Genomic DNA, 112,399 nt, shown 5'->3' on the forward strand with positions numbered 1-112,399 from the left:
CGCCGGAAGCGACGCACTGCTGCGCATCCTCACCAACAAGGCGGACCGTCGACTGTCTCGGGCACGGGCAGTCTTCGACAGGGATCTGCTCGGCGGAGACGAGGTCATCGACAACATCCTCCATGCCTACGAACTCGCCGCAGCCGATCCCTATCGAGCAGCCACTCACAACAAGGGCATCATGAACGGCATCTCCGCCGTCGTCCTCGCCACCGGGAACGACACCCGCGCGGTCGAGGCCGGAGCGCACTCCCATGCGCTCGTCGACGGCCGCTATTCTTCCCTTTCGGCGTTTGAGAGGAATGCCGACGGCGACCTGGTCGGCACCCTCGAGATGCCCATGCCGGTCGGCCTCGTCGGGGGCGCCACCAAGGTCCATCCCGCCGCGCGCACAGCTCTGCAGATCGCCGAGGTGGCGAGCGCACAGGAGCTCGCCGAAATGATCGTCGCCGCCGGCTTGGCGCAGAACCTCGCGGCACTGCGAGTTCTCGCCACCGAGGGCGTGCAGCGCGGACATATGTCACTTCATGCGAAGAACCTCGCTGCCTCTGCCGGAGCGAATGCCGAGGAGACCGCGATCATCGTGGACCGCCTGATCGAAGAGAGGGCCTTCCGGTTCGACAGGGTCCAGTCAATCCTCGACGAACTCCGCTCCGGTGTGTCGCGATGACGGCACAGCTTCCACAGCAGTTCGCGTCGTCGAACCTGCCGACCGCGGTCAGTGTCTGCGAAGTCAGCGCTCGAGATGGTCTGCAGTCGCAAGCACGCACACTTCCTGCCTCAACCCGGCTCGAACTGATCCGGCGGCTCTCCGAAGCCGGCCTGAAGACCATCGAAGCCGGAAGCTTCGTCTCTCCGCGGGCCGTTCCCCAGATGGCCGACACCCGATCGGTGCTCGCCGGGCTCGACCTGGACTCCGATATCGCGTTTCCCGTCCTCGTCCCGAATCGAAGGGGTCTCGATGATGCCGTTGCAGCGGGGACGAAAGACGCCTCGGTCTTCATCAGCGTCACCGAATCGTTCGCCCAGGCCAACCTCGGCGGTTCCCTCAAACACACCACAGACCGCAGCATCGAGGTGGCACGCGCAGCAACCGCGGCGGGGATGCGGGTGCGGGGCTATCTGTCGATGGTCTTCGGGGACCCCTGGGAAGGCGCGGTCGATCCTGAGCGCGTCGCCACGGCTGCGCGTCGCCTCGTCGATGCCGGCTGCCTGACGATCTCGCTCGGCGATACCATCGGAACCGCGACTCCCGGTCATGTGACCGCTGTTCTTGATAGCCTGGTCGGCGCCGGGATTCCGATCGATCGGATCGCCCTGCACACCCACAACACCTATGGCCAGGCGCTTGCGAATGTCTACTCCGCGCTTCAAGCAGGTGTCAGTCAGTTCGACGCATCGGCAGGAGGGATCGGTGGCTGCCCCTTCGCCCGCACAGCTTCCGGAAACCTGGCCACCGAAGATCTCCTCTGGATGCTCCAGGGTCTGGGCATCTTCACCGGCGTCGACATCGACGCCGTGGCAACGGTCAGCCAGTGGCTGGGCGAGCAGCTCGGCATTCCGCTTCCGTCCGCAACATCATCGGCCGTCCTCGGCCGGTAGTTCCATCGTTCACGTTCCCGACAGCCGTCGGCCGACAGAAGGCAGGCAATGATGCCACAATTGCTCGAGGTGTGGAATGACACCGTCGACCCCAGACATCTCATCGGCGGTATCGCCATAGCCGTCGGGACAGCAGTCCCGGCCTACCTCATCGCCGATCATCTCTTCGCCGCCGGAGGCGATGAAGCGCTGGGTCACTCCTATGCTCTTCTCGTCGGCATCGTCGGCTGCATCGTCGGGGCCGTGATCTCCGGGTTTCTGTTCAAACCCAAGAGAGTGATCACCACCTCGGCGGCCGACACGCGCAACCGGCAGGAGATCATCGACGAGGTCGTCGAGGAATATGGGGACCTGGGCGACCCACGCGAGTTGCGTCCTGCTCTCCAGGAAGAAGTTCATGCTCTTGGACTCTTCGACGCGCTTGTCGAAAACCATGAGGCCCGCACCCAGGAGAAAGGCGGGAAGAAGTGAGCGCGGAACTCATTGAACCCATCCTGTGGGCAATTGGGATGGCGCTCCTAGCCGGAGTCCTCTTCACCGGTATCGGCCTGATCTCAGGCACCGACGAAACTGCGATTGTTGCGCCACTGGCGCTCCTGGTGATCCTGATCGGCGTTCCGCCCTCAGGCGTCATCGCGTTCTTCCTTGCGGCGATCATCGCCAAGCATATTTCCCACGCTGTGCCCACTACGCTTCTGGGCATACCAGGGGATACCACCGCCGTTCCTATGTTGCGCGAAGCTCAGCTTCTGCGCTCCCTGGGCGTCCCTCACATTGCCTTGCAGAAAGCGATCTCTGGCGGGGTGATATCGGTTGCGATAGCAGTACCGCTCTCAATTGTCTTTGCTCTCGTACTCACGCCATTCGCCGACGCGATCGGTGCCGCCGCTCCTTGGATCTTTATCGCGGCAGCCGTCCTCGTCGCCTATACCTCAAAGGGAAAGCTGGCCGCCGTTGTAGCGCTCATTCCTTTCGTTCTGCTCATCGTCGGCCTCCAGGCCTTCATCTTGGAGCAGAAGGAAGCGACTTTCACGACGTCGTTCTTCTTGGGGATCGCCACGGGTCCACTGATCTTCGATCTGTTCTCTGCAATGTCGCCTGTCGGCCGTCGGACAATGCGTCAGGAAGGCAAGCGAGAGTTCAATCTAGCTCCTGATGTTCGGCCGAAAGGTGGCAGTAGACTGCCTAACCCCTTCAAGGCGCTAAGCGGCCGACAACTCGCCTACACGAGCGGATCGGCAGCGATTACCAGCGCCACTTTCGTGTTCTCACCGGTCGCGATGGCTGTGCTTATGGGCGAAATCGTCGGCAGCCGGATCAAGAACGGTTACGAGCGGCTGACCACTGTCATCACTGTCAGGAATGGAACTACGGAATCGACCTATATCGCCGAGACCCTCATCCCGCTCATCGCCATCGGCCTGCCGCTCTCACCCATGGCCGCCGGGCCCGCGGCACCCCTGTTCAACGCCCCGCCGGTCTACACCCTCGACGCCGAGGCGGGGACGACGAACAATCTCCACGACCTGCTCACGACTAGTCAGTTCGCTCTCTTCTCCGTTATCGCGGCGATCATCGCCGTCGCCATCGCCTACCCTTTCGTGATGACGAACGCTCACCGAGCGGCGACCTGGGTGATGAAGTCGGTCTCCCACGAGGCGATCATCGCCGGGTTCGCAGCTCTCATCTGCGTCATCTGCCTCTATGAAGGCGGTCTGCTGGCGCTCGGAGTGACGATCACTGTCGGACTCGTCGGGGGACTGTTCAACCGGATGATCGGCATGCATGCCGGTGTCCAGTTCATGGGCTACTACGTCGCCGTGCTCACCGTGCCCGCGATCCTCGCACTCTGAGACGCCTTCTGACCGCCACTTTGAAACCGCGGCGTCACCGCCACTGCCGGGTGACGGTACGGACGTCGGTGACCACCTCGGCGATGGCGGAATGGTGCGCATCGACGATCGGATCATGACGGGCACGCCCCTGTGGCCGCGAGGACCTGGAGACGAGCAGGACGTCACGGCGGCAGTCGCTGAGCGGCATCGGGATGACGGTGATGTCCGGGTCGGTCGACAGCGATGATTCGGGGATCATCGCCACCGCCAGACCGGCCGAGATCATCCGGTTGATGGCCGCATAGTCATCCATCCTCATCCCCACGCGGGGTTCGAACCCGGCGCTCAGACAGAAGGAGCGGACCACCTCGTCGATGGCGTCACCGGGGTCGATGCTGAATGCCCAGGTCTGGGAGACAAGCGCTGTGAGGTCGGGTCGGCCATGATCGTCGACGCCGATCGGTCCGATGGTCTTCGGCACGCACAGGTACAGCCGCTCCGAATACAGGTGGGCGGCGGTCAGCGTCGCCGGGATCCACGTTCGTTCGAGATCGGTCGACACGAGCAGGGCGAGGTCGAGGTCCCCGGACTCGAGTCGGGAGACGAGCTTCGCGTGTTCATCCATCGTCACATCCAGGGCCGCGGTGAGCACGTCGGTCCGGTCGCCGGCGACCGCCTCGTCACGGGTCTGCCACCTCGGGCGAGCCTGCAGCTGATCGTGGAGGCGCGGGATGACGCGAGCACCGACGGTGGGCACGGCCCCGATGCGCACCGGCACGGCCTGAGATTCCCGCCAGAGAGCCACCTCGGCACCGAGGCGCTGGCACAGTCCGAGGATCTCCACGGCTCGGGTCACTACGAGGCTGCCCACGGTCGTCGGCTGTGATCCGCGCGGTGTGCGATCGAGCAGAGTCGCGCCGAGGGCACGCTCGAGATTGCGCAGATGATGATTCACCGTCGGCTGGCTCCACTGCAGCGCGGCAGAGGCCGCGGCGACGGATCCGGTGTCGGCCACGGCGCGCAGAGCGGTGAGGCCGCGGGTATCGAGTGGTTCCATTGATCTCCCCCATTGAGTTCAATACTGACTATAGAGCAACAGAGGAAAGTTGCTATTCTCTCCTACCTGCTCGCCTCCTTAATCTGGACGCATGACCGTGCACCAGGACTCCCCCATGCCCCCGGCCCCGCACTCCTCCTCGGGGTCGCCGATGCATCCTGCCCTCACGCAGTCCCGCGCGCCCTACGCCGAAGCTCTGGCGCACGCGGCCGACCGCAACTCGCTGTTCCTGTCCACCCCCGGGCACGGAGGCACGACCGAGGGCATCTCCGCAGGTCAAGCCGAATTCTTCGGCGAGCACACCCTCTCCCTGGACATCCCCCCGCTCTTCGACGGAATCGACCTCGGCGTCGACACCCCGAAGGACGAAGCCCTGCAATTGGCCGCCGAGGCCTGGGGCGCCCGCCGCACCTGGTTCCTCACCAACGGCTCCTCGCAGGGCAACCGCATGGCCGCCCTTGCCATCGGCACCCTCGGGTCCGGCGTCGTCGCCCAACGCAGCGCGCATTCGAGCTTCATCGACGGCATCGTGCTGGCCGGCCTCAACCCCGGCTTCGTCTACCCCAACGTCGACGAAGTCAACGGCATCGCCCACGGCGTCACCCCCGACGCCCTGCGCCGGGCCATCCGCAACCACCCCGAGCCCGTGACCGCCGTCTACCTCGTCACCCCGAGCTACTTCGGCGCCGTGGCCGACGTCGAAGCCCTCGCCGAGGCGGCCCACGAAGCAGGTGCCGCACTGATCATCGACGCCGCCTGGGGTGCCCACTTCGGCTTCCACCCAGACCTGCCGGACTCCCCCGTCACCCAGGGCGCCGACATCGTCATCATGAGCACGCACAAACTCGCGGGCTCGCTCACCCAGTCCGCACTGCTCCACCTCGGCGACACCGAATTCGCCGATCGCCTCGAACCGGCGCTGGCCCGGGCCTTCATGATGACCGCCTCGACGAGCGAGAACGCTCACCTCATGGCCTCGATCGACCTCGCCCGCCGCGCGCTCATGACCTCGACCGAGGCGATCACGGACTCGCTGGAGAACATCCGCCACATCCGCGCGCAGATCGAAGCCACCGACCGCTACCACCTGCTGTCCGGCGAGTTCCTCGGCCATGCCGACGTCGTCGACATCGACCCGTTCCGCCTGCCCATCGACATCACCGCCACCGGACTCGACGGCCACACGGTGCGCAAACGCCTGGCCGAGGAATTCGACATCTTCCCCGAGATGTCGACGGCGACCACCCTCGTCGCCCTCATCGGCATCGGAAAGTCCCCGGACATCGGCCGCCTCATCGATGCCCTGGAGACCCTGCGCCTCGAAACCGCGGACTCCGCCACGGTGACGAGCCCGGCAGTCGCTCTCCCGCCGCTGCCGACGGCCGGCCGGTTGGCGATGACCCCGCGGGAGGCGTATTTCGCCGATTCCGAACTCGTCACCGCCGCCGAGGCGGTCGGACGAGTGAGCGTGAGCTCGCTGGCCGCGTACCCACCCGGCATCCCCAATGTCCTGCCCGGCGAGGAGATCACCGCCGATACCGTCGACTTCCTCCAGGCCGTGGCAGCGAGCCCGTCCGGTCACGTCCGCGGCGCCGTCGATCCCGGACTCGAGACCTATCGGGTCATCAGGAACTGATCTCCGCAGTCACCGTCCGCTCCATGTCCGCCAGTCTCAGTTGACAACGCCATTGGACAAGTGACAGTGCGAATTAGGCAACAATCTTTTTGCTTATTTTCTGGCCCACTGGATGATTTTCAACGAAGGCTACTGCCCTCAGGCGCATTCGGCGTGAACTGTGTCACAATTTTTATTGACACTCCCTGAGTACCAAGCAAGGATATTCGGCATTGTCGAAATCCGACAGCAACTGCCGCGCAGAGTTCGCACCATTCCGGCGACTCGGCCCTGCAACTTGCCCAGCAGCAGCTGAAACGAGGAACCACTGATGTCAGAAGGCCACGACAGACCCGCGCAGAAAGACAAGAAGCCGACCCGCAAGGAACGGCGTGCAATAAAGAAGCAGAAGCGGTTCGAGGCCGATGACTGCATCGTCGTCGAAACCAAATCGATCCGGACCGCCATCGGCGGCACCACAGTCGGCAACTTCATGGAATGGTTCGACTTCGGTGTCTACGGCTACCTGGCCGTGACGATGACCTCCGTCTTCACCGAAGGCATGGACCGACAGATGGGTCTGCTCGTGACCCTCCTCGGCTTCGCCGTGTCCTTCCTCGTCCGCCCGCTCGGCGGCATGGTGCTCGGACCGCTGGGTGACAAGATCGGCCGCCAGAAGGTCCTGTTCTTCACGATGGCCACGATGGCCACCGCCACCGCCCTCATCGGCGTCCTGCCCACCGCGGCCCAGGTCGGCCTGTGGGTGATCATTCCTCTCTACCTGCTCAAGATGATCCAGGGCTTCTCCACCGGCGGCGAGTACGCCGGTGCCACCACCTACGTCTCCGAATTCGCTCCGGACAAGTCCCGCGGCTACTGGGCCTCGTGGCTCGATGTCGGCTCTTACCTGGGCTTCGCCGCCGGCGCCGGAACCGTGGCCATCACGACGGTGATCACCACGTCCATCAACGGCGAGAACGCCATGCTCGACGGCGGCTGGAGGATCCCGTTCCTTCTCGCCATCCCGCTCGGCATCGTCGCCATCTGGTTCCGTCTGAAGATCCCGGAGACCCCGAGCTTCGAGTCGAGCGAGGAAGCCGGCCGCGACGTCAAGGTCAAGGACGACAAGTACGCCCGCCACGGGCTCATCGGGGTCATCCGCCACTTCTGGAAAGAGATCCTCATCGGCATCGCCGTCGTCGCAGGCTCCCAGACTGTCGGCTACGCGCTGACGAGCTTCATGCCCACCTACCTGGAGGAGACCGTCAAGGTCTCGAATGTCCAGGCGGCCGTGGCCACGATTCCGGTTCTCGTCATCATGTCGCTGTGCCTGCCGCTCATCGGCAAGCTCTCCGACAAGCTGGGCCGCAAGTTCGTCTTCCTGGCAGCAGCCATCATGACGATCGTCCTCATCGTTCCCGCGTTCGCCGTCATGCAGATCGGTGAGATGTGGGCAGTGGTCGTGGCTCTGTTCATGGTCGCCCTGCCCGCCGGCTTCTACATCGCCTGCCTGGCCTCGACCCTGCCGGCGCTGTTCCCGACCGCGTCGCGCTACGGAGCGATGGGCCTGACGTTCAACCTCGGCGTCTCCCTGTTCGGCGGCACCACGCCGCTGTTCGCCCAGGCGCTCATCGATGTCACCGACAACTCGTACATGCCCGCGTTCTACATCATGTTCTTCTCGGTCGTCGCACTCGTCGCCGTGCTGCTCATGAAGGAATCGGCGCACCGGCCGCTGCCGGGCTCGTTCCCGACGGTGAACACCCACGAGGAGGCCGAAGAGCTGGCTCGCACCCAGGCCGACAACCCGGACATGGACATCGAATCCATGCCGATCGTCGACATCGATCCCGACAAGGCACCCGCCTGATCGAGGTGAGAACCTGATCGGCCGCGATGCCAGATCGAGTGAAGAAGACGCTGGGCCGTCCCGTTTCGGGGCGGCCCAGCGTCGTTTCGTCGTTTCTCGGTGCGGTTCATGGGCGGGGCAGGCAGCCCAGGGTCTTCTGGCACTGTCTTCTCTGAACTGCTCACGTTCCTCCCTGTGCAGTTGAGGAGAAAGTGTACCGATTCGCCGCAGCGGGCTTCAGCCGTCGGCGTCAGCCGGGACGCGTTTGAAGAAGTAGAGGTTCGACGTGACGAGCTCGGCCGCCTCCGCGGCGTTCCCGGACTCGATGAGGTCGACGATCTTCGGCAGTTCGCGAGCGGAATCTTCCGCGATGGCCCCGATCTGATCCTGGCGTCGGTAGAGGCGCGACTGATCGCGCAGGCGCAGGCTGATCGCGGCGGCGCGCCCGCCGAGTCCGTGCTCGAGCAGAGCCTCATGGAACCTGCGGTCCTGCGTATAGAACTCGGCGTAGTCGCCGGCTTCGACCGCTGTCACGGTCGCTTCGGCGAGACCGCGCAGTCGGGTCACCGCAACGGCCTTCGTCGCCGATCCGCTCGCCGCATCCTCACCTGCCCGCTGGTTGCGACCGACGATGTCTTCGCTGCCGGCCTCGGCCAGGCTGCGGGCGGCGGGGACGGCGAGGAGAACGCGGATGGCGATGATCTCCTCGAGGTCCGCCTCGGTGATGGTGACCAGACGGAAGCCGCGATTGGGCACGGCTTCGACGGTCCCCTCGGTGACGAGCGCCATCATCGCCTCGCGCACCGGACTGAGTGAGATGCCGAGCTGCTTGGCCAGGCCCGCTGCTGAATAGATGCGATCCTCGGCGAGCTCACCGGAGGTGATGGCATCGCGGATGATGCCCAATGCCTGCTCGCGCAGCGATTCGGCCTGCGGTCTCACTCGCTCCATCGCACACTCCTCATCGAATCGCGGTTGCCATGAATTCACAGTCGTGACCGGCTCGCCGACTATTGACAGCATAACCGCGAGATCGCACCATTGAACTAAGTAGTCGGTAATCGATTACCCACCCGGACTCCCCCACGGAGTCACACTCACAGTGTTGTTCCTGCAATGAAGGAGGAACCCATGACCGCCGACCCCTCAACCGGCACACCCGCACCGACCACGGGTGCGACCGACGCGTCCGCCGATCCGCTGCTCCAGCCCTTCGAGCTCGGCAGACTCACGCTGCGCAACCGCATCGTCTCGACCTCGCACGAGCCCGCGTACACCGAACTCGGCATGCCGAAAGACCGCTACCGCCTCTATCACCGGGAGAAGGCCCGCGGCGGTGTCGGTCTGACGATGATCGGCGGTTCGGCCATCGTGTCGAAGGACTCCCCCGCCGCGTTCGGCAACATCGACCTGTCCACCGACGAGGTGGTTCCGTGGCTGTCCGCGATCGCCGGAGACTGCCACGACGAGGGCGCGGCGATCATGATCCAGGCGACCCACTTGGGCCACAGGTCCTCGAACTTCGCCGGCGACTGGCTGCCGTTGGTCTCGGCCTCTCGGACCCGGGAGGCTGCTCACCGGTCGTTCACCAAGGCGCTCGAGGACTTCGATATGGATCGCATCGTCGCGGACTTCGCGTCCGCCGCCGAACGCGTCGCCGCCGCCGGATTCGACGGACTCGAGGTCATGCACGCCGGTCACCTGCTCGATTCCTTCCTCGCCCCGTGGCTCAACGACCGCGACGACGAGTACTCCGGCGAACTGAAGAATCTCATCAAGTTCCCGATGCGCATCATCGACGCCGTGCGTGCATCAGTTCCCAACGACTTCGTCCTCGGCATCCGCATGGCCGTCGACGAGCGCCGCGAAGACGGCATGGACGAAGCGAGGGCCACCGAGATCCTCCGGACCTACACCGATCACGGCATCGACTTCCTCAACCTCAACGTCGGGATGATCAACTCGGACCGTCAGCTCGCCGAGGCGATCCCCGGCATGGGCACCCCCTCGGCCCCCTGGCTCGAGACCTGCCGTCGCATCCGCGAGGCCATCGACATCCCCGTCCTCCACGCCGCACGCATCTCCGACGCCGCGACCGCCCGGTTCGCGATCGCCGATGGCTGCCTCGACCTCGTCGGGATGACCCGGGCGCAGCTGGCCGACCCTCACCTGGCGCGCAAGGTGGCCGAAGGACGTGAGGACGATATCCGTCCCTGCGTCGGCGCCAACATGTGCCTCGACTCCATCTACACCTCCGGTTCGGCCACCTGCATCCACAATCCCGCTACCGGCCGGGAGGCCGATCTGCCGCAGGAGGTTCCCCACGACGTCACGACCGGACCCAAGCATGTCGTCATCATCGGCGCCGGTCCGGCCGGGCTCGAAGCCGCCCGTGTCGCGGCCGTGCGCGGTCACCGGGTGACCCTGCTCGAGGCCGAGGACGCCCCCGGCGGGCAGGTCCGCATCGCCGCCCGCTCGCAGCGCCGCCGCGATCTCATCGGCATCATCGACTGGCGCGTCCAGCAGTGCAGGAAGCACGGCGTCGACTTGCGACTGAACACCTTCGCCGAGGCGGACGACATCCTCGGCCTCGACCCCGACGTCGTCATCGTCGCCACCGGAGGGGTTCCCGATGCCGGATATCCCTTCCGTGAGCAGGGCCCGAGCTTCGACGTCTGGGACGTCATGGACGACCGGCTCAAGTCGAAGCAACGGGTGCTCGTCTTCGACGATCACGGGTTCTACCCGGCGCTCGACGCCGTCGAACGCTTGGCCCGAGCCGGTCAGCAGGTCACCTATGTCAGTCCCGAACGCACGATCGGCATCGACGTCGGGTCGATGAACTCCCCCGCCTATCTTCAGGTGTTCTCCGAATTCGGAGTCGAGGTCCGCCTCGGCGAGCGTTTGGCGAAGAAGCCGCGGATCGAGGGGAAGAAGATCGTGGCGATGCTGCGCAACGACTATTCGGATCGGGAGACGGAGGTCGTCACCGATGCCGTGGTCGTCGACTTCGGGACGACGCCCAACGATGAGGTCTATTTCGAGCTCAAGTCGCAGTCGTCGAACCACGGGGCCACGGATCTCGAAGCGTGGGTGCACGGACGCCCGCAGCCGGAATACGCCGGTGTGACGACCACCCGCCCTGATGCGACGGCAGTCGCGGAACCGACGACCACCTCCGCCACCACCTCCGCTGAGGTGGGGCACCCGTTCACGCTGTATCGGATCGGTGACGCCGTCGCCTCCCGCAATGTGCATGCGGCTGTGTTGGAAGGGCTGAGAGTGGGAATGGGGCTCTGAGCACGATCTGCACGAGTGTGGACTTCCATACTGCCGGCGAACCGTTCCGAATCGTCGCCGAACCCCCGGTCGAGATCCCCGGCGCGAGCGTGGCAGAACGGCGGGAACTGGCCGTGCCGGGCTCGGAAGTCAATGATCTGCGCAGACTGCTGTGCTTCGAACCGCGCGGTCATACGGACATGTACGGCGGATTCATCACCGAACCCGATGACGGTGGGGCTGACTTCGGGGTCCTGTTCTGGCACAAGGACGGCTTCTCCACGGCCTGTGGCCACGGGACGATGGCGCTCGGCGCATGGGCAGTGTCCTCTGGGATCGTCGCCGTCGATCCGTCCGGGACCACGGAGGTCACGATCGACGTGCCCTCGGGTCGAGTGCGCGCGCAGGTGCACACGGCCGCCGAGGGGCGGGCCACCTCGGTGGACTTCGTCAACGTGCCCAGCCGGCTCGTCGCCTCGGGGCTCACTGTGGATACGAGCCTGGGCCAGGTGACGGTCGATCTCGCGTGGGGTGGGGCGATCTACGCGCTCGTCGACGTCGCGCAGTTGGGTGCCGTCGCCGGTTCCACCCAGGACGCCGAGGTGGGCCACCTCGGTGAGGTGAGTTGCGAAGTCGTGCCCGAGAACCTCACCGCGCTCATCGCCGTGGGTAGGGAGGTCAAGGCGGGTCTTGCCGATCATCCGGGCACCGTCCACCCCGAGGATGACCGGCTCTCCGTGCGGGTCGGGAACGGCGGCTCGCGTCGCCGCCCTCCATGCCGCCGGTGAGCTTCGCCCGGGGCAGACGCTCGTCCATGAGTCGATCGTCGGCACGACGTTCCGGGCGCGAGTGCTCGAAGAGACCGATGACGGCGTCGTCCCGGTCGTCACCGGCAGCGCCTACCGGGTGGCCACCTCGACGTTCGAGGTCGACCCGCTCGATGATCTCGTGCCCGGGTTCGTGCTGCGGTGAGAAATTACTCCTCCGCGATCAGTGTTCGAGGATGATCTTTCCGGTCGTCGCCCGGGATTCGAGCGCTGTGAAGGCGGCGGCCACCTCGGCGAGGGGGAACCGGTCGCCGATGCGGACGGTGAGGTCTCCGCTGCGGATCCATTCGAAGATCTCGTCGGTGCGCGAGCGCAGCTCCTCTGGCGTCCTGACGTGGTCGACGACGGTCGGTCGGGTGAGGAAGAGGGAGCCGGAGGCGCTGAGGGTGTTGACGTCGACGGCGGGAACGGGGCCGCTGGCATTGCCGACGACAACGAGGGTCCCGCGCGTGCGCAGGGTCTTGAGGTCGCCTTCGAAGGTCGTCGCGCCGACGCCGTCGAAGATCACCGAGGCTCCTTCTCCGTCTGAGGAGACCTCCCGGATCTTCTCAGCGAAGTCGTCGTAGCCGAAGACGTGGGCGGCGCCATTGGCTCGGGCGATCTCGGCCTTCTCTTCGGTCGAGGTCGTGCCGATCACGGTGGCGCCCTTGGCCGCGGCGATCTGCGTGAGCATCTGCCCGAGCCCGCCGGCCGCGGCGTGGACGACCACGACGTCGCCGGCCGAGATAGGGAAGGTACTCGTGGTCAGGTAGTGGGCGGTGATGCCCTGCATGAGAGCGGCAACCGCGATCTCGTCATCGATATCGTCCGGCAGTGGAACGGCTTTGTCCGCCCTGACGAGGGCAGTGGATGAGAAGCTGCCCTGTCCACCGGTCATCCAGCCGACGCGATCGCCGACGGAGAAGCCGTCGACTCCGGCGCCCACGGCGGTGACCGTGCCGACCCCTTCGACTCCTGGGGCGAACGGTGCTGTGACCGGTGTTCCTCCGCGGCGCTGGACGACGTCGAGGAAGTTCACCCCCGCCAGACTCAGGCTGACCTGCAGCTGTCCGTCGGCCGGCCCAGCGGCACCCGCTGGTGAGTCGTCGGTGACCTCGTACTTCTCGGGTCCCCCGTGTTCGTTGACGATGATCGATGTCATTGCTGCCTCCTCGAAGTCGAATCCGAACCGGACTATAGTCCGTATATGGACGACATTAACGGACCGCAGTCCGGTTATGGAAGAGGGAACGGGAGATTTCTCCCTCTGGTTCCCTCGCAGGCCCCTCTGCGCGCCGATGCGCAGCGCAATCGTCGGAAGATCCTCGATGCCGCGACCGACCTCGTGGCTGACAAGGGAGTGGACGGGCTGACGATGGATGAGCTGGCCCGGCGAGCGGGTGTCGGCAAGGGCACTCTCTACCGCAACTTCACCGACAAGCCTGGGATTGCCTCGGCTCTGCTCGACGACCGGGTCCGGGACATGCACGCCCGCATGCTCCAGGGCCCGCCGCCGCTGGGACCGGGCGCTCCGGGCAGCGAGCGCCTCAGCGCTTTCGTCGATGCATACCTGCGTCACATCGCCGGCAACCTCGACCTCGTCCTGCTCACCGAGAGCAGCTCGCCGAAAGGCCGGTTCGACCGGCAGAGCTACCCGTTCTGGCGACGCCACGTGGAGATCCTCATCGCCGAAATATGGGCAGCTGGGACCTCCGAGCCATCAAACTCGGACCCGTCCGATCTGATCGGGATACGCGCCGAGGCGGTCATGGCAGTTCTGTCCGCCGCGCAGCTCGATCAGTGGCTGAACAGGCAGGGCCGCACCCTCGAGGAACTCATTCCGCAGATCCAGGCGATCGCCTCCGCCATCGCCGCTCGGTAGGGACCGAACACACGACGTCGGCAGCTCACCTGTCGACGACGATGTCGGTGAGCGGAGTCGAGCAGCAGGGCAGGAACTTTCCGGCGGCGATCTCCTTCGGCCGGATTCCGCCTGCATGCTTCATCTCGACTTCGCCGCTGACGAGCACGGACTTGCAGGTTCCGCACGCGCCTTCCGAGCAGGATGAGGGCACGGACAGTCCGGCGTCCAGAGCAGAGTCGAGGACGGTCGTGGACTCATCGCAGTCGACCACGCGTCCGGAGACCCTGAACTCGACCGCATGGCTGACCCCGGTGACTCCGACGGCACCAGTCTCGGCGCCCTTGGCCCTCGCACCGGCCTTGGCCAGACGATCGGCAGGTGACGTGGCGAAGACGAAAGATTCCTCATGCGTCCGTGCCGACGGCACCCCTGCCTCGGCGAGTAGGGGCCTCACCGCATTCATATACGAACCCGGCCCGCACAGGAAAGTTTCGCGGTCGGCCGCGTCAGGGACCACCTCGGCGAGGGTGGACGCATCGATCCGACCCCGCCGACCGGCCCAGGTCTCAGCCTCGGAATCCCTGGAGCACAGGATGGTGACGCTGACTCCGGCGACCTCAGCGAGCTGTTCGAGCTCGGCGCGGAAGATGATGTCGGCCGGCGTCGAGGCGCTGTGGACGAAGACGATGTCGGTGCCCAGCCCTCCCTGTCTGGCCAGCAGGCTGCGCACCATCGACATGATCGGGGTGATTCCGGAGCCCGCGGAGAGGAAGAGGTGACGTTCGGCCTGGTGAAAGCTCGTGCTGAACAGCCCGTACGGCCCGTCCACGTGCAGCTGATCGCCGACCCGCACGTTCTCGTGCAGATGAGTCGACACCGCTCCCCCGGCCACGCGCTTGACCGTGACGGTGAAGATGTTCGTGCCGAAGGGCGCCGAGGAGATCGAATAGCAGCGCTCGAGGCCGAGCTCGGGGATGCGCATCGTCACATACTGACCCGGCGCGAAGTCAACGGCGGTCATCCATCCCGCCCGCAGCTCGAAGGTCTTCACGTCGTGGGTCACCTGGGTGATGCCGGTGACCTCGACGGGGCCGGTGAGCAGTTCCGGGTCGAGCTGAAGTTCGGCGAGCACCGGGCCATCCGATTCAGCGGGCACCCGGTCGACCGGCGCGGCGAGCGCGGTCTCGACTGCCGTATCGAAGGCCGGCGGGGCGGCCGTATCGAAGGCCGACTCTACGGCGGCCGCGAGTGCGGGTCGCCTGCCCCGAGTGGGCACTCGGAACGTCGCCTTGCTCACGGGCGCGGATGCAGCCTGGGCGAATGTCGAATGGCGGTACCTCATCGTCGCTCAGCTCCTTCGAACCGCACGGTTCGTTGTTCTCTATGGGCCTTGAGCCGTTCGATGTACCAGGTGACGAAGTCATCGACCTGGGATTCGGTGGGTGCGTAGGGCCCCGGCACGTACGCCGGCGACGAGATTCCCAGGTGCCCGCGTTCGCAGAAGGTCGCGTCCTGTTCGTTCGTCTTGAGCCACACCGTCGTGAGGTTGTCGAGGTCGTAGTCGACGCCCTCCTCCGCATCGGCGTGGACGAGCCAGGTCGTGCGCACCAGCGTCTTGTCCTCGGCGAGCGGCAGCAGGCTGAACGTCACCACGTGGTCGCCCATCGCGTGGAACCACATGTTCGGCTGCACGTGCAGCGAGGCCCGGCCCAGAACGAAAGTGTCGAGGTTGCCCAATAATTTCGCCGAGGCGGCCGATCCGTCCATCGTGTACGACTCGCCCTTCCCGTCGAGAGCTGCCCGTTCGATCCGGAATCCGGTGGGCCGTCCGCTCAACTCCTCGACGAGGGCGTAGGGCAGGCCGTTGCGGTCGCAGTCGGCATGCAGCTGGTCCTCGGCGTCGAGGTACCGCTGGTACGCCGGCTGCAATCGCTTGGGAATCTCGTCTGGTTCGTAGCCGTAGGTGGGGAAGAACGAGCACGTCAGCTCCGGGTGGCCGGCTTCGCAGTGGTAGCACTCGCGGTTGTTCTCCATGACGAGCTTCCAGTTCGAGTCCTCGATGAGGTCACTCTGCGCAGCCACCTTCGTCCCGGCGATGTCATGCCCGGTCAGATAGGGCTCGATGACCTCGGCCACCTCGTCGATGTCGTCTGGCGGAGTCGGGCTGAGGCAGATGAAGATGAGCCCGCCGATGATGCGGAGGTTCACGGAACGCAGAGAGAAGCAGCTCCGGTCGAAGCCAGGAGCTTGAACGCCTGCAGAGATGAGCTCTCCGGCAGGGGTGTAGGTCCATTGGTGGTAGCCGCACACGATGTTGCCCACCGAGCCGGACAGATCATTGAGCAGCCGAGTCCCCCGGTGACGGCAGACATTGTGGTGGGCACGGATCTCACCGTCGTCATCGCGGATGACGATGACGGAGTAGGCTCCGATGTCGACCGTGAGATAGTCACCGGGCTCGGGCACTTCGGCAGCAGAGGCAACGAAGATCCAGGTCGAGGCGAAGATCGCCTCGATATCGCGCGCGAAGAACTCCGGGCTGATGTAGAACGGTGCCGCCAGCGAATAGCCGGGCACACGTTCGTCGATGAGTCGGTCGATATCGGTCCTGCCGTGCCCGCCCGATCCGGCAGCCGCACCCGACCCAGCGGGTCCGCTCGTGCTGGAATCGGTCCGCTTCTGCTCTGGTGCCAGAGTCAATTCGTCCACCACCTCGTCGTGTCTCGGCCGCGTCTGATGTCGGCTCCTTCGCCGACCGCGACCGTGGAGTTCGTGCTCCTGCCCCCAGTGTCCGCCAGAGGTTTGCTGAAGAAAAGCGAATCTTCTTCATCCGAAACGTGCAATACTATTGCATGATCGATCCGCGTCTCCACGTCCTTCGGGTCCTTGCCGAAGTCGGCACCCTCACCGAGGCGGCACACCGCCTCGGATACACCCCTTCAGCCGTATCGCACCAGCTCAGAGGCCTGTCGAAAGATCTCGGCGTGCGCATCGTCGAACCGCGCGGTCGCGGACTCGTCCTCACCCGCGCCGGTCAGCTCCTCCTCGAACGCTCTCAGGAGCTCTTCACCAGGTGGGAGGAGATCCGAGGCGAGCTCGACGGCCTCGGCACCGGCCTCGACACGCGCACCAGACGGCTGCGCCTGTGCGGCTTCTCCACTGCCGCGGCCGTGCTGCTTCCACCGACGGCTCTGACCGTGATGGAGCGATTCCCGGGCGCCGAGGTCACGATCATCGAAGCCGACCCCGAGGAGTGCTTCGACCTTCTGATCTCCGACCATGCCGATGTCGCCGTGGTCGTGGCCACCGACCCGCTGCCGCCGCGCAGCGATCCCCGTTTCGAGCAGTCGGCGCTGTTCAGCGATCGCCTCGATCTGCTGGTTCCCGTCGGACACCGCCTGGCCGAGAAGTCGACGGTGGCACTGAGCGAGGCCGCCGAGGAGTCCTGGATCCTCGACCGGGCGGGTTCGCCGTATCACCGTCTGGTGCGCACGGCGTGTGCGGCTGCCGGTTTCCAACCGGAACAGGCCCATCAGTCTCGGGAGTGGGAGACGGGTGCGTCGTTGGTTTCGGCGGGACTCGGGGTCGCGCTCATTCCTCGCCTGGCACGCCTGCCGGACGGCTTCGATGTGGTGCGCGTGCCGCTGCGCGGTGATCCGGTGCCGTCGCGGAAGATCCTCTCCGGTATCCGCCGCGGTTCGGGCGCTCAGCCGATCATCGCCTCGGCGTTGGAGGTCCTCCGGGAGGCTGCTGAAACGGCGGCTCCCCAGGGGGCGCGACCATCCAGACCTGCCGCGGGTGCAGCCTGCGCCGCTTCCTCGCGACAACGGTGGTGAGAACGATCCCGGCGATGAGCACCAGAACGGATATGACAGCCACAACGAAACCGGTGATGAAGAAACCGGAGGCGAAATCGTCGAAGGCGTCGACATTGCCACCGCCTCCGAGGAGGAACAGGAACATCGGGATGACGAGGATGCACAGCCCCACCCCGAGGCCGAGGACTCCGGCGATGATGAGGAGGATTCCCCACACCACGGACGGTTTCTTCGCAGGCACGCCTCCCGGCGGGACCCCTCCGGGCTGGATCATCTGCGGGTGATGGGTCATCCGGGCCTCCTTCGTCTCTTCCGATCCTATCGGGGACTCGAAACCACGCCATGACCTGCGCGTAGAGTTGAAGCGCACACTCACCGATCGCGGACAGTGGACTGACCAGGGCGAATCGGGCCTCGTTTCGAAGGGACGGCACCACGATGGATGACATGACTGCCGACGGCCGGTCCGACAGCGAAACTCAGACTTCCGCACCCGAGGCCACAGCCGCCTCGGCGCGGGGTGGGAGCCTCAAACGGACGATCGGTCTGAGCGAGCTCGTCTTCTTCGGACTCGTCTTCATCGGTCCCGCGGCCGCAGTCGGCGTATTCGGCACCCTCGATGCCCGCTCGGGCGGGGCCGTGGCACTCGTCTACATCGTCGCGACGATCGTCATGGCCTTCACCGCGGTCAGCTATATGCGCATGTCACGGGAGGTTCCCCGCGCGGGCACGGTCTTCGCCTACGCCTCGGCGGGCATCGGGAAACCGGCCGGCTTCATCGCCGGGTGGATGATCCTCCTCGACTATCTCTTCATCCCCTCGGTCGCCTACCTGTTCACCGGGATCGCCCTGAACTCGATCTTCCCGGCCCTGCCCGTCTGGGTGTTCGTGGCCGTCGCCGTCGTCCTCACCACCGGACTCAACCTCGCCGGGGTCAAGGTCGCCTCCCGTGTGATCACCGGAGTCGTCCTCGCCGAGGTGGCGGTCCTCGCCCTGGTCCTCGTCCTCGGCATCGCCTACCTCGTCCAGCATGAGCCGACGCGGGGATGGCTGACCCCGCTGACCGGGGTCGATGCGTTCTCCGTGACCGCGGTGCTCGCGGCAGTGTCCGTGGCTGTGCTGTCGTATCTCGGCTTCGATTCGCTCGCGACGTTCTCCGAGGAGGCCAAGGGCGGGCCGCGGATCGTCGGCCGAGCCACGCTCATCTGCCTCGTGCTAGCCGGCGTCTTCTTCGTCGCGCAGACCTGGGTGGGCAGTCTGCTCTCACCGTTGACCCCATCCGAGCTGCAGGCCGATCCCGCGCTCGAGGGAGCCGCCTACTACAGCGCCGTCGACTCGACGCTCGGCCCGTGGCTGCACTGGCTGCTCGCCTTGGCCAAGGCCGTGGGCGCGGCCTTCTCCGCGATGATCGGTCAGGCCGCCGGTTCCCGCATCCTCATGGACATGGGACGATCCCGTCAGGTTCCGAAATTCCTCGCCGAGGTGGCCCCGAAGACCGGTGTTCCGTGGAAGGGAATCCTCGTGGCCGCCGGCGGCAATGTGATCGTGGCCGGGTGGGCGGCGACCCGTGCCGATGGTCTCGACCAGCTGACCTCGATCGTCAACGTCGGGGCGCTGACGGCATTCATCTTCCTTCAGGCCTCGGTGGTCGGATACTTCCTCGTGAAGAAGCAGGGCAGCGAGGCTCCCAACGGGTTCAACCACGGCGTCATTCCGGTCATCGGCGCCGGTCTGCTCATCGCCGTGCTCGTCAGCGCGAATCCTCTGGCCCTGGTCATCGGCGCGATCTGGCTCGTCATCGGCATTGCGGTGTTCGCGGTGAACAACCGGCGGCGAATCCACGATTGAGCCGCTCAGGTGGCCCTTCGTCAAGCCATCTGGGCATGAGAAGGGCGGGCCGCCTCGGCGATGGAGTCGTCGGTCGTACTGGCGAGGTCTCAGTCCTGCAAGCGGGTCGTTCCTTCGTGGCCGCCGGAGGTGTTGAGCTGTTTGGCATAGCAGCTGTCGGGGCCTAGACCGTGCGATGAGCACCAGGACAGGGCGTCTTCGGGATCGTCGTAGCCGATGCCGACGACGGTGACCCAGAAGTTGTCTTCTTTGAAGCTGCTGAAATCGCCGGACCAGATGAGCTTCACGCGGGGGAACTCTTCGCGCAGTCCTTCGAACTCTTCGAGGATCGATTCTTCGTCCCAGGTCTTCCCTTCGGCTTCGAGTCCGACTCGCTTCGAGCTCAGCTGCGGAACCCATTTGCCGTTGAGTTCGCTCTTCGCTGTCTGTCCGTCGGAGTCGGCGAGCTGTTTGAGTGCCTTCTTCGGGTCGTCGGGAAGCGCCGATTCGGTCTCGATGGGTTCGGGTGACTGGCTGGCCGCAGCCGAACCGTCATCACTGGCGGTGCTCGTCGGCTCAGTCGTGGAGGCGACGGTGTCGGGATCCTCGGAGTCCTTGGAGAAGAAGGTCGCCGCGCCCCATCCGATGCCCCCTGCGAGGACGATGCCGACGATGACGAGAAGGGCGATGAGTCCTCCGCGCTTCTTCTGCGCGGGCGGTGCGGCCTGCTGATACGGCCCCGGGCCATAGCCGTGGGGCGGCGGGGGTGGTTGTTGGCCGGCCTGGAGTGGTTGCTGGCCGGGCTGCTGCATTCCAGCGGCGGCCGCTTGGCCGCCGGCAGGGAAGGCTTGGGCGCCCTGGCCTTGGGAGGGTCCGCTCTGCGGATGCGGAGGCTGACCGGAGCGGTGGGACGGTCCGCTCTGCGGATGCGGGGTCTGGATTTTGGGACGCTGCGGCTGAGACGACGGTGGCGGCGGTGGAGGTGCACCCCAGCCGTTGCCTGACTGAGGGCCTTGCTGAGAACCCGACTGAGGGCCGGGGTGGGATCCGGGCTGTGAACCAGGAGGGGATGACCATTGGCTGCCTGATCGATCGTTGACGTCCCATTCGTTCTCGTCCCCGCGTCCGGGAGGGTTCGTACTCATCCGCAACTCCAGATCGATCACGCCGTATTCCAGAAAAAGTCCCAATATAGGACTTCTCTTGCATTAACAGCCTAATATAAGTTGTGAACTACACATGCTTGATCTGCACAGTTTATTGTTTCGATTTGAACTACATTGCGCAGCTGTCGGGCAACTGCACTTGAGGACTGGGTATGCACGACGAATCCGACGAGACGACACCGACCGCCGCCGAGGATCCGAAGGATCAGACCGCCGAGGACCAGGCCGCTGAGGATCAAAAGAGTCCCGAGCCTTTTGACGAGCCGAACGCCGAGGAATCCGCTGAGGCGAAAGCTGAAATGACCCCCGCTGAGTCGGACGCCGAGTCCGAGTCGGAGAAGAGTTCCAAGACGAGCCCCGGCGCAGAGGCCCAGGATGGTGACGCGACCGAGGTGATGAATCCCGTCGGATCCGATTCCGCCGAGGAGACCGCTCGCTGGGCGCCCCCGGAGGACTGCACTCCCACCGACAAGCAGACAATCGACCCCTACGAAAAGGCCGCCGAGAACGACTCTTCCAACTCCGGCTCTCAACCCCAGACGGCGAGCGCTCGTCACCAGGGATCGGATTCACATCCGCAGACCGCAGGTCCGTACTACGCTCAAGGGCCCGGCCCCTACCAACCCGATCCTTACCAACATGGCACCTATCAGCAAGGCGCTTACCAGCAGGGAGCCTTCCCGCAGGGTTCTGGCCCCTACCAACAGGGCGCCTACCCACAGGGTTCCGGTCCGTACCAGCAGGTCCCTCACCAACAGGGTCCCTATCAGCCCGGCCAGTCCGGGCCCATGCCCTACCCCGCACCACCGGGTTATCCGGCGAACGCCCCGAAGTCGAAATTCGCCTCGGCGCTGGCTAAGGGAGCGACGTGGAAAACGGCCCTGATCCCGCCGGGGATCGCCCTCCTCGGCGGCATCATCGTCTCCATCATCCTCACCGTCATCCTCACGTCGATGTCGGAATTCGACTCGCTGACCGAGGAGACCGGCCTCAACCTTGACAGCCTCAACTACGCCCTGCCGTTCATCCTCATGGCTCTGGCGCTGTTCGGTTCGGCGGCGTTGCGCTTGGACATCAACGCCCCTGACACCTTCAACGCCCAACTGGGCATCTTCACCACCGGCGCACCCCTGGTGGTCACCATCGTCATTGTGGGTCTGCTGTGGTGGATGACGAAATTGAGCGAACGCCGCTCCCCCGCACCCAACCGAGTGTCCACGTGGATCCGCATCGGGGTCGCGACCCTGGCGATGACGCTCGTGCTCTTCCTCCTCCAGGTCATCTTCGCCGCCCGCGCCTCCGCCTTTGAAGAGGAAGGATCGTTCACCTTTTCCTTCTCGGCGGTCACCGTCCGATCGTTCTTCCTGCCGATGCTCGTCATCCTCATCACGAGCATCGCCGGTCGTGTCGCCGGACATTTCAAGGGCACCGAGGCGATCGGTGCACCGTTCCTGCGCTGGGCTGTTCCGCCTCTGCTGGTGACCTGGATCCACCTCGCCCTCACCGTGGCCGTGTTCTCGATCGTCGCGCTCTTCGTCCTGCCGCTGTCAGTCGAGATGCCGGGTCAGCTGGTGCCGCTGACGTTCGTCAACATGGGCCTCATCCTCACGTCGCTGACCCACCTCGGCGGAATCAGCGCCACCGCCCAAGGCGACTTGGGCTTGTACTCGGACACCTTCTCCGAGAGCCTCACCATGTTCAGCCGCGAGGCTCCCGGGCTGCTGTGGCTGGGCCTGCTCGTCGTCGTGGCCGCCGTGCTGATCGCAACGATCGTCGCCACCGTCACCCGGCGTCCGGCCTGGACCGTGATCGAGCAGGACAAGCAGCAGTGGTCGAGCGCGTGGAAGCTGCCTGTGGCGTTCTGCCTCGTCTGGGGTCTGCTGTCGCTGTTGGCCATTCCGGCGAACCTGGCGATGTCCGGATCCGCCGAGGCGGCCATGTTCTTCGGTGGGTCCGGTGCGGCCCGTGCGGGGATCGGCCCCCTGGCCTGGACCTTCCTCATCTTCGCGCTCTGGGGCGGGATCATCGAGGTGCTCTCGCGCACCCTGGGGCCACGTCTCGCCCTCACCTTCCCCGCGGTCGCACGGATCGCCGCCGGTCGGACCGTGCACCCGCACTGGGGACCGTATCTGGGGATGAGCGAACCGCAGTTCGCATTCGTCCATCCCGATCTGGCTCAGGCCGCCGCTCCGACGCCACCGCCGGTCGCTCCCGGCCCCGGCGAAATCGGACCACACGGGGCGGGTGGGTTCGGACCGCAGGGGCCCGCCGGCCATCAGGGGCCGCCCGCACCGCCGGACGCGTTCGGCTCGCAGAGCCAGTCGCAGAGCCAGCCTGGCGGCCAACCGGCCGGTGCGCCGCAGGGCCCACAACAGTTCTCCGCGCCGGTCGGCCCGCAGCAGCATCCGACCCCGTCCGACCAACAGCCGTATGCCTATCCGCAGGGTGCCGCCGGACAGCAGTCGTACTCGGCTCCGCAGGGAATGTACGCCGCACAGCCGTACGCTGGGCCGGCCAAACCCTTCGACAAGAAGAAGACGACGCTCGTCTCGGTCGTCGCCGGAGGTGCCGTGCTCCTCCTCGTGGCCTCGATCATCGTCGTCACTCAGCTCAACGGGCACATGTTTGGTCCCGAAGCGACGGTGGAGAAGTACTTCGGGGAGCTCTCCGACGGTGACGCCGAAGGTGCGCTCAAGGTCGCCGACGTCGACGTTCCACAGGAGTCACGGACCCTGCTGACCAACGAGGTCCTTGGCGGTTCCGAGGCACTGCCCGACGATGTCACCGTCGAGGATGCCGAGATCTCCGGAGACACGGCGACAGTCGCGGTCACCTACGATGTCGGCGGCTCCAAAAGCAACAGCACCCTGACCCTGCACAGGGCGGGGAAGAAGGCGCTGTTCTTCGACGACTGGGCGCTCAAGAGCCCGGAACTGCTCACCCTCACCGTCGACACTCCCGGCCTCAAGAAGGTCAAGGTCGACGGAATCGACGTCGACAGCGACGGATCGACACTGTCCCTGCCGGCATTCCCCGGTCTCTACACGATCGACCTGGCCGAGAAGTCCGATCTCATCACCGCCGACGCGGTCGAGGTGCGGGCCTTCCTCGGCGACGACGCGAACATGGAGGGCAAGGAGACGCCGCTGCTCTCAGCCCACCCCTCGGATGCGTTCCGCGCCGAGGTCGACAAGCAGGTCAAGACCCTCATCGACAGCTGCGCGAAGAAGTCCGTCGCTCAGCCCGACGGGTGCCCGTTCGGATCCTCGCTGGCCGACAGCTACGACGCCACCGGCCTCAAATGGTCGATCTCGTCGTATCCGACGGTGACCGTCGCCGATGACTCGATGGGCACCGACCAGTATTCGAACCCCGAGGACGCGACCGGCCCGAACGGCGGCCCGGCGTGGCTGATCTCCTCGGACACCACCGGTGAAGCGCTCGTGACCGGCAGCTACGAAATGTTCGATGAGTCCGAACCCTTCGATGACACCGTGACCTTCGACCTCAACGGCACGGCCGAGATCGTCGACGGCAAGGTCGTCATCACCGTCAGCGACGACCCCTGGGACTGGTGACCGACGCGGCGTGGCCCGACCGGGTCACGCCGTTCAGTCGGTGAAGATCGCCGAGGCGGTGCTGCTGATCCGGTCCACGAGCCCTCGTCCTTCGTCGAGGTAGGCGGCACGTTCGTCGGCGGGGACCATCGCCCCACCGGTGAGCCACACCAGGTGGACGCCCGCGGAAGTTTCGCCCGTTGCAGTTCCCATCCGCCACGGAATGGTCAGCCCGGCGGTTGCCGAGGGTTCGACATCGACGCCTTCGGTCTCGTGGAGCACGCCGACTCCGGCCCGGATGACCTCGTCGGGGACCGTGGCGAAACCGGAGATGAGCGGCCCGATCGTCGGTCCGATGAAGCGTGAGGGTCGGGCGACTGCCAGTCCGTCGGCGGCGGTGGCTCCGGTCAGGCCGATGTCCTGCACGGAGATGCCGCTGTGCCGACCGGTGCGCACGCCGAGGAACATCGCCGGTGCCTGGCTCGGTTCGACGAAGACGCAGCGCACCGCAGGGCCGAAGACCCGCTTCAGCCCGAAGGTCACTCCCCCGGGACCGCCTCCGATTCCGCACGGCAGGTAGACGGTGAGCGGATTCTGCTCGTCGATGGTCACTCCGGCGGCGGCGAACTGCTGCTGGAGACGCAGGGCTGCCACCGAATATCCGGCGAAGAGGCTCACGGAGTCCTCGTCGTCGACGAAGTGCGTGTTCTCGTCGGCTTCTGCCGAGGCTCGTCCAGCTTCGACGGCTTCGACGAAGTCGCCGGCGTGTTCGATGACGCCGACCCCGTGGTCGCGCAGCATCGTCTTCTTCCATTCGCGGGCATCGGCGGACATATGCACCGAGGCGGCAAAGCCGAGGCGAGCGCTCAGGATCCCGATCGACAGTCCGAGGTTGCCGGTCGAGCCCACGACGATGCGGTGGTTCGCAGCGATCTCACTGAACCGACGACTCGAATAGGCGGCGGGATCATGAGCGTCGACTCCATGCTCGGCGGCGATCGCCTCGGCGAATTCGAGCACCTCGTGGAAGCCGCCGCGGGCCTTGATCGACCCGCTCACCGGCAGGGAGTCGTCGCGCTTGAGCCACAGCTGTCCGGTGATTTCGGACCCGAACAGATCAACGAGGCGATGCTGCGCCGCCGGCGCCGGGACCAGGGCCGATTCGATCATTCCGCCGTCGGTTTCGGGGAACGCCGACGCGAGCTCGGCCGGAACGGTCGCCGTCTCGGGGAAGGTCGTCGCGAACCAGGAGGCGAAGCGGTCGAACCGGGCCGCCGCGGAATCCATGACCTCGCCGAATTCGGGCAGGGCCGCCTCGGTGCCGGTGGAGCGGAGCCACGTGGTCGGGGCACCCGATGCCAGGGATCGGATGATCTCGTCGGTGCTGAGTTCGTCAGGCAGGTCGGTCATGTACCGATCGTAGCCCGGCAGGGTGCGGGCCTCAGTTCCCCACGATCTTCTTCGCGGAGTCGAGGACGTCGGCGAGTTCGTTCAGCCATTTCGCGTAGCCGTCATAGGTATAGGCACGTTTGTCGTCCCAGGTGCCGAGCTGGTCCTCCCTGACAGCGGGCAGGCTCTTGTACACCGGGTTGTCCTCGTAGTCGGTCGAGGCGTCGTGGCCGAGGACGACGTCGGCCGGGTAGTCCGACATCTTCTCCCAGGAGACTTCGGCCCAACTGCTCTCTCCGGTGGCGTCGGGACCGACGAGGGTGAGCCCGTCCTCGCTGAGCATCTCGGCGATGCCCAAGGAGTTCGAGGTGTAGTTGATCTCGGCAGTGAAGTTCGCCAGCAACACTGTCAGTTCGTTCTGCTTCTTCGCCACGCCGCGGATGCGAGCCCGGGCGTCGTCGAAGGCCTTCCGCTTGTCCGCGATGGCGCCGGTGTCCGTGTCCTTGCCCAATGCCTTCGCGATGGCCGCATACTGAGCGAACATCGCGTCGGGGCTCTGCCCGCCGAGTTTGACGGGGACGAAGGGCACGAGCTCACTGACCTGGCCTTTCACCTTCTCGTCCCACCAGGTCCACCCGTCGCCGGCCTCATTGCCGTAGGCGACGAGGACGTCCGGCTCGGCGACCGCGAGAGCTTCGATGTCGAGTTCCATATCGGTGCCGACGACCTCGACGCCTTCTTGGTCAAAGGCCTTACCCGGGGATTCGTTCTGGCCGAAGCCGAAGACCGCGACCGGCGTAATGCCGTACTGCGCGAGACCGGCCGCCGAATAGAAGTCCGCGGCGATGCGCTTCGCCGGACGGTCGAGTTCGATCGTCAGTCCGTCATAGCCCTCCGGCGAATACGTGAAGTTCGGGATGCCGTCCGCGGCACCGGAAGCACCGCTTCCCGCCTCACCGTCGGTCTCAGATCGACAGGCAACGAGGGCGAACGGGGCGAGAACGGACAGGGCAAGGAGCTGACGACGACGCATCGAGGGCCTTTCCGTGGGCGTCCCCGCAGGGACGTTTGGACGTGGAGGTACGGCGAAAGTGCTGGTCAGAGTGCTGTGAATTGCTGGACTTGCTGCGGACTTCTGCAGTGAGGCCGGAACCACCTTAGCACTATTTGGAAAGGCTAGCCTTACTAAATTAGGGTAGAGTATCGTTGCGGATGTTCCGACATCACGACAGCTGCACACACGAACACAACGCGTCCCGCGGGGACGACCTCACGACCGCTGGCCGTGGGGATGCGAAGGAGAATCAGTGTCACGAGCCCCCATCGGTGCCTTCGAAGCAGAGGTCCTCGCCGTCGAAGATCTCAGCCCGTCCTTCCGCCGGGTGACGTTCGGTGGTGCCGGACTGGCGGACTTCGGCCCGAACACACACCCGCTCGACCTGCGGATCAAACTCGTCATCCCACCGCTGCAGGCAGCCGCACCGCAGTTCGATCTGCCCGCTTTCCTCCACGAGCAGGAAGCCGCCGGAGTCTCCTGGTACCAGGCCTGGCTGCAGGTCGATCCCGCCAAGCGCGGAGCGATGCGCACCTACACCGTGCGGGAATGGAACGATGCCGAGCGTCGACTCGTCATCGACATGGTCCTCCATACCGATGAACATGGCCATTCGGGTCCTGCCGCCCAGTGGGCCGAATTCGCCGAGGTGGGACACCGTCTCCATATCATCGGACCTTCCCGCGCCTCGGAGACGCCGTGCGCCGGGATCGAATTCGCCCCCGGCGATGCTCACCAGATCCTGCTCGCCGGCGACGAGACGGCTGTGCCCGCCATCGCCTCGATCCTCGATTCACTCAAGGACAGCCAGGCGCAGGGCAAGGCCGTTCTCGAAGTCCCGAGCGCCGAGGACATCATCGACATCACCGCTCCCACCGGCTTCGAGATCGAATGGCTGCCACGCGGGGAGGCCGACTTCGGTCAGCTCCTCGAACCTGCCGTCCGCGAGGCGGTGCGGTCGGAGACCCGGATCCCCGTCGGAGCCGGACCGGCAGGGTCGGCCGGCGGGCCGGATGGTCAGGTCCGGGAACTCGACGATGTCAACATCGACGAAGAGATCCTCTGGGACGTTCCCGCGGCCCTCACCGAGGCGGCTCAAGGCAGTTCGAGTGCCACGGAGAAGGACGACCGTCCCTTCTATGCCTGGATCGCCGGAGAGGCAGGACCGGTCAAGCGTCTGCGTCGCTATCTCGTCCAGGAAGTCGGAGTCGACCGCAAGCAGATCGCGTTCATGGGCTACTGGCGTCAGGGCAAAGCCGAAGGCTGAGAATGGGCAGCGCCGCCTACTGACAGCGCTGCCAACAGGCCGACTAGCCTCAGATCTCGGCGAGCATCTTCCCCGGGTTGAGGATGCCCAGCGGGTCGAGCGCTTCTTTCACGGCTCGCTGGATCCGCTTCGACCCTTCATCGAGTTCGTTCGCCAGCCATGTGCGCTTGAGGAAACCGACTCCGTGCTCACCGGTGATCGTCCCGCCGAGCTCGATGCCGACGCGCATGATCTCCGCGAACACTTCTTCAGCCTTCGCTGTCTCCGCCTCATCGGAGGAGTCGAAGAAGATCGACGGGTGCATATTGCCATCACCGGCGTGGGCGACGAGGGCGATCTCGAGACCGGACGATGCCCGCAGCTCGGTGAGCCAGTCACAGAACTCCGGCACGGCCGTCCGCGGCAGGCACACATCGTCGAGCAGCTGACCGCCGCCGTGGGCGTGCGCGAACTTCTCATATGCCGGCTGGATCATCCGCCGCGCGGTGATGAAGGCCGCCGAGTCGCTCGGATCGTCCGAGTACGCAACGTCGAGGGCACCGCAGCGTTCGGCCACCTCGGCGAAGGTCGACATCGCTGCCTCCGCATCGGTCGGGTTGTCGTCGACCTGCATGATGAGCATCGCGCCGGCGTCGCTGTCGAGGCCGAAGTCGCCGTAGTCGTTGAGCATGCGCAGAGAGGATCCGTCGAGGAATTCGAAGAGGCTCGGCACTCCGCCGTCGGCCATGAAGTCGGCGACGGTCTGCAGTCCGCTGCGCTCATCCGGAAAGGTCGCGATCGCGGTGAACGGATCGGGCAGGGCGGGCACGAGGCGCAGGGTCGCCTCGACGACGATGCCCAAGGTACCTTCGGAGCCGACGAAGAGGTGGCGCATATCGAGCCCGGCCACGCCCTTGGCCGTCTGCGGGCCGAGCGTGGTGAGCGTTCCGTCCGCCAGAACGACCTTGAGTGACCGGACATAATCCCTGGTCACACCGTATTTCACGCAGCACAGTCCGCCGGCGTTCGTGGCGATGTTTCCACCGATGGACGACAGTGCCACCGAGCCGGGGTCCGGCGGATAGGACAGCCCGAACGGGGCGAGATGGTCCTTGAGGTCCTGGTTGATGATGCCCGGTTGGACGGTGACGAGGCGTTCGGCCTCGTTGACGGCCACGACGTCCTTCATCTTCGACACGTTGAGCAGGATCGCGCCTGGTGAGGCGTTCGCTCCTCCTGAGATCCCGGACCGGGCCCCCTGCGGGACGACCGGGATCCGATGCGCGGTGGCGAACCGCATGACCTCTTGGACGTCTTCCACCGAGGCGGCCCTGACCAGGGCGATCGCCCCTTCCCGCGGACAGAACAGGGCTTCGTCGCTGGAGTGGGCGTCGATGACATCGGGGTCCGTGGTCAGCGCGCCCGGGCTCAGTCGGGCGATGAGGTCGGTGAACTGGGCGGTTTCCGACGGTGTGGCAGTGGACAAGGAGGCTCCTCAGTTCGACGGGGTTTTCACACTATCGGGTGCGGGCGCCGCCTTGAGGATGAGGGTGACGATTCCGGCGGCGACCATGACGGCTCCGACGACCCACATGCCCGCGTTCTGAGTGCCGGTGAGGTCAGCGAGCCAACCGGTGATGTAGGGGGCGAAGAACCCGGACGAGTTGCCCAGCGAGTTGATGAGCGCCAGACCTGCAGCGGCACGGCGCCGGCGAGGAAGGTCTGCGGCAGGGGCCAGAACGTCGGCAGGGCCGCACAGATGGCCATGCAGGTGATCGTCACGGCGATCATCGTGGTGAATGGCGAGGAGAGGTAGAGGGCGATCGGGATCGTGACTCCGCCGATGAACAGCGGCAGGGCCACGTGCCAGACTCGTTCGCCGGTGCGGTCGCCGTGGCGAGACCAGAAGTACATGGCGACGGCACCGAAGAGGTAAGGAATGGCGGTGATGAAGCCGATCTCGACGATCGAGTATTCGACGCCGAAGGTCTCCTGGAAACCGGATATGATCGTCGGCAGGAAGAAGCTCATGGCGTAGAGGCCGTAGACCATGCCGAAGTAGACGAAGGACAGCGCCCACACGCGTGGCTGCAGCAGGGAGCGGCGGACCGGGTAGTGGAAGGTCTCTTCCTTGCTCTTCTCCTCGGCATCCATCGTGGACTGCAGCCAGTTGCGCTCTTCGGCACTCAGCCACTTCGCGTCGCGTGGGTGATCGGTGAGGTAGAAGATGCACATGATGCCCAGCAGAACCGCGGGCACACCTTCGATGATGAACATGAAGCGCCAGCCCGCGAAGTTCTCGAAGATCGCGTTTCCGCTGGAGATCAGCCACGATGACACGGGAGTGCCGACGACGCTGGACATCGGGATGGCGAGCATGAACAGGGCAGTCGCCCGGGCGCGCATCGAGGTCGGGAACCAGTACGTGAGGTAGAGGATGACACCGGGGAAGAATCCCGCCTCGGCGACACCGAGGAGGAACCGCAGCACGTAGAGCCAGAAGTGGTTGAGCACGAACGCCATGGCAGCGGCCACGACACCCCAGCTGATGAGGATGCGGGCGAGCCAGATGCGAGCACCGAACTTGTGCAGCGCCAGGTTCGAGGGCACCTCGAGGATGAGGTAGCCGAAGAAGAAGATGCCGGCGGCGAACCCGAACTGGGTCGCCGTCATCGCGAGGTCTTCATTCATTCCGCCGGGTCCGGCGATGCCGAGGTTCGTCCGGTCGAGGTAGTTGATGAAGTACATCGCGATGATGAACGGGATGAGGCGGATGAGGACCTTGCGCAGGGTCCTCTTCTCGAGAGCCGAATTGGCGGGAGTCTGGCCGCTGGTCGGCGGGCTCACCTCGGATGACATGGGATCTCCTTCGATCTGGCCGGGCCACGGTGGTGGCACAGTGGTCTCACTCTGCTGGCATGGGATGCGCCGCGGATTAGGGTCGTCGGCGCATGATGAAAACACATTACGACAGCCGGGGCGACGGGCCTAGCGTTCGCGGCAAAAGTACCGAATGGCGGGACACGACGCGGTGCCGGACCCACAGCTGACTGCACAACAGCTGGTTCAACGTGCAGGCGCACCACGCAGATGCTGCGCAAACACACTTTGAAGCAGTTGTTACGCCATAACCTCTTTGTCAGCGGCGCCGGATCACGCCCAACCGACGACGAGGCGGGCCGCCTCGGCGGGGATCATCGGGTCGACTCCGGTGAGGTCGGCGAAGCGCCGCAGACGATTCGCCACGGTATTGCGGTGGCAGAACAGAGCAGTCGCCGAATCTCCGATGCTGCCCGACGCCAGATAGGCGCACACCGCCTCGACGAGGCGCTCCCGTTCGACCGGACCGCAGGCGGCAAGCGCCGACTCGACATCGGCGAGGATCGGATTGCCCGCGGCATTGAGCGACCGCGCAGCCAACCTGGCCCACCCGCGCCTCCACGTCATCGCAGACGTCTCATCAGGGGCGATGACATCGGCAAGGTCACGGGCCGTCAGCGCCGACCGCCGCAGGGTCCCGATCCCTTCGGCACGGACATACCCCACCCGTGCCTCGGTGATCTTGCCGGCGAGCGCCGCTGACATCTGACCGGCTCCGCCCCCTCGCATCGAAACAGATGGATCCGCCCCGCTCCCACTCACCTGCGTGAACGCAATGAGAACCTCGCCGAGGTGGTACGTGAACATGGTCCCACCCGCGCGGACATGATCGGAGATGATCACCCGCAGCGCCCGGACATCGTCCCCGGTGGCGGCGATGACGAGCAGCGGAGAGTCGACATCGAGACCGAGCCCGGTCGCGATCCTCGACAGACGCTCAGCGGTGGGATCGGGATCATCGAAGAGGCTTGCAATGAGGCCCGCATGCACCGAATCCTCTTCCGCGCGCATCCGCGTGCGCTCGGCGGTGTATGCCTGTTGGACCTGCGAGACGTACTCGTCGACGGTGGATAAGACGATGCCCGTGTGGCGGATGACCAGCTCCGCGTCGTCCTGACTCGCCACACGGGTGAGCACCTCCCAGAGCACATTGAAATCGTGGCGGATCGCGGTCATCAGCGCCTCAAGCGGAATTCCAGCCCGCGCCCGCGACACCCCGACCTCGGTCGACACCGCCACTGGCGCGTCGAAACCCCCGGCTCGCAGTCCCTCGATGAGGGTGGAGAACGAGAGCCGGCCGGTCCGGCGCAGCTCCGAGACCGGAATCGGTGCGGGATCGTAGCCGGAGACCGTGACGACACGGGTCATGAACCGCTCGGTCAGTTCGTCGAGATCGAGAGCGTCGAGGAGCTCAAGCCACCGGCGTTCGTCTCCGGGCTCCGGACGGTCCCGAAGCTGACGTGTGCCCGCAATTCCATCCTGTTCATCCATCACACGCTCCAGAATATGTGCATCTGCACAAGCACTGCCCACTTTTCGGCGACAAATGCGCCTGGAAAATGACTTGTGACACTCGGTAAGGTCGATACCTGCCGGTCGAACCAAACCATCGACCGCTGCACCACCCGTACCCGGACTCGGCCGACCAGGCCCAGGTCCCCGGACTCGACGGAGAGAATCCATGAGCGAGCAGAACATCACGGCGTCCGCCGAGCTCAACGCCACGACGGAACTGAGCATCAAGGACGCGAACAAGGTCGCCGCCGGCGCCCTGATCGGCACCGCCCTCGAGTGGTACGACTTCTTCCTCTTCTCGGCAGCGGCCGCTCTGGTCTTCAACGTCCAGTACTTCACCAGCGAAAACGCCACGGCCGCCGCCATGGCCTCCTTCGCCACCTTCGGTGTCGGGCTGGCCGCTCGTCCCATCGGCGGTCTGATCTTCGGCCGCATGGGCGACAAGATCGGCCGCCGCAAGGTCCTGCTCATCACGATCATCGGCATCGGCGTCGTCACCGGTCTCATCGGCCTCCTGCCGACCTATGCGGCGATCGGCTTCGCCGCCCCCGCCCTGCTCGTGCTCCTGCGCATCCTCCAGGGTCTCTTCGTCGGCGGCGAATGGTCGGGCGCAATGACCCTCGTCGTCGAGAACGCCCCGCTCCACCTGCGTGCCCGTTATGCCGCGATCCCGCAGATCGGCTCCCCGATCGGCACGATCCTGTCCTCCGGCGGCTTCTTCATCATGACCTTGGTGTTCTCGCAGGACAGCTTCGACTCGTTCGGCTGGAGGATCCCCTTCCTCGTGGCCCTGCCGCTCCTCGTCGTCGCCGTCTACCTCCGCTCCCGCCTCGAGGAGTCCCCGGTCTTCCGTCAGCTCGAAGAGTCCGGCGAGGTCGAGAAGAGCCCCATCCGCACCACCTTCCGCGACTCTTGGAAGCAGATCATCATCGGCATGGCCGCGGCTCTGCTCGGCGTCGGCGGCTTCTACCTCGTCACCGCATTCTGCGTCTGGTACGGCGTCAACGTCCTCGGCTACGACGATTCGCTCCTTCTGCTCGGCAGCATGGTCGCCGCAGCCGTCGAGATCCTCGCCCTGATCTGGGGCGGTGCCCTGGGCACGAAGTTCGGAGCCTCGAAGGTCATCTTCTGGGGCGGAATCGCCTCGGCGGTCGTCGCCGTTCCCGCGTTCTTCATGTTCGAGTCGGGCAACCCGGTCCTCGTCGTCATCGCCATGACCCTGGCCGTGTCCACTCTGTCCCTGCCCTACGCGGCATCGGGCACCGTGCTCACCGGACTGTTCCCCGCCACCACCCGCTACACGGGTGTGGGCATGGCGCAGAACGCCGCAGGCATGCTCTCCGGATTCATCCCGCTGCTCGCCACGAGCTTCGTCGCCTCCGCCGGAGACCACTGGTGGCCGGCCGCCGCAATGCTCGTCTTCCTCTCCCTGTTCACGGCGTTCGCCGGCTTTGTCGCTCCTCGGATGAGCGTCGACCTGCCCGGCTTCAAACACTGAGAACCGCACAGCGCTGAGAACCCAGCGCAGCACCGGGCCGGGAGCCCCGGACCTCACACCGTTCGATCCTCGAAAGGACACCCCCACCATGTCGCGTTCCGCCGGCCACCTCATCGTCGACACCCTGGAGAAAGCAGGCATCGAACGCGTCTACGCGGTCCCCGGCGAGTCCTACCTCGACGTCCTCGACGGGCTGTACGACGCGAACATCGAGACCGTCGTATGCCGGCAGGAGGGCGGTGCCGGGTTCATGGCACTGGCCGAATCCCGGCTGACCGGCCGTCCCGGAATCGCCATGGTCACCCGCGGTCCCGGGGCGGCGAACGCGATGATCTCCGTCCACACCGCCTGGCAGGACGCGACCGCGCTCGTCCTGTTCGTCGGCCTCGTCCCGCTCAACGATCGCTCCCGCGAATCCTTCCAGGAGTTCAGCCTTCCCGAGTGGTTCTCCTCGACGGCGAAGCGCGTGCTCACCATCGATGACGAGGACCGTGCCGGTGAGATCACCGCCGACGCCCTGCGCATCGCCGCATCCGGCCGGCCCGGCCCCGTCGTCGTCGGCCTGCCCGAGGATGTCCTCGTCGGTCTCACCGAGGCCCCGACCCCGACCCTCGCCGAGGTGGCCCCACCGACCCCTGCCCCCGTCGTCATCGATGGCTTGGCTTCGCGGATCGCGGCGGCGAAGCGTCCCGCATTCGTCCTCGGCGGGGATGGGTGGCACAACGGCTGCGGAGCCGAGCTGGCCGGACTGGCCGCCTCGGCGGGGGTGCCGATCTTCTGCGATTGGCGCGCCTACGATGCGATTCCGCATTCCTCGCCGGCGTGGGCGGGTTGGCTCGGCTACGGTCGCGCCGATGCTGTGGCGGCCGGTTTCGCCGAGGCGGACCTCGTCGTCTTCATCGGCTGCACCCGCTCCGATGTCTTAAGCGACGGGTACACGATCGGCTTCGACGCCGAGACCGTTCTCGTCTCCCTCGATATGGAGGCCACCCAGCACGCAGGGCGCATCGATGAGCACATCATCGCCACACCTGACTCCTTCACTCGCGCCCTGACCAGGACCGATGCCGGGAATGCCCGGGACGGACGCCAACTGCGCGGCGGCCGGACGGATGAGTGGATGCAGGGACGTGCCGACGCGCAGTCCCGGTTCGCCGCTCACCGTCCCGACGCCGAGGCGGCAGCGGAGAATCCGGGCCGTGCCGGGGTCGATCTCGGGGTGGCGTTCGGAATTCTCGATGACCGCCTCGGCGGGGATGCGATCCTCACCTTTGGGGCGGGCAATGCGACGATCTGGGGGCACCGGTTCATCCGGCATGAGCGCCCGTCCAGCCTCGTCGGAGCCCGCAATGGGGCGATGGGTCTCGCGGTTCCCGCCGCGGTGGCGGCTTCCCTGGCGTACCCGGAGCGGCATGCGGTCGCGGTCTGCGGCGATGGGGACTTCCTCATGAACGGCCAGGAGATCGCCACGGCCTTCGCCCACGGCGGATCACCGCTCATCATCGTCGTCGACAACGGCGTGTACGGCACGATCGTGTCTCACCAGGAGAATCACTATCCGGGACGCCCCTCGGGCACGCGCATGGTCAACCCGAACTTCGCGGCGTGGATGTCGGCATTCGATCTCGGCAGCTCCGGGGCCGCCTCGGCGAGGGTGTCCGGATCTGTTCCACCGGGAGCAGACGGCACTGCAGTGGGAGCGGGAATGATCGGCCACGGCGAGCGCGTAGAAACGACGGAGGACTTCGGGCCGGCGCTCGACCGAGCCCTTGCCCACGACGGGCCCGCCCTCATCCATGTGCTCATCGATTCGGCGACGATGCCGCCGGCCGCCGACGAAACCTCCTGATCCATCCTGGGTGCCCACCCGGCACCACCGACCTGACACCGGCACCGCCGGCGCCGCACCCCTCCACCCAGCAGTCGCGAACCACCCGCCCGCGACACCTCTCGAAAGGACCCGCTATGACCGTTTCACCCTCTCTGATCAACGCTGATCGCGAGGCCGGTTTCCTCGCCGATTGGGCCGTGCATTCGCGTTTCGGCGCCGTCGAGGGCACGAACGGCGTCGACCGGCAGGCGGCGAGCGCCGCCGATGGCCAGCAGCGGAAATGGTTCGAAGAGCTGCTCGTCAAGCATGGTTTCAGCGTCCATCGGGATGGGATCGGCAATCAGTTCGGGCTCCTCGAGCTCGTGCCCGGTGCCCCGTATGTGCTCACGGGTTCGCATATGGATTCGCAGCCGACGGCAGGCCGTTTCGACGGTGCGTACGGAGTGATGGCCTCGGCGCATGCGTGTTTCGCGATCGCCGATGAGCTGCGGGCGGACCCGTCGAAGGCGAAGTTCAACCTCGCCGTAGTCAACTGGTTCAACGAAGAGGGTTCCCGGTTCAAGCCGTCGATGATGGGATCGAATGTCTTCACCGGCAAGGCCGAGCTCGAAGCGGCCCTGACCACGCGTGATGCTGCGGGAACCACCGTCGCCGAGGCACTCGATGAGTTGGGAGAACGCGGAGACTTCACGGCCCCGGAGATCGCCTCCTACGCGGAGATCCACGTCCAGCAGGGTCGCAGCATGGAAGAGGACGGGGTGACGATCGGGCTGGTCAATGCCACGTGGGCGGCCCACAAGTACGAGTTCAAGGTCACCGGCGCACAGGCGCACAGCGGCTCCACGCTCATGGCCGATCGTCAGGATGCCCTGCTCGGTGCGGCTCGTCTGGTCGTGGCTGCGCGGGAGCTCGTCGACGAATTCGAGCCCGGTGCCCTGCATACTGCGTGCGGTCAGCTCACCGTCTACCCGAATTCTCCGGTCGTCGTCGCCAGCGAGGTCAGCCTGCTGCTCGATCTGCGCTCCCCCAGCGCCGAGGTGATCGCCGCCGCCCATGAGAAGCTCATGGCCACGATCGGCCAGGTCAGCGCCGATGATCGTGTGGAGATCGAGATCGTCGCCGAGCACAGCTGGGATCAGAACCCGTATTCCGAGGACGGGGTCGAACTGGCCCGCACCGCGGCCGATGACTTGGGACTCACCTCGGCGAAGGTGATGACCGTGGCCGGGCACGATTCGACGAATATGAAGGACGAGGTGCCCACCGTCATGCTCTTCATTCCCAGCGTCGACGGGGTCTCACACAGTCTGGCCGAGTTCACGAAGGACGAGGATCTCGTCTCGGGTCTCCAGCACCTCACCGAGGTGGTTCGCCGGCTCGCCGCCGGCGCATTGGCAGAGTGACCGCGAAGGAGGTCAGTCCTCCCAGGGATTGAGCAGCCTGACTCCGGTATTCGCGAAGTCAGCGACGTTCCTCGTCACCAGGGTCAGAGAGTGTGCGAGTGCGGTCCCTGCGATCAGGCTGTCCATGTCGGGCATCGGGTCAGGGACGTGCAATTGCGATGCCTGCACAGCCACTTCGGCATCGACGGCAAGAATTCTGCTGTCGAAGACCTCAGAGACCTGTTCGTCGAACCACTGCCGAAGGACGGATCCAGCGCGTGCGTCCCGCCGCTCTTTCCGTCGGACTCCGACGTCGAGTTCGAGGACCGTAACGGCGCTGATGGCCAGATCGTCGATCCTCTGTGCGGCGATCCAGGGTCCGACGGGAGTCCGGTTGCCGCGGCGAGCGTCACTGATGATGTTGGTGTCGAGCAGATATCTCACAGTTCGGGCACCCGCAGCGATGGCTGAGAACGGTGCGGCAGATCGAGGTCCGAATCATCGTCGTGGATGACGAGGGCATCTCCGACGAGGTCCGATCTGCCGCTGAGTTGATCGTACTCATCGGCAGTCAGCAGAACGTGCGTGCGACGACCATGTTCGGTGATGGTGACCGGTCCGTGTCTGGCTGCACGTTTGGCCGCCGATACGTCCCGGTTGAATTCCCGACTCGACATCGTGGTCATCATCCACCTCCCGAAATGTCACTACTGTAGGTACATTCTATCTCGGGGGTTGTGGTCGAATCCATAGCCAGATGCCGAGTGGACAGGACTCTCGGACCCGCGGTCATCAGTCGATGGAGTCGACGTCCTGGTTTTCGTCGACGAGCTTCTGTGCCAGCGGCTCCCACTTGTCGTAGGCGTCGGGATATCCGGAGTGCTGCACTTCCTGTGCGGCGTCACCGGGGTCGATGTTCTCCCAGTCGGCGATTTGGGTCAGTCCCGGGTTGGCGGTTCCGGAGTCGACCCCGTAGAAGGCTTTCGACGCGTACACGGTGTCGGTGACTTCGTCGGCCGATCCCCAGTTCATCGAGGGACGCTGTTGGAAGGCACCGGCGGAATCGCGGTCGCCGCCGTCGAGGTCGTTGAGGCTCGATTCCTGCAGTGCGGTCATCACGGCGATCGTCTGTGCCTGCTCCGACAGGTCCGCGCCCTTGCCGACGCCGATGATGGTGCGCGCATTGTCGATCTGCTCCTCGCTCAGCTCATCCGGGTCGTCGATCCCTCCGGTCGAGCCGGCGTCGGACTGGGCTGCTTCACCCTCCTGGCTGACGCCTCCGGAGATCGGGTCGGCCGAAGCCGAGGTCGCCGTTGCCAGGGAGACTCCCCCCGCGAGGACGGCGGCGGACAGTGCAGTCACCGCAAGTGTGCGCGCACGTTTCATCTGTTCTCACTTTCTCTTGATCGGGCCCTCGACCCGGTCGGCGACTCCTGGTGCGCGGCACACGTGGTGGGTTCTGCGGCATCTGCCCTGTGGTCGGCACAGGAACACCAATGCAGAAGGTGCCGTGGAATCGCCCCACACAACACTGACGGACCGATGGGCCCCGTTCAATGCAGAGAGACTTCGAGGTGACTTATTCTCGCCGCAACGAATCGTCACGGATCCGTGTGCGTGCGATCAGAGTTCGCTGAACGCCGCGCGGTCACCAGCGGTGCTCTCACCCGCCCGTGACCGGGGTCTCGATCCGCTCGTCGGGCGGTTCGCAGGCGCGAGCCAGGGAAATTTCAGGTGCCGGCGGCGATCGGCGGGTGGGGGTCGATCCTCGGCGATCCTGCACTCCGAGGTAGGCCCTGTGCACTCCGAGGTATGCTCTGTTCCCCGAGGCGGCCCTCCTCGTCACATGCATCGACGCCGCGTCCCATGGGAGGGGCGCGGCGACGATGTGCGTTCAGGTTCGCGACGTACGGTCGGCGGATCGGTGCCGCCGGATCGGCATCGGATCAGTGCCGGATCACGGGCCGTTCAGATCACAGACCGTTCAGGCGGTAGGGGACGAAGCTGTCGTCCTGGTCGTAAGGGTAGGAGACTTCGTGGGCGACCGAACCGAGCGAACCGTTCTCCTCGAGGGCGTGGTAGGCGGTCTTGTCGTCGTTGGCCCAGCCGTTGAAGATCACGACGTGGCCGTTGGCGCCTTCGGTGCCGGGGCCGCCCTTCATCAGGACGTCGCCGGGCTTCAGTTCGTCCTTGTCGATCTTGTGGGAGACATCGGGCAGGGTCACGGTGTTGAGGCTGTCGTCGAGTCCCCAGGCCATCGAGACGAATCCCGAGCAGTCCATGCGGTACTGCTTGCCCTGTGGATCCGGATGGGTGGTGTCCCAGTTGTAGGGCACTCCCTGGTCAACCCAGGTCTGAGCACGGCTGATGATCTCCTCGCGACGATCATCGGCCTGCGCCGAGGCGGTTCTGCCGGATTCTGCCTGTGCGGCAGAGGACTGTGCAGCGGGTGCCTGAACGGCGGGTGTCTGGTCGGCCTGTGCCGGTGCGGTGGCCATCATGGTTCCGCCGGCGAGGATTCCTGCGGTGAGAACGGTGGTCGTGAGTGTGCGCGAAATCGTCATCTTCTCTCCTGATGCTTCTCGTGTGTGCACGTGTGATTTCAGAACAGACGTTTTTGGGAACGAGTACGACTCGGATCAGCTGATCGGGGCAACATCCTGATTGCCGTTGACGAGCTCGGTCGCCAAGGGATCCCACTTGTCGTACTCGGCGGGGAAGGCGGAGCCCTGCACTGCTTGAGCTGCGGCTCCCGGGACCATCGTCTCCCATCCTTCGATCTGGATGAGGCCGAGGTTCGAGCCTTCGGGGTTGACGCCGTAGAACGACTTCGAGGCGTAGACCGGGTCGGTCACCTGGGCCAGAGTGCCCCAGCCCATGGACGGACGCTGCTGGAACAGTCCGGCGGAGTCGCGGTCGCCGCCGTCGAGGTTGTAGAGGCTCGATTCCTGCAGGGCCGTCATCACGGCGATCTTCTGAGCCTGCGTCGACAGATCCGCTCCCTTGCCGACGGCGATGATCGTGCGCGCATTGTCGATCTGCTCCTGAGTGAGCTGAGTGGCGTCCTGGGTGTTCGGAACCTTGCCGCCGTCGAGTGCTTTGCTTGTGAACGGAGCGGCCTCCTTGGACACGGCAGCCGGCTCTGCGGACGCGGCGGTCGCCATGGAGACTCCGCCGGCGATGACCGCCGCGGAAAGGGCTGTCACAGCGAACTTGCGTACGAGTTTCATCAGTTCCCACTTTCCAGTCGTTTCGGGCATCGGGTCCTCTCGGCTTCCTGCCACCGAGTTCCACGTGACCCTGCTCTCATGCCCGCAATCCAGGCTGTCGCTTCAGCGGATCCTGCTCAACAAACAGACCGTCAACAGCCGATCAATGGGAATTCGACGCGACTTGAACTGCAAGTTTCCCTGAGCTGACTGTTCGCTGGGCGTGGGTTCGGTTGGGTTCGCTACGCTGATCCCATGTCCGCGCCGCTGCCGCCAGATGCCGCAACCGCCGTCAGGTCCTACCTGCGTGCCGCCGATCGGATCCTGCCAGGCGGCATCATCGCTTGCGCCGTCACCGGATCGATCGCCCTCGGCGCCTATCGTCCGGGCCGCAGCGACATCGACCTCGTCGCGGTCATCGCCGATGAGTGGCTGGACCGTCCGGATCTCATTCGGCGGCTGCGGCAGCTCCACCTCTCGCAGGTGCCCCGCCTAGTAGTAGGGGTGGCGCGCGGGCGAGGTGTGAGTGCGTGCTGCAATACCGTCTTCATCGCCGAGTCCGAGGTCAGTCGCCCCGTTACGCAGATCAGTCCGATCGCCTCCCATACGGGTGAGATCTTCGATTCGCACGGCGCGTTCGACGTCAATCCGGTGATCTGGAAGGAGCTCGTCGACGGCGGCATCACGGTGCGGGGACGACCGATCGCTGCATGGGATCTCGATGCGCAGACGGAGGCGCTTCGACCATGGGTCCGCACGAACCTGCGCGAGTACTGGACTCCGTTGGCCGCACAGCTGCGCGACCGACCGTCGCGCACCCCGGGAACGCTGCTTCGTCGACTCGTGACGTCCCTGCGGGGACTTTCAGCCGGCACCGTCGCGTGGTGTGCGCTCGGTCCCGCGCGGATGCATCATACGCTTGCGACCGGAGAGATCATCGGCAAGGAGGAAGCGGGATTCCACGCGCTGACCGCATTTCCCCAGCACGCCCCCATCACCGAGGTGGCCCTGGCCAAAGTGCGCGGCGCGCGGATTCCGTCCGCACCGTCACGACGGCAGTGGCGGGCGCTGACCGCCTCGGCGATGGATGACATCATCACTGCCGCCCTCGACTGAGGTCGGCAGCGGGGCGACGCTGAGGTCGGCTGCGCGAGGACGCTGAGTCCGGCAGCGCGAACTCTACTTCGCGATGAAGTGGAGGCGCTTATTGACGAACTCGCCCATCCCGATCGGACCCATCTCACGACCGAAACCAGACCGCTTCACCCCGCCGAACGGAATCTCCGCGGCCTCCGCCGCGATCGTATTCACATGCGTCATCCCCACCTCAAGACGAGCCGCCACCCGATCGGCACGCCCCTCATCAGTCGAGAACACGGACCCACCCAGGCCCAGGGCACAATCATTCGCAAGCTCGAGGGCCTCCTCATCGCTGGAGACCCTGTACACGGTGGCCACCGGCCCGAAGATCTCTTCGCCATACGACTGCGAGTCCCTGGGCACATCGACGAGCACGGTCGGCGCATAGTAAGCAGCCGGACCCTCACCCAGCTCACCACCGATGAGCACACGGGCACCCTCAGCCACGGCCTGGGTCACCTGTGCGTCAACGGTCTCGGCGGCAGCACGGCTCGACAACGGCACATACTCGCCCTCACCCAGGCTCAGCGGATCCCCGGGCTTCAACCCGGTGCCCAACTTCACGAGCTCAGCAACGAACTCGTCATAGATGTCGTCCATGACGATCAGCCGCTTATTCGAATTGCACACCTGTCCGGCGTTATACGTCCTAAACTCCCACGCTTCACGCGCCACCGCCGCAACATCAGAGGCGTCGAGGACGACCATCGGGTCGATCCCACCGAGCTCCAACACGGCTTTCTTCAGGTTCTGCCCCGCCTGAGCGCCGATGATCGCACCGGCCCGCTCCGACCCGGTCAGAGACACACCCTGAACCCGGGGGTCGGCAATCATCGACGCGATCTGATCATGGTTGGCGAAAAGGTGTGAGTACCCACCCTCGGGTACGCCGGCGGCGCGGAAGATCTCCTCGATCAGCAGCGCCGACCGCCCACAGATGTCAGCGTGTTTGAGCATGATCGTGTTACCCAGCACAAGATTCGGGGCAGCGAACCGAGCGACCTGATAATAGGGGAAGTTCCACGGCATCACACCCAACAGGGCGCCGATCGGCAGCGCTTCGATCCGGGCAGTGCCGGGGATGGTCGACGGGATCTGATAATCCGTGGCCAGACTGGGTCCGTGGACGCCGTAGTAGTCGATGATGTCGGCGGCGAACTCGACTTCATCGACGGACTCGGCATACGACTTGCCCATCTCCACCGAGATCGTCCTGGCGAGTTCGTCCTTGCGTTCATGGAAGATCTCCGCCGCCCTGCGCACAATCGACGCCCGTTCCTGAATGTCGGTGTCCTTCCACGTCAGGTAGGTGGTGTGGGCGCCAGCGACGGTGGTTTCGATCTCGGCATTCGATGCCTCGGGGAAGGTCTCGACGATTTCGCCGGTGGTGGGATTCTGAACACGATAGTTCGACATGTTTGCTCCTGTGATGGTTCCGAATTTGCAGAGGGGTGAGGGAAAAATGGCGTCGCTGCGGCCCCATCACCGCAGTCAGTTATCACCCATACCATCGACGGAAGCGCCGGAAACGGCGCGAACGATCATTCCGACATGATCGTAATACAGGTCACGGAATTTCGCCGAGGCGGCCGCCCACCGACGAGGACATCGTTTCGTCGCCGTGCTCACCCGACCGATGGGGCCGCAACCGTCTTCAGCGCACGACTTCGCGGTGTGTGGTGTCGAGTCGGCGCGTCCAGCCCCGGCCGTCGAGGTGTTCGAGCAGAGGGATGACGACGCGTCGGGTCGTCCCCAGCGCCTGCCTCGCCTGGCTTGTGGTGAAGGGCTGGTCGAGACCGGCGAGGATCCGCATCGCCTGCGCGGGGGTGCGCGGAGCCACGATGATTCCGTCGCCGAGGCGCAGGATCCGTCCCGCCTTCTCAGCGACCGCGAGCTCCCGCGCTCCGAGGGCGAGTTCGCGCAGGTCATCGGCTTCTGGTGCGGCGAACGGGTCGGCTGCGAGTCGCCGTTCGATCTCGGCGATACCGGCTTCGGCGGCACCGAGTCCCGCGGTATGCCCGGGCGGGCGGACCATTCCGTCGACGGCTTCGAGCTCGGCGCGGGAGATGATCTGGTTGAGCAGTGCGCGAATCGCGCCGCCGGAGCCTTCGGGCAGAGGCAGAGCCGGCTGGCTTTTCGCCGTCGCCGAGGTGTCACTTTTCGTTTCGCTGCCGCGTCTGCGACCTGAGTCGGGAGTTCGCTGAAGTGCCTCGGCGACGGCTTTGACGGGCACTCCTGCGGCCATCGGCGTGGCGGCGAGTTCACGGTTGACCAGGGATTTCGTCGCCTCTACCCAGGAGGTCAGCGCCGGCGAGTGGACGAGCCACTCACCCACAACCTCGATGTCGGCGGGCAGGCCCTCGTCATCGGGCACCTGCAGACCGAACCGGGTAAGGACGGTGCGTTCGACGGCTCCGCGGCGGGCCACCTCGGCGAGGATATCGCCTTTCACAGGACGGTCGGCAAGCTCTTTCGCTCGCCTGGCGCCGTCGCCTCGTCGGGACAGTTCGGGTGGGTCGACGTCGAGCACGAGGAGGCCTGCGAAGACGTTGCGGCTGCCCGGGGCGCGAAGCACGATCCGGTCGCTGACCTGCAGGGGAAGTGGTCGATCGAGGGTGAGCCGGGCGTGGTCGGCGTCGAAGGATCGCAGCCGGGCGGGCACGGCGGCGGTGCCGATATGGGCCATGAGTTCGTGGATGCCGGAGTCGAGTGCCTCGCCCATGGTGCGGCGCACATCGATCGTGTCGACGATCGGCCAGGCCCCACTCGTGAGCAGAGCGTCGCCGCGGTGGAGGTCGTCGGCGGGGACGTCGCGCAGGTTGACGGCCACGCGGGCCTGCGGGACCACCTCGGTAGTGGTGGAATTACGGGACTGCAGACCCCGCACACCCACGATCCGGTCGATGGTCTCTCCGCGCAGCTCGACTGTATCGCCCGTGGTCAGAGTGCCTGCCGTGAGGGTCCCGGTGACGACGGTGCCGGCACCCTTGATGGTGAAGGCCCGGTCGACCCACAGTCGAACCCTCCCCGAGGTGGTCGGAGGCTCGGCCGTGGCCGTGACCTCGTCGAGGACGCTGATGAGTTCGGGCAGGCCCTGCCCGGTCGTGGCTGACACCGTGACGATCGGCGCTGCTTCGAGTGGTGTTCCACGCAGCTGCGCTCTGACCTGAGCTTTTGTGGTCTCGACAGAGTCAGGGGCGAGGTCGGCCCGGGTGATGACGACGAGGCCGTGGGTGATGCCGAGCGCATTGATCGCGTCGCGGTGGTCAGTCGATTGGGCTTGCCAGCCCTTGTCTGCGGCGATGATGAAGCAGGCGATGGGGGCGGGGCCGAGCCCGGCGAGCATGTTCGCAAGGAACTTTTCGTGCCCCGGAACGTCGACGAAGGCGAGTTCGCGTCCCGATGGCAGGGTCGTCCAGGCGAAACCGAGGTCGATGGTCAGCCCGCGCTTCTTCTCTTCGGCCCACCGATCGGGTTCCATTCCGGTCAGGGCACCCACCAGCGTCGACTTCCCGTGGTCGACGTGCCCGGCGGTGGCGATGACGAAAGTGTCAGGCATTGTCAGCACGGACTCGCTTGATAGCGGCAGCGATGCGGTTGTCTTCGCTTTCGGGTACGCAGCGCAGGTCGACCAAGCATCGTCCCTGGTGGACTCGGGCGACGATCGCAGGATCGCCGCGGCGCAGCGGCTCGGCGAAGGCTTCAGGCAGTTCGACTGCCCAGCCGGACAGGGGCACTCCGGGGGCTCCCCCGCCGCCGACTCGTCCGTCGTGGTCGACGATCGTGGCACCGACCGCCTCGGCGATAGTTTCGGTGCGTTTCCGCAGGTGAACTGTGTCGATGTGGAGGGCGTCGTGGATCGGGTTCGCGGTGTGAGTGATCGTGGCTTCGAGGGCGGCGAGGGTGAGTTTGTCGGTGCGCAGCGCTCTGGCCAGAGGGTGTTTGGCCAGTGTCTGCACTGCTTCGGTGCGGCCGAGGATGAGGCCGGCCTGCGGGCCGCCGAGGAGTTTGTCGCCGGAGACGATGACGAGGTCGGCGCCGGCGCGCAGGGCGGTGTCGATATCGGGTTCGTCGGGCAACGCCGGGTCGGGAGTGAAGAGCCCGGAGCCGAGGTCGACGATGAGCGGCAGGTTGTGCTCGTCGGCGAGTCCGCGCAGGTCGGCCACCTCGACGGAGGAGGTGAATCCTTCGACGCGGAAGTTGCTCGTGTGCACCTTGAGCAGGCAGGACGTGTCGTCGCTGATGGCCTCGGCGTAGTCGGCCACGTGGGTGCGGTTCGTCGTGCCGACCTCGCGCAGCCTGGCGCCGGTCGTCGTCATGAGGTCGGTGAGGCGGAACCCGGCACCGATTTCGATGAGTTCGCCGCGGCTGATGATGATCTCGCCGGAACCTGTGCCGCTGCCGCGCATCGCAGTGACGGCCAACAGCAGGGCGGCCGCACCGTTGTTGACCACGAGAGCATCCTCGGCAGCCGGGCTCGCCTGCAGCAGGGCGGCCTTCGCTCCGGTGCCCCGCTTGCTGCGTTTGCCGGTGCCGAGGTCCATTTCGACGTCGACATATCCGGCCGCCTCGGTGATCGCCTGGGTTGCCGCAGGTGAGAGCGGTGCCCGGCCGAGGTTCGTGTGAACGAGGATGCCGGTGGCATTGAGCACTGGGGTCAGGGAGGAAGCCGAACGGGAACCAAGCTTGGAGGTGATGGCGGGGGCCACCTCGGCGACGGGGATCTCACGGGCCCGGGCGGCGTTCTGCACCTCGGAGATGATGGCCTTGATGGTCGCCTGGTTGAGGTGCTCACCTGCGGCGATGACCTCGGGAAGGGCGAGGAGGTGATCCGTGCGCGGAATGGATCGACGCGGGTCGGGATCGACCATGGGGCGGCCTCCTCGGTGCAGGGTCACGGCGGCGCCGCTTGGTCGGCGGGACCGCGAAACGGTTGGCGGAGGCGGACGGGAATCGAACCCGCCAGACCGAGATACTCGGTCTCACTGGTTTTGAAGACCAGGGCGCCCACCAGGACACGGACGCCTCCATCGGTCATCCTATCGCGGGTGTGAGCGAGGTGAAGCGAAGGGCCGATGCTGCCGGGGCGGCGCTCGATTGACCAAACGAACCAGTATCGAGCGCGCCGGTACCGATCTTCCGACTGAGTTCACTCACCATTCGCTCAGGCTTCTCCGAGCGCGGCTTAAGGTGACAAGGTTCCCAGCCATCACCCCGAGAAGGTCGTCATGCCCTCTTCGCTTCATCCTGCCTGGTCACATCACCATTCCAACTCCGCGGGACCACGGCACTCGGACGCATTCGTCCCAGCCATTCTCACCACTCTCGCAGTTCTCGCCGCCCTCATCGCACCCGTGGGTGCGCTTCCCGGTCTTCCGGGTCCCGCCTCCACACCGGCCCATGCTGCAGCACCAAGCGAAGACGACCTCGGCAGAGACGGGTCGGCACTGCGCGACGTCGAAACCAAACGCGTGGCTCCGGGACTCGACCTGACGAACTTCTCCCGTCTCGAGGACGGCGGGTGGAACAACGGCAATGTGCTCACCGCGGACCTCACCACGGACTCCCTGTCGATGGACGTCCGCGACACGGGAAAGGTCGCCGGCGCCGGTACCACCAGCGAGATCATGGCGGGCGGACCCGAGGGGAAGAAGGCCGTGGCCGCCGTCAACGGCACGTTCTTCGACATCAACCAGTCGTGGGCACCGATCTACACCTCGGTGTCTCGGGAGGGAATGCGCATCGGCTCGAAGGAGGCCAAACCGGCGCTCACGCTCGAGGGCAAGAAGGCAGCCGTGTCGATGCTCTCCGCGGCGGGAACGCTGACCCATGACGGGCAGGAGACGGAACTCGGCGGATTGAACAACCCGGAGCTGAGTCCCGACACCATCGGTGTGTACAACGAGGCGTGGGGAGACCATACGCTCGACCGTCCGGTCGGCGGCCCCGATGACATAGCCGCCGAGGTCGCCCGCGTCACTGTCGTCGACGGAGAAGTCACCGAAGCCTCGGGCATGGTGGACGAAGCGCGCGACCCGGAAATCCCGGCAGACGGACAGGTCCTGCTCGGCCGCGATGCCGGGGCGAAGACGCTGTCGGAACTCGAAGTCGGCGACGACGTCGATGTCGAGATCGGACCGAGCGAGGATGTCGACATGGGGATCGCGGGCAGCCACCAGATCCTGGCCGACGGCTCGGTTCCCGACCTCCCCGCCGGCGACCTCGAAGACACCGAACACCCGCGCACCGCGGTGGGCATCAGCAAGGACGGTTCGGAGCTGTTCGTCACCACCATCGACGGACGCAGCGAGTCCTCGGGAGGCATGAGTCTCGAGGACATGGGCGAGTTCTTCTCTGACATCGGCGCCTACAACGCGGTCAACCTCGACGGCGGCGGGTCGACGACGATGCTCGCCCGCACAGCCGGCGCAGATGCTCCGGCACTGCAGAACGACCCGTCCGACGGTAAGCAGCGCACCGTCGCCAATGCCCTCGTCTTCTATTCCGACGCTCCCGCAGAACAACTGGCCGATGCACAGATCGAGCCCGAACTCGACGGACAGACCACCGTGCTCAAGGGGCTGAGCCGATCAATGAAGGGCACCGGGCTCGGTGAGAATCTCGAACCGATCGCCTCCTCCGGAACGTTCTCCGCCGACGGCGGAGTGAAGCTCGCCGACTCCGATGAGTCGAACGCCCATGTGACCGGTGAGACCACCGGCAAGGGTCGCGTGAGCTATGCCGTCGACGGGCACACCGCGAGACAGGACCTCGATGTGCTCGGCGAACCGGTCGGACTCTGGCCGAGCGCGCGGAGCATCAACCTCGAGGACGCCCAGGACTCGCAGACGGTGTCCCTGACCGGCTTCGACTCCGAGGGCAGGCGTTCTCTCATCGAAACCGGCGACATCGACGTCGACGCCGACGAAGGGCTGAGGGTCGACACCGACAGCCTCGGCGAACTCGTCGTCTCCGCCGATTCGTCGACGGCTGGGAAAGGCAAGGGCTCCCACGACGACGAATCGACGTCCGGGAACGTGAAGCTCACCGTCGGAGACGTGACAACGACGATCCCGGTGACCGTCGGCACCGAAACGACCGAGGTCCTCGACTTCTCCGACACCTCGGCGTTCACCGACGGCCACGATCGGGCCACCGGCTCATTCACCGCAGGTGAGCCCAGCCCTGATGGCAAGCCGAGCATCGATCTCACGTATGACTTCTCCACCTCCTCGGCGACGCGCGGCTACTACCTCATTCCGAAGGAGCCGGTGAAGCTGGAAGGCAACACGGTGGCGTTCGAGATGATGGTCCGCGGCGACGGCACCGGGGCCTGGCCGAGGCTGCAGGTGAGCACTCCCGACGGCACGGTGACGAACATCGACGGCGACCACATCACCTTCGACGGGTGGCAGAAGGTCCGCTTCACCGTCCCCGAGGGGCTCTCCCAACCGCTCACCCTCGAACGGATCCGGATGATGGAGACCCGGTCTGCCGAGAAGTACACGGGGGACATTTCGATCTCCGACCTCCAAGCGATCTCCACCCCTGAAACCGACGATCCGGCCACCTCAGCGCGGCATGATCCGGCGCTGCTGACGACAGGGACCGTCGCTGACCGTCCGCAGAACATCGCCGTGATGAGCGACGCCCAGTTCGTCGCCACCGACCCGGACTTCGAAGCGGTCAAGGGTGCCAGGCGGACGCTCAAGGAGATCCGTGCCGAAAAGCCGGACCTGCTCGTCATCAACGGCGACCTCGTCGACGAGGCCTCTCCGGAGGATTTCGAGCTGGCGAAGACGATCCTCGACGAGGAGTGGGATGAGTCGATCCCCTACATCTACGTGCCCGGCAACCACGAGATCATGGGTGGGGAGATCGGAAACTTCGAGCACGCTTTCGGCTCCCCGACCGGCGAGCGCACCGTGGGGCGGACGAAGATCGTGACCCTGAATTCCTCGGACGGGACCCTCAACGGCAGCGATGATTCGCAGTTGAACATGCTCGAAGACGCCCTCGACGAGGTGGCCGAAAGTGACGAGCTGACCGGCATCACCGTGTTCTTCCACCATCCCCCGCAGGATCCGCTGCCGTCGAAGACAAGCCAGCTCGGGGACCGACGGGAGGCCGAGGAACTCGAGAAGAAGCTCGGAGAGTTCCGCAAGGACAGCGGGAAATCCGCGGCCGTGGTCAACGGCCACGTAGGAGCATTCCACGGGTCCGCGGTGGAGGGTGTGAGCTACCTGATCAACGGCAATTCCGGGAAGGATCCGGCCGGCACCGCGGCGACCGGCGGATTCACCGGGTGGACGATGCTCGGCGTCGATCCCGGCGTCGGCGACGTCGGTGACGATCCGAGCACGGCCGATCGGGTGTGCTGGCTGGCCGCGGAGACGAAGCCGCGCGTCGATTCGATCTCACTCGAGGCACCCGGTTCCCTGGCCCCGGGACAATCCGCGGACGTCGCGGCATCCTTCACACAGGGTGAGCGCACCGTTCCCGTCGGGTGGCCGGCGACCGCCCAATGGGGCGGCGACGGTGTCGTGGTCGATTCCGGCGCCGAGGCGGCTATGCAGAAGGCGACGGGCGCACAGGTCAGTGCCCGGTCGGCCGGGTCCGGTGCCCCCGAGGCGGCCTCCGACGTCGTCCGCGTCAACCCGGCGACGGGGCAGATCACCGCGGAGAACCCGGGAACCGCGGTCCTCGAGGTCACCGTCAACGGCAAGACCGCGAAGACCACCATCGAGGTCGCGGGGGAAGAACCGCCTCCGGGTCCCGGCGATGACGACGGATCGGCCGACAGCGGCGGATCCGCCGACAGTGCGGGAGCTGAGGACGGCTCATCGGAGGGGTCGGACGATGACGGCGCCTCGACCAAGGCCTCGGCCGGTGCCGATGAGGATTCCTCGGCGGGAAGCGGTTCGGACGGCTCCGGTTCCGATGGCTCCGCTTCGGGAGTCTCGAACGATGGATCGTCGAGTGCCTCGGCGGGAAACGGTGCAAACGCGGACGGATCGCCCGACGGGGACAGTTCGCCCGACGGGGGTGGCGATCTGCCACGCACCGGCGGACCGGTTCTGCTCACCGCACTGCTCGGCGCGTTGCTGGTCATCGGCGGGATCATCGCCGTCCGCGCGGCCCGCGTCCGGCGGGCCGGCCGCCCGGCGGGGAGGCACTGACCCGGGCGAACGACCGGCCGTGCGCCCGTACGGAGGTGCACGGACGCCTCGGCGACGGAATGGAATCGGGCGTCCGTCGAAGCCCTTGACCGCCGGTGTTAGTCTCGCAGTATGACTGCGATTCAGGATCGTCTGACCTCGTTCGCCCACGGTGGAGGATGTGCGTGCAAGATCCCGCCGGGTGAACTCGAGGACGCGGTGCGCGGGCTAGTCGGCCAGTCCGGTCCAGACGTCCTTGTCGGCCTCGATGACGGTGATGATGCCTCGGCGGTGCGGGTCCGTGACGACCTTGCGGTGCTCTCGACGGCGGACTTCTTCACTCCCGTCGTCGACGATGCTTACGACTGGGGTCGGATCGCGGCGGCCAACGCGCTCTCCGACATCTACGCGATGGGCGGGACCCCGGTGACGGCGATCAACCTCGTCGGGTGGCCGCGGGAGAAGCTGCCGATGGAGCTGCTCACCGAGGTGCTTCGCGGCGGGCTCGACGTGGCGGCACAGGCGAACTGCCCCGTTGCCGGCGGACATTCGATCGACGATCCCGAACCGAAGTACGGCATGGCCGTCACCGGCGTGGCCCACCCGGATGAACTCATGCGCAATGATGCCGCCGAGGTGGGTCTTCCCCTGACATTGACCAAGCCGATCGGCGTGGGCATCCTCAACAATCGGCACAAGCAGACCGGCGAGGTCTCCGAGGAGGCCATCGCCACGATGACCGCGCTCAACGACGAAGCCTCACGCGCCGCTGTCGCGGCCGGAGTGCGAGCAGCCACCGACGTCACCGGTTTCGGTCTGCTCGGGCACCTGTTCAAGATGGCGCGGGCCTCCGGGGTCGGAGCGGTCATCGATGCGTCTGCGGTACCCCGCCTCGGCGGTGTCGATGAGTCGATCGCTGACGGGTACGTGTCCGGCGGAACCAGGCGAAACCTCGACTGGGTGCGGCCTCATCTGACTGCGGATGATTCCGTGACCGAGGACGATCTGCTCCTTCTGGCCGACGCGCAGACCTCCGGCGGGCTGCTCGTCGTCGGTGAACTGCCCGGTCACCCCGTCATCGGTGAGATCGTTGCTGGGTCTGGCGTGCACGTGCGGTAATTGGTTTGGACAGGTGCCTGACTGAGTTTGTGAACGGTCTGGGTTCTGAGCAGATTCGAAGCTAGATTTCATTTGTAGTCTCAGTGCCCTTGCTAGCGTGCAGAGTATGGGACTTCAAGACTTCATTTTTGGCCGAACAGACAAGCAGCGAGCCAAGCGGGCCGAGAAGATACGACAGAAATTTGGTTCGGATCCTGAGCTGACTCCAATCATGCTGGAGGTGCTGACCAAGGCAAACGATGTCCCTGATGAAACGAAGATCGCTCTGTACAAGGAGGCGGTTCCGGCAGGTGCGGATCCGACTCGAGTTTCACTCGCCTTTCAGCTCGAGGAGAGCCTCCACCAAGTTGCTGTCCTCTTCCCCGACGGCCTGAGCATTTTCACTCGGAAACACGGAAAGCAGAAGAATGGGGAACCTCATCCCATCACTGGGGCGCAGATGCCGTTCTGGGGAATCCAGTCCGTCGAAATCCGAACCCTGCAGAATGCAGATACCGCTCTCATCGTCAGCGGCAGCGATGGGAAGCAACCCTATCGACTGGCATATCTGAACACAGACGCCAAAGAGATCAAGTCCTTCGCCGAGGATCTTGAGGCCGCGCGCAAGGCCGATGCTCAGCGAAGGGCCGAGCGACCGAGGGTCAACATCGATTCTTCACTTTCACCGGAAGAACAGCTCAAAGCCTTGCAGCAGATGCGCGAGATGACCAACATGCCTGACGACGCCTACGAAGCCGCCGTCCGTAAGATCAAAGAGAGCCAGACTACTTGGGAGTGACGTCCTCGTCGCGGAATTGACGGAAGCTGGCCATACAGAACCAGAAGATGACCCCCTGGACGAGTCCGAACAGCAGTGTCTGCCACCACCTGAACATCCCATTGCTCCATCCAAGGAAATTCATTAGGACGTAGACCAGCGGAAAGGCCACCGCCACCGACACACCGAGCCTGACGCTCTCGCGATCATTGAGCAACTTCTTCATAGGATACTCACGCTATCGAACGAGAGCGATATTGCAAGGCTGTTTGCCAACCGGCTGAGTATCACTCACCGTTAGCGTCTAATCACCTCGCAGCACCGGGGTGTTTTGGCGCTAGCGGTGTGGGATGCCAACGGAACTGTATAAGTACCCACTGGCGGTGAGAAGTTGGCACTATCAGTGTTTAGCGCCCGGTGGTGATGGAGTCGTCGGTGATGCCGCGAGCCCGACGTTCCTCGAGGCGAGCGCGCTGCGGTTCGACCACGTGGCGCGGGTCCTTCGTCGATTCGATTCCGGCCTCCAACACGCCGAAACGCGTGTACGCCGAGGCGGCAGCGAGTGCCGCACCGGAGACGACGGACAGTCCGCGCAGAACAGCACGCGTCTTCCAACTCCGTTTGCCCAAGGTTCCGGAGCTGGCACCAGACGCCAGTTTCTTCCCGAACACGCGCGCCCCCACCTCGACGGCGGCGGCACCGACGGCCCCGACGATGAGCAGCTTCTCGGCCCGATGCAACTTGTGTCCCGGCTCGCCGTCGTCCAACGGATCGACCTCGGCCGGGTGCATGCGCTTCCTCATCGCCGACATCGCATAAGCCTCTCCGGCGGTGCCGGTGAGCGCGAGCAGTCGGGCCGGGCCGGTCTCGGCCACCGGTGCCAATGCCATCGCGGCACCTCCGGCGGCCATCGAAGCCGAGGACACGAACACATACGGCAGACCATTGCGACCGGCAGCGTTCCAGGTCGGAACGGCCGTCGCCCCGAGAAGCACAGCGGTATATGCGGCTAGCGGAGTGGCGAAGAAGGCGGATTCGACGGCCGCCGGCGTCTCCATCGCATGGAGCACCTTGCGCAGCGGGCCCAGAGGCAGCAGCTTCTCACCGGTGATCCGGTCGAGTTCGATCGCGAAGGTCACTCCTGATCCGACACCGAAGCCGGAGAGGATCCACGTGCCCAGGCTCATCGGCGACGAGACTTTGACCACGCGCATCATATTGAGGAATCGTTCGGGCCTGCCGAGGTCGGCCACGAGAGCGGCACCGCCGATGCCGGTGGCCGCTATCGCAGTCATCCGGGAGGCGATGCGCAGACCCGGCCGGTCGGTCAGCTGCGCGCCGAAGCCGAGCAGAGACGAACCGCCGGCCAGACCGCCGAGGAACAGGTACGTCCCGATCTCATCGCCCCACGGCGGGGCCTTGACGATCGCTCGACCGTAGTAGGACGTGAACTCGACGTCCTCGACCATGGGCATCTCCCGGTTGCCGTCGGCACCGCGGTTCTTCCACCCGCCGCCGCGACCGTTGCCGCCGCGACCGCCCCGACGGCCACCGGAACCGTCAGATCCGCCGCGACCGCCACGGCCGCCTCGGCGACGTTTTCTGCGTCCGCCTTCCGGCTCGGGTGGGCGGTAGGAATCAAATTCTGAGGTGCTCATGAACGGCGGCTCCCAAGGAACGCGAGTCCGGCCGCGGCGACCATGCCCAGCGCCGCGATCCCGGCGTTGGCGTACATCTTCGGCAGGTCCTTGGTCGCGACCCGCGGGTCCGGCGGCAGGCCGTAGACCTCGGGTTCGTCGAGGAGGAGGAACACGGATCCGGTGCCGCCGACCCCGTCGTTCGGGTTCGCCCCGTAGAGGCGAGCCTCGGTCAGTCCCTTCGCGTGGAGTTCGGCCACTCGGTCGTGCGCCTGGTCGACCATGTCCTGACGGTCGCCGAACTTGATCGACTGAGTCGGGCAGGTCTGCGCGCAGGCTGGTTCCTGACCCTCGACGAGGCGGTCGTAGCAGAGGGTGCACTTATTCGCGGTACCCGCGTTCGGCACATCCATGTCCGCGGCCTTGCGATCATCCCGGTCAGTAGGGGTGTTGATCGTGCCGTCGTCGCGGCGTTCGATGACGCCGAAGGGGCAGCCGGCCACACAGGTTCCACAGCCGTTGCAGACATCGTTCTGGACGACGACGGTGTCGAATTCGGTGCGGAAGAGCGCGCCGGTCGGGCACACGTCGAGGCAGCCGGCGTGCGTGCAGTGTTTGCACACGTCAGACGACATCAGCCACCGGAAGTCCGCGGTGTCCGGGGGCGTCGTGTCGACGTTCGACAGGTCGGTCGGCTCCAGAGCACCCGGTGCCAGCAGATCGACGTTGAGCTCAGGCGTCGTCGGCAGACCGGCGGAGGTCCGGCCCTCGGCCGCCGCACCCAGGGCCCCGTCCAGCGGCTGAGCGGCGGCAGACTCATCGGTGCGCGGGCGGATCGTGGGCATGCCGAGATTGACGAGCTTGCGCCCGGATTCCCGAGCCTTCTCGATGCGCTCGGAATCCTGTTCGACGAAAGCGACGTGACGCCACGTGTTCGCACCGACGCTGCCCGTATTGTCATACGACGAACCGAGCAGTTCGAAGGTGCCGTCCTGCGGGTTGCGGTTCCACTCTTTGCACGCGACTTCGCAGGCCTTGCAGCCGATGCAGATCGAGGTGTCGGTGAAGAATCCCTTGCGGCTGTGCGCGGAATCGTGCCAGTGCCCGTCCGCGAGCGTGTCGTCATCGATCGTCGGTGTCGACATCAGTCGTCCTCCTCCTCGTTCTGCTGGCGCGCTTCGTCAGCCTGCCGATCCCGAGCCGCGCGGGCGCGAGCCTCCGCTTCGGCCACCTCGGTTTCGGCGATCGCACTGCCGTCGGCGTGCCGGCCGTGGTCGGGGTCGCCGTCGCTGGGGTCCCCGTCGTCGGCGCGGTTCGACACGGCCGTCTCGGCGGGTTCGGTCGCCTCGGTGGGTCCGATGGTGATCCTACCGCTGCGATCATCGGCACTATCGACCGTCGCCGAGGCGTCGGTGTCGCCCTCGCCGGATCCCCTCGCCGAGGCGGTCGTGCCGTCCCGATCGGAGGCTCCATCCCGTCCCCCGTCCAGGGTCCTGCCCGGGGTGACGCCGACGGCCGAATCACCGCCTCGGTGAGCGTGCCCACCGGCGCTGCGGCCCTGTCCGGCGTGATGTGAGGCCTCGACATCCTCGGCGGGAACGGTGACCTGCTGGTTTCCGGATTCGGGACTGAGTCCGGCCTCTCGCTGGTACTTCTCGACGAAGTCGACGAGTTCGGGTCCGCGGGGACGGCGGCCGGGCATGATCGTTCCGGCCACGTATTTGCTGTTCTGGATGTAGACGTTGGGGTCCATCGTCACACCCAGCAGGTCGTTGGCGGAATCGCCCTCGACGACGGCTCCCTGACCGCCCACGCCCCAGTGGTAGGGCAGGCCGATCTGGTGGACGGTCTTCCCGCCGATGGTCAGCGGAGTCATCCGCTTCGTCACGAGGACGCGGGCCTCGATGGCCGCCCGCGGGGAGACCAGGGTGGCCCAACCGTAGGGCTCGAGTCCCACCTCGGCGGCGAGTTCCGGTGAGATCTCGCAGAACATCTCCGGTTGCAGCTCCGACAGGTACGGCAGCCACCGGGACATGCCTCCGGCGGTGTGGTGCTCGGTGAGCCGGTAGGTCGTGAACACGTAGGGGAAGACCTCGGATCCGGGCACCCCGGCACCGGGTGCGGACAGGTTGTCTTCACGGCGCATGACCATCCGGGTCGGGCTGTTCTGCTGCGCATACAGCGGGTTGACGACCGTCGATTCCTGCGGCTCGTAGTGCGTGGGCATCGGACCGTCGACCATGCCGCTGGGCGCGAACAGCCACCCCTTGCCGTCGGCCTGCATGATGAACGGATCGTCGCCGTCCAGGTGGGCGGGCCCGCCGTAGGCGATATTCGATCGGGCGGCGGGTGCACGGTCGATCGGGAAGTCGGGCACGTCCTTGCCCGTCCACTTCCCGGCCTCGTCGTCCCACCACACGAACTTCTTCCGCTCCGACCAGGGAGTACCGTCCGGTGCGGCCGAGGCACGGTTGTACAGGATGCGACGGTTCGCCGGCCAGGCCCACGCCCATTCGGCGGCGGTCTCGTCCTGCTCATCCAGCGGTTTTCGGCGGGCGGCCATGTTCTGACCACCGGCATAGACGCCGGCGTAGATCCAGCAGCCTCCGGCGGTGGTCCCGTCGTCGGTCATCTGGTTGAAGTTGTCCAAGGGCTCGCCGTCGCGGTCGCCGCCGATGAAGTAGCCGTTGATCTCCCTGACGACCGCCTCGGCGTCGACTTCGTTCTCCTCGTCGACCGGGTAGTCCCAGGTCATGTCGAGCAGCGGACGATCGCGGGGGTCGTCGGAGTCTTTCAGCTTCTCGCGCACGGCTTGGCCGAGCTCATAGAAGAAGTCGAGCTCGCTCTGTGCGTCTCCCGGCGGGTTGACAGCCTTGTGACGCCACTGCACCAGACGCTGAGTCTGCGTGAAGGTACCGGCCTTCTCCGTATGGTTGGCCGCGGGCAGGAAGAACATCTCGGTGTCGATGTCCTCGGTCTTCAGCTCCCCGGTCTCGATCTCGGGGCCGTCCTTCCACCAGGTGGCCGATTCGATGAGGCTGAAGTCGCGGACGACCATCCACTTCAGGTGGCTCATGGCCATGCGCTGCATGCGCCCGTTGGCCGAGCCCACGGCCGGGTTCTGCCCAAGCAGGAAGTACCCGTCGACTCCGTCGTTGAGCATGCGCACCGCGGTCTGATAGGTGCCGTGGGCGCCGTTGATGCGCGGCAGATAGTCGAAGGCGAAGTCATTGTCTGCCGTCGCCGCATCGCCCCACCAAGCCTTGAGCAGGTTGGTGGCGTAGGCGCGGCCGTTGGCCCAGTAGCCCTTATGGGTCTCCGGGGTGCCCACGGCTGCAACGTAGTCGTCGAAGGTGTCGTGGATCCCGGCGCTGGGCATCGGCAGGTAGCCGGGCAGCAGGTTGAAGAGGGTGGGAATGTCCGTCGATCCCTGGATCGTCGCGTGCCCGCGCAGCGCCATGATTCCACCGCCCGGTCGACCCATGTTGCCCAGCAGGAGCTGGAGGATCGAGGCGGTGCGGATGAATTGCGCGCCGAGGCTGTGCTGGGTCCACCCAACCGCGTAGGCGAAGCACGTGGTCCGTTCCCGACCCGAGTTCTCGGTCACCGATTCGTAGAGGTAGTCGAAGTCTGCGGGTTTGATTCCGCAGTTCTCTTCGACCATCTCCGGCGTGTAGCGCGAGTAGTGGCGGCGGAGGATCTGGAAGACCGATTTCGGGTCCTTCAGGCTCGGATCCTTGAGTGGCGCACCGTGCTCATCGGTCTGGTACGACCACGTCGAGTTCTCGTACGAGTTCGTGTCCGGGTCGAACCCGGAGAACAGTCCGTCGAGATCCTCGGTGTCGACATAGTCGTCGCTGATGAGGTTCGCGGCGTTGGTGTAAGCGCGCACGTACTCGTCGAAGTAGCGGCCCTCGCTCAGCACACGGTTGATGAGCGCACCGAGCAGCACGATGTCGGAGCCGGCCCGGATGGGCACATGCTTATCGGCGATCGCGGTGGTGCGCGTGAAACGAGGATCGACGTGGATGATGCGGGCACCACGGGCCTTGGCCTCGGTCACCCATTGGAAACCCACGGGGTGGCACTCGGCCATATTGGAACCCTGGATGATGATGCAGTCCGCATTCGCCATATCCTGGACGGGTTGTGTGGCGCCGCCGCGCCCGAACGAGGTTCCCAAACTGGGAACGGTGGCGGAGTGTCAAATACGCGCCTGGTTCTCGATCTGTATCGCCCCGGCCGCGGTGTAGAGCTTCTTGGCGAGGTAGTTCTCCTCGTTGTCGATGGTCGCCCCGCCGAGGCTGGCGATGCCCATCGTCCGCCGCAGCGGGTGGCCTTTGTCGTCGAAGTCCTCCCAGTGGTTGCGGCGGGCCTCGATGAACCGGTCGGCGATCATGTCGATCGCGGTCGGCAGGTCGATCTTCGTCCAGTCCTTGGCCTTCGGGGCTCTGTAGAGGACGTCGGTGACACGACCGGGAGCGTTGACGAGCTGTTCGCTGGCTGCGCCCTTCGGGCACAGACGGCCGCGAGAGATCGGTGAGTCCGGGTCGCCTTCGATCTGCACGACCTTGTCGTCCTTGACGAAGATCTTCTGCCCGCAGCCGACGGCGCAGTACGGGCACACGGATTGGACGACCTTGTCGGCCGTGACCGTGCGTGGAGTGGTGTCCCGAGTCTGCTGGGACACGACGGATTCGCCGCGTCCCGTCTTATCCGACGTGCGCAGCTGCCGGAGTACCGGCCACTCGAGGAAGCTGAACCGAGCCATGGCACCACCTTAGCCCCTCACGGGGTGGAAATGCACCAGGTGAGACCGGGTTTTCGACCCCATCTCAGGGGGCAGGGAATCGCGCGGTTCGCCGAGGCGGCTGCGCGGTCATGATCGACCGCGCAGCCGCCTCGGTGCTGGGTTCCGGGTTCGGAACTCTCAGCTCAGACCCGGCGGGCCAGGAGGATCGCGTCCTCGAGTTCGGCGGGTTCGCCCGATGGGGAGGTCACCTCTCGGGAGCGGGTGTCGGCGAGTTCGATCTCCCAGCGGTGCGGGCTGGCGCCGATGAGGAGGGCGAAGTCTCCGTTCGGGCTGACCAGTTCATGGTGGTGGTCCATGCCGTGTTCGAATTTCTCGCTGTGTTCGGCGGCCCACGGCGGCATCGTCGCATGGGAGACGAGCAGGAGGGCGCCGCCCGGTGCCACGTGTGCGGCGACGCGGGTGAGCAGCTCTTCCCGAGTATCGGGCAGCCGGGTGTGAAGGAAGGATCCGGTGACGAGGTCGAAGCCGCCTCGGCGGTCGGGGTCTTCCGGTTCCCAGGTGGAGACGTCGGCGACGGCGAATTCGGCGGAGATTCCGCGGGATTCGGCAGCCCCGAGGGCACGGTCGATGGCTGTGGTCGACAGGTCGATGCCGGTGGCGTCCCAGCCGTTCTCGGCCATCCAGACGACGTCGGCGCCTTCTCCGCAGCCGACGTCGAGGACGCGGCCGGGGGTCATCTCGGAGACGACGGCGACGAGGGATTCGTTCGGATTCCCGGACCAGATGGCGTCGTCAGCCCCGGCGTAGCGCTCTTCCCAGGCGGCCACGGAATCGGGTACGCCGGGGCTGTCCGAGTGGGTGTGGTCGTTGCTGCTGGTCGCGGTCACTTGTCGACGCCCGGGTCGGCGGGGATCGAATCGGGGTCGGCACCGTCCGCGCCGTCGGTCTCTGCGGCAGCGGCGGCTTCCTGTTTGGCCAGTTCGGCACGGACCTCGTCCATGTCGAGTCCCTTGACGGCGGTGATGACCTGTTCGAGCTGCGGGGCGGCGAGCGCGCCGGGCTGGGCGAAGACGACGATGCCCTGGCGGAAGGCGACGAGGGTCGGGATCGAGGAGATCGCGAAGAGTCCGGCCAGCTGCTGCTGGGCTTCGGTGTCGATCTTGCCGAAGACGATGTCAGGGTTGGCCTCGGCGGCCTGCTCGAAGACCGGGGCGAACTGCTTGCAGGGGCCGCACCAATCGGCCCAGAAGTCGAGGAGGATGATCTCGTTGTCGTTGATGGTCGACTCGAAGTTGTCTTGCGTGATTTCGATCGTAGACATGCCGTCCAGTCTAGGAGCCGCGGATGAATATCGCCTGGACGGAGGTCACATGACGGGGCCGATGTCCGGAACGACGGGGCGGCCGAAACGGAGCTGACAACCGCCACGACGGGGATCAACTCGGCGGGTGCCCGATGCTCACCTGCCGAGGTCCGTGATCGGTTCGTCGTCGATGATGGCGGTGAACACGGCGTCCGCCTCGGCGGATTTGACCACCCGGTTGGGATCTTCCGGTGCGGGTGTCCACGGCATGATCTCGAAGGTGATGTCGTCCTCGCGCACGGAAGCCACCGTCGTGGCCAGGGAGGCCAGCGAACGCATCGAGTCGAGTTCGTCGTCGACGCCGATCGTCGAGGTCACACCGTCGAGGAATCCGTACAGACGGTCGGGCCGGGTGAGGACCTGGCCGCTCTTGGCGCGGTCGATGATGGCCCCCATGACCATCTGCTGGTTGCCCATTCGTGAGATGTCGCTGCCATCGCCCACAGCGTGCCGCGTCCGGGCCAGAGCGAGGGCGTCGCCGCCGCCGATGGTCTGGTGGCCGGCGGGCAAGTCGAGGTTCGCCTTCGGGTCGTTGAGAGGTTCGTCGAGGTCGACGTTGATCCCGTCGAGCGCGTCGACGATCGCTGAGAATCCGTCGAAGTCGACGTTGATGAAGTGGTCGACGCGCACTCCGGTGAGCACCTCGGCGGCGGAGACCGAACAGGCGGGTCCGGCGTTGAGGGCCGAGTTGATCATTCCGTGTGTGGCCTCTGTGGCTCCGTGGCCGGTGTCGTCGCAGGCGGGAATGTCCATGATCGTGTCACGTGGGATCTGCACGGCGTCGATGCGGCTGGCATCAGCGGACACGTGGGCGAGGATCATCGCATCGCTGCGGGCCCCTTCGGCGCTGCCGTATCCCTGCCCCGAGGCGGCCCCGGAGTTCGCGCCTTCACCTGTACCCGAGTCACCGGAGGCGCCCTTCGCCGAGTCGAGATCGCGAGTGTCGGATCCGATGACGAGGACGTTAGTCTCGTCGGTCAGCTTCTCCGGAACGTCGCCGCCGTGGGCGCGCAGCGGGGAGGAGGAGATATTCGCGCCGAGGTTGTGCACCGCCACCGCGATCGTCACGGGGGCACCGATGATGAGGACCGCAGCCACGGCGACGAAGGTGCGCCGGCGGCGGTACTTCGCGGCGAGACGTCGCTGTCGGCGGGGTCCTGGCGGCGGTGACGATTCTTCGTTGTCCACGGTTCGGGTGCTCCTGCGTCCGGGGTCATGGCGGATTGCATACAAAACGAAATGTATACAATCCTAAATGCCTGTGCGGTCGAGTGCACATCGCTGTGTTCCATCTCTCGACTGAAATCAGTCGACCGAAATCACCCGCAGAGCGATCACTCTGTTATGCTGGAAACGTTCTCGCACAGAAATGTGCGGAGCAGATGGTGTCTGAAGAGCAGGTAGATTCACTCGTCACCATGTGTTTGCCCGTCGGCGCGTGTCTGCCTTCCGCGCCCCTCATGATTTTTCCCAGTTCAGTCGTCTGACGACTTCCATCCAGCACCTTCGAGTGCATGATCGAAACCGAGTATCCCCGCGATTTCGTCTGAAACAGAGACCTCACATCAGAGAACTCATCCTCACCAGCGATTCCGAGTCCTCGGTTCACCCACAGATTTTCGTTGGATCTGCGTCTGAAGATCCAGTCCAGCCAGCGGGAAAGCCGGATCCAGCAATGGGTTCGACCATCACGATCGCAGCAGCGGTCATCAGTTAAAAAATAAGGATACAAAGATTATGGCAACAGGTACCGTGAAATGGTTCAACGCGGAAAAGGGTTTCGGATTCATCCAGCCTGACGACGGTTCGGCTGACGTGTTCACTCACTTCTCCGCGATCGAAGCCTCCGGCTACCGCGAGCTCACCGAGGGTCAGAACGTCGAGTTCGACTCTGAGATGGGCTCCAAGGGCCTGCAGGCGACTCGCGTCCGCGGCCTCTGAGACTCTTTGAGAGTCTCACCTAGAGACTTCTGAGATTCACCAGCGACCCTGCGCTCACCCACTTGGTGTGAACGCAGGGTCGCTGTCGTCTCCTCCCCAATTGCTACCTGACGGGGGCCCAGCAACCTGGCGCCAGGTTGCTGGGCCGCCGTCACCGGCGTTGACAGGCACCCTTGCTCTACTTAGAGTCAATGCCAACGGCCGTGAACCCTGACGTTGGAGGAGCGTTGAAGCACTCGGTACTCACCCGTTGGATCGTCGCATTCATCCTGCTCGCCGCCGCCTGCATACTGAGTTCCCAGGCGGCGCCGTTCCATGACTTTGCCGCGTTTCTGTGGCTCTTGGCCCTCGTTCTGCTGATCACCGCCACGACACTCGCGGTCATTCGTGACCGTCGGCGACGCCGATCTGGCTGAATACTCCGGCAGCTCCACGCACATCGGCCCGCCCGGTTATCCTGAACTCATGCCGCCCTGCGACACTCCTCGTCTGCGCCTGCGGGAGATGATCGACGACGATCTCGACGATATGGCCGCCCTCCTCGGCGATCCGCAGGTGATGGAGTATTACCCTCATCCCAAAGACCGCACCGAGGCGGCTGCGTGGATCCGGTGGAACCGACGCAATTACGCAGAGCACGGGTTCGGGCTGTGGATCGTGGGGACGCACAAGGGTGAGTTCCTCGGCGACTGCGGCCTGACTTGGCAGACCGTCAACGGCGCACCTCACCTTGAGGTCGGTTTTCATGTGAAGCCGTCCGCCCAAGGTAGTGGGTTCGCCACCGAGGCGGCTCTGGCCTGCGTCGATCACGCTCGGGAGCTCGAGGTGGCTGCAATACTGACCGCCATCATCCACCGAGACAATCGACCGTCGCAGCGAGTGGCCGAGAAGCTCGGGATGCAGCGCAACCCCGAATTCCGACACAAGTCCCCCGACCACGAGGTGTTCTCACTGGACCTGCGATCGCCCTAATTGCTACCCGACGGGGGCCCAGATACCTCGCGCGAGGTTGCTGGGCCGCCGTCAGGTAGCAATTAGTGGTGGGCTAGGAAAGTGCAGAAGTCCTCGACTCCGCTGAGCTCGATGTCGTTCCGCCGTCTGGTTTCCCACGCCGAGCGGGTCAGGCGCCAGCGTTGGATGCGTCCCGGCTCGCCTCGGCGGATGTCCCAGTCGACGCCGTTGCGCTCGTACCCCAAGGCTTCAGACACCTTGTTCGATCCGATGTTGTCGACGAACGCATCGGAACCGGCCTCACTAGCCCCGAGCCCTGCGAACGCAAGATGGAGCAGAGCACTGCGCATCTCCGTGCCGAGGCCGCGACCGCGCACATCCGTCGACAGCCAGGAGAATGACGCGAACGTCCCGCAGGAGTCGAATTTCTCCGCAATGAGGTCCTGCATCCCCACGGCCTCACCATCGACGAGGACGGCGAAGGCCAACCGGAATTCAGAGGGAGAGAACCGCCCCCGACCACGCCACACGCTCTGGAGCCACCTGCTCACCCGCACGTCCGGGTCGGATTCGTAGAACGACATCGGATCGTCGTAGGGAGCGGGTTCCGCGAAGACCTTGCCGTCCCGCACAAGAGGGGCGAGCGCCGCAAGCATCTCATCGGCAGCACCGACGAGCTCGAGTCGGGGAGTCTTCACCCGGATCTGCAGGGGCGGGTAGCCGATCATGAAACCAACCTAGGCCAGCCGGACCGAATCCACAATGGCCCGTCAGCTCCGGGTAGCGTGGGGTTCGACTCCAGGATACCGATAACAGGTGGTGGCCCATGACCGAACCCGACCGCCCGACCCCGACGACCGTTGTCTTCGACCTCGGCAATGTGCTCATCGGCTGGGACCAGACAGGGCCTCTGGCCGATCGCATGAGCGCCGATGAATGGCATTCCTTCGCCGAGGCGGCCGACTTCCCCACGCTCAATACTGCAGCTGACTCCGGCGTTCCGATCAACGATATCGTCGCCCGAGCCGACGAGGCGGACCCCCGCCACGGGGAGATCGTCGCCGGCTACTACGAGAACTTCGACAAGTCCCTGACCGGTCCGATCGACGGCATGGCCGAGATCGTCGCAGAACTCAAGGCCGCCGACGTCCGCCTGCTCGGGCTGTCGAACTGGTCGGCTGAGACCATCCACCATGCCCCCGTCGTCGCCCCGGCGATCAGCGAACTCGAAGACATCGTCGTCTCCGGTCGAGTCGGGCTAGTCAAACCCGATCCGGCGATCTTCGAACTGACCCGGGACCGATTCGACCTCGACCCGGCCCGGACGGTCTTCGTCGATGATCTGCCCGCCAACGTGGAGGCAGCTGAACGACTCGGCTTCATCGGCCACGTGTTCTCAGGAGCCGCCTCACTGCGCGAGGAACTGTCCGAACGAGGTCTGCTCGCTCAATAGGGTGCTCACCTCGCGCCGCCCGACCAACACCCCTGAACGAGTTCCTCGCCCGCTGATGCTGTGAGAAATGTCCGCGTCGTCACCGTCGGTGCGTCGAACGCTGGGCCGAAGTCGAATATCACCCCTGATCGCGCCGAGCTGCTGCTCAACGTCCGCACCTACGACACTGCGGTGCGCAAGAGAGTCATCGCGTCGATCGAGCGGATCGTCCGCGGCTAATGCGAGGCCGCCGGGACGCCGAGGGAACCGACTCGAGTACTTCGACCAGTTCCCGCTGACGGACAACAGCGCAGCGGTCAATGACACCATCACCGAGGCTCTCACCGAGTTCTTCGGCACCGAGGCGGTCCAGGAGGCGGTCCAGGAGGCGACACCTGCGACCGCGTCGGACCGCGGTCTCTCCTACGAGAGCTTCCCGTGTGGTTCGGGCATTCGGTCTCGGTCATAGGTGATCGTCGTGTACCCGTGGGGAATCGGAGTGCCGTCCTCGTCGACACCGACGAATACGATCTTGTCGATGCTGAGGATGGATCTGCGAGTGATCATATTGCGCACCCGGGCCCTCATCGTCAGTGAGGTGCGTCCGAAATGCGTGGCGAGGAGCCCCATCTCGATAAGATCGCCCTCCCTCGCCGAAGCCTGGAAGTCGATCTCGGAGATCAGCTTCGTCACAACTCGATGGTTGCCGAGCTGGATGATCGCGTAGATCGCGGCCTCCTCGTCGATCCACCTCAGTAGGCTGCCGCCGAAAAGGGAGCCGTTGGCGTTGAGGTCCTCAGGTCGCACCCATTTGCGGGTATAGAAGTTCATCCCCTCCACATCGTGGCGGGCGGAGCTCTCTGTGGGCTGTGCCGTCGCTGTCATGCGATCAGAGTAGCGAGGAGTTGTTTCGCCCTCGTTTCGTCCGTGTCACCGCTTTTCGACGTCATCCTTCATGGCGGTGAGGGTTTGCCGGATGTTCAATCGCTGGAAGTCCGCGAAGCTCCGGCCCCGTGTGACGATGTGGTCGAAGACCCAGGCCAGCCAGTCGGGCCAAGCGCGGCGATCGTCCGTCCACGACTCTGTCACTCGAGTTGCCTCGCCGAGGTCTTCGAACTCGTATGTCCAGCTCGCGTTCGGTCCTTCGATGCTGGGAGCTCGGGGCCCGATCCGGCGCACGGTGAAGGCGAACCGTTTGCCGGGCACAGATTCGGTGACGACGCATTCGGTCACCCACGTCGCCGGCCCGCGACGGTTCGTGCCTTCGAAGACATCGCCTGTCTGCAGCGGACCTGCAGTCGCGCGCGTGCTGGCTCCGGTGTTCTCCGGGCTCCATCGGGCCATCTGGGTCGGATCGGCGATCTGCTCCCAGAGCCCGGCGGCGTCGGCTTTGATCACCATACTGTCGCTGACCTGCATCGTTCGCGTCATCGTCGTCCCTTCTCGATGTGGTAATGCACGCACCTGAAACCGGCCGTGCACATGGCCCCATTCAAACACGGGTCCTGAATTAGCCTGGGCACATAGCCGACTCTGCGACGAACGACGAGATCATCGCCTTCCGCCTCCGAGCTCATCACCTCGGTGAGCGACTCAGCCACAACTCACTTCTTGACGCCGCGGAAGCCTGCGGCATCCAGAACAGCCCACCGGGATCCGCTCTGACCGCACTCCATGCGCGGGGCGCCGACCTCATCCGACGACAGCGAAGGCGACCGGACCAGATCCGAACTGCTGCGCCGTTGACTGCACTGCTATCAACCGTCGACTGAGCATGACGATCGCAACCTTCGGCACCGTCTCGACGTCGGTGAAGAGCGCAGTGACCGCTGAGGCAGAGGCGATCGGCGCACTGCGCGAGTCAGACGCCGTCGACATCGAATTCGCGTCAGTCTGAGATCATTCGGCGAGTTCGCTGATCAGCACGCGAGCAAGGGCTCCGAGTCGGAATCGCTCGGGAATCACGGTTCTGATGCCCTGTTCATGCAGCGGTGCTGCGGTGACGTCGCCGACTGCTGCCGCCACCACCGATTCGTTGAACGCCTCGATCACGGCCGACAGCAGTCCCTGCTCCTCGGCCGCGGTGAGAAATGCTGCCGTCCCGGGTGCTGAGGTGAAGGCCACGGCATCGCACCTGCGCTCCGCGACGAGTCGGACCGCGTCGATCACGGCGGCCGGATCGGGCGCCGGACCCCAGCGGTAGATGACGAGGGAGCGGACATCGGCGCCAGCTGCGGCGAAGGCCTCATCAAGTCCGTCGGCGCCGGCACCGTGATGCTGTACGGCGATGCGCTGACCGTCCACGCCTTCGCCGAGGAGGACCTGCTGGATCTCTGCGCTCGTCTCGGATTCGGCGACCCAGTGAGCCCTCAGTCCGGCCGCTTGAATCGCTCCGCGTGCCTTGGGACCGCGGGCGTGTATCCGTGCTCCGGCGAGCATCGAGTGCCATTCTTCACGAAGACCCGCGGCTTCAGCCGCGTCGCCCCAACCGGTGAATCCGACGCCGGTCGTGACCACGACGATGTCCGGCCTGTCCTCGATGAGATCGCGGGTGCGCGCCACGAGTTCGGGGTCGTCGATATGCGGGATGACGGACAGGGTCGGGGCGTGCACGATCTTGGCGCCGTGACGCTCGAGGGCAGAGGCGAGCTGCTCTGCGCGCCGCTGAGCTGTGAGCACGATGCGACGTCCGGCCAGCTCGTCGCCGATGTCAGTTTGGGGCTGGTTCATGCTCATATCCTGGTCGGGCCGACTCGCCGGGGCAACTTCCGGCCTTCGAGAGCAGCCTGGTGGGCGAGCATCTCATCCTTGAGCCCCTGGACGACGGCGGCGATCGCCGGTCGCCGCATCGAATCGGGTCTGAGCACCATCCAGTAGGGCAGTCGCTCGGCCACCGAATCGGGGAAGAGTCGCACGAGGTCGGGGTGACGGTCGGCCATAAAACACGGGAGGAAACCGATTCCGGCACCCGCACGCGTCGCTTCGACGTGAACGAAGACGTTCGTCGAGGTCAGTGCATCCTTCATCTCGGGAAACAGCCGCCTCGGCGCATCGAGGTCGTCGACCTGGAGCATGGAATCGACGAAATAGACGAGCCGGTGGTCGCTGACTTCCTCCACCGAGGCGGGGGTGCCGTTGACCGCCAGATATTCGGCAGAGGCGTAGAGGCCGAGTTCGTAGTCACCGAGCCTCATGGCCTCCGCCCGGTGGACTCGTGGTTCGCCGACGACGACCTCGATGTCGAGACCGGACCGCTGCTGCAGGGCCTGTCTGGTGACGGTGACGATCTCGACACTCAGCCCGGGATGCCGACGTCGCAGCTTCGCGACCGCCGGGGAGGCGACATAGGCGCTGAACCCATCCGTCGCGGTCATCCGCACTACTCCGGACACCGTCTCCGGGCCCTGGCCGGGACTCTCGAGTTCGGCGACCGCAGTCTCCATCTGCTCGGCCACCGCGACGGCTCGCTCTCCGAGTTCAGTCAGTTCCCATCCATCATCCGAGCGAGCCACCACGCGTCCGCCCAAGGACTTCTCCAAGGCGGCGATGCGGCGGGAGACCGTCGAGTGGGTGAGCCCGAGGTTGTGTGCCGCCGTCGTGAATTTGGCGGTGCGGGAGACGGCCAGCAGCACGAGCAGATCGTTGGGAGTGGTGTCCATGCCTGCCATAGTGGCACACCGGCAGCAAGCGCGGCCTCGTCAGCGCACGTGGTCCTGCGACGACGAACGCGTCCATCGCAGCAGGACGACGATGAGGCAGATGAGAAATACGATCCCCGAGGTGATTAAACCGGTGACGAGGACACCGATGTCGGCAGGTATGTCGACGTCTTCGGCCGGTTCGGTCGGCGCATTCCCGTCCGGGTCGATGAGGACGGAGATCGTGTCGCCTTCGTCGAAGTCGTCGAATCCGTCCGTACCGCGGTAGACCATCGGTTCGGCGACCGGACTGCCGTCAGTGCGTTCGAGAGAGTAGGTGTGCGTGTAGACCTTCCGAGCGTGCCTGCCGTTCGAATTGTGTTGGGTCGTCACGTCGACCTCGTGGTCGACAACGACCACTTCGGTGAGCTCGCCCGCGTCGGACAATGCCACATCCTCGGCGAGCATCACCGTGCCGATGAGCGCAATGGCGACGAACGGACCGGTGTACCAATACGCCCAACGAGTGCCCATGATCGCCCGCATGGTCAACGTGATGCCGAGGAAGAAGACGCACCCGAGGATGATGGTCACCAGCAGCACGGACGGGAACAGGTATCCAACAGTGAAGACCAGGCCGATGCCGATGAGGAAGACGACACCGGTGATGACGATGCTCAGCGGGTTCCGGCTGCCCTGGTTCCAGCGGCTGAGGCGCGCACTGCCGCTCGTCACTGCGGCATGTTGACGAATCGGGACTTCGCGCCCTGGAACGCCACGGGGATGTCCATCGTGGGACCGGCACGGTGCTTGGCGACGATGATGTCGGCCTCACCGGCGCGTTCGTGTTCCTTGTCGTACATGTCCTCACGGTGGATGAGGAGGACCATATCCGCGTCCTGCTCGATCGACCCGGACTCACGCAGATCGGAGATCATCGGCCGCTTGTCCGTGCGCTGCTCGCTGCCGCGGTTGAGCTGAGACAGTGCGATGACCGGCACCTCGAGCTCCTTGGCCAGCAGCTTGAGCGAACGGGAGAACTCCGAGACCTCCTGCTGCCTGGATTCGACGCGTTTGCCCGAGGACATCAGCTGCAGGTAGTCGACGCAGACCATCTGCAGATTGTGCTGCTGTTTGAGCCGTCGGCACTTCGCGCGGATCTCGGTCAGCGCCATGTTCGGCGAATCGTCGACGAACAGCGGCGCATTGTTGATCCGGGCCTCGGTCGCGGCCAGGGTCGTCCAGTCGTGGGGACTGAGTTCGCCGCGACGCAGGTTCTGCAGCGGAATCTCGGATTCTGCCGAGAGCAGACGCATGACGAGTTCGTTCTTGCCCATCTCGAGCGAGAAGAACACAGCGGCAGCATCGTTGTGGATCGCGGCCGAGCGGATGAAGTCGAGCGCCAGTGTCGACTTGCCGACACCGGGACGGGCGGCGATGACGATCATCGTGCCCGGGTGCAGACCGTTGGTGAGGTTGTCGAACTCGGTGAAGCCGGTGGGCACACCGGCGGTCTGCCCATCGGTGTTGCCGTTGCGTTCGATCTCCTGGGCCACCTCGCCGAGGATGTCGGAGAGGATGACATAATCCTCGGTCGTATGGCGTTCGGTGACCTTGTAGATCTCCGCCTGAGCGGAGTTCACGACGTCATCGGTATCGCCTTCGGCGTCGTAGCCCATCTGCACGATGCGGGTGCCGGCCTCGACGAGGCGGCGCAGCACGGCCTGTTCGCTGACGATCGCGGCATAGTAGCCGGCGTTGGCGGCTGTCGGGACGGAGGAGATGAGGGTGTGCAGGTAGGCGGCACCGCCGACGCGGGCGAGGTCACCGGTCTTCGTCAGGTAGTTCGCCACCGTCACCGAATCCGCGGGCTCACCGCGGGAGTAGAGGTCGAGGACCGCCTCGTAGATGGTTTCGTGAGCGGGCTTGTAGAAGTCGTCGCCCTTCATCGTCTCGACGCAGTCGGCGATGGCGTCCTTCGACAGAAGCATCGCACCGAGCACGCTCTGCTCGGCCTCGACGTCCTGCGGAGGGGTCCTCAGACCGTCATAGCCCTGGTCGTTGCTCACTCGTTTTCCTCTTCCTCACAGCCTCGGATCGCCCACCCTCATGTGGTGCGCTCCAACTGTACCCGGAGACCCATCGACGGTCCCATCGACCCGACACCCGCCATCGTAGGATGCGGCACTGACACAGGGGCCCGCCGACTCAGTCCCGAGCCCGCCCGGCCGTGGCCACCGAGCGCAGGATCGGCTTCGTCAGCTGCAGTCCGCCGCGGATGATTCCGATGCCGATGACCACGGTGAGCAGGATCGTGAGGAACGTGACCGGTTTGAACACGAGCGCGGCTCCTGCCAGAGGCAGGACGAGCAGCAGGCCGAACCCTCCGGCCAGCAGGGACACCCAGATCGCCGGGGCCATGACGGCCCGCACCAGCGCTCGATGCAGCAGCCGGGGGTCGGCGCCGGCGGCATAGAGGTCGGAGAAGGTGTCGGCTCGGTCATAGATGTCGGCGACCTGGTTGATCACTGCGGAGACGGCGATGAGCACGATCGCGATGCCCATGACGAGCAGCACCCCGGTGAACAGGTCATGGAAGAGATTGATCTCGGAGGTGCTCACCGACTGCGGATCGCCGCCTGCGGCATCGAGACCGAGCTGCATGAGCGCCACCCCCGATCCGCAGACGGCCGCAGTGAATGATGCCATCGCCAGTCCGGATACGCGTCGCCAGAACCGTTTGGGTTCGTCGGAGACCAAGCGGGCTGCGATGAGGCGCTCCGGGGTGGCGGCCCGCCGGCCGGACAGGTGAGCGAACCAGCGCACGAGGAGTCCGCCGATGAGGTCGACGACGACGAGCCCGAGGGCGAAGAATCCGACCATCGCGGCCAGGATGACCCCCATGCCCAGCCCACCGGCTTGCGTGAGCGCATACACGACCGGCAGCAGGCAGATCATGAGCACCGTGACGATGACCTTGGCCACGGGGAACTTCCGCTCCAGGCTCTTCGTCCGCACCCCCAGCGGGGAGACCGCGACCTTGCGCAGACCCAGCAGCGCCGACCCCGCGCAGACCAGAACGAGGAAGACGACCACGACGAGGATGAGCCAAGCGGGCATGAGCATGTTCTGATACCCGATCGGCTCACCCATGAAGTGGATGAAGCTGACCGGCAGCGCCAACCCGAGGTACCCGAGGACTCCGAGGATGATGCCGACCAGTGCCGGAACCAGCGGTTCGGCCACGGCGAGCGCGGTGATCTGGGAGTGTCGGGCACCGAGCAGCGACATCGTCGAGAGTCGTTCGTCCTGCCGGCGTGCCGACAGCGTCGCTGACGCTGACGCCAGGGTGGAGGCGGGGATGACCAGCAGAGCCGTGGCCAGTGCAGCCAGGGTCTTGTACATGATGTCGAAACCCTCGTCCGCGGGATCGGAGCTCGGTGGGATCTGGAAGAACATCCAGGCCCCGGCCGCCACGGTGAGGAACAGCGTGGCACACGCGAAGAACGCGGCGGTCACGAGCACGGAACTCGCCGAGGTCAGCGATCTTCGTCCGAGAACGAGGGGAACGGCTGTCAACGACGTGGACATCGGGTCTCCTCTCAGGCCATGGTCGCTTCGGCGGTGGCCCGGTTCTCGGGGGCCGCCTCGGCGAGGGTGCGGTTGTCGGGGTCGATCTCGGTGACCCGGCGGACGAGCGGGCGGGTGACCTGCAGTCCCAGCCACACCATCGCAACCCCGGCCACGAGGACGGCGGCGACGGTTCCGATGGTGAACGGATCGCCGAGGTCGCTCACCGAAGCCATCAGCCAGGCGAGGATTCCGCCGAGGAACAGGGAGACGACGGTGACCACCAGGATCGGCGACATCACGGCGTTGACGGTCACCCGGTGCATCATCTGCTGGGTCATTCCGGCGGCGTGGAGTTCACGGTAGGTCGTGGCCCGGTCGAGGATGTCAGCGGCCTGGTTGATCGTGGCCGAGACGATGACGAGGACGAAGGCGATGACCAGGGTGAGGATGAGCCCCGTGAAGATATCGTCGCCGAGGTGGACGTACGGTCCCATGACCGCGCGGTCCTCGGCGGAGAAGTCCTCCTGACCGCTGCGCATCATGGCCGTTCCCGCCCCGCCGACGACGGCAATGAACGTGATCATCGCCAGCCCGGCGACCCGGCGCCAGTACTGTCCGGGAGCGTCGGCGATCATCCCGGCCGCCATCACCGAGGCGGGACCGCGGGCGATTCTCCCGGCGATGCCGGCGTGGACGCGGATGCACAGGACGCCGATGACGCTGATGAGTAGGAGGGTGATGCCGATTGTGGCGATGCTGTACATGATCGTCACCGCCATCGGCAGTTCCATCTGGGTGGAGATATAGGTCGCGATGGCCACGACGAGGATGAGCAGGATGGCCGTGATGACGCGGGCCAGGGGGAATCTCCGGGGCAGCGACCGGGTGCGCACGCCCAGCGGGGAGATCGTGATCTTGCGCAGGCCGATGAGCGAGGCGATCAGACAGACGGCCAGGAGGCCGGCGACGACCGCGGCGAGCAGCCAGACCGGCATGAGCAGTGCCTGGTAGCCCAGGGGTTCGCCGACGAACGTGATGAAGCTCAGCGGCCAGGCGACCAGCAGGTAGCCGCCGATTCCGGCGAGGATGCCCAGCGAGGCGGGGATGAAGGGTTCGGCGACGGCGATGAGGCGGATCGTGCTGCGTTGTGCCCCGAGCAGGGACAGGGTCGAGAGTCGTTCGTCCTGTCGGCGGGCGCTCAATTTCGCCGAAGCGACCCCGAGGCTGGTCGCGGGCACGACGAGGAAGACCGTGGCGAGGACGGCGAGGAGCTGGTAGAGCTCGGCCACCTCGGCGTATCCGGAGACCTCGGGACGATCGGTGAACGCCCAGGCGCCGGCTGCCACGGTGAGGAAGATCGTCGAGCAGGAGAAGAAGGCGATCCCGACGAGGCGCGACGTCGTCGAAGTCAGGGACTGTTTGGACAGAAGGATGGGAAGGATATTCATCACTGGGCGGCTTCCTGCATTGCCGAATCGGCGACGATGCGACCGTCGGCGAGTCGGACGACACGGGAGCAGCGGGCGGCGACGTTCTCATCGTGGGTGACGACGACGAGAGTGGAGCTGCGGCCGACCGTGGAGCCCAGCAGCTCGGTGAGAACCTCGTTCGAGGTGCGCGAGTCGAGGGCGCCGGTCGGTTCGTCGGCGAAGGTGACGACGGGCTGGGTGACCTGGGCGCGGGCGATCGCCACTCTCTGCGCCTGGCCTCCCGAGAGCTGTCCGATCCGCTTGTGTCCGTGCTCGCTCAGACCAAGACGGTCGAGCCAGGCCCTAGCGTGCTGGGTGGCGTCCGAGCGGTTCATCCCTGCGAGCATGGCGGCGAGCGCGACGTTGTCGACGGCGGTGAGTTCGGGCAGTAGCAGTCCCTGTTGGAAGACGAAGCCGAAGACCTCGCGGCGCAGAGCGGTGCGGCCGGATTCCTTGAGGGAGGTGATCTCGGCGGCGGCGCTGCGGTCGGTCGGCGAGAGTCGGATGCGGCCGCTGTCGGGACTGATGATGCCGGCTAGGCAGTGCAGGAGGGTGGTCTTACCGGAGCCGGACGGTCCCATGATGGCCAGGGATTCGCCTAGGCCGATCGTGAGATCGACTCCTGCGAGAGCGTAGGTCTGGTTGAAGTGCTTCGTGACGTTGCCGGCGGTGATGATGGCGGGGTGCTGAAGGACGGGCTGCTGCGCTGCGACAGGATGCTGTGAAGAAGTCATGACTCCATGCTTTCTCGCAGTCTGTGCTCCGGCCATGAAGTCAGCCCACTGGACGGGAGAGGAAAACCCAACTTCTGTTGCGGGAAAGCCGAGGTTCGGGAGTGGTCTTGATAGTCTCCGTCCCAGAGGACCGGGCCACCTCGGTGCGCTTCAGCGCCTCACCCCGGCAGGAGCACGATGACGGTGTGGATCACGAGGCCGACCAGCGCGCCGATAACGGTGCCGTTGATGCGGATGTACTGGAGGTCACGGCCGACGTAGAGCTCGATGCGCTCGGCGGCTTCCTTCGCATCCCAGCGTTCGATGGTGTCGGAGATGACGCTGGCGATCTCGGGGCCGAAGCTCTCGGCCAGATCACCGGCGGTGGTGGCGATCCGGTCATCGATGCGGCGGGAGAAGTCCGAGTCCGCCTGCAGCCGTTCGGCGAATTCGCCGATGAGCTGCCAGATGCGGGCGCGGACTTCGCCGCCTTCGTCGATGATGGCCTCGCGCAGCAGCTGTTTGAGCGAATCCCAGATCTCGAGGACGGAGTCGACGACTCCGTCCTGACTGAGCAGGTCGTTGAAGATCTCTTCGGCGCGCTGGGACAGGGATGAGTCGGATTCGATGTCGTCGGAGAGATCGACGAGCCACGCGTCCAGCGCCTGTCGAGCCTTGTGGTATTCGTTGTCGCGGACGTCGGCGACCCAGCCGAGCACTTCGCGCTGCAGCCGGTTGGCCAGCTGTTCGTTGACGAAATCGGGGACCCAGGACGGTGCCCGGTTGTGGACGATCTCGTCGATGACCTGCGGGTTGTCGCCCAGCCAGCTGTAGGCCTCCGCGACGATGAGGTCGACGAGTCTGTGGTGAGCACCGTCGAGCACGATCTGGCGCAGCAGCTGCGCGAGCACCGGAGTCTTCCGGGTGGCCACGAGCCGCGGAATGATCACGTTCCTGGTCAGCGCCTTGATGGAGTCGTCATCGATGCGCGCGAGCACATATTCGAGGCCACCTGCGGCACGGTCGACGACGATATCTCGGTTGGCGGGCTTGGCCAGCCACTTCCCGGCTCGATGGGAGATCTCGGCGGATCGGATCTTCGTCGACACCGCCTCGGCGTGGAGGAAGTTCGCGGCGACGAAGGCCGACAGACTCGCGCCGAGGGTGTCCTTCTTGCGCGGAATGATCGCAGTGTGCGGAATCGGCAGCCCGAGAGGGTGGCGGAAGAGTGCGGTGACGGCGAACCAGTCGGCGATCGCGCCGATCATCGCGGCCTCCGAGGCACGGGAGACGAACCCCCAGACGCCGGTGTTGTCGGTGAAGAGGTGGGTGGAGAGGAAGATGAGCGTGGCAAGGATGAGCAGCGAGAGCGCGAGCGTGCGCATCTTCTTCAGCCCGCGAGCGCGCTCTTGATCCTCCGGCGTGAGCTCGGCCGGCCCGCCGTTTCCGCTGCCCGCGCCGAAGCGCGGTACGGATGGTGTCTTCTCGATCGACATCGTTACCCCCTGCTCCACGACTTTAGCGAAACCCTGCGGCTCCGCACGCATCCGCGGGCGAGTTCGCACCTGGGAATTCCGCTGATAGCCCCGCCGTCCCTCACCGTTGCTCTCACTTCTCCGGACTGCGCCCTATCCACCTTGTCCCTCTCATAACTCACCGGTGCGCCGGGTGGAGATGCCACTACTCATGAGGTATGAGCCTTTCGACCACGTACTTGGGCTAGACTTCGACCATGGTTCGCCCTCTGAGCGCCCGCGAATCCAGCGTCGCACTGAGCATGACCCGCTCGGCGACGACGTCTCCCGACGAAGCAGATTATGCCGACTTCACTCCTGAGCAACGGCAGAGTTGGAATCCACCCGAGCCCATTTCAAACGAACAGCGACAGATATGGGAGAGCCGCCTCGACGATGTGATTGTCACCGGCCAATGCGACTGTGGAACCTGTCCAAGCATCGAATTGCGCCCACGGAGTCGCCTCGACGATGAGCACCGCGAAGATCAGGGCGACGACGGGAACTGGTCGGAACGCATCGTCCTCACAGCGGGTACACCTGGGGCGATGCTGCTGCTGTTCATCGACGACGACTCGCCCTGCTACCTCGAGCTGGCACCGATCGATGACGATCAGAGTTTCACGGAGTTCCCCGAATCTGAGTCGATCTCGTTCTGATCCGTTCCGGTGCGGATGGAAGTCCATCCCCTCGCCGAGGCGGCCCTGCCCGAACGTGGAACGTTAGGCTTCGTGGATGGAGTACTTCGAGAATCGTGAACGTGCAGAATCCTTCGGCGAGGTCGCCCAGGAGTACGATGCCTTTCGGCCGAAGTACCCTGCCGCGCTCATCTCAGCGATCATGCAAGCGGTCGAGACCATCACCGAGCCAGGCACGCGCGCCCCGCGCATCCTCGACGTCGGTTCCGGCACCGGCATACTCGCGTCCCAGCTCCGGTCAGCAGGCGCCGAGATCCTCGCTGTCGAACCGGATGACGAGATGGCTGCGGTCGCTCGGTCCAAAGGCCTCGATGTGGACGTCTCGACGTTCGAGGACTGGGATGCACAAGGACGAGACTTCGATCTCGTCAGCTTCGGACAGTCCTTCCACTGGGTCGATCCTCTGGTTGCACTGCCGAAGGTTCGCACCATGCTCCGCCGGGGAGGAAGTCTGGCTCTGGCCTGGAATGACATCAGACCGCAGGGCGAGCTGAAGACCCGACTCAATGCCGTTGTCGCACGCTTCCATGCCGACGGCAGGACCGCGAGTCTCGGTTCGAGGGCGAGCCGGGGCATCGAAGCGAACCAAGAGGCGACGGCGGGCAGCGGTACGACTGAGTCCGTGCCGGCAGTCGAACCCGTCGAGCACCCGGCTCTCACGAAGCTGCGCGACGCCGGTTTCACCCCGAATGAGACCACTTTCGTCGAAGACCTCCATTATCCGAGGCACGAGTGGCTGTCGATGGTCTTCACCTACTCGGCTCAGCTGACGATGGACCCGGTGAAGAGAGCGGTCATGCGCGAAGAGATGTCCGCCGAAATCCCCGACGACGGGCTCGATGCGCGGAATGAGGCCCTTCTCGTCCTCGCTGGGGCCTGAATATGGGACGCTCATGGGTTCAAAAGCTGCGCGCTCAATGCTGAGCAGTGCCCACTTACTGGGCCGGTCCCACGCGCCGCCGGCCCGACACGTAGAGTGAGAAGAGTCTGGTCACCGCTGTCCTGCCCGGGGCCGCGCCCTCGCTGACACCGCCACCACCCGGTGGAGACGTGCACTCATCCCTTTGGGACCACCGCGGCCCCGGCCGCAGACGCAGCGGTCTGACCGAACCGATACCACCCGCATCCGAAAGTCAGGAGCAGTCGTGCCAGCGACACCCGCCGAGGCCACCATCACCGAGATCACGAATCTCATCACCTTCGACACGACGAGCCGGGACACGAACCTCCCACTCATCGACCACGTCGAAGCCCGCCTTCAGGCCGCCGGCATCGAGTCACGCCGGATCCCGAACCCGGAGGGCACGAAGGCGAACCTGCTCGCGACCATCCCCGCGGCCGACGGCTCGACGACCGGCGGCGTCGTCCTGTCGGGGCATACCGATGTCGTCCCCGTCGACGGTCAGGACTGGTCGTCGGATCCGTTCACTCCCGAGATCCGCGACGGAAAGTACTTCGCCCGCGGCAGCGCCGACATGAAGTCCTTCATCGGCGTCATCCTCTCCCGCCTCGAAGCGCTCAAGTCCGCGAAGCTCCGCGAACCCATCCACCTCGCTTTCTCCTATGACGAGGAGATCGGCTGCGTGGGCGCCATCTCCCTCGTCGAGGCCATCACCGAGGAAGGTCTGGCACCCCGCGGCTGCATCGTCGGCGAACCCTCGAGCATGCGCGTCATCCGCGGCCACAAATCGATGAACGTCTTCCGCGTCGACTTCCACGGCGTCGCCGCCCACTCCTCACTCACCCCCGAAGGCGTCAACGCCATCGCCTATGCCGCAGAATTCGTCGCCTTCGTCCACGCCGTGGCCGCAGAATTCCGCACCGAGGGACCCTTCGACGAGGCCTATGTCGTGCCCTTCACCTCGGTCACGGCGAACACGTTCAACGGCGGCATCGCCGTGAACACGATCCCCGCCGAGGCGACCGTGAAGTTCGAGTTCCGCTCGCTCGGTTCGGTCGACCGAGAAGCCCTCATCGCCCGATTCCGCGCCGAAGCCGAACGCCTCGGTCGCGCCATGGCCGCCGAGAACAAGGCCGCCGGAGTCGAGTTCACGATCGAAGCCGAAGCTCCCGGCTGCGAGACCCCGGCCGATGCCGACATCGTCTCACTCGCGGCGAACTGGGGCGGAATCGCCACCGATGACAAGGTCACCTACGGCACCGAGGCGGGCCTGTTCTCCGCAGCCGGCATCCCGACCGTCGTCTGCGGTCCCGGTGACATCGCCCAGGCTCACGCCCCGGACGAGTTCATCGAACTCGACCAGATCGCCGCCTGCGAGTCCTTCATCGACGCCCTCATCGCCGATCACTCCGAGAGCTGAGGACACACCGGAACAAGCGGCAGACCCAGTCGCAAGGCACAAGCGGCTGGGCTGGTCACACGGTCGGCGAGGACCGTGCAGACCAGTCGTAGACTGCGGAGAGGATCATTCACCCCAGTCAAGGAGGAAGCATGGCAACCGAATTCTCGGTCGGCGACCACGTGGCCTGGAACTCCGAGGCCGGGCAGGTCTCCGGTCGCATTGCGAAGGTCCACACCGCCGACTTCGACTACCAGGGCCACCGTCGCCGCGCCTCGGCGGAGGAACCGCAGTACGAGATCCAGAGCGACAAGACCGATCACATCGCCGCCCACAAAGGCAGCGCTCTGCACCGCATTGACGACGATTGATGTCACGGACCACCGCGAAGTCAGGGTCCGCAGCGGCAAGCACTGTGGACCAGCCGCGCTTGCTGACCGTCGGGCACTCGAATCGTTCACTGAACGAGTTCACCGAACTGCTCACGCACACCGGCACCGAGGTGGTCGTCGACGTCCGCAAGCTGCCAGGTTCGAATAAGAACCCCTGGTTCAACGCGGACACCCTCGCCACCGACCTCACCGAGGAGGGCATCGAACTGCGCCGACTCGAGGGCCTGACCGGCCGAAGACCGGTCAGCCGCACGGTGCCCTTCGAGACGAATGCCTGGTGGCATAATCGCAGCTTCCACAACTACGCCGACCACTGCCTGTCCGAGGAATTCCACACCGACCTCGACACCCTCATCGAATGGTCGATGACCCGACGCTTGGCGATCATGTGCTCCGAAGCCGTGTGGTGGCGCTGCCACCGTCGGATCATCGCCGATCAGCTGCTTGCTCGGGAGTTCCCGGTCTCGCACATCCTCGGGGCGGGTCATGTCGATGAGGCCGAGCTCAGCGAGGGTGCCCGCCTTCGCGACGATGGCGAACTCATTTACCCCGCCGAGGCTGACACGGCCGAGGCTGACCCCGCCGACGCCTGACCCCGAAGCCGGCAATCACCCCTGCTGCCCCCGGAAGTCACGCCGGCACCCACGTCCGCAGCACCCCGAATCCGGATGTACACTGAATTAGCCAACATTAGGTTAGGCTAAATTCGTTCATCCATTTTCGAGACGGTCCGAACACCCGCCTCGACGAACTGACGAGAGTGAGTCAGATGTTCGTCGCGAACCTCCTCATCGCCTTGCGCGAGGGACTCGAGGCCACCTTGGTCATCGGCATCCTCGTGGGGTATCTGGTCAAGACCGACCGCCGGGACGTGCTTCCCAAACTCTGGCTGGGCGTCGGCCTGGCCGCGCTCATCCCCTTCGGCATCGGTGCGCTGCTCACCTGGGGGCCCAAGACCCTGACCTACCAGGCGCAGGAGATCATCGGCGGAGCGCTCTCCATCATCACCGTCGCCCTGGTGACCGGAATGATCTTCTGGATGGGCAAGCATTCCCGCGCGCTCAAGGGCGAACTCGAAAACTCGATGGCCGCCTCCTTGGGCAGACGATCATCGGGGTGGGGAATCGTCGGTCTCGCCGTGCTCGCCGTCGGGCGCGAAGGCGCTGAATCCGCGCTGTTCATCTGGGCCACCGTCCGCTCCTCGGTCGAGAACAACGTCGTCGCCACCACCGCCGGCGTCGTCACCGGGCTGCTGCTCTCGCTCGTCCTCGGCTGGCTCATCTACCGAGGATCGCGGAAGATCAACATGAAGGCATTCTTCTCCGTCACCGGGTACTTCCTCATCCTCGTCGCCGCCGGAATCTTCTCCTACGGCATCAGCGATCTGCAGGAAGCCGGAGTCCTGCCCGGCATCATGAACCATGCCTGGGACCTCAGCCACCTGCTGCCCGATCCCGCCTCGCCGATCTACTGGCTCTACGTCCTCGGACAGGCGATCTTCCAGGTCAACGTCCAGCCCACGGTGCTCCAGACCTTCGGCTGGATCGTCTACATCGTCCCCGTGGCGATCATCTTCTTCCGCCAGGTGCACGGGAAGAAGCCTGCAGCGAAGCCGAACGGGAGCTCCTCACGAGCACAAGGACACGCCCCCGCCGAGGCGGCCCCCACCTCGGCGTCGGCCGACCCGACATCATCGGCCCCCACATTCCACACCTGAATCGCGCGCATCCGCCGCGCTCATCGCACTACCACCGTCAACGACCGATCCATCCCACGAGGACATCATGAAACGCCATTCCGCGCTCATCGCTCTGCCCACTGCCACTCTGCTCGCTGTCTCGCTTGCTGCCTGCACCGACAATCCGGCGAACAAGAAGGACGATGCGGCGGCAGCCGGCGACGCCGTCACGGTGACGATCACCGATGACACCTGCGAGGTCAGCCCAGCCACTCTGCCCTCGGGCAAGGTGAGCTTCTCCGTGACGAACAAGGGCACGAAACCGAACGAGTTCGAGATCCTCGCCGAGAACCAGCTTCAGATCGAGTCCGAGAAGGAGAATATCGGCCCGGGCACGACGACCACGGTGACCACGTCGCTCGATGAAGGCACGTACTACACGGCGTGCAAGCCGAACATGGTCGGCGACTTCGTCGGCTTGGCGGAGTTCGTGGTGACGAAGGGCGAAGAGGTCTCCATCGACAGCGACACCCGGGCCGCCGAGGACAAGGGGATCACGAACTACACCGGCTACGTCAAGGACCAGGTCGGACAGCTCGTCGATGCGACGAAGGACTTCACCGACGCTTACACCTCGGGAGACACGGAGAAGGCGAAGGCCCTCTACCCATTGGCGCGTCAGCATTATGAACGCATCGAACCGACGGCCGAGTCCTTCGGCATCAAAGAAGCCGGTGACCTCGACGGATCGCTCGACGCTCGGGTCCAGGACCTCTCGGTCGATGCGGGGAAGAAACCCGACGACCCCGAGGTGCTCGCCGACTGGACCGGTTGGCACCGGATCGAGGCCGACCTGTTCACAGATGAGGACGAAGGCTACAAATTCGACTCCGAGGCGGACCGGAAGAAGGTCGCAGACAAGCTCAACGAGGATACGAAGACCCTTTACGACCTCGTCTACGGCAAGGTCGAGGGTGCCGGCGGAACGTTTGAACTGAAGCTCTCGGACGTCGCCACGGGTGCCTCCGCGCTGCTCGAAGAGGTTGCGCTGTCGAAGATCGGCGGCGAGGAAGAGACCTTCTCGCACACCGACCTCTATGACTTCCACGCGAACGTCGAAGGCGCCGAGGTCGCCTACGGCAATGTCGAGGAGCTCGTCGAAGCCCAAGATCCCGAACTCGCGAAGAAGATCACAAGGAACCTCGACGGTGTGAAGACGGTGCTCGAGAAGTACCAGAACGGCAGGGACGACGAGGGCAATATCCTCTACGAGGACTACTCGAAGGTCGCCGCCGTGCAGAAGGATGCCGGCGAAGCTCCGAAGGACACCGACTATACGCGGGCTCAGCAGGAGCTCTCGGATGCCGTCAACGCACTGAGTGAGCCGCTGTCCCAGGTCAGCGGCACCGTTCTGCGCTGAATGGGGGTCTTCGATGAGCACTGACGAGCACAGCTCTTCCGCCGACGGCACTGTCCGCGGGATTCCGCGGCGGCGACTCTTCGCCCTCGGTGGTGCCGCCGGGGCGCTCGGCATCGCCGGTGTCGGCGGTGGTGCGGTCGGCTATGCGGTGCGCGGGGCGGAGGAGAGAAAGCAGTCCGCCGTCCATCTCAGCTATCCGTTCCGAGCCGAGAAGCAGCAGGGCATCCTCACTCCCGCTCAGGACAATATGTATACGGCGGCCTTCGATGTCACGACTGCGGACCGTCAGGCGCTCATCGGCCTCCTCGAGGATTGGACGGTCGCGGCCGAGCAGATGAGTGCCGGCGACCTTGTCGGGGGTGCTCCGGACGCGAATGCCGAACTTCCGCCGAAGGACTCCGGTGAGGTGTGGGGCTATCCGGCCAGCGGACTGACGATCACCTTCGGCTTCGGTGCCACCCTGTTCGTCGACGAGGCAGGCAAGGACCGTTTCGGTCTGCAGAGCAAGATGCCGCAGGTGCTCAAAGACGGAGTGCCGAAGTTCGCGAACGAAGCCATCCATACTTCCGAAAGCAACGGGGATCTGCTTGTCCAAGCCTGCGCCAATGATCCGCAGGTCGCCGTCCACGCGATCCGCAACCTCACCCGCATCGCTTTCGGCACTGCGAAGCTCAAGTGGGGGCAGATCGGCTACGGCCGCACCTCCTCGACGTCGACTAAGCAGGAGACGCCGCGCAACCTGTTCGGGTTCAAGGACGGGACGAACAACATCAAGAGCGAGGACGCCGACGGCGAGCTCGACAAGCACCTGTGGGTGCAGTCCGGCGATGATCCGGCCTCCGATGGCTGGCTGGCCGGAGGAACGTATTTCATGGCTCGCAAGATCCACATGTATTTGGAGATCTGGGACAGAGTCTCCTTGGCCGAACAGGAGGACATCATTGGCCGCGACAAGCGCTTCGGCGCCCCGCAGTCCGTGGCCGAACCTGCCGCGGACGAAGAGTTCACCCCCATCGACTTCGCAGCGAAGAACGCCGAGGGGGCTCCGGCGATCGATGCTCGGTCGCATGTCGCCATCGTCGCTCCTGAACACCACGAGGGGGCGAAGATGCTGCGCCGGGGATACAACTTCACCGATGGCAATGACTCGCTCGGCCGCCTCGACGCGGGGCTGTTCTTCATCGCCTTCGTACGGGACCCGCGGACGAACTTCTATCCGATTCTCAAGGCCATGGCACAGAAGGATCTGCTCACCGAGTACCTGCAGCATCAAGCCTCGGCACTGTTCGCCATACCGCCCGGCATCGGCACCGGGGACACGATGATCGGCCAGAAGCTCTTCACCTGACCCACCCCGCAGCTGCCGCGCCGCTTCACTCGGCAGCACACGCGCCCTTTCACCCCGTCAGTACCGCCGCAGCACCCGTCTCCCCACCCTATGAATAGCGCCGAGGCGGCACCTGGACTCAGGTGCCGCCTCGGCGGTGGTGTGGTGGGGCCGTTCAGACCCTCCCACGTCCGGATCATCCGGACTGAGACGTCCGTCCGGACAAGGCCGTCGATCAGGCCTTGCCGATGACCTCGAACTTGATCTTCGCGGTGATCTCGTCGCCGACGCGCACAACAGCGTTGTAGCTGCCGGGGGTCTTGACGTGACCGGTCAGGGCGACCTGACGGCGATCGAACTCGCGTCCGGTCGCGGTCTGCAGGGCCTCGGCCACGAGGGCAGGGGTGACAGCGCCGAAGAGGCGACCGTTCTTACCGGCCTTCATGTCGATGCGAGCCGTCGTCGACTCGAGTTCGCCCTTGACCTTGATGGCTTCGTCGTGATCGGCGATCTGCTTGGCCTGGCGGGCCTTACGCAGAGCCTCGATGTGCTTCTCAGCGCCGGCGGACCAGGCCGAAGCCCAGCCACGAGGCAGAAGCAGGTTGCGTGCGTATCCGGCACGAACCTCGACGACGTCGCCGGCGGCACCGAGGCCGTCGACTTCCTGGTTCAGAATCACTTTGCGGTTAGGCATTATTCTTTCCCTCCGATCAGCGAGCTGAGCTCGAGTAGGGCAGAAGTGCCATCTCGCGGGCGTTCTTGACGGCCTTTGCGATGACGCGCTGTTCCTGCACGGTCACACCGGTGACGCGACGTGCACGGATCTTGCCGCGGTCGGAAATGAACTTACGGAGCGTAGCGGTGTCCTTGTAGTGGATGTTCGCCGCTTCGCCCTTCTTGAGCGGATTAGCCTTCTTCTTGATAGGCTTCCGGATCTCTGGCTTTGCCATGAGTATCTCCTGTTAACGAATGTCTCGAAATGTCGTGAAGACGTGGATCAGAACGGGGGTTCATCGGCGCCGGGGTTGCCCCAGCCGCCGTTGCCGCTCTGCGGGTTCGATGATGCCCACGGGTCATTGGCGGGTGCGTTGCCGCCGCCCTGGCTGTAACCGCCCTGGCGCTGTCCACCCTGCTGAGGGTTGTTGCCCCAACCGGAGGACTGCTGGTTGCCGAAGCCGCCCTGCTGGCCGCCTCCGCCCTGGTTGCCTCCGCCGAAGTTGCCGCCGCCACCGCCGAAGTTTCCTCCGCCGCTGGGGTTGTTCTTCGAGACCTGTGCGGTGGCGCGTCGCAGGCTGGGGCCGACTTCGTCGACGTCCAGCTCCATGACCGTGCGCTTCTCGCCTTCCTTGGTCTCGAAGGACCGGGACTTCAGTCGGCCCTGAACGATGACCCGAGTACCGCGCTGCAGAGATTCGGCGACGTTCTCTCCCATTTCACGCCACACCGAGCAGCGGAGGAAGAGAGTCTCTCCGTCCTTGAACTCGTTGGCCTGACGGTCGAAGATACGCGGCGTCGAGGCCACGGTGAAGTTTGCGACTGCCGCACCGTTCGGTGTGAAGCGCAGTTCGGGATCGCTGGTGAGGTTCCCGACGACCGTGATGACTGTTTCGCCTGCCATTGAATCTCCTAGAAGCGAGGTAGCTTAAGATGCCTTACTTGGCGTCCGGGCGGAGGATCTTCGTACGCAGAACGGACTCGTTGAGTCCGAGCTGACGATCGAGTTCCTTGGTCGTTGCAGGCTCGGCGTGGAAATCAACCACGACGTAGTAGCCTTCGGACTTCTTCTGGATCTCGTACGCGAAGCGACGACGTCCCCAGATATCCACGTTGTCGACGGTGCCGTTCTCAGCCGGGACAACCTTGATCAGGTTGTTCACGGTGTCAGCCAGCGTCCGCTCTTCGAGGTCGTTATCAAGAATGAGCATGAGCTCGTACTTACGCATATGTCACCCACCTCCTCTGGTCTTTACGGCCATGGTCGGTCCATGGCAGGAGGGTATATGCACGTCCGCCCCCGGTCTCATGATCGTCACGAAATGGGAACAGACCTCACTAGTCTAATCGACCGGTGCGCTGGCTGTCATGTCCGGATTCGTGCTCTTCCTTACGTCCAGCAGCCCGATCTTCCCGGCCGTCGCCAGGATCGTCGATATCCTCTCGCCGAGGCGGCGCCGACGCAGCCGTGCGACCGCGGATACCGCGCCGGTAGAGGTTCTCACCGGCCATGATCACGACGAGGACGAGAGCGAGCAGCCTCAGCAGGGTGAACAGGGCGACGAAGGTGGAGTCGAGTCCCTCATCGACTTCGAATCCCGACACATCACCGAGTTGGACGGCGACGGCGAAGACCGCCTCGGCGAGGGTCCAGACGATGAGCACCCACCAGCGGCGGACGGACAGGGCGATGAAGGGCAGCAGCCACAGGCTGTCCCAGGGCATGAGTCCCGGCGCCAGCAGCAGGCAGCCGCCGATGAGCAGGCATGCGGCTACGGCCGGGTCGACACCCGTGCGGCGGACCATGTAGAGGGAGACGGTGACGGCGAGGACCACTCCGGCGCTGACGATGATCCACAGCGGGGCCCAGACGGACACGTCGCCGAGTTCGGCCATGAGCAGAATCGACGCGAAGGATCCGCCGTCGACGGCATCGGAGTACCAGTGGATGATCCGGTCGATCGCGCTGAGATCGACGACGAGCAGCACCGCCGAGGTGAGAGTGGCCGCTGCGAGCATCATCCGCGGATTGCGCGGCCCCAGTCCGCGAGCCGGGTTCGGCCCGGCCACGGTCAGGGCGAGGAGCACGAGGAGGGCGAGTGGGTTGATGAACGTCGCAATGCCCAGCAGCACACCGGCCAACCACCCGCGCGGGCGCAGCGGTGGGGTTCCGAAGAAGATGACCATCGCCCACACCGCCAGGGCGAGGGCGATCGGGTCGAGAGTGGAGCCGAGGGTGAAGAGGATAAGCGGGGAGGCGAAGACCGCGACCAGCCACCCCCGGAAGCGGGCAAGGACGAGGAGTCCCGCGCCGAGTGCCGCGATCCCTGCGGTGTTGAGCAGGAGCACGACGACCATGAAGAGGGAGACGTCGTTGGTGAACAGGTGGAACAGGTCGACCAGGCGAGCTTCCAGCGGGGCCAGGGCCGCCGCTCCGCCGTGTGCGCGCCCAAGTACCTCGGGGTTGGTGCCACCGAGGAAAGCTGTGGACAGCGGCCCTGCGCACATCCTCGCCGAGGCGGCCGGCTGTTCGTATCCCGAGCTCAGACACGGACCCTGCAGAGCCAGAGCGAGGAAGGTGGTGACGCCGAGGACCGCAGCCAGCGCAGAGGCCTGCGCGCTGCGGAACCGGCGACCGGCAGCACCGAGGTGAATGCCGACCGGACCGCCGAGCAGGGGCTCGGCGATCCGGGTGCTGGACTTCGAGGGCATGACTCGAGGTTACCGGTCAGCCACGATCAATCGCCTCCGAGGTCCGCAGCACCGCCACCGTCGTTGTCACCGGGTTTGGGCGGATTTGGGATATCAGGTGGATCCACGGGGTTCGGTTCATTGTCCCCAGGGGGGTCGCCGCCGTCTCCGCCATTGTCAGAGCCGTTATCGCCGCCGCCCGACGAACCGTCCTTCGAATCCTTACCGTCGGAGTCCTTCGAACCTTCGTCGGAGCCGTCCTCCGAGCCCTCTTCCTTGCCCTTTTCGTCGCCGTCCGAGTCTTTGTCCTTCTCGTCCTTCGGCGTCTCGATCGGAGCCTTGGTCTCCTTGTCCTCGTCTCCGTCGCTGTTGTCAGCGGGAGCCTTGGGCTCAGGTTCTTCCTTCGGCTCGGGCTTCGGAGCGGCCGGCTCATTCGTGTTCTTCGGCTTCGGCTTATCGGGAAGCTCGCCCCGGGCCGGGAACTGTTCGACCTTCTCACCCTGGAGGGCCTTCTGCATGTAGTCGGTCCACACCTGCACGGGGAACGAACCACCGGTGACCTCACCGCGACCGCCGAAGGAGCCGATAGACACGGACTTTCCGTCGACCTCGCGATAGAGCACGACCGAGGTGGCGAGGTTCGGTGTGTAACCGGAGAACCATGCGGCCTTGTTCTCGTTCGTCGTACCGGTCTTGCCGGCGGCAGGACGACCGAGGTTCTGGGCGTAGCTGCCCGAACCACCCTGAACGACCTGGCTCAGGGCGTACGAGGTCTCGGCACCAACTGCCTTGTCGAAGACGCGCTTGCCCTTGGTTTCGGCCTTGTACACTTCCTCGTCCTCGGCACCCTTCGTGACCTTCTTGATCGAGTGCGTCTCGTGGTGCACGCCGTTTGCCGCAAAGGTCGCGTACGCCGAAGCCATATCGATGGGCTTGACGCTGGGCGTACCGAGCACATTGGAGGGGTTCGGGGTCAGACCGATCGAGCAGCCGCCGGTATCCCCGGTCTTCATCTCCTTGTCGGTGCAGTTCTCGCTCAGACCCGCACGTTCGGCGACGTCGACAGTCTTGTCGGGCCCGACCTGCACGTTGAGTGCCGCATAGGCTGTGTTGATCGAGGACTGCGTCGCCTTGAGCAGGCTCACCGGGCCATAGCTTGAGCCGCCGAAGTTGCGCACCGGCCACGGCGTGCCGTCGTTGTTGAGCACCGTCGGGCTGGCACCGGGATAGGAATCGGTCAGCCTGACACCGTTCTCCAGACCTGCGACGAGCGCGAATGGCTTGAACGTCGATCCGGCCTGCACATGGCTCTGTGTCGAGGCGTTGAACGCCTGGTCGAGGTAGTTCTTACCGCCGTAGAAGGCTTCGATTCCGCCGTTGTCCGGGTCGATCGAGACGAGGCCGGCCTGCATTCCTTCGGGCTGGTCCTGGGGAAGCGTCTTGATGGCCTGCTCAGCGGCCTTCATCCGATCCTTGTCGAAGGTGGTGACGATGTTGTAGCCACCGCGGTCGAGCTGGGCCTCATCGATATCGAGCTTGCGCAGGGCTTCACGACGGACGAAGTCCCACATGTAGCCCTTCTGCCCGGACAGCGAGGATTCCTTGTTCTGCTTCCTCACTTCGGGCATCTCTACCTTGGCGGCCTGCTCCTCGGTGATGAAGCCTTCGTCGACCATGTTCTTGACCACGTAGTCGAAGCGGTCCTGATAGGCCTCGGGATTGTCCGAAGGATCGGCGGCACCCGGGCGCTGGATCATCGCGGCAAGCAGAGCGGACTCGCTGACATTGAGTTCCGAGGCCGGCTTGTCGAAATAGTTCTGAGATGCCACTTCGATTCCGTAGGAACGACGACCGAGGTAGATGGTGTTGAGGTAGTTCGCGAGGATCTCGTCCTTCGACTGCTGCTGGTCGATCTTGAGCGAGATGAACATCTCCTTGACCTTGCGATCAAGCGAATGCTCGTTCGTGAGGTAGAAGTTCTTCACGTACTGCTGGGTGATCGTCGAACCGCCACCCGCGTACTTGTTCGTGGCCACGCCGACGACAGCACGCGAGAGACCCTTGATGGAAATACCACGGTTCTCGTAGAACGAGGTGTCCTCGGCAGCGATCGCAGCCTTCTGCATGGGTTCGGAGATTTCATCGATCTCCACTGACTTGCGGTCCTCGACCTTGTACTGACCGATCGGCGTCTTGCCGTCGCTGTAGTAGATCGTCGAGGTCTGACCGGTGGCCTCGAGGTTCGGCTCGGGGATGTCCGTTGCAGCATAGCCGATGGCGAAAGCCACGCACAGAGCGATGACAAGGCTGAGCCCGCCGACTACGAGTACACGGATGCTCGGCAGGAAACGGGTGCATCCGCTCACACCCGCTCGCGGGTAGTTGAGCAGGTTCTTCGTATTCCTGCCGATGTTTTTGGCTGTGTGTTGTCCCTTAGCCACCCAAGGTCCTCCAGGTCAGTCAGCCTGCCGCAATGCGTGGCGACGAGGTCCGAAAAAGGTCAAAGACGCCAATCAGTCTCGCACGCATTCATTAGTAGAGGATGAAAAAGTGCTGAGCCTGACACCCTGCAGACACGCCAGGTTACCGAACCGTTCTCAGAGTAACCCCGCATTCGGCATCTCACCAGGCATTTTACTTGACTGCGGGAGAATCAACCGTGACGAGTGCGTGTTTGCTCACATTCAAACGTCTGCCCGCAGATCAGTCTTCGCCGCCACAAGTCCGTCACCAGCCAAGGCACCTCGACCATGCGCGCGTACCTTCTCGTTCATGCATGCGCGTACCTTCTCGTTCATGCATGCGCGTACTTTTCCGCAGGTGCCGCCAGCCGCGACGCCTCGTTCAAGCGGCCCAGCGCTTCGCCGCACGTGTACGGGCTGAAAAGTGCTGTGCTGCTTGAACGAGAGTCGCGGAGCCGCTCAGCTCTTGAGGTCGAAGTCCGTATCGGCGTACTCGTTGCCCTCGACGACAGGTTCGCCGCTGAACGGATGCAGCTGGTCTTCGCGGGCCCGCAGCTCGACGCGACGGATCTTGCCGGAGATCGTCTTCGGCAGCTCGGCGAACTCGAGGCGTCGGATGCGCTTGTACGGTGCCAGGTGCTCACGGCAGTAGGTGAGGATCGACCGTGCTGTATCGGCATCGGCAGCGAACTTGCTCGAGACGACGACATACGCCTTGGGCACAGCCAGTCGCACCGGATCCGGCGAGGGCACGACGGCCGCCTCGGCGACGGCCTCGTGTTCGATGAGCACGCTTTCGAGTTCGAAGGGGGAGAGACGGTAGTCGCTGGCCTTGAACACGTCATCGGCGCGACCGACATAGGTGATGTAGCCGTCCTCATCCCGGGATGCCACATCACCGGTGTGGTAGACGCCGCCTTCGAAGGCCTCTGCGGTCTTCTCCGGGTTGCTCCAGTATCCGGTCGTCAGGCCGATGGGTCGGGGATCGAGGCGCAGGCAGATCTCGCCCTCGTCGCCTTCCTCACCGGTCGCCGGGTCGATGAGCACGACATCGAATCCGGGCAGAGCCTTGCCCATCGAACCGTATTTGAGCTCCTGATCGGGAGAGTTGCCGATCTGCAGAGTCGACTCGGTCTGACCGAACCCGTCGCGGATGAGCACACCCCATTCGCTGTGAACGCGGTCGATGATCTCGGGATTGAGGGGTTCACCGGCGCCGAGAGCCTTCGTCGGAGGGTTCTTCAGGTGGCTGAGGTCGGCCTGGATGAGCATGCGCCACACGGTCGGCGGGGCACAGAAGCTCGTCACTCCCACGCGATCCATCGTCTCCATGAGGGCGTTGGCGTCGAAGCGGGAGTAGTTATAGAGGAAGACGCATGCCTCGGCGATCCACGGGGTGAAGATATTCGACCAGGCGTGCTTGGCCCACCCGGGCGAGGCGACATTGAGGTGGACGTCGCCGGGCGTCAGGCCCATCCAGTACATCGTCGAGAGATGACCGACGGGGTAGGAGACATGCGTGTGGGCGACCATCTTCGCCTTCGATGTGGTTCCCGAAGTGAAGTAGAGGAGCATCAGGTCATCGGCGCGGGAGGTGCCTTGAGGGTCGAATTCGGTGCTCTCATCATCGGCATCGGAGTAGCTGTAGTCCTGCTGGCGGGTGGGTTCCCCGCCGACGACGATGCGCACGACTTCGACATCGACGTCATCGAACTTCGCCGCATCCTCGGCGCCGGCGACGACGAACTCGGCCTGCCCGCGCTCGGCCCGGTCGGTGAGGTCGATGGGGCCCAGCTGCGTGGTTGCCGGCATGAGCACGGCACCGAGCTTGATGCCTGCGAGCATCGTCTCCCACAGCTCGACCTGGTTGTTGAGCATGACCATGACATGGTCGCCGCGCTTGACTCCGGCCCGGCGGAGATGATTCGCCACCTGGTTCGACCGGGCGGAGAGCTCCGCGAAGCTCCACTTGCCCTCAGAGCCGTCCTGCTCGACGATCCACAGAGCCGGCTTGTCGTTGTTCACGGCGATCTTGTCGAACCAGTCGAGTGCGAAGTTGAAGTGTGTGAAACGCGGCCATTCGAATTGTTCGCGGGCGGCCTCGTAATCGCTGCGGAGCTCGATCAGCTTGTCTCGGGCAGCGCGGAACTCCTCGGTCACTGTCATTGTGGTCTCCTCACCTTTCGCCACCGTCACATCATGTGACGTCACACACAAATCTAGACGATTACGAAGGTATCAGCACTGATCAGCCTGTGAGCAGGCGGGGGTCGGTCACTGTCCGTGGGACTCCCACCAGGAGCGCAGCTCCGCCTCGGCGCGTTCGGGTCCGAGCGGTCCGTGCTCCATCCTCAGCTCGAGCAGATGCTTGTACGCCTTGCCCACCAGCGGTGATGGTTCGATATCGAGGATCGCCATGATCTGCTTGCCGTCGAGGTCCGGACGGATCGAATCGAGCTCCTCCTGTTTCGCCAGGGCCTCGATGCGCTCTTCCAGGTCGTCATAGGCGAACGCGAGCCGATCGGCCTTCCGCTTGTTCCGGGTGGTCACGTCCGCGCGGGTGAGGATGTGCAGCCGCGAGAGCAGCCGTCCCGCGTCGGTGACATAGCGGCGCACCGCCGAATCCGTCCACCCGGCATCGCCGTAGCCGTAGAAGCGCAGATGCAGTTCGACGAGGCGGCCGACCGCCTTCGTCGTGTCCTTGTCGAAGCGCAGCGCCTTCATCCGCTTGGCCGTGAGCTTCGCACCGACCGCATCGTGATGGTAGAACGTCACGGCACCGCCGGGCTGGAAGCGCCGAGTGGCGGGCTTGCCCACATCGTGCATGAGCGCGGCGAAACGCACGACGAAGTCCGGCACGCGGAGGCGCTGTGGATCGTCGTCGGCCATTCCGGCCTCCTCTTGAGCAGCGGCATACCGGCTCTCGAGTTCGACGGCCTGACGCAGCACGGTCAGCGAATGCTGGTAGACGTCCTTGTGCCGATGATGCTCATCGGTCTCGAGCTGCAGTCCGGACACCTCGGGGAGGACATGGTCGGCGATTCCGGTGCGCACGAGCAGGTCGATTCCGGCGACCGGATCGATGCCGGTGATGAGCTTGACGAGTTCGACCTGGACGCGTTCGGCGGAGATGATCTCGATCCGATCGGCCATCGCCGTCATCGCCTCTTCCACCTCAGGCACGGGGTCGAGCCCGAGCTGAGAGGTGAACCGGGCCGCGCGCATCATCCGCAGCGGATCATCGGAGAACGAGTCCGCGGCGGCCCCGGGGGTGCGGATGCGACCGGCGATGAGGTCATCGAATCCCCGATGCGGGTCGACGAAGGTCTTCGAGGGCAGCCGGATCGCCATCGCCCCGATCGTGAAGTCGCGGCGGACGAGGTCGGCGTCGAGGTCCGTTCCGAAGGCGACAACAGGTTTGCGCGAGTCCTCTTCATAGGCTTCGGCACGGTAGGTCGTGATCTCGATCTGGACGCCGGACTTCACGGCTCCGATGGTGCCGAATTCGCGTCCGATGTCCCAGTGCGTGTCGACCCAGTCAGAGATCAGCCCGAGGATGTCGTCGGGGTGGGCGTCGGTGGTGAAGTCGAGGTCGGGCATGGGGCGACCGAGCAGCGCGTCACGGACGGAACCGCCGACGAGGGCGAGTTCGAAACCGGCTGAGGAGAACCTCTGACCCAGCGGGCCGAGGATGTGCTCGAGTTCGTCGAGCTTGTCGTGCAGTCGGTTGTGCGCGGTCTGCGGATCCACCGAGCTCCTTCGGTTCTTCAGATTTCTGCTCTTGCCCGTGGGAACTCGCCTCCCGCGGCCAGGCGCGAGTTCCGGTCCCCATAAGACTACCGGGAGCCGATGACACGAAACTTCCAAGCTTCGCCTACTAAGGTAGGAGAATGACCACACCGATGCCCAAGCCGGGACCCCGCACGTCCCGCCGCACCACAGTGGAGGAGATCTCCGCCGGTGGCATCGTTGTCGACTTCTCTCATCCGAAGCTGGCCGTGGCCGTCATCGCGCGCATCAATCGCGCCGGCCGGATCGAATGGTGCCTTCCCAAGGGACATCTCGAGGGAACTGAGACTCCCGCCGAGGCGGCCCGCCGTGAGGTCGAAGAGGAGACCGGGATCGCGGGGCAGATCATCTGTCCCCTGGGAACCGTCGACTACTGGTTCACCGTGACCGGAATCCGGATCCACAAACTCGTCCACCATTTCCTGCTGCGTGCACAGTCGGGGACTCTGACCGTGGATAATGATCCTGACCAAGAAGCGATCGATGCGGCGTGGGTGCCCTTCAATGACCTGCGTTCGCGACTCTCGTTCGCCAATGAGCGCCGAATCGTCGCCGCCGCCCGACCGATGGTGTCCCGACTGGAGCAGTGAAACCCATTCCCATCCGCCGACTGCGATTCCTCACCGCCCTGCTGAGCACGCTCCTGCTGCTCGCAGGGCCGGTTTTCGCATACCCACTGCTCGATGCCGCCCCGGCCGCTGCCAGCACCGATGCGAAGACCGACGCGGACACCGATGCGAAGAAGGACGAGGTCTCGATCACCCTCGACGAGGTGACTCCCTGGGTCGATGACAATGGCACGCTGACCGTGCGGGGAACGATCTCGAACACGACGAAGAAGGCGGTCGAGAAGCCGAGCCTGAGTCTGCAGATGTCGACTCGCAAGCTCGATTCCGAATCCCGCCTGACTTCCTGGAAGCAGGGACAGGCACGGCACCGCACCGTCGCCGATCTCGAACATGACGGAACCGAAGCGAGGAAGAAGGCGAAGAAGGACAAGGACGCCGATGACTCCTCGGAGAGCACTCTCGACACCTCGTTCGACGACACCATCGATCCCGGCGCCACCGCAGAGTTCACTTTCCGTGTGCCCGCCGATGACCTCGACCTGAGCACGTCCTCACCCGTGAGCACATGGGGGCCACGGGGGCTGGCGGTCCAACTCGGCGACGACACCGGTCTGCGAGCCTCTGCCCTCGGCTTCACCACGTGGTACCCGGATCCGGAGTTCGATCAGACGAAGATCAGCCTGCTCGCTCCCGTCACCCTGCCCGGCCATTCCGAGGGCGGACTCATCCCTTCCGACCGGCTCGATGCGGCCATCGCCGAAGGCGGTTCGCTCGACACGATCGCGAAGCTGCTGGAACACAAAGAGCTCGCTCTGGCGATCGACCCGCGAATCATCGCTTCCTTCGAAGCCGCGATTGCCGAACCGCCTCCCGCCGACGCACCGGAGGAGACCGAAGAGCCCGACGGGGAGAACGGTGAGGAGACCCAGTCACCACCGGTCGGGGCACCGGAGAACGATGACTCCGATTCCAGCGGCGCCGACCTCGAAGCCGCGGAGAAGCAGCGCAAGCGCCTCGATTCCTGGTATCAGGACTTCGTGGAGGCTGCACAGAAGCACACGGTCGTCGCTCTGCCCTATGGCGATCCCGATCTCAGTGCCCTGCGCGGGACGAAGATCGACCGACTGAGTTCCTTCGCTCAGAAACAGCGCGAGATCGTGGGGGACGTCTTCCCTGATGCCCGCACGGACATCGCTTGGCCGGTTGCCGGAAGTGCGACGAAGAACGGGCTGCGAGCGCTGAAGAAGTCCGGCAATTCCACCGCGATCATCAGCGATGGTCAGCAGCCCTCGATCACCGGCATCCACGATGATGCGCATTCGCAGACGACGATCACCGATGACGGGGAGTCGACGATCGACACTCTCATCTCCGATACGAAGCTCACGGACATGAGCGCCGAGGCGATCGCCGAGGACAACCCGGCCGGGGCACTGTCCGAGCTCGTCGCGGAGTCTGCGGTGATCCAATCCGAGGCTCCCTACCGCACCCGCAGCCTGTTCGTTCCGCTCCCACGCGCGGCCGCCTCGGCGAATTGGGAACAGACCGTCGAGGAGCTGAGCTCGGCACCGTGGATCGCTCCCACCGGGGTCGACAAGATCCTCGATTCCAGTACCGAGGCTCGCGGACTGCTGCGCACGGATTCCGACGCTCCGCACATCCGGAAGAGGGCCGTGAAGTCGCTGGCCGAGACCCGGGCGAACCAAGAGGACTTCAACAGCGTCTTCAGTGACCGTGACAGTGCCGATATCCGCCTTGACCGCGAACTCCTCACCTGCACCTCGGCGGCGTGGACCCTGGGCCGGAACGCGAACATCTGCGCCGGTCAGGCCCGCGAGCAGAGCGAGAACCTTATGGACAGCCTGCACCTGCGCAAGGGTTCGTCCGTCCTCCTCGTCACCGGCGAGAAGACGACGATTCCGGTCACGATCGTCAATGAGTCCCCCGCCGAGGCGACCCTGCGGATCCGAATGAAGCCGAACACTCCGCAGCTGCGGGCCCAGGAGACGGAGACCGTGAAGGTGCCTGCCGCGGAGACGATGCGTGTGGACGTGCCCGTCGAGGGCCTCGCCAACGCCGATGTGCCGACGACGATCGAGATGGTCACCGCCGACGAGGTGGTCCTGCCCAAGCAGGAATCACTCATGGTGCGGGTCCGCGCCGATTGGGAGAACATCGGCACCGCTGTGATCGGATTGGCACTGGCCGTGGTGTTCGTCATCGGCCTGATCAAAACCATTTCCCGCGGGCGACCGAAGATCCCCGAACAGCAGCTGGCCGATGCGATGGCCCGCGCCAAGACCGACGACCCCGAAAAGAGGTAGAGCGTGTCCAGCTTCTCATCCCTGGCCCGGTCCTCGGCGATAATGACCGCCGGCACCATGACCTCGCGTGTGCTCGGCTTCGTCAAAGCCTCGATGCTGGCCACCGCGATCGGCGTCACCGCAGTTCAGGCCGATGCCTTCGACATTGCGAACAAGGTGCCGAACACGCTCTACATGCTGCTGGCAGGCGGCGTGGTCAATGCTGTGCTCGTCCCGCAGATCGTGCGTGCCTCCAAACGAGAGGACGGCGGTACCGACTTCACGAATCGGCTGCTGACGCTGTCTTTCCTGCTCCTCGCGGGCGTGAGCATCATCGCCACCGCCGCGGCTCCGCTGCTGGTCTGGCTCTACTCGTCGGGGTGGAGCGATGAGCAGATGGCGCTGGCCACCGCCTTCGCATTCTGGTGTCTGCCGCAGCTGTTCTTCTACGGTCTCTATACGCTGCTCGGCCAAGTGCTCAATGCGAAATCGTCGTTCGGCCCCTATATGTGGGCACCCGTGCTCAACAACGTCGTCGCGATCGCCGGTCTCGCCGCTTTCATCCTCATCTTCGGCACGAACAACGCCTCACCGCACGATCTCGACACCTGGTCCCCGGACAAGATCGCCCTCATCGCGGGCACGGCCACCCTCGGCGTCGCGGCACAGGCCCTCATCCTCATCTGGCCGCTCAAGCGGATCGGCTTCAAGTACAAGCCGACCTTCGGGTTCCGCGGGGTCGGTCTCGGCACGGCCGGAAAGGTCGCGTTCTGGACGTTCTCGGCCATGCTCATCGGTCAGATCGGCTTCCTCGTCATCTCCCGCGTCGCCTCGGGGGCGTCGATCCCCGGCGACGGAAACGCCTCGAACGCCGCATATACGACCGCCTACCTCGTCTTCATGCTCCCGCATTCCCTCATCGCGGTCTCTCTGGCCACGGCTCTGTTCACCTCCCTGGCCAAGGACGCAGCGAACAATGACACCGAGGCCGTCGTCGGCGACTTCTCGATGGGCGTGCGGATGGTCGGCTTCGTCAACTCCTTCGCCGCCGTGGCCTTCATCGTCCTCGCCACCCCCGTCGCAATGATCATCGCCGGTGAGGGACGGGAGCAGGCCACGGCCATCGGACTGGTCATCATCACGATGGTCTTCGGGCTCATTCCCTTCAGCGCGAACTACCTCGCGCAGCGGGTCTTCTACGCCTACGAGGACGCGAAGACTCCGTTCCTCATCCAGCTGCCGCAGATCATCTTCCAGTCCCTGGCGGTGATCTCGGCGACGATCTTCCCCAAGTCGGTGACGGTGGCGATCATCGGCCTCGTCATGAGCCTCGGGTACCTCATGGCGATGATCATCTCGTTCGCGGTGCTGAAGAAGCGCCTCGGCGCCATCGATCTGCGGGAGATCCTCACTTCGCATCTCAAGTTCCTCCTCGCAGCGATCGTCGCCGGAGGAGCAGGGTTCGGTCTGCTCTACTTCTTCCCGGACTTCGCCTTGGCAGGACGGTGGCAGGCGTTCATCACCACGGCCGTCGTCGGCACCGTGATGCTCCTGTTCTTCATCGGAGCTTGTTATTTGCTCAGAGTCAGAGAGTTGCATTCGATTATTGGCGTGGTAGCTGGAAAACTAAGGAAAACAGCCTGAGCCCCGTCAATCCCCACCGGAGGTGGTCGCCCTGATCGATATCGAACCCGGCATGGTGGTGGCCGGCCGTTATGTCGTATCGACCGTCGATCGCCGATGGCTTCCCGAAAAGCCCGAGGTCGGTGCCGTCTGCACCGGACTCGATGCGATCCTTGACGAACCCGTGCTCATCCTCGTCGCCGATGCCGATGGGTCCAACGACGTCCTCGAAGCCGCCCGCCGCGTATCGATCCTCGGCGACCCGCGAATCGCCCCGACGCTCGACGTCGGTCATTCCAACGGGCTGGACTACATCGTCATCAAGCGCATCGCGGTGACGCCATTCAACCAGATCCTGCCGCGTTCGCCGCTGCCCGTCGATGCCGCGTGCGCGCTCATCGGAGAGGTCGGATCGGCCCTCGTGACCTCGGCCAGGCGGGGCCTGTTCCATATGTTCCTGCGGCCGAGCGTGGTCGGTCTGACCTCGAAGGGTGCGGTGGTCATCGCGGGCATCGGCATCGATGCGGCACTGGCGCTGGACACCGGGCTCGTCGAGCAGAAGGACTACACTCCGACGAAGGCGTCACGGCGGGACGCCCTGGCTCTCGTTCAGCTCTTCTACACGGCTCTGACCGGGTTCTGGCCGGGTGAGGAGCCATTCGACGGCATTCCTCCTGCGGAGAAGGAGAATGCCCGAATCGCCCGGGCGCAGGCGCTCAACCCCGAAGTCCCTGACAGACTCGATGATTTCGTCAGCGGAATCATCACGGGTTCGGATCCCGGCCCGGGTTCGGTCGCCGAAGTCCTCGGCTACATCGACTCCTGGGATCCCGAACTGCTGCGCTACGTCAATCGTGCTCCTGTCGCGGAGAACGAGCACCTGTTCGATCAGTCGCCGCGCAGCTTCGATGAAGCCACCAGCCTGCCCGCACCTCGTTCGAAGACCATCGGGCCCGGTCCTGACGGTTCGGCCAGCGCGAGTGAAGATCAGGTACAGGCCGCCCTCGTGCGTATCGGCATCACCCGTCCCGGCACTCGGGGGTTGGCTGCCGGAGTGGTCGGACACAGCACCGGCCGGTACGCCGACCGGATGCAGATGCGCGAAGCTTCGAGCTTCCCGATCGCCAAGGAACAGCTCGACAGTGCCGCCCAGGACTGGGAGGAATGGCAGCCGGAGCAGACGTATTCGGAGTATTCGGAGTACGCAGAGCACGAATACGACGAGAACCTCACGACCCCGATCATGAGCCGGGACGACGATTCGGATCCCGATACTCAGGCACTCGAGATCGTCCCAGAGAACGATGACGAGGGTGATGAGAACGATACCCGCGTGATCATGGACGACGAGGATGAGGACGACGGGTCCTGGTTCCTCGGCGGTATGTTCGAAACCAACGAGCAGCAGCGGGAACATCAGCGACGCGAGTATGAACGCGAACGTCGGATCGCGAAGGCCAAGGAGGACGAGGCGCGCAGGCGGCTTGCCGCCTTCGAGGCGAGTTCGACCGCCCGTCAGCAGGAAGCCAATGCTGCCGCCCCGCCGAAGGAGATGCGCCGGCTGTCCCCGGACTCCGTTGACGATCGCAGTGCAGTCGACAACCGGAACACCGGTGGTGAGTCCCGCGCCGAGGCGGCTGAGGGCTCCGAGTCTGTGCGCCCTGCTGAGCGCAAGGCCGGGAAACCGCGCCAACAGCACAGCGATTCGACCGGTGCAGCCCAGGCTGGTTCTGTGAAGAACCGAAACAAGGCTGCCGGGACAGCAGGTGCCGCGGCAGCAGGCATTGCCGGTGCTGCCTCGGCGGCGGGCGCTGCCGCAGGGACCGGTGCCAATGCCCGAGCCGACAAGCCCGGTGCCGGCGGCTCTGCCGGGGCAGGCAACGGTGCAGCGAAGTCCTCCGGTGCAGCGAAGTCCTCCGGTTCAGCGGCTTCGAGCTCCGCACCCGCAGCTGCCTCGGCCACGGCAGGGGGTACCGGCGCTGGTGGCAGCGCGGCTTCCGGCGGTGCACGCAGCGGTTCGGGTGGAACAGGTCCCGACGAGCGTGATCCAGCTGCCACTCGGAAACCCTTCCTGTGGCTGGTTCTCGGCCTCGCGGTCGTTGCCGCAATCGTGCTCGGCATCGTCATCATCGGCTTCAACTCGGGAGACGAGGAGTCCACTCCGGTCTCTGAGACGTCCACAGCGAGCGAGCAGCCGACGAAGAAGGAAGAGAAGAAGACTCCGAAAGCCGATCCTCCGAAGATCAAGACGGTCGAATCCCTCGACCCCGAAGGCGACGGATCGGAACACGACAGTGAAACCGAGAACGTCATTCCCAAGACCGAAGGGTCATGGAATACCGACCGGTACAACTCGGCGAGCTTCGGCAATCTCAAATCCGGTGTCGGTCTGCTCTTCGAGTTCGAGGACGAGTCCACCATAAGCAAGGTGAAGGTGGCGTCGGGGAACTCCGGAGGCAAGTTCGAGATCCGTGACGGGGACGACCCCGAGGACGCGAAGGTCATCGGCGAAGGCGTCTTCGATGCCGACGGTGCCGTCACCGTGGAGTTCGATGAAGAGGTCAAGACGGACAAGCTCATCCTCTGGGTCACTGAACTTCCGCAGACCGACGGCGGCTATAAGGCCACCATCAGTTCTGTGAAGTTCTTCTGAACCGACCAGCAGTTCCTCGTACCCTGATGCCGGACAGGATGCGGGTGCGGAATAGTCCGCGGCACCGTACCGTTATAGATACGAACGTCATTTCGCGCGGCACTCCGCGGCGCGCTGAGCACAGCAGATAGAAGCAGGGAACTTTTCACATGACTGATACTCAACTGGTGATCATCGGATCGGGGCCGGCCGGTTACACCGCGGCCGTCTACGCGGCCCGTGCGAACCTCTCGCCGGTCGTCATCGCAGGATCGGTGACCGCAGGCGGCGAACTGATGAACACCACCGACGTCGAGAACTTCCCTGGATTCCCCGCCGGTGTGCAGGGGCCCGAACTCATGGAGAGCATGCGAGAGCAGGCTGAGAAGTTCGGTGCCGAGGTCATCTACGACGATGTCGAGACCCTCAAACTCAACCCGGGTGCCCACGAGATCGAGACCGCTCTTGGGTCGCGTTACACAGCCAAGGCCGTGATCCTGGCAACGGGTTCGGCATACCGCGAGCTCGGACTGCCCAACGAAAAGAAGCTCTCCGGGCACGGAGTCAGCTGGTGCGCCACCTGTGACGGATTCTTCTTCCGTGATCAGCACATCGCTGTCATCGGCGGCGGCGACTCCGCACTCGAGGAGGCCACCTTCCTCACCCGCTTCGCGTCCAAGGTCACGCTGGTCCACCGTCGGCAGGAGATGCGTGCTTCGCAGGCCATGCAGGACCGCGCGAACGCCGATGAGAAGCTCGAGTTCCTCCTCGACTCCGAGGTCGCCGAAGTCCACGGTGAAGATTCCCTCACCGGGCTGACCATCCGCAACACCGTCACTGGGGAGACCTCAGAACTGCCGGTGACCGGCATGTTCGTGGCTATCGGTTCCGACCCGCGCACAAGCCTGTTCGCCGATCAGCTCGAGATGCGCGCCGACGGGTACCTCAGCGTCGACGGTCGCACCTCGAAGACGTCTGTCGAGGGCGTCTTCGCAGCAGGCGACGTCATCGACTCGGTCTATCGTCAGGCCATCACTGCTGCCGGTTCGGGCTGCTCGGCCGCCCTCGACGCCGAACATTACCTCGGTGACCTCGAAGCTGCTTCAAAGCCCGCCATGGCGGAGGCAGCAGTGGCCGAAGCCTCAGTCGCTTCCTGATCCCGAAACGCCCGCTCGTATCGCTGCGCTTGACAGCACAGCGGGCCGAGCGAATAGGCCCGGGAATGAAAGACCCAGCTCCACTGTTCTGATAGAGACATCCGTTGTGAAGGAAGGTTACTCATGTCGACAGAAGTCACTGATGCCACGTTCGAAGAGAACGTACTGAAGTCCGACAAGCCCGTACTCGTCGATTTCTGGGCTCCTTGGTGCGGTCCCTGCCGTATGGTCAGCCCCATCGTCGACCAGATCGCCGAAGAGCACGGAGACAAGCTCAACGTGGTCAAGGTCAACACTGACGAGAATCTCGAGACCGCAAGCACCTATGGAATCACCTCGATTCCGGCGCTGTACGTCTTCAAGGACGGCGAAGTCGCCAAGACCATCATCGGCGCACGTCCGAAGCCCGCTCTCGAGGATGAGCTCTCCGACTTCATCTGATCGAGTTCTAAGGCGCCTGTTGTAGTATCAACGGGCGCCTTAGGCATTTCTGAGCGCCGCTGAACACTGACCCTCGAAACGCATCATCGACGATTGGCACCGCATTGACGAACACGAACTTACCGCGCTATTCGCGCGGCGACATTTCCGAGATGCTGCCCAATATCAAAGCTCAGATGGCCCGTTTGGGGCTCCATGTCGGTGATACCGAGACCGCGGACTTCGATCGAGCTTTCGAGTTGGGTGTCCGGCAGTTCCAGCAGGATCGGGGGATCCTCTGCGACGGCGTGTTGGGCCCTGAGACGTTTTCTGCGTTGGAGCAGGCTCGATATCAGTTGGGCGACCGCGTGCTCCGATTCGACCCTGTCAGAGTGCTGACAGGTGATGATGTCGTCGACCTCCAGACCAAGCTAGCCGGCCTCGGCTTCTATCCGGGTCGTATCGATTCCGAGTACGCGTCTCTGACCGAGACGGCAGTCAAGGAACTGCAGATGAGTTTGGGCACGAAGGTCGACGGTGTGACGGGACCGCAGACCCTGCGCGGTCTCAACGCGATCGACCGCAACCAGGACACCGGCAATCTCTTCGCGCTACAGGAGCGTGCACGCGTGGCGGCTTCGGGTACGTCTCTCGTCGGCCGCACCTTCGTCATCGAGGCAGCAACTACAGTTGTAGATTTCCAGACACTGCCAATGACAGATGAGCAGTCGGCCCTCGAGCGTCAGATCACTCTCGATATCGCAAGCCGCCTTGTCGGTCGTTTGGAAGCCATCGGGGCAGGAGCTCTACTCCTCGAAGGCGACGCCGTCGAAGTCAATCGCGCGGATACCCTCGGCGCATCTGCGGTCATCACCGTCACCGCGGATGTCAGCAGATCCAAGGATGCCAACGGACTGGCAACCTTCTACTTCGGTCACGAACGACAGTCGGACCTGAATTCGCCGACGGGGCAGAAGCTCGCAGAGCTCATCCAAGGAGAACTGGTCGCACGGACCGGAATGCTCGACTGCCGCACGCATGCGCGCACATGGTCATCACTCAAGCGACTGAAGACACCGAAGGTGCATGTCGTCAGCGGTTACCTCACCAACCAAGACGATCTCGAGAACCTCCAGGATCCGCACGTGCGAGACGCGATTGCCGACGGCATAGCCGCTGCACTCCAGCGCCTCTACATTGTGGAGGACAAGGATCCTCAGACCGGCACTCTCAGTCTCGATGCCATCAAAGCACTGAACTAGTAAGCCAGCTTCTACGACCATCTTTGCAGAGCCGTGTTCCTTGAGCGGGAGCACGGCTCTTCGCACGCCGGTCTAGAACCTCTGAGAGCAGACCACGGACGACTGAAGACTCACACGCGGCACTCCCTCCAAGCACCCAGGACGGGTTGATTCACCTCCGAAAGAACACATGCCACTGCCACCGGCAGTTCCGCCCGTCCACTGCCCAGCGGGTGGGTCGAACTAGATCGACCCAGCACCATGTGCCCGCGAGCCAGCACCGTAGGCCCGGTACCCAGCACGATCGGGCCCACCGTGATATGTTCACGTGAAACGGCGCCTGAAGCAGACTTCAACCAGGCACATCACCCGAACCAAACTGGGCTTCCGCTGAGAAGTGAGCCGCTCTGATGCCAGCCTGCTATTCAAAACCATCGCCCACGCCCCCGTGCGCTTTCGCAGCGAGCATTCGCACAGGCGGGGTGGCAGTCTCACCACCACCGACAGAGAATAGTTCCAGTACATTTGCTTTGTTTTACGTGAAACCATTTGGACTCTCCGCGTTAATAGGGCCAATGAAGGCACCAACACCACGTAAGAGAACTGGCGGACACCAGCGCATCCGTATGGAATCACAACAACCCCGCGATGCGCTCCTAAACCAATCTCGGTGGCACTTGCCCACGGACTTGCCCAGCACCCGATCCAGCGCCATCTCTGCGAATGAGCGACCTGATAACGCAACCGAAAGCCGCAGCCGAATATGCTCTCACTCGGCACATCGAGATGACACGCATACGGGGTTAAGTACTCTCTGCTTCACACCTAACCCAAAGAGACCTCGCGTGCATTCTCGCTCAGCTGCAAAGCGGCGGTGGAATTGCCTCGACCTTCTCCTGGGGAGTGGGTCGTTTCACGTGGAACATCGGTATCCAGATTCAGCCGGTGCCGGTAGTTGCCCCGTGCGTGAAAGAAGAGAGTACGTCCTCACCTCTAACCGGCCGGCGACAGCGACAAACGACCTAACCCACCCGCATATGTCATATGTTCTTTTCGAAACGAACAGGCATTCTCCCGTCAGGCGGCTGCACTAGCCGGCGTCGATACGGTCTTCGGCAGAGAACGTTTCACGTGAAACGGAATCTCTACTTGAAAACAATCGAAAGCATCTCACCCCACGGGTGGTCATCACTTTGTCTGAGTAGGACTGATCATAGACCAGACAACGACAAAACGAACATTTCTTCGTCTCGCCACGAATGGCGAAGGCCAAGCCCACAGACAACGCGAGACGGCGTTAAAACCGCGAAAGCGTTACAACTTGGTACGACAGACCCGGCAACACAGAGTAACTGTAGCACCGGCAACAGTGACGAACTGAATACCCAAGCGCCGTAATAGCGACGCAGAACCGCTTCTTTCAAGTGTCTCCCATCAACATACAAAACGTCTGGGCTTGCTCGACTAAAACCCAGTTTCACGTGAAACATTTGCCACAGGACTGTTTCATCACGTGCCGAAGTACGCTGAATGAGCCGATAACGTCTGAAGCACCATCTGAGTCGCTACCTCCTGGAATCAGTTCGTCATTTCAAATACGCTCACCGGATGCAGTGGACCTCGGGCCCGAGGAAAGATGCTCTTGACGAGTATCCGTGGACACTACGACAGCGATCAACTGCAGTCAGCCATTGAATTGACACTAAAGTGCAGACAGCAGCATTGATCCGTAGCAGTCCGTGCGAGTCGCCAATGTGGCCCAAAGAAGTGACGCCGATCTAGGAGTTCGATCCTATCCAGTCTTGTTTCACGTGAAACACCACTTACGCTCTTGTCGTTCCAATTCGACTAGCCCAGAAAAATCACCGGGTCACATTTGACGCAGTATAAAGTTTGTACTCACGACTATCCGCTATCCGGCTGAACTCATAAGCACGATACCGGTTCTTATCCCATGCCGACTAGCAGTCTTCCAGCCGCAGGACGCGACCTCAACGACGCGGACCGAGGCCTCTAGAAGCCCTTCTTTAGCGTCGGAATTGTGGGTGAACCATTCTCAATAAGGAAAAGTCGAGGGCTGAGTATCCGAAATCGCTAACCACCTGGACGCGGAGCGTGTCGTGCGATTCGCTGCCCTGTTAGTAGTCCGGTTAGGGCATCGCGGACGCAATCACCACTGCCTACGCAACGCAACAACGGTTCACGTGAAACATGGGCATGTCAGGCATGCCAGCAGAGAACGACCTCGGCACACCAGCATGAACGTGCCCCGTTTCGGTGTAAGCAGCTTCTGCAGGGGTTGACATGTGTTCGGAACTGCAAGCCCCTACTGCATAGCAGTGACCGCGGCGCGTTTCACGTTAAACAGCGACGAATTCCCGGGCTCAGGCCTAAGCTCCACCAAGTACTCCTACTCGTTTCAAACCGGAATATTGCCGCTCCAGTCGAAGTTCCGACTACCGATCCGACTCTCCTGTTTCACGTGAAACAAGTCCTAAGGTAACGGAATCCTCCGACAAAACCAGCATTGAGGCGGATACAGACACTCTACCCACTCCTACGGGGGAGGGCCGTCCGCTAACCACGCATATTGACAGTGGAGCTTCGCATCGAGCGAGCCCTCACCTAATGGACGTAGAAACCACCGCTATTGACGTTCATATTGCCAATCTCCTCAGTATTCCGAGTGTGTTGGCCAGAATTGGCGAATATGATTCCAACGACATCGTTTTGTGGGAGAGGAGTCGGACAGCAGCAAGCATTAAGACCGTTTCACGTGAAACGGTGGCGCCGTCGGCGGATCAGCGAAGACCTACCCGGAGAATATCGGTAGTGACGTTCCATCGCCTTTTCCATGGAAACTCACACACTGTCTCGGGCACCGTCCGCGAGAAAAAGCCGGGCTTCAGGGAATCACCCCGAAGCCCAGCTTCACCTATTGCATTCCGTTCAGAGTGCGTCCTCATGCGAGATTCCCAACAGACCGAGAATACGGTCGAGATCCTCTTGATTCGCAAACTCCACACTCAGCTTGCCTTTGCGTTTGCCAACAGAGATGTTCACTTTGGTGTCGAGACGATCGCCCAAACGTTCAGCTACCGCGAGGAACTCCGGGGCTACCTTCGTCGTTGCACGTGAAACATTGATCGAATCACCTCGGTTGAGCAATACGACGGCTTCTTCCGATGCCCTGACGGATAGACCCTCTGCAACGATTCGCTGTGCTAGCACTTCCATATGTTCGGGATCGCGCAGGCCAAGAATCGCTCGAGCATGACCGGCCGAAATGACCCCGGCAGCCACCCTCCTCTGCACCAGAGGAGGCAGACGCAACAGTCGCAGGGTATTGGAGATCTGAGGACGAGAACGTCCAATCCGTTCGGAGAGTTCTTCCTGTGTGCATCCGAAGTCCTCGAGCAACTGCCCATAGGCCGCTGCCTCTTCGAGTGGATTGAGTTCCGCTCGGTGTAAATTCTCCAGAAGCGCGTCACGGAGGAGGTCTGTGTCTTCGACATACCGGATGATTGCCGGAATCGTCGACAGACCAGCGTCTTTCGTCGCGCGAAGACGCCTCTCACCCATGATGAGCTCGAAGCGCGAGCGGTCGCTCGGCTTCTGCCTAACGACGACGGGCTGAAGGACACCAATCTCACGAATGCTGTGGACCAGTTCAGCCAGCAGATCTTCATCAAAGACCGTTCGCGGCTGCCTGGGGTTCGCATCGATGAGATCGACGTCAATCTCACCGAATTCGGTATCCGGAATCGACTCGACGCCGTTATAATCCTCGAGATCGGCCTCATCGGCGGTCTCCACCGATTCGGATTCTCCGGACTCTTCAGATGAGGCTGATGTGCTCGTCCGCGCATCGGTTTCGGAAGTTGTCGAAGTATCTGATCCCGAGGTCACCCCCGGACGACTCTCGTCTTCAGCATCCATTGACTTAGATGTAACTACAGTCGTAGTGGAGGCCTGCTCGTCAACTCCACTGAGTTCGGACTGGTCTCTTTCATCCGCCTCGTTGTCATCATCGCTTCGACCAGACGACGTGTAAACTCCCGGATGCGTTTCGCGAACATCATCCTCGGCCGACGCGGCTGCGGCGGACTCTGAGGACTCAGAGTCATTGATGAAGTCAGAGCTCACGTCGACCGACTCATTGCCGGTCAGCTGGGCCGAACTGGATTCAGCAGACGAGCTCGCCGCTGGAGTCTCCACTTCGCCTGAGCCCGTTGCTGGAGTCTCCACTTCGCCTGAGCCCGTTGCTGGAGTCTCCACTTCGCCTGAGCCCGTTGCTGGGCCAGAAACCGAGTCGGATGACGATGTCTTCCGCGTCGAACTTTTCGGCGCTGCAGACGCCTTCTCTGTGCTCTCAACTGGGGAAGCAGAGGACGGACGGGAGCGCGGCGGAGCAGAAGACCCAGCCTTCGTCTTAGTTGACGTCGATTTAGCGCCAGCAGAAGTTCTGGAGGAACCGCTCCCGGTTGGCTTCTGTGCAGTCGCCTTCGATGCGTTCGACTTCGCCGTCGATGCCTTCGTTCCCGTCGTCTTGGAGGTCGCCGTCTTCGTCCCTATCGACTTAGAGGCAGTGGACTTAGAAGCGGTCGATTCAGAGGCGGTGGACTTCGACCCCGCGGGCTTGGACGCAGAAGTCTTGGCCGACGTGGACGACGCACCCTTGGTCGTTCCCGATTTTGTCGCCCCGGACTTCGAGGACGCTGTCTTCGAGGCAGCTGCCTCAGTCTCGGTATCTGCACCGGAAGTCGTGGAGGTCGAGCGAGTTGACCCGGATGCCTTCGGCTTGCGTCGTCGGGAGGACTGCATCGACGCAGCTGGGTCCGTGCGCGCGGTGCGTGACGTCTTCGTCTCGCCCTCGTGTTTGCCGTCTTCCGAGTTCCCGCCTGAGAAGAACACATCGACCGGACGATCATTGGAGTTCGCGTCGGGGATCAATGCTCCGAGCCCGCGCCCCAGGCCCCTCTTTTTGCGTTCAACCACGACTTACTCCTCGATTCGCAATTTCTTCGGCGGCTTCCCGATAGGACAGGGCACCGCTGGAATGTGGGTCATATGAGATCACGGTCTGGCCATAGCTCGGTGCTTCGGAAATCCTCACCGAACGCGGAATGGCAGTACCGAGGACCTGCTCCGGGAAGTGAGTGCGCACATCCTCAGCGACCTGAGCACTGAGGTTCGTCCGTCCGTCATACATCGTCAGCAGAATCGTCGTGATCGCCAATTCGGGATTGAGGTGCTTCTGGATGAGCTGGATGTTCTTCAGCAGCTGGCTGAGGCCCTCGAGTGCATAGTATTCACACTGGATCGGGATGAGGACTTCGCGAGCGGCCACGAATGCGTTCACCGTCAGCAGACCGAGGCTGGGCGGGCAGTCGATGATGATGTAGTCGACGCGATCTCCCGCTGCTTCCTCCTCCTTGAGGTAGATGCCCAAGGCACGCTGCAGTCGCTGTTCACGCGCGACGAGTGACACGAGTTCGATCTCCGCGCCGGCAAGATCGATGGTGGCGGGCACGCACTTGAGAGTGTCGAAGTCCGGACACTGCGCCACAGCCTCGCGCATCGGAACGTCATCGATGAGGACGTCGTAGATGCTCGTGACCTCGGAATAGTGATCGATCCCCAGGGCGGTGCTCGCGTTTCCCTGCGGATCGATGTCGATGAGCAGGACGTTGAGCCCCTGATTGGCCAGGGCAGCTGCGATGTTCACCGCCGTCGTGGTCTTTCCGACGCCACCCTTCTGGTTCGCGATCGTAAAGATACGGGTCGAGTCCGGCCGTGGAAAGGTTGTCTGCGACAGTCGATCCGCACGCCGGTTGTCCCGTGCAATCGCGGCACCAATGGGAGACGACTCATCCATGATCGGCATAGGGCGCACTCCATCATCCATCGGTTTCACAAGGCTCTGATCCAGCCTAGACCAACTCTACTTCGTACTATTTCTTGACGATCTCGACGACACGACTCGGGACCTCGAGGATGCCGCCGCCATCGACGACGTGGATCTGAGGTTGGGACAGTCGATATCGCTTGATCAGTTTCTTCGCCTTGACCAGCTCGCCTTCGACTGAAGCTCCCTTGAGGGCGAGGATCCGGCCCCCGGGGCTGATCACCTCGCGGGTCCATTCGATGAGAGTCGTCATCGCCTTGACCGCGCGTGCGGTGATGACCGTGAACATCTCCTCGTCGACGAGTTCCTCGACGCGTGCACGCACGATTCGCACATTCTTCAGGCCCAGATCGTCGACGACCATGTTCAGCCATTCGACGCGGCGCTCCATCGGTTCGATGAGTACGATCTTCGCCTCGGGGCGCATCAGTGCGATCGGAATACCCGGCAGCCCGGCGCCGCTGCCGACATCACCGACGACATCATTCTCATTGATGTGTTCGGCAACCACAGCGCAGTTGAGGATGTGCCGGGTCCACAGTCGATCGACCTCGCGCGGTCCGATGAGACCCCACTCTATTCCGGTGGTGGCCAGGTGTTCGGCATACCGCTGCGCGGCAGGATAAGCCGCACCGAAGTACTCTTCGGTGCCGGCCGGAGGCGTCTCCATCTCCGCTGCCGTCGACTCGTTCGAGAGGTCGGTGTCGTGCTCAGGCTGATCAGTCATCGGCGAGCCGGATGACGACATGACGACCGTCGCCCTCACCCTCGGACTGCGAGGCCAGACCGGCGCGTGCAGCTTGGTCATGGATGATCTTGCGCTCGAAGCTGTTCATCGGCTTGAACGCGAACTCCTCGCCGCCGTCCTTGACTTCGGCAATCGCGCGCTTGGCCTTCTTGATCAGCTCTTCTCGACGGCTGTTCCGGAAACCGTCGATATCAAGCATCAGCCACGACCGCTGACCGGTCTGAGTCTGCACCGCCAGACGACTGAGTTCCTGAAGCGCACCGAGGGTGCGGCCCTCACGGCCGACCAGGGTGCCCAGGTTGGAGTCCTCGTCGTCTTCGCAGACGATGGACAGCTGTGCACGGCCGTCGGCGACATCAATATCGATATCGCCGTCGATATCGGCCAGATCCATCAGCTCTTCGAGGTAGTCCGCGGCGATCTCGCCCTCTTCTTCGAGGAGTTCGGCGCGGCTCTGCTTCGGCGAGGTCTCCTCCGGAGTCTCTTCCCGTGTCTGTTCGGAGGTCTCGTCGATCTTCTCTTCGGTCATGTCTGTCCTCAGCGCTTCTTGTTCTTTTTACGGTTCTTGCTCACGGGTTGCTGCCGCTGGCCGCTCTTCTTCGGGGCCTCCTCGGTGACGGTCGATCCCTTGAGCTCGTCCTGCTTCACAGTCTTGCCCTTGCGAGCCTTGCGCTCAAGCATCTCCTTCTCGGCCTTCGAGCCGGGAGCGGGCATATTGCGGATGACCATGTGCTGCTGGGCCATCGTCCAGGTGTTCGAGACCAGCCAGTAGATGAGGACACCGAGCGGGAAGTAGATTCCGCCGATGCCGAAGACGAGAGGCATCACGTAGAGCAGCATCTTCTGCGACTGCATCATCGGGTTGGCCATTGCCGACTCCGACATGTTCTTCGCCATCATCTGCTTCTGCGTGATGAACATGGTGGCGGCCATGATGACGATGAGGACACCTGTCAGCAGCTTGACCGCAAAGCCCGGGTCGGTGAAGACCGCCGAAAGGCTGATGCCGAAGATCGAGGACTGCTCGGCCTGGATCGCCAGCTGCTGTGTGAAACCGCCGATGGCTCCGACGTCACCGGAAGCGACTTTCGGCATGTTGTGGATGACGCGGAAGAGCGAGAAGAAGATCGGCATCTGCACGAGCAGCGGCAGACACGATGCCCACGGGCTCGTCTTGTTGTCGCGGAACAGCGCCATCTGCTCTTCGGCCATGGCCTGGCGGGAGTATTGGTCCTTCTTGCCCTTGTACTTCGCCTGCAGGCGCTGGATCTCCGGCTGCAGCAGCTGCATCTTGCGCTGCGACTTGATCTGGTAGACGAAGAGAGGGATGAGGAGAGCACGGATGACCACGGTCAGTCCGGCGATCGAGAGCACCCAGGTCCAACCGCTGTCGGCTTGGAGACCGATTGCGGTGAAGATCTCGTGGAAGATCGCGAGGATCCAAGCAACCACCCACTGCAGCGGGTAGAGCAGCTTGTCCATCCAGTCCATTCAGTTCTCCTCGTTACACCGATTCTTGCGCGAAGTTCATTTTGCCATTGTTCACAGGTCTGCGCGACACGACGTGTGCCCCGAGGCAGTCCGCATCTTCACGCTCGTGCGCGGACTGCAAGTTCAATATGTTCAGGTGTCTGCCTGACCGCGGTGGATGGTCTTCGACCTGGCCTCCCGCGCCGAGCCCGGCACATGGTCGACACCTCCGTGCGACCACGGATTGCAGCGCAGTATTCGCCACCCAGTTAACACCACGCCCTTGAGAACTCCGTGTATCTCGAACGCCTCGAGACCGTACATGGAGCAGCTGGGATAGTAGCGACACACTTGGCCGTAGAGAGGTGAGATCACGATCCGATAGGCGCGGATGAACCAGACGAACGGCATCCTCGGTCCGATCAGGACGATCCAGCCGAGTGTCGGCCAGAAACCTGCCGGCCGGCGGGGCACCTCGGAGGCATGCTTCAGATCATGCTCGGCGTCCACGACGTTCCAGCTTCTTCTCTGCCTTGACCAGCAGCTCGTCGACCTCGGCGGATAGAACGGCGAAGTCGGCCTGTGCGGCATGCGGCAGCGCCCGGATGACGAACAGATCTCCTGCTCTCAGCTCACCGAGCCGCGCACGCATGATCTCGCGCAGGCGGCGTTTGGTGCGGTTGCGCACCACGGCATTTCCGACGGCCTTGGATACGATGAAACCCACGCGTGCAGCGTGGGTATCATCGGTGTCTCTCAGGCTGTGCGCCATGAGATGCTCTGTGCGCACCCGGACCCCGGCTCTGAAGATTCGTCTGAAGTCTTCGCCGCTGCGGATCCGATGTGCCGCGTCAAGCATGCTCAGGCCGAAATGTCGGAACGTCCCTTGCGACGACGTGCAGCCAGGATCGAGCGGCCGCGCGGGTGCGCATACGCAGACGGAAGCCGTGCTTCTTGGCGCGCTTACGGTTATTGGGCTGGAATGTACGCTTGCTCACTTCAGTCTCCGATTTCTAGGTTGCGGGTGAACGCCGGTGCGTTCTCACAAAAAACGGCGGTACGAGTCTCGACCGCCGAGCACTCCTGTGCATAAGAGCCAAAAGATAATCAGGATAATCGGATGAAGCCCGGTACACAGGACACTCCATCTTAGCGAGGCGGAATCGAACCGGTCAAACGGGATCCGCATGTTTCACGTCACGCTCGCCCGAAATTCATCGCCGTTCGCGTTCGCGTCATCAAGGCTCATCCACAAGTCACACCCATGTAGTTTTCCACAAGCTTATCCACGAGTGTGGAGATTCACTGGGCTGAGTCGGCACTGGTCCACATTCTGTGGAAAACTATGTGGAAGTCATGCACAGGTGTGGATCACGCCAGAACGAATTTTTTTGAAAGCTGAGGAAATGTGACGGTGACG

Annotated in this window: 93 protein-coding genes, 1 tRNA gene and 2 pseudogenes (1 of these 96 running past the window's edge); 42 read left to right on the plus strand and 54 right to left on the minus strand. The window is 64.4% G+C overall.

What is annotated here, in order from left to right; translation table 11 throughout:
* The 4 genes in view from LJ362_RS16375 to LJ362_RS16390 are tightly spaced (at most 48 nt apart) and all read left to right on the plus strand, a layout consistent with a single transcriptional unit that may run on beyond the window.
* A protein-coding gene (locus tag LJ362_RS16375; RefSeq protein WP_264800071.1) for a hydroxymethylglutaryl-CoA reductase, degradative crosses the window boundary here: on the plus strand, positions 1 to 670 show its 3' portion. It extends 605 nt beyond the left edge of the window; the window shows 670 of its 1,275 coding nt (coding positions 606–1,275); the start codon falls outside the window, past its left edge; it ends in the stop codon at positions 668 to 670.
* Positions 667 to 1,602: a hydroxymethylglutaryl-CoA lyase gene (locus tag LJ362_RS16380; protein ID WP_264800072.1), complete on the plus strand. Its 936-nt coding sequence runs from the start codon at positions 667 to 669 to the stop codon at positions 1,600 to 1,602. The genes LJ362_RS16375 and LJ362_RS16380 overlap by 4 nt, the downstream gene beginning before the upstream one ends.
* A 48-nt stretch (positions 1,603 to 1,650) precedes the next feature.
* On the plus strand, positions 1,651 to 2,073 hold the full coding sequence (locus tag LJ362_RS16385; protein WP_064485735.1) for a hypothetical protein: 423 nt from the start codon (positions 1,651 to 1,653) through the stop codon (positions 2,071 to 2,073).
* Positions 2,074 to 2,111: 38 nt separating this feature from the next.
* Positions 2,112 to 3,455 (plus strand): tripartite tricarboxylate transporter permease, encoded by a 1,344-nt coding sequence (locus LJ362_RS16390; RefSeq protein ID WP_264800073.1) that lies wholly within the window; start codon positions 2,112 to 2,114, stop codon positions 3,453 to 3,455.
* 34 nt (positions 3,456 to 3,489) lie between these two features.
* Here LJ362_RS16390 and LJ362_RS16395 read toward each other — a convergent pair whose 3' ends face one another.
* Positions 3,490 to 4,494: a LysR family transcriptional regulator gene (locus tag LJ362_RS16395; protein WP_264800074.1), complete on the minus strand. Its 1,005-nt coding sequence runs from the start codon at positions 4,492 to 4,494 to the stop codon at positions 3,490 to 3,492.
* A gap of 91 nt (positions 4,495 to 4,585) precedes the next feature.
* On the opposite strand from LJ362_RS16395, the gene LJ362_RS16400 reads away from it, so the two are divergent.
* Positions 4,586 to 6,130 (plus strand): aminotransferase class I/II-fold pyridoxal phosphate-dependent enzyme, encoded by a 1,545-nt coding sequence (locus tag LJ362_RS16400; RefSeq protein WP_320109135.1) that lies wholly within the window; start codon positions 4,586 to 4,588, stop codon positions 6,128 to 6,130.
* 310 nt (positions 6,131 to 6,440) lie between these two features.
* Positions 6,441 to 7,979 (plus strand): MFS transporter, encoded by a 1,539-nt coding sequence (locus LJ362_RS16405; protein ID WP_264800075.1) that lies wholly within the window; start codon positions 6,441 to 6,443, stop codon positions 7,977 to 7,979.
* A 216-nt stretch (positions 7,980 to 8,195) separates the two neighbouring features.
* Here the strand turns inward: LJ362_RS16405 and LJ362_RS16410 are convergent, their stop codons facing one another.
* Entirely contained in the window at positions 8,196 to 8,909 is a 714-nt protein-coding gene (locus LJ362_RS16410) for a GntR family transcriptional regulator (protein WP_264800076.1), read from the minus strand.
* A 180-nt stretch (positions 8,910 to 9,089) separates the two neighbouring features.
* On the opposite strand from LJ362_RS16410, the gene LJ362_RS16415 reads away from it, so the two are divergent.
* The 3 genes from LJ362_RS16415 to LJ362_RS16425 are packed head-to-tail and all read left to right on the plus strand — an operon-like array spanning position 9,090 to position 12,209.
* Complete coding sequence (locus LJ362_RS16415) at positions 9,090 to 11,258, plus strand: FAD-dependent oxidoreductase (protein ID WP_264800077.1); 2,169 nt, start codon at positions 9,090 to 9,092, stop codon at positions 11,256 to 11,258.
* A 17-nt stretch (positions 11,259 to 11,275) separates the two neighbouring features.
* The gene (locus tag LJ362_RS16420; protein ID WP_264800078.1) at positions 11,276 to 12,025 is read left to right on the plus strand and encodes a proline racemase family protein; all 750 of its coding nucleotides are present in this window, start codon (positions 11,276 to 11,278) and stop codon (positions 12,023 to 12,025) included.
* Complete coding sequence (locus LJ362_RS16425) at positions 11,961 to 12,209, plus strand: proline racemase family protein (RefSeq protein WP_264800079.1); 249 nt, start codon at positions 11,961 to 11,963, stop codon at positions 12,207 to 12,209. The genes LJ362_RS16420 and LJ362_RS16425 overlap by 65 nt, the downstream gene beginning before the upstream one ends.
* 18 nt (positions 12,210 to 12,227) lie before the next feature.
* On the opposite strand, the gene LJ362_RS16430 is transcribed toward LJ362_RS16425, so the two are convergent.
* Positions 12,228 to 13,205: a quinone oxidoreductase family protein gene (locus tag LJ362_RS16430; protein WP_264800080.1), complete on the minus strand. Its 978-nt coding sequence runs from the start codon at positions 13,203 to 13,205 to the stop codon at positions 12,228 to 12,230.
* A 45-nt stretch (positions 13,206 to 13,250) separates the two neighbouring features.
* On the opposite strand from LJ362_RS16430, the gene LJ362_RS16435 reads away from it, so the two are divergent.
* Complete coding sequence (locus LJ362_RS16435; protein ID WP_264800081.1) at positions 13,251 to 13,925, plus strand: TetR/AcrR family transcriptional regulator; 675 nt, start codon at positions 13,251 to 13,253, stop codon at positions 13,923 to 13,925.
* A gap of 25 nt (positions 13,926 to 13,950) precedes the next feature.
* On the opposite strand, the gene LJ362_RS16440 is transcribed toward LJ362_RS16435, so the two are convergent.
* Both LJ362_RS16440 and LJ362_RS16445 read right to left on the minus strand, forming a co-directional pair.
* The gene (locus LJ362_RS16440) at positions 13,951 to 15,249 is read right to left on the minus strand and encodes a hybrid-cluster NAD(P)-dependent oxidoreductase (RefSeq protein ID WP_264800082.1); all 1,299 of its coding nucleotides are present in this window, start codon (positions 15,247 to 15,249) and stop codon (positions 13,951 to 13,953) included.
* Entirely contained in the window at positions 15,246 to 16,607 is a 1,362-nt protein-coding gene (locus LJ362_RS16445) for an aromatic ring-hydroxylating oxygenase subunit alpha (protein WP_320109136.1), read from the minus strand. Before LJ362_RS16445 ends, LJ362_RS16440 begins: the two co-directional genes overlap by 4 nt.
* 152 nt (positions 16,608 to 16,759) lie before the next feature.
* Between LJ362_RS16445 and LJ362_RS16450 the strand changes: the two genes are divergently transcribed.
* Together LJ362_RS16450 and LJ362_RS16455 are read left to right on the plus strand one after the other, a co-directional pair.
* Positions 16,760 to 17,743 (plus strand): LysR family transcriptional regulator, encoded by a 984-nt coding sequence (locus LJ362_RS16450; protein ID WP_264800083.1) that lies wholly within the window; start codon positions 16,760 to 16,762, stop codon positions 17,741 to 17,743.
* A 429-nt stretch (positions 17,744 to 18,172) separates the two neighbouring features.
* Complete coding sequence (locus LJ362_RS16455) at positions 18,173 to 19,573, plus strand: APC family permease (RefSeq protein ID WP_264800084.1); 1,401 nt, start codon at positions 18,173 to 18,175, stop codon at positions 19,571 to 19,573.
* 89 nt (positions 19,574 to 19,662) lie between these two features.
* Here LJ362_RS16455 and LJ362_RS16460 read toward each other — a convergent pair whose 3' ends face one another.
* On the minus strand, positions 19,663 to 20,697 hold the full coding sequence (locus LJ362_RS16460) for a hypothetical protein (protein ID WP_264800085.1): 1,035 nt from the start codon (positions 20,695 to 20,697) through the stop codon (positions 19,663 to 19,665).
* Between the two features lie 173 nt (positions 20,698 to 20,870).
* On the opposite strand from LJ362_RS16460, the gene LJ362_RS16465 reads away from it, so the two are divergent.
* Entirely contained in the window at positions 20,871 to 24,296 is a 3,426-nt protein-coding gene (locus LJ362_RS16465; RefSeq protein ID WP_264800086.1) for a hypothetical protein, read from the plus strand.
* 33 nt (positions 24,297 to 24,329) lie between these two features.
* Here LJ362_RS16465 and LJ362_RS16470 read toward each other — a convergent pair whose 3' ends face one another.
* Both LJ362_RS16470 and LJ362_RS16475 read right to left on the minus strand, forming a co-directional pair.
* Positions 24,330 to 25,685, minus strand: coding sequence for a D-serine ammonia-lyase (locus LJ362_RS16470; RefSeq protein WP_264800087.1), 1,356 nt, complete (start codon positions 25,683 to 25,685; stop codon positions 24,330 to 24,332).
* A 31-nt stretch (positions 25,686 to 25,716) separates the two neighbouring features.
* A complete protein-coding gene (locus LJ362_RS16475) occupies positions 25,717 to 26,697 on the minus strand; it encodes an ABC transporter substrate-binding protein (protein ID WP_264800088.1) in 981 nt (326 codons plus the stop codon).
* A 274-nt stretch (positions 26,698 to 26,971) separates the two neighbouring features.
* Between LJ362_RS16475 and LJ362_RS16480 the strand changes: the two genes are divergently transcribed.
* Positions 26,972 to 27,985 (plus strand): siderophore-interacting protein, encoded by a 1,014-nt coding sequence (locus LJ362_RS16480; protein ID WP_264800089.1) that lies wholly within the window; start codon positions 26,972 to 26,974, stop codon positions 27,983 to 27,985.
* 49 nt (positions 27,986 to 28,034) lie between these two features.
* On the opposite strand, the gene LJ362_RS16485 is transcribed toward LJ362_RS16480, so the two are convergent.
* From LJ362_RS16485 to LJ362_RS16495, 3 genes are all read right to left on the minus strand, one after another.
* A complete protein-coding gene (locus LJ362_RS16485; RefSeq protein WP_264800090.1) occupies positions 28,035 to 29,450 on the minus strand; it encodes an FAD-binding oxidoreductase in 1,416 nt (471 codons plus the stop codon).
* Between the two features lie 26 nt (positions 29,451 to 29,476).
* Entirely contained in the window at positions 29,477 to 30,823 is a 1,347-nt protein-coding gene (locus LJ362_RS16490) for an MFS transporter (RefSeq protein ID WP_264800091.1), read from the minus strand.
* Positions 30,824 to 31,117: 294 nt separating this feature from the next.
* Complete coding sequence (locus tag LJ362_RS16495; RefSeq protein WP_264800092.1) at positions 31,118 to 32,335, minus strand: PucR family transcriptional regulator; 1,218 nt, start codon at positions 32,333 to 32,335, stop codon at positions 31,118 to 31,120.
* A gap of 190 nt (positions 32,336 to 32,525) precedes the next feature.
* Here LJ362_RS16495 and LJ362_RS16500 point away from each other — a divergent pair, with 190 nt between their 5' ends.
* The 3 genes from LJ362_RS16500 (at position 32,526) to LJ362_RS16510 (ending at position 37,091) form a co-directional block, all read left to right on the plus strand.
* Entirely contained in the window at positions 32,526 to 33,857 is a 1,332-nt protein-coding gene (locus LJ362_RS16500) for an MFS transporter (protein ID WP_264800093.1), read from the plus strand.
* Between the two features lie 88 nt (positions 33,858 to 33,945).
* Positions 33,946 to 35,706 (plus strand): thiamine pyrophosphate-dependent enzyme, encoded by a 1,761-nt coding sequence (locus LJ362_RS16505; RefSeq protein ID WP_264800094.1) that lies wholly within the window; start codon positions 33,946 to 33,948, stop codon positions 35,704 to 35,706.
* Between the two features lie 116 nt (positions 35,707 to 35,822).
* The gene (locus tag LJ362_RS16510; RefSeq protein WP_264800095.1) at positions 35,823 to 37,091 is read left to right on the plus strand and encodes a M20 family metallo-hydrolase; all 1,269 of its coding nucleotides are present in this window, start codon (positions 35,823 to 35,825) and stop codon (positions 37,089 to 37,091) included.
* Between the two features lie 12 nt (positions 37,092 to 37,103).
* On the opposite strand, the gene LJ362_RS16515 is transcribed toward LJ362_RS16510, so the two are convergent.
* The 5 genes from LJ362_RS16515 to LJ362_RS16535 form a co-directional block, all read right to left on the minus strand.
* Positions 37,104 to 37,514, minus strand: a complete 411-nt coding sequence (locus LJ362_RS16515; RefSeq protein ID WP_264800096.1) for a type II toxin-antitoxin system VapC family toxin — start codon at positions 37,512 to 37,514, stop codon at positions 37,104 to 37,106.
* Positions 37,511 to 37,756: a type II toxin-antitoxin system prevent-host-death family antitoxin gene (locus LJ362_RS16520; RefSeq protein ID WP_264800097.1), complete on the minus strand. Its 246-nt coding sequence runs from the start codon at positions 37,754 to 37,756 to the stop codon at positions 37,511 to 37,513. The genes LJ362_RS16515 and LJ362_RS16520 overlap by 4 nt, the downstream gene beginning before the upstream one ends.
* Before the next feature lie 106 nt (positions 37,757 to 37,862).
* Positions 37,863 to 38,432 (minus strand): hypothetical protein, encoded by a 570-nt coding sequence (locus LJ362_RS16525; protein WP_264800098.1) that lies wholly within the window; start codon positions 38,430 to 38,432, stop codon positions 37,863 to 37,865.
* A gap of 611 nt (positions 38,433 to 39,043) precedes the next feature.
* A complete protein-coding gene (locus LJ362_RS16530) occupies positions 39,044 to 39,634 on the minus strand; it encodes a C40 family peptidase (protein ID WP_264800099.1) in 591 nt (196 codons plus the stop codon).
* Between the two features lie 75 nt (positions 39,635 to 39,709).
* The gene (locus tag LJ362_RS16535) at positions 39,710 to 40,300 is read right to left on the minus strand and encodes a hypothetical protein (RefSeq protein ID WP_264800100.1); all 591 of its coding nucleotides are present in this window, start codon (positions 40,298 to 40,300) and stop codon (positions 39,710 to 39,712) included.
* A gap of 234 nt (positions 40,301 to 40,534) precedes the next feature.
* Between LJ362_RS16535 and LJ362_RS16540 the strand changes: the two genes are divergently transcribed.
* Entirely contained in the window at positions 40,535 to 41,395 is an 861-nt protein-coding gene (locus LJ362_RS16540) for a nucleotidyltransferase domain-containing protein (protein ID WP_264800101.1), read from the plus strand.
* Between the two features lie 63 nt (positions 41,396 to 41,458).
* Here the strand turns inward: LJ362_RS16540 and LJ362_RS16545 are convergent, their stop codons facing one another.
* The 4 genes from LJ362_RS16545 to LJ362_RS16560 form a co-directional block, all read right to left on the minus strand.
* Complete coding sequence (locus tag LJ362_RS16545; protein WP_264800102.1) at positions 41,459 to 42,835, minus strand: NAD-dependent succinate-semialdehyde dehydrogenase; 1,377 nt, start codon at positions 42,833 to 42,835, stop codon at positions 41,459 to 41,461.
* Positions 42,836 to 43,073: 238 nt separating this feature from the next.
* Positions 43,074 to 44,978, minus strand: a complete 1,905-nt coding sequence (selB, locus tag LJ362_RS16550) for a selenocysteine-specific translation elongation factor (RefSeq protein ID WP_264800103.1) — start codon at positions 44,976 to 44,978, stop codon at positions 43,074 to 43,076.
* On the minus strand, positions 44,971 to 46,290 hold the full coding sequence (selA, locus tag LJ362_RS16555; RefSeq protein WP_264800104.1) for an L-seryl-tRNA(Sec) selenium transferase: 1,320 nt from the start codon (positions 46,288 to 46,290) through the stop codon (positions 44,971 to 44,973). Before selA ends, selB begins: the two co-directional genes overlap by 8 nt.
* A 63-nt stretch (positions 46,291 to 46,353) precedes the next feature.
* A tRNA-Sec gene (locus LJ362_RS16560) sits at positions 46,354 to 46,448 on the minus strand.
* Positions 46,449 to 46,773: 325 nt separating this feature from the next.
* Between LJ362_RS16560 and LJ362_RS16565 the strand changes: the two genes are divergently transcribed.
* The 3 genes from LJ362_RS16565 to LJ362_RS16575 all read left to right on the plus strand — a co-directional run bounded on the left by LJ362_RS16565 (position 46,774) and on the right by LJ362_RS16575 (position 52,474).
* Positions 46,774 to 50,598, plus strand: a complete 3,825-nt coding sequence (locus tag LJ362_RS16565) for a phosphodiester glycosidase family protein (protein WP_264800106.1) — start codon at positions 46,774 to 46,776, stop codon at positions 50,596 to 50,598.
* Positions 50,599 to 50,709: 111 nt separating this feature from the next.
* Positions 50,710 to 51,696, plus strand: a complete 987-nt coding sequence (gene selD, locus LJ362_RS16570; protein WP_264800107.1) for a selenide, water dikinase SelD — start codon at positions 50,710 to 50,712, stop codon at positions 51,694 to 51,696.
* Positions 51,697 to 51,802: 106 nt separating this feature from the next.
* Positions 51,803 to 52,474: a hypothetical protein gene (locus tag LJ362_RS16575; RefSeq protein WP_264800108.1), complete on the plus strand. Its 672-nt coding sequence runs from the start codon at positions 51,803 to 51,805 to the stop codon at positions 52,472 to 52,474.
* On the opposite strand, the gene LJ362_RS16580 is transcribed toward LJ362_RS16575, so the two are convergent.
* From LJ362_RS16580 to LJ362_RS16610, 7 genes and pseudogenes are all read right to left on the minus strand, one after another.
* Entirely contained in the window at positions 52,461 to 52,679 is a 219-nt protein-coding gene (locus LJ362_RS16580; protein ID WP_264800109.1) for a hypothetical protein, read from the minus strand. The genes LJ362_RS16575 and LJ362_RS16580 overlap by 14 nt on opposite strands.
* 181 nt (positions 52,680 to 52,860) lie before the next feature.
* Entirely contained in the window at positions 52,861 to 54,111 is a 1,251-nt protein-coding gene (gene nrfD, locus LJ362_RS16585; protein WP_264800110.1) for an NrfD/PsrC family molybdoenzyme membrane anchor subunit, read from the minus strand.
* Positions 54,108 to 55,235 carry a 4Fe-4S dicluster domain-containing protein gene (locus LJ362_RS16590; protein ID WP_264800111.1) on the minus strand — a complete coding sequence of 376 codons (1,128 nt, stop codon included), beginning with the start codon at positions 55,233 to 55,235 and terminating at the stop codon, positions 54,108 to 54,110. Before LJ362_RS16590 ends, nrfD begins: the two co-directional genes overlap by 4 nt.
* A 440-nt stretch (positions 55,236 to 55,675) precedes the next feature.
* A pseudogene (fdnG, locus tag LJ362_RS16595) lies at positions 55,676 to 58,861 on the minus strand (formate dehydrogenase-N subunit alpha); the annotation flags it as partial.
* A 164-nt stretch (positions 58,862 to 59,025) separates the two neighbouring features.
* The gene (locus LJ362_RS16600) at positions 59,026 to 59,730 is read right to left on the minus strand and encodes a class I SAM-dependent methyltransferase (protein WP_264800112.1); all 705 of its coding nucleotides are present in this window, start codon (positions 59,728 to 59,730) and stop codon (positions 59,026 to 59,028) included.
* Positions 59,727 to 60,164: a thioredoxin gene (trxA, locus tag LJ362_RS16605; RefSeq protein ID WP_264800113.1), complete on the minus strand. Its 438-nt coding sequence runs from the start codon at positions 60,162 to 60,164 to the stop codon at positions 59,727 to 59,729. Before trxA (LJ362_RS16605) ends, LJ362_RS16600 begins: the two co-directional genes overlap by 4 nt.
* Positions 60,165 to 60,302: 138 nt before the next feature.
* The gene (locus tag LJ362_RS16610) at positions 60,303 to 61,394 is read right to left on the minus strand and encodes an LCP family protein (RefSeq protein ID WP_264800114.1); all 1,092 of its coding nucleotides are present in this window, start codon (positions 61,392 to 61,394) and stop codon (positions 60,303 to 60,305) included.
* Positions 61,395 to 61,943: 549 nt separating this feature from the next.
* On the opposite strand from LJ362_RS16610, the gene LJ362_RS16615 reads away from it, so the two are divergent.
* Positions 61,944 to 62,147 carry a cold-shock protein gene (locus LJ362_RS16615; protein ID WP_062240453.1) on the plus strand — a complete coding sequence of 68 codons (204 nt, stop codon included), beginning with the start codon at positions 61,944 to 61,946 and terminating at the stop codon, positions 62,145 to 62,147.
* 387 nt (positions 62,148 to 62,534) lie between these two features.
* Positions 62,535 to 63,119: a GNAT family N-acetyltransferase gene (locus tag LJ362_RS16620; RefSeq protein WP_264800115.1), complete on the plus strand. Its 585-nt coding sequence runs from the start codon at positions 62,535 to 62,537 to the stop codon at positions 63,117 to 63,119.
* Positions 63,120 to 63,181: 62 nt separating this feature from the next.
* On the opposite strand, the gene LJ362_RS16625 is transcribed toward LJ362_RS16620, so the two are convergent.
* Positions 63,182 to 63,826, minus strand: coding sequence for a GNAT family N-acetyltransferase (locus LJ362_RS16625; RefSeq protein WP_264800116.1), 645 nt, complete (start codon positions 63,824 to 63,826; stop codon positions 63,182 to 63,184).
* Positions 63,827 to 63,924: 98 nt separating this feature from the next.
* Here LJ362_RS16625 and LJ362_RS16630 point away from each other — a divergent pair, with 98 nt between their 5' ends.
* The gene (locus LJ362_RS16630; RefSeq protein WP_264800117.1) at positions 63,925 to 64,551 is read left to right on the plus strand and encodes an HAD-IA family hydrolase; all 627 of its coding nucleotides are present in this window, start codon (positions 63,925 to 63,927) and stop codon (positions 64,549 to 64,551) included.
* A gap of 60 nt (positions 64,552 to 64,611) precedes the next feature.
* The gene (locus tag LJ362_RS16635) at positions 64,612 to 64,770 is read left to right on the plus strand and encodes a peptidase dimerization domain-containing protein (RefSeq protein WP_264800118.1); all 159 of its coding nucleotides are present in this window, start codon (positions 64,612 to 64,614) and stop codon (positions 64,768 to 64,770) included.
* A gap of 183 nt (positions 64,771 to 64,953) precedes the next feature.
* On the opposite strand, the gene LJ362_RS16640 is transcribed toward LJ362_RS16635, so the two are convergent.
* Together LJ362_RS16640 and LJ362_RS16645 are read right to left on the minus strand one after the other, a co-directional pair.
* Complete coding sequence (locus LJ362_RS16640) at positions 64,954 to 65,361, minus strand: acyl-CoA thioesterase (RefSeq protein ID WP_264801874.1); 408 nt, start codon at positions 65,359 to 65,361, stop codon at positions 64,954 to 64,956.
* A gap of 99 nt (positions 65,362 to 65,460) precedes the next feature.
* Complete coding sequence (locus LJ362_RS16645; protein ID WP_264800119.1) at positions 65,461 to 65,961, minus strand: SRPBCC family protein; 501 nt, start codon at positions 65,959 to 65,961, stop codon at positions 65,461 to 65,463.
* 343 nt (positions 65,962 to 66,304) lie between these two features.
* Here LJ362_RS16645 and LJ362_RS16650 point away from each other — a divergent pair, with 343 nt between their 5' ends.
* Complete coding sequence (locus LJ362_RS16650) at positions 66,305 to 66,427, plus strand: hypothetical protein (RefSeq protein WP_264800120.1); 123 nt, start codon at positions 66,305 to 66,307, stop codon at positions 66,425 to 66,427.
* 2 nt (positions 66,428 to 66,429) lie between these two features.
* On the opposite strand, the gene LJ362_RS16655 is transcribed toward LJ362_RS16650, so the two are convergent.
* From LJ362_RS16655 to LJ362_RS16690, 8 genes are all read right to left on the minus strand, one after another.
* On the minus strand, positions 66,430 to 67,260 hold the full coding sequence (locus LJ362_RS16655; protein ID WP_264800121.1) for a uroporphyrinogen-III synthase: 831 nt from the start codon (positions 67,258 to 67,260) through the stop codon (positions 66,430 to 66,432).
* 2 nt (positions 67,261 to 67,262) lie between these two features.
* Positions 67,263 to 68,189 carry a LysR family transcriptional regulator gene (locus LJ362_RS16660; protein WP_264800122.1) on the minus strand — a complete coding sequence of 309 codons (927 nt, stop codon included), beginning with the start codon at positions 68,187 to 68,189 and terminating at the stop codon, positions 67,263 to 67,265.
* A gap of 39 nt (positions 68,190 to 68,228) precedes the next feature.
* A complete protein-coding gene (locus LJ362_RS16665) occupies positions 68,229 to 68,903 on the minus strand; it encodes a hypothetical protein (RefSeq protein WP_264800123.1) in 675 nt (224 codons plus the stop codon).
* Positions 68,900 to 70,237, minus strand: coding sequence for a replicative DNA helicase (gene dnaB, locus LJ362_RS16670; RefSeq protein WP_039211746.1), 1,338 nt, complete (start codon positions 70,235 to 70,237; stop codon positions 68,900 to 68,902). The genes LJ362_RS16665 and dnaB overlap by 4 nt, the downstream gene beginning before the upstream one ends.
* Positions 70,238 to 70,376: 139 nt before the next feature.
* Positions 70,377 to 71,759: an FtsX-like permease family protein gene (locus tag LJ362_RS16675; protein ID WP_264800124.1), complete on the minus strand. Its 1,383-nt coding sequence runs from the start codon at positions 71,757 to 71,759 to the stop codon at positions 70,377 to 70,379.
* Between the two features lie 11 nt (positions 71,760 to 71,770).
* A complete protein-coding gene (locus LJ362_RS16680) occupies positions 71,771 to 73,189 on the minus strand; it encodes an FtsX-like permease family protein (RefSeq protein ID WP_264800125.1) in 1,419 nt (472 codons plus the stop codon).
* Positions 73,189 to 73,944 carry an ABC transporter ATP-binding protein gene (locus tag LJ362_RS16685; protein ID WP_264800126.1) on the minus strand — a complete coding sequence of 252 codons (756 nt, stop codon included), beginning with the start codon at positions 73,942 to 73,944 and terminating at the stop codon, positions 73,189 to 73,191. Before LJ362_RS16685 ends, LJ362_RS16680 begins: the two co-directional genes overlap by 1 nt.
* 158 nt (positions 73,945 to 74,102) lie before the next feature.
* The gene (locus tag LJ362_RS16690) at positions 74,103 to 75,419 is read right to left on the minus strand and encodes a DUF445 domain-containing protein (RefSeq protein ID WP_264800127.1); all 1,317 of its coding nucleotides are present in this window, start codon (positions 75,417 to 75,419) and stop codon (positions 74,103 to 74,105) included.
* Between the two features lie 464 nt (positions 75,420 to 75,883).
* Between LJ362_RS16690 and LJ362_RS16695 the strand changes: the two genes are divergently transcribed.
* The 8 genes from LJ362_RS16695 (at position 75,884) to LJ362_RS16730 (ending at position 83,273) form a co-directional block, all read left to right on the plus strand.
* Entirely contained in the window at positions 75,884 to 76,096 is a 213-nt protein-coding gene (locus LJ362_RS16695) for a hypothetical protein (protein ID WP_264800128.1), read from the plus strand.
* Between the two features lie 76 nt (positions 76,097 to 76,172).
* Positions 76,173 to 77,015: a class I SAM-dependent methyltransferase gene (locus tag LJ362_RS16700; protein ID WP_264800129.1), complete on the plus strand. Its 843-nt coding sequence runs from the start codon at positions 76,173 to 76,175 to the stop codon at positions 77,013 to 77,015.
* A 265-nt stretch (positions 77,016 to 77,280) separates the two neighbouring features.
* The gene (gene argE, locus LJ362_RS16705; RefSeq protein ID WP_264800130.1) at positions 77,281 to 78,456 is read left to right on the plus strand and encodes an acetylornithine deacetylase; all 1,176 of its coding nucleotides are present in this window, start codon (positions 77,281 to 77,283) and stop codon (positions 78,454 to 78,456) included.
* A 131-nt stretch (positions 78,457 to 78,587) separates the two neighbouring features.
* Positions 78,588 to 78,806, plus strand: coding sequence for a DUF2945 domain-containing protein (locus tag LJ362_RS16710; protein ID WP_264800131.1), 219 nt, complete (start codon positions 78,588 to 78,590; stop codon positions 78,804 to 78,806).
* Positions 78,806 to 79,420 (plus strand): DUF488 family protein, encoded by a 615-nt coding sequence (locus tag LJ362_RS16715; protein ID WP_264800132.1) that lies wholly within the window; start codon positions 78,806 to 78,808, stop codon positions 79,418 to 79,420. The genes LJ362_RS16710 and LJ362_RS16715 overlap by 1 nt, the downstream gene beginning before the upstream one ends.
* A gap of 176 nt (positions 79,421 to 79,596) precedes the next feature.
* A complete protein-coding gene (gene efeU / locus LJ362_RS16720; RefSeq protein WP_264800133.1) occupies positions 79,597 to 80,544 on the plus strand; it encodes an iron uptake transporter permease EfeU in 948 nt (315 codons plus the stop codon).
* 67 nt (positions 80,545 to 80,611) lie between these two features.
* Complete coding sequence (gene efeO / locus LJ362_RS16725) at positions 80,612 to 81,925, plus strand: iron uptake system protein EfeO (protein ID WP_264800134.1); 1,314 nt, start codon at positions 80,612 to 80,614, stop codon at positions 81,923 to 81,925.
* A gap of 13 nt (positions 81,926 to 81,938) precedes the next feature.
* Positions 81,939 to 83,273 (plus strand): Dyp-type peroxidase, encoded by a 1,335-nt coding sequence (locus tag LJ362_RS16730; protein ID WP_264800135.1) that lies wholly within the window; start codon positions 81,939 to 81,941, stop codon positions 83,271 to 83,273.
* 214 nt (positions 83,274 to 83,487) lie between these two features.
* On the opposite strand, the gene rplI is transcribed toward LJ362_RS16730, so the two are convergent.
* The 8 genes from rplI to LJ362_RS16770 all read right to left on the minus strand — a co-directional run bounded on the left by rplI (position 83,488) and on the right by LJ362_RS16770 (position 92,869).
* Positions 83,488 to 83,946, minus strand: a complete 459-nt coding sequence (gene rplI / locus LJ362_RS16735) for a 50S ribosomal protein L9 (protein WP_062860402.1) — start codon at positions 83,944 to 83,946, stop codon at positions 83,488 to 83,490.
* Positions 83,947 to 83,962: 16 nt separating this feature from the next.
* The gene (gene rpsR, locus LJ362_RS16740; RefSeq protein WP_025779604.1) at positions 83,963 to 84,202 is read right to left on the minus strand and encodes a 30S ribosomal protein S18; all 240 of its coding nucleotides are present in this window, start codon (positions 84,200 to 84,202) and stop codon (positions 83,963 to 83,965) included.
* Positions 84,203 to 84,249: 47 nt separating this feature from the next.
* Positions 84,250 to 84,870 (minus strand): single-stranded DNA-binding protein, encoded by a 621-nt coding sequence (locus LJ362_RS16745; RefSeq protein WP_264800136.1) that lies wholly within the window; start codon positions 84,868 to 84,870, stop codon positions 84,250 to 84,252.
* 34 nt (positions 84,871 to 84,904) lie between these two features.
* Positions 84,905 to 85,195: a 30S ribosomal protein S6 gene (rpsF, locus tag LJ362_RS16750; RefSeq protein ID WP_025779601.1), complete on the minus strand. Its 291-nt coding sequence runs from the start codon at positions 85,193 to 85,195 to the stop codon at positions 84,905 to 84,907.
* A 109-nt stretch (positions 85,196 to 85,304) separates the two neighbouring features.
* The gene (locus tag LJ362_RS16755; RefSeq protein ID WP_264800137.1) at positions 85,305 to 86,678 is read right to left on the minus strand and encodes a hypothetical protein; all 1,374 of its coding nucleotides are present in this window, start codon (positions 86,676 to 86,678) and stop codon (positions 85,305 to 85,307) included.
* A 26-nt stretch (positions 86,679 to 86,704) separates the two neighbouring features.
* Positions 86,705 to 89,098, minus strand: a complete 2,394-nt coding sequence (locus tag LJ362_RS16760; RefSeq protein ID WP_264800138.1) for a transglycosylase domain-containing protein — start codon at positions 89,096 to 89,098, stop codon at positions 86,705 to 86,707.
* A 480-nt stretch (positions 89,099 to 89,578) separates the two neighbouring features.
* Positions 89,579 to 91,285 (minus strand): AMP-binding protein, encoded by a 1,707-nt coding sequence (locus tag LJ362_RS16765; RefSeq protein ID WP_264800139.1) that lies wholly within the window; start codon positions 91,283 to 91,285, stop codon positions 89,579 to 89,581.
* Positions 91,286 to 91,393: 108 nt separating this feature from the next.
* Positions 91,394 to 92,869 (minus strand): CCA tRNA nucleotidyltransferase, encoded by a 1,476-nt coding sequence (locus LJ362_RS16770; RefSeq protein WP_264800140.1) that lies wholly within the window; start codon positions 92,867 to 92,869, stop codon positions 91,394 to 91,396.
* 140 nt (positions 92,870 to 93,009) lie between these two features.
* On the opposite strand from LJ362_RS16770, the gene LJ362_RS16775 reads away from it, so the two are divergent.
* The 7 genes from LJ362_RS16775 to LJ362_RS16805 all read left to right on the plus strand — a co-directional run bounded on the left by LJ362_RS16775 (position 93,010) and on the right by LJ362_RS16805 (position 102,874).
* Entirely contained in the window at positions 93,010 to 93,498 is a 489-nt protein-coding gene (locus LJ362_RS16775; protein ID WP_092009772.1) for an NUDIX domain-containing protein, read from the plus strand.
* Positions 93,495 to 95,801 (plus strand): DUF6049 family protein, encoded by a 2,307-nt coding sequence (locus LJ362_RS16780; protein ID WP_264800141.1) that lies wholly within the window; start codon positions 93,495 to 93,497, stop codon positions 95,799 to 95,801. The genes LJ362_RS16775 and LJ362_RS16780 overlap by 4 nt, the downstream gene beginning before the upstream one ends.
* 3 nt (positions 95,802 to 95,804) lie before the next feature.
* Entirely contained in the window at positions 95,805 to 97,424 is a 1,620-nt protein-coding gene (gene murJ / locus LJ362_RS16785; protein ID WP_264800142.1) for a murein biosynthesis integral membrane protein MurJ, read from the plus strand.
* 22 nt (positions 97,425 to 97,446) lie between these two features.
* Positions 97,447 to 100,056, plus strand: a complete 2,610-nt coding sequence (locus tag LJ362_RS16790) for a virulence factor MviN (protein WP_264800143.1) — start codon at positions 97,447 to 97,449, stop codon at positions 100,054 to 100,056.
* A 149-nt stretch (positions 100,057 to 100,205) separates the two neighbouring features.
* Positions 100,206 to 101,192 carry a thioredoxin-disulfide reductase gene (trxB, locus tag LJ362_RS16795; protein ID WP_181272181.1) on the plus strand — a complete coding sequence of 329 codons (987 nt, stop codon included), beginning with the start codon at positions 100,206 to 100,208 and terminating at the stop codon, positions 101,190 to 101,192.
* 123 nt (positions 101,193 to 101,315) lie between these two features.
* Entirely contained in the window at positions 101,316 to 101,633 is a 318-nt protein-coding gene (gene trxA / locus LJ362_RS16800) for a thioredoxin (protein WP_039211718.1), read from the plus strand.
* Between the two features lie 152 nt (positions 101,634 to 101,785).
* The gene (locus tag LJ362_RS16805) at positions 101,786 to 102,874 is read left to right on the plus strand and encodes an N-acetylmuramoyl-L-alanine amidase (RefSeq protein ID WP_264800144.1); all 1,089 of its coding nucleotides are present in this window, start codon (positions 101,786 to 101,788) and stop codon (positions 102,872 to 102,874) included.
* 2,928 nt (positions 102,875 to 105,802) lie between these two features.
* Here the strand turns inward: LJ362_RS16805 and LJ362_RS16810 are convergent.
* A complete protein-coding gene (locus LJ362_RS16810; protein ID WP_264800145.1) occupies positions 105,803 to 106,999 on the minus strand; it encodes a ParB/RepB/Spo0J family partition protein in 1,197 nt (398 codons plus the stop codon).
* On the opposite strand from LJ362_RS16810, the gene LJ362_RS16815 reads away from it, so the two are divergent.
* Positions 106,983 to 107,927 carry a hypothetical protein gene (locus LJ362_RS16815; RefSeq protein ID WP_264800146.1) on the plus strand — a complete coding sequence of 315 codons (945 nt, stop codon included), beginning with the start codon at positions 106,983 to 106,985 and terminating at the stop codon, positions 107,925 to 107,927. The two genes, LJ362_RS16810 and LJ362_RS16815, sit on opposite strands and share 17 nt — an antisense overlap.
* Here LJ362_RS16815 and LJ362_RS16820 read toward each other — a convergent pair.
* From LJ362_RS16820 to rpmH, 7 genes and pseudogenes are all read right to left on the minus strand, one after another.
* Positions 107,844 to 108,740, minus strand: coding sequence for a ParA family protein (locus LJ362_RS16820; RefSeq protein ID WP_139467600.1), 897 nt, complete (start codon positions 108,738 to 108,740; stop codon positions 107,844 to 107,846). The genes LJ362_RS16815 and LJ362_RS16820 overlap by 84 nt on opposite strands.
* Positions 108,741 to 108,807: 67 nt before the next feature.
* Positions 108,808 to 109,488: a 16S rRNA (guanine(527)-N(7))-methyltransferase RsmG gene (rsmG, locus tag LJ362_RS16825; protein ID WP_264800147.1), complete on the minus strand. Its 681-nt coding sequence runs from the start codon at positions 109,486 to 109,488 to the stop codon at positions 108,808 to 108,810.
* Positions 109,481 to 110,038: a protein jag gene (locus LJ362_RS16830; protein WP_264800148.1), complete on the minus strand. Its 558-nt coding sequence runs from the start codon at positions 110,036 to 110,038 to the stop codon at positions 109,481 to 109,483. The genes rsmG and LJ362_RS16830 overlap by 8 nt, the downstream gene beginning before the upstream one ends.
* An 8-nt stretch (positions 110,039 to 110,046) precedes the next feature.
* The gene (yidC, locus tag LJ362_RS16835) at positions 110,047 to 111,000 is read right to left on the minus strand and encodes a membrane protein insertase YidC (RefSeq protein ID WP_101546514.1); all 954 of its coding nucleotides are present in this window, start codon (positions 110,998 to 111,000) and stop codon (positions 110,047 to 110,049) included.
* Between the two features lie 132 nt (positions 111,001 to 111,132).
* A complete protein-coding gene (yidD, locus tag LJ362_RS16840) occupies positions 111,133 to 111,489 on the minus strand; it encodes a membrane protein insertion efficiency factor YidD (RefSeq protein WP_264800149.1) in 357 nt (118 codons plus the stop codon).
* Positions 111,473 to 111,838: a ribonuclease P protein component gene (rnpA, locus tag LJ362_RS16845; RefSeq protein WP_264800150.1), complete on the minus strand. Its 366-nt coding sequence runs from the start codon at positions 111,836 to 111,838 to the stop codon at positions 111,473 to 111,475. Before rnpA ends, yidD begins: the two co-directional genes overlap by 17 nt.
* Before the next feature lie 2 nt (positions 111,839 to 111,840).
* Positions 111,841 to 111,977 (minus strand): annotated as a pseudogene (gene rpmH / locus LJ362_RS16850) (50S ribosomal protein L34).
* Positions 111,978 to 112,399: the final 422 nt, after the last annotated feature.

Source organism: Brevibacterium sp. JSBI002, assembly GCF_026013965.1.
In the GTDB taxonomy this organism is placed as follows: domain Bacteria; phylum Actinomycetota; class Actinomycetes; order Actinomycetales; family Brevibacteriaceae; genus Brevibacterium.

Bases quoted from the DNA above. Each gene is read 5' to 3' on its own strand.
- LJ362_RS16380 (WP_264800072.1), top strand. From the start codon at position 667: ATGACGGCACAGCTTCCACAGCAGTTCGCGTCGTCGAACCTGCCGACC.
- LJ362_RS16385 (WP_064485735.1), top strand. From the start codon at position 1,651: ATGATGCCACAATTGCTCGAGGTGTGGAATGACACCGTCGACCCCAGA.
- LJ362_RS16390 (WP_264800073.1), top strand. From the start codon at position 2,112: ATGGCGCTCCTAGCCGGAGTCCTCTTCACCGGTATCGGCCTGATCTCA.
- LJ362_RS16395 (WP_264800074.1), bottom strand. From the start codon at position 4,494: ATGGAACCACTCGATACCCGCGGCCTCACCGCTCTGCGCGCCGTGGCC.
- LJ362_RS16400 (WP_320109135.1), top strand. From the start codon at position 4,586: ATGACCGTGCACCAGGACTCCCCCATGCCCCCGGCCCCGCACTCCTCC.
- LJ362_RS16405 (WP_264800075.1), top strand. From the start codon at position 6,441: ATGTCAGAAGGCCACGACAGACCCGCGCAGAAAGACAAGAAGCCGACC.
- LJ362_RS16410 (WP_264800076.1), bottom strand. From the start codon at position 8,909: ATGGAGCGAGTGAGACCGCAGGCCGAATCGCTGCGCGAGCAGGCATTG.
- LJ362_RS16415 (WP_264800077.1), top strand. From the start codon at position 9,090: ATGACCGCCGACCCCTCAACCGGCACACCCGCACCGACCACGGGTGCG.
- LJ362_RS16425 (WP_264800079.1), top strand. From the start codon at position 11,961: ATGACCGGCTCTCCGTGCGGGTCGGGAACGGCGGCTCGCGTCGCCGCC.
- LJ362_RS16430 (WP_264800080.1), bottom strand. From the start codon at position 13,205: ATGACATCGATCATCGTCAACGAACACGGGGGACCCGAGAAGTACGAG.
- LJ362_RS16435 (WP_264800081.1), top strand. From the start codon at position 13,251: ATGGACGACATTAACGGACCGCAGTCCGGTTATGGAAGAGGGAACGGG.
- LJ362_RS16440 (WP_264800082.1), bottom strand. From the start codon at position 15,249: ATGAGGTACCGCCATTCGACATTCGCCCAGGCTGCATCCGCGCCCGTG.
- LJ362_RS16450 (WP_264800083.1), top strand. From the start codon at position 16,760: ATGATCGATCCGCGTCTCCACGTCCTTCGGGTCCTTGCCGAAGTCGGC.
- LJ362_RS16455 (WP_264800084.1), top strand. From the start codon at position 18,173: ATGACTGCCGACGGCCGGTCCGACAGCGAAACTCAGACTTCCGCACCC.
- LJ362_RS16460 (WP_264800085.1), bottom strand. From the start codon at position 20,697: ATGAGTACGAACCCTCCCGGACGCGGGGACGAGAACGAATGGGACGTC.
- LJ362_RS16465 (WP_264800086.1), top strand. From the start codon at position 20,871: ATGCACGACGAATCCGACGAGACGACACCGACCGCCGCCGAGGATCCG.
- LJ362_RS16470 (WP_264800087.1), bottom strand. From the start codon at position 25,685: ATGACCGACCTGCCTGACGAACTCAGCACCGACGAGATCATCCGATCC.
- LJ362_RS16475 (WP_264800088.1), bottom strand. From the start codon at position 26,697: ATGCGTCGTCGTCAGCTCCTTGCCCTGTCCGTTCTCGCCCCGTTCGCC.
- LJ362_RS16490 (WP_264800091.1), bottom strand. From the start codon at position 30,823: ATGTCATCCGAGGTGAGCCCGCCGACCAGCGGCCAGACTCCCGCCAAT.
- LJ362_RS16495 (WP_264800092.1), bottom strand. From the start codon at position 32,335: ATGGATGAACAGGATGGAATTGCGGGCACACGTCAGCTTCGGGACCGT.
- LJ362_RS16500 (WP_264800093.1), top strand. From the start codon at position 32,526: ATGAGCGAGCAGAACATCACGGCGTCCGCCGAGCTCAACGCCACGACG.
- LJ362_RS16505 (WP_264800094.1), top strand. From the start codon at position 33,946: ATGTCGCGTTCCGCCGGCCACCTCATCGTCGACACCCTGGAGAAAGCA.
- LJ362_RS16510 (WP_264800095.1), top strand. From the start codon at position 35,823: ATGACCGTTTCACCCTCTCTGATCAACGCTGATCGCGAGGCCGGTTTC.
- LJ362_RS16520 (WP_264800097.1), bottom strand. From the start codon at position 37,756: ATGACCACGATGTCGAGTCGGGAATTCAACCGGGACGTATCGGCGGCC.
- LJ362_RS16530 (WP_264800099.1), bottom strand. From the start codon at position 39,634: ATGACGATTTCGCGCACACTCACGACCACCGTTCTCACCGCAGGAATC.
- LJ362_RS16535 (WP_264800100.1), bottom strand. From the start codon at position 40,300: ATGAAACTCGTACGCAAGTTCGCTGTGACAGCCCTTTCCGCGGCGGTC.
- LJ362_RS16540 (WP_264800101.1), top strand. From the start codon at position 40,535: ATGTCCGCGCCGCTGCCGCCAGATGCCGCAACCGCCGTCAGGTCCTAC.
- LJ362_RS16545 (WP_264800102.1), bottom strand. From the start codon at position 42,835: ATGTCGAACTATCGTGTTCAGAATCCCACCACCGGCGAAATCGTCGAG.
- selB (WP_264800103.1), bottom strand. From the start codon at position 44,978: ATGCCTGACACTTTCGTCATCGCCACCGCCGGGCACGTCGACCACGGG.
- selA (WP_264800104.1), bottom strand. From the start codon at position 46,290: ATGGTCGATCCCGACCCGCGTCGATCCATTCCGCGCACGGATCACCTC.
- selD (WP_264800107.1), top strand. From the start codon at position 50,710: ATGACTGCGATTCAGGATCGTCTGACCTCGTTCGCCCACGGTGGAGGA.
- LJ362_RS16575 (WP_264800108.1), top strand. From the start codon at position 51,803: ATGGGACTTCAAGACTTCATTTTTGGCCGAACAGACAAGCAGCGAGCC.
- LJ362_RS16580 (WP_264800109.1), bottom strand. From the start codon at position 52,679: ATGAAGAAGTTGCTCAATGATCGCGAGAGCGTCAGGCTCGGTGTGTCG.
- nrfD (WP_264800110.1), bottom strand. From the start codon at position 54,111: ATGAGCACCTCAGAATTTGATTCCTACCGCCCACCCGAGCCGGAAGGC.
- LJ362_RS16590 (WP_264800111.1), bottom strand. From the start codon at position 55,235: ATGTCGACACCGACGATCGATGACGACACGCTCGCGGACGGGCACTGG.
- trxA (WP_264800113.1), bottom strand. From the start codon at position 60,164: ATGTCTACGATCGAAATCACGCAAGACAACTTCGAGTCGACCATCAAC.
- LJ362_RS16615 (WP_062240453.1), top strand. From the start codon at position 61,944: ATGGCAACAGGTACCGTGAAATGGTTCAACGCGGAAAAGGGTTTCGGA.
- LJ362_RS16625 (WP_264800116.1), bottom strand. From the start codon at position 63,826: ATGATCGGCTACCCGCCCCTGCAGATCCGGGTGAAGACTCCCCGACTC.
- LJ362_RS16630 (WP_264800117.1), top strand. From the start codon at position 63,925: ATGACCGAACCCGACCGCCCGACCCCGACGACCGTTGTCTTCGACCTC.
- LJ362_RS16640 (WP_264801874.1), bottom strand. From the start codon at position 65,361: ATGAACTTCTATACCCGCAAATGGGTGCGACCTGAGGACCTCAACGCC.
- LJ362_RS16645 (WP_264800119.1), bottom strand. From the start codon at position 65,961: ATGACGCGAACGATGCAGGTCAGCGACAGTATGGTGATCAAAGCCGAC.
- LJ362_RS16650 (WP_264800120.1), top strand. From the start codon at position 66,305: ATGACGATCGCAACCTTCGGCACCGTCTCGACGTCGGTGAAGAGCGCA.
- LJ362_RS16655 (WP_264800121.1), bottom strand. From the start codon at position 67,260: ATGAACCAGCCCCAAACTGACATCGGCGACGAGCTGGCCGGACGTCGC.
- LJ362_RS16660 (WP_264800122.1), bottom strand. From the start codon at position 68,189: ATGGACACCACTCCCAACGATCTGCTCGTGCTGCTGGCCGTCTCCCGC.
- LJ362_RS16675 (WP_264800124.1), bottom strand. From the start codon at position 71,759: ATGTCCACGTCGTTGACAGCCGTTCCCCTCGTTCTCGGACGAAGATCG.
- LJ362_RS16680 (WP_264800125.1), bottom strand. From the start codon at position 73,189: ATGAATATCCTTCCCATCCTTCTGTCCAAACAGTCCCTGACTTCGACG.
- LJ362_RS16685 (WP_264800126.1), bottom strand. From the start codon at position 73,944: ATGACTTCTTCACAGCATCCTGTCGCAGCGCAGCAGCCCGTCCTTCAG.
- LJ362_RS16690 (WP_264800127.1), bottom strand. From the start codon at position 75,419: ATGTCGATCGAGAAGACACCATCCGTACCGCGCTTCGGCGCGGGCAGC.
- LJ362_RS16700 (WP_264800129.1), top strand. From the start codon at position 76,173: ATGGAGTACTTCGAGAATCGTGAACGTGCAGAATCCTTCGGCGAGGTC.
- LJ362_RS16710 (WP_264800131.1), top strand. From the start codon at position 78,588: ATGGCAACCGAATTCTCGGTCGGCGACCACGTGGCCTGGAACTCCGAG.
- LJ362_RS16715 (WP_264800132.1), top strand. From the start codon at position 78,806: ATGTCACGGACCACCGCGAAGTCAGGGTCCGCAGCGGCAAGCACTGTG.
- efeU (WP_264800133.1), top strand. From the start codon at position 79,597: ATGTTCGTCGCGAACCTCCTCATCGCCTTGCGCGAGGGACTCGAGGCC.
- efeO (WP_264800134.1), top strand. From the start codon at position 80,612: ATGAAACGCCATTCCGCGCTCATCGCTCTGCCCACTGCCACTCTGCTC.
- LJ362_RS16730 (WP_264800135.1), top strand. From the start codon at position 81,939: ATGAGCACTGACGAGCACAGCTCTTCCGCCGACGGCACTGTCCGCGGG.
- rplI (WP_062860402.1), bottom strand. From the start codon at position 83,946: ATGCCTAACCGCAAAGTGATTCTGAACCAGGAAGTCGACGGCCTCGGT.
- rpsR (WP_025779604.1), bottom strand. From the start codon at position 84,202: ATGGCAAAGCCAGAGATCCGGAAGCCTATCAAGAAGAAGGCTAATCCG.
- LJ362_RS16745 (WP_264800136.1), bottom strand. From the start codon at position 84,870: ATGGCAGGCGAAACAGTCATCACGGTCGTCGGGAACCTCACCAGCGAT.
- rpsF (WP_025779601.1), bottom strand. From the start codon at position 85,195: ATGCGTAAGTACGAGCTCATGCTCATTCTTGATAACGACCTCGAAGAG.
- LJ362_RS16755 (WP_264800137.1), bottom strand. From the start codon at position 86,678: ATGCCCTCGAAGTCCAGCACCCGGATCGCCGAGCCCCTGCTCGGCGGT.
- LJ362_RS16765 (WP_264800139.1), bottom strand. From the start codon at position 91,285: ATGACAGTGACCGAGGAGTTCCGCGCTGCCCGAGACAAGCTGATCGAG.
- LJ362_RS16775 (WP_092009772.1), top strand. From the start codon at position 93,010: ATGACCACACCGATGCCCAAGCCGGGACCCCGCACGTCCCGCCGCACC.
- trxB (WP_181272181.1), top strand. From the start codon at position 100,206: ATGACTGATACTCAACTGGTGATCATCGGATCGGGGCCGGCCGGTTAC.
- trxA (WP_039211718.1), top strand. From the start codon at position 101,316: ATGTCGACAGAAGTCACTGATGCCACGTTCGAAGAGAACGTACTGAAG.
- LJ362_RS16805 (WP_264800144.1), top strand. From the start codon at position 101,786: ATGCTGCCCAATATCAAAGCTCAGATGGCCCGTTTGGGGCTCCATGTC.
- LJ362_RS16815 (WP_264800146.1), top strand. From the start codon at position 106,983: ATGAAGTCAGAGCTCACGTCGACCGACTCATTGCCGGTCAGCTGGGCC.
- LJ362_RS16820 (WP_139467600.1), bottom strand. From the start codon at position 108,740: ATGCCGATCATGGATGAGTCGTCTCCCATTGGTGCCGCGATTGCACGG.
- rsmG (WP_264800147.1), bottom strand. From the start codon at position 109,488: ATGACTGATCAGCCTGAGCACGACACCGACCTCTCGAACGAGTCGACG.
- LJ362_RS16830 (WP_264800148.1), bottom strand. From the start codon at position 110,038: ATGACCGAAGAGAAGATCGACGAGACCTCCGAACAGACACGGGAAGAG.
- yidC (WP_101546514.1), bottom strand. From the start codon at position 111,000: ATGGACTGGATGGACAAGCTGCTCTACCCGCTGCAGTGGGTGGTTGCT.
- rnpA (WP_264800150.1), bottom strand. From the start codon at position 111,838: ATGCTTGACGCGGCACATCGGATCCGCAGCGGCGAAGACTTCAGACGA.